101 protein-coding genes, 3 tRNA genes and 5 pseudogenes (2 of these 109 only partly in view) are annotated in these 113938 nt (G+C 62.3%); 71 read left to right on the top strand and 38 right to left on the bottom strand.

The window, feature by feature from the left end; translation table 11 throughout:
- Together istB (AC0X69_RS08655) and AC0X69_RS08650 are read left to right on the top strand one after the other, a co-directional pair.
- A protein-coding gene (gene istB / locus AC0X69_RS08655; protein WP_482613043.1) for an IS21-like element helper ATPase IstB crosses the window boundary here: on the top strand, positions 1-142 show its final stretch. 698 nt of this gene lie to the left of the window's left edge; only the last 142 of its 840 coding nucleotides appear in the window; its start codon lies beyond the left edge, outside the window; the stop codon is at positions 140-142.
- 120 nt (positions 143-262) lie between these two features.
- Positions 263-2524, top strand: coding sequence for a tetratricopeptide repeat protein (locus AC0X69_RS08650; protein WP_482613042.1), 2262 nt, complete (start codon positions 263-265; stop codon positions 2522-2524).
- Positions 2525-2550: 26 nt separating this feature from the next.
- Here AC0X69_RS08650 and AC0X69_RS08645 read toward each other — a convergent pair whose 3' ends face one another.
- From AC0X69_RS08645 to AC0X69_RS08630, 4 genes are all read right to left on the bottom strand, one after another.
- Positions 2551-3561 carry a hypothetical protein gene (locus AC0X69_RS08645; protein ID WP_482613041.1) on the bottom strand — a complete coding sequence of 337 codons (1011 nt, stop codon included), beginning with the start codon at positions 3559-3561 and terminating at the stop codon, positions 2551-2553.
- A gap of 100 nt (positions 3562-3661) precedes the next feature.
- Positions 3662-4693 carry an adenylate/guanylate cyclase domain-containing protein gene (locus AC0X69_RS08640; protein ID WP_482613040.1) on the bottom strand — a complete coding sequence of 344 codons (1032 nt, stop codon included), beginning with the start codon at positions 4691-4693 and terminating at the stop codon, positions 3662-3664.
- 518 nt (positions 4694-5211) lie between these two features.
- Positions 5212-5460, bottom strand: a complete 249-nt coding sequence (locus AC0X69_RS08635; RefSeq protein ID WP_482613039.1) for a YMGG-like glycine zipper-containing protein — start codon at positions 5458-5460, stop codon at positions 5212-5214.
- 173 nt (positions 5461-5633) lie between these two features.
- Complete coding sequence (locus AC0X69_RS08630; RefSeq protein WP_482613038.1) at positions 5634-5933, bottom strand: hypothetical protein; 300 nt, start codon at positions 5931-5933, stop codon at positions 5634-5636.
- 223 nt (positions 5934-6156) lie between these two features.
- Here AC0X69_RS08630 and AC0X69_RS08625 point away from each other — a divergent pair, with 223 nt between their 5' ends.
- Together AC0X69_RS08625 and AC0X69_RS08620 are read left to right on the top strand one after the other, a co-directional pair.
- On the top strand, positions 6157-6432 hold the full coding sequence (locus tag AC0X69_RS08625) for a hypothetical protein (RefSeq protein WP_482613037.1): 276 nt from the start codon (positions 6157-6159) through the stop codon (positions 6430-6432).
- A 44-nt stretch (positions 6433-6476) separates the two neighbouring features.
- Positions 6477-6695, top strand: a complete 219-nt coding sequence (locus AC0X69_RS08620; protein ID WP_482613036.1) for an alkylphosphonate utilization protein — start codon at positions 6477-6479, stop codon at positions 6693-6695.
- A gap of 381 nt (positions 6696-7076) precedes the next feature.
- On the opposite strand, the gene AC0X69_RS08615 is transcribed toward AC0X69_RS08620, so the two are convergent.
- The 4 genes and pseudogenes from AC0X69_RS08615 to AC0X69_RS08600 form a co-directional block, all read right to left on the bottom strand.
- A complete protein-coding gene (locus tag AC0X69_RS08615) occupies positions 7077-7310 on the bottom strand; it encodes a hypothetical protein (protein WP_482613035.1) in 234 nt (77 codons plus the stop codon).
- Positions 7311-7365: 55 nt separating this feature from the next.
- Positions 7366-7581, bottom strand: a complete 216-nt coding sequence (locus AC0X69_RS08610) for a PepSY domain-containing protein (protein ID WP_482613335.1) — start codon at positions 7579-7581, stop codon at positions 7366-7368.
- Positions 7582-7743: 162 nt separating this feature from the next.
- Positions 7744-8166 carry a YciI family protein gene (locus tag AC0X69_RS08605; RefSeq protein WP_482613034.1) on the bottom strand — a complete coding sequence of 141 codons (423 nt, stop codon included), beginning with the start codon at positions 8164-8166 and terminating at the stop codon, positions 7744-7746.
- Positions 8167-8516: 350 nt separating this feature from the next.
- Positions 8517-8669: pseudogene (locus AC0X69_RS08600) on the bottom strand (IS256 family transposase); the annotation flags it as partial.
- A gap of 447 nt (positions 8670-9116) precedes the next feature.
- On the opposite strand from AC0X69_RS08600, the gene AC0X69_RS08595 reads away from it, so the two are divergent.
- Positions 9117-10334: an alpha/beta hydrolase gene (locus AC0X69_RS08595; RefSeq protein ID WP_482613033.1), complete on the top strand. Its 1218-nt coding sequence runs from the start codon at positions 9117-9119 to the stop codon at positions 10332-10334.
- 240 nt (positions 10335-10574) lie between these two features.
- Entirely contained in the window at positions 10575-12335 is a 1761-nt protein-coding gene (locus AC0X69_RS08590) for a sulfatase family protein (RefSeq protein WP_482613032.1), read from the top strand.
- 187 nt (positions 12336-12522) lie between these two features.
- On the opposite strand, the gene AC0X69_RS08585 is transcribed toward AC0X69_RS08590, so the two are convergent.
- Together AC0X69_RS08585 and AC0X69_RS08580 are read right to left on the bottom strand one after the other, a co-directional pair.
- The gene (locus AC0X69_RS08585; RefSeq protein WP_482613031.1) at positions 12523-12852 is read right to left on the bottom strand and encodes an HdeA/HdeB family chaperone; all 330 of its coding nucleotides are present in this window, start codon (positions 12850-12852) and stop codon (positions 12523-12525) included.
- 341 nt (positions 12853-13193) lie between these two features.
- Complete coding sequence (locus AC0X69_RS08580; protein ID WP_482613030.1) at positions 13194-14381, bottom strand: hypothetical protein; 1188 nt, start codon at positions 14379-14381, stop codon at positions 13194-13196.
- 390 nt (positions 14382-14771) lie between these two features.
- On the opposite strand from AC0X69_RS08580, the gene AC0X69_RS08575 reads away from it, so the two are divergent.
- Both AC0X69_RS08575 and AC0X69_RS08570 read left to right on the top strand, forming a co-directional pair.
- Positions 14772-15299 (top strand): recombinase family protein, encoded by a 528-nt coding sequence (locus AC0X69_RS08575; RefSeq protein ID WP_482613029.1) that lies wholly within the window; start codon positions 14772-14774, stop codon positions 15297-15299.
- Positions 15206-15433: a hypothetical protein gene (locus AC0X69_RS08570; RefSeq protein WP_482613468.1), complete on the top strand. Its 228-nt coding sequence runs from the start codon at positions 15206-15208 to the stop codon at positions 15431-15433. Before AC0X69_RS08575 ends, AC0X69_RS08570 begins: the two co-directional genes overlap by 94 nt.
- A gap of 156 nt (positions 15434-15589) precedes the next feature.
- Here AC0X69_RS08570 and AC0X69_RS08565 read toward each other — a convergent pair whose 3' ends face one another.
- Both AC0X69_RS08565 and AC0X69_RS08560 read right to left on the bottom strand, forming a co-directional pair.
- The gene (locus AC0X69_RS08565; protein ID WP_482613028.1) at positions 15590-16168 is read right to left on the bottom strand and encodes a carboxymuconolactone decarboxylase family protein; all 579 of its coding nucleotides are present in this window, start codon (positions 16166-16168) and stop codon (positions 15590-15592) included.
- 16 nt (positions 16169-16184) lie between these two features.
- Positions 16185-16400 carry a tautomerase family protein gene (locus tag AC0X69_RS08560; RefSeq protein WP_482613027.1) on the bottom strand — a complete coding sequence of 72 codons (216 nt, stop codon included), beginning with the start codon at positions 16398-16400 and terminating at the stop codon, positions 16185-16187.
- Between the two features lie 114 nt (positions 16401-16514).
- Between AC0X69_RS08560 and AC0X69_RS08555 the strand changes: the two genes are divergently transcribed.
- The 6 genes from AC0X69_RS08555 to AC0X69_RS08530 all read left to right on the top strand — a co-directional run bounded on the left by AC0X69_RS08555 (position 16515) and on the right by AC0X69_RS08530 (position 21334).
- Positions 16515-16910 (top strand): winged helix-turn-helix transcriptional regulator, encoded by a 396-nt coding sequence (locus AC0X69_RS08555; RefSeq protein ID WP_482613026.1) that lies wholly within the window; start codon positions 16515-16517, stop codon positions 16908-16910.
- A 745-nt stretch (positions 16911-17655) separates the two neighbouring features.
- On the top strand, positions 17656-17850 hold the full coding sequence (locus tag AC0X69_RS08550) for a hypothetical protein (RefSeq protein WP_482613025.1): 195 nt from the start codon (positions 17656-17658) through the stop codon (positions 17848-17850).
- Positions 17847-18290 (top strand): hypothetical protein, encoded by a 444-nt coding sequence (locus AC0X69_RS08545; protein ID WP_482613024.1) that lies wholly within the window; start codon positions 17847-17849, stop codon positions 18288-18290. Before AC0X69_RS08550 ends, AC0X69_RS08545 begins: the two co-directional genes overlap by 4 nt.
- A gap of 33 nt (positions 18291-18323) precedes the next feature.
- The gene (locus tag AC0X69_RS08540) at positions 18324-18635 is read left to right on the top strand and encodes a hypothetical protein (protein ID WP_482613023.1); all 312 of its coding nucleotides are present in this window, start codon (positions 18324-18326) and stop codon (positions 18633-18635) included.
- Positions 18636-18797: 162 nt separating this feature from the next.
- A complete protein-coding gene (locus AC0X69_RS08535) occupies positions 18798-19664 on the top strand; it encodes a bifunctional DNA primase/polymerase (RefSeq protein WP_482613022.1) in 867 nt (288 codons plus the stop codon).
- A complete protein-coding gene (locus tag AC0X69_RS08530; protein ID WP_482613021.1) occupies positions 19628-21334 on the top strand; it encodes a DUF3987 domain-containing protein in 1707 nt (568 codons plus the stop codon). Before AC0X69_RS08535 ends, AC0X69_RS08530 begins: the two co-directional genes overlap by 37 nt.
- A 1049-nt stretch (positions 21335-22383) precedes the next feature.
- Here the strand turns inward: AC0X69_RS08530 and AC0X69_RS08525 are convergent.
- Entirely contained in the window at positions 22384-23187 is an 804-nt protein-coding gene (locus tag AC0X69_RS08525; protein WP_482613020.1) for a DUF429 domain-containing protein, read from the bottom strand.
- A 119-nt stretch (positions 23188-23306) separates the two neighbouring features.
- Here AC0X69_RS08525 and AC0X69_RS08520 point away from each other — a divergent pair, with 119 nt between their 5' ends.
- The gene (locus AC0X69_RS08520; RefSeq protein WP_482613019.1) at positions 23307-23540 is read left to right on the top strand and encodes a hypothetical protein; all 234 of its coding nucleotides are present in this window, start codon (positions 23307-23309) and stop codon (positions 23538-23540) included.
- A 31-nt stretch (positions 23541-23571) separates the two neighbouring features.
- Here AC0X69_RS08520 and AC0X69_RS08515 read toward each other — a convergent pair whose 3' ends face one another.
- The 3 genes and pseudogenes from AC0X69_RS08515 to AC0X69_RS08505 all read right to left on the bottom strand — a co-directional run.
- The gene (locus AC0X69_RS08515) at positions 23572-24300 is read right to left on the bottom strand and encodes an HsdM family class I SAM-dependent methyltransferase (protein ID WP_482613334.1); all 729 of its coding nucleotides are present in this window, start codon (positions 24298-24300) and stop codon (positions 23572-23574) included.
- Between the two features lie 13 nt (positions 24301-24313).
- On the bottom strand, positions 24314-24763 hold the full coding sequence (locus AC0X69_RS08510) for an HsdM family class I SAM-dependent methyltransferase (RefSeq protein ID WP_482613333.1): 450 nt from the start codon (positions 24761-24763) through the stop codon (positions 24314-24316).
- A gap of 33 nt (positions 24764-24796) precedes the next feature.
- Positions 24797-24985, bottom strand: a pseudogene (locus AC0X69_RS08505) (efflux RND transporter permease subunit); the annotation flags it as partial.
- 231 nt (positions 24986-25216) lie between these two features.
- Between AC0X69_RS08505 and acsA the strand changes: the two are divergent.
- Genes acsA through AC0X69_RS08480 form a run of 5 tightly spaced genes read left to right on the top strand, consistent with a single transcriptional unit; the run spans position 25217 to position 30411 of the window.
- Positions 25217-26995: an acetate--CoA ligase gene (acsA, locus tag AC0X69_RS08500; RefSeq protein ID WP_482613018.1), complete on the top strand. Its 1779-nt coding sequence runs from the start codon at positions 25217-25219 to the stop codon at positions 26993-26995.
- On the top strand, positions 26992-27978 hold the full coding sequence (pdhA, locus tag AC0X69_RS08495) for a pyruvate dehydrogenase (acetyl-transferring) E1 component subunit alpha (protein WP_482613017.1): 987 nt from the start codon (positions 26992-26994) through the stop codon (positions 27976-27978). The genes acsA and pdhA overlap by 4 nt, the downstream gene beginning before the upstream one ends.
- Complete coding sequence (locus AC0X69_RS08490; protein ID WP_482613016.1) at positions 27975-28982, top strand: alpha-ketoacid dehydrogenase subunit beta; 1008 nt, start codon at positions 27975-27977, stop codon at positions 28980-28982. Before pdhA ends, AC0X69_RS08490 begins: the two co-directional genes overlap by 4 nt.
- An 11-nt stretch (positions 28983-28993) precedes the next feature.
- Positions 28994-30148: a dihydrolipoamide acetyltransferase family protein gene (locus AC0X69_RS08485; RefSeq protein WP_482613015.1), complete on the top strand. Its 1155-nt coding sequence runs from the start codon at positions 28994-28996 to the stop codon at positions 30146-30148.
- Positions 30145-30411 (top strand): acyl carrier protein, encoded by a 267-nt coding sequence (locus tag AC0X69_RS08480; protein ID WP_482613014.1) that lies wholly within the window; start codon positions 30145-30147, stop codon positions 30409-30411. Before AC0X69_RS08485 ends, AC0X69_RS08480 begins: the two co-directional genes overlap by 4 nt.
- A 679-nt stretch (positions 30412-31090) precedes the next feature.
- Here the strand turns inward: AC0X69_RS08480 and AC0X69_RS08475 are convergent.
- Positions 31091-31639, bottom strand: coding sequence for a hypothetical protein (locus AC0X69_RS08475; protein ID WP_482613013.1), 549 nt, complete (start codon positions 31637-31639; stop codon positions 31091-31093).
- Between the two features lie 1111 nt (positions 31640-32750).
- Between AC0X69_RS08475 and AC0X69_RS08470 the strand changes: the two genes are divergently transcribed.
- From AC0X69_RS08470 to AC0X69_RS08450, 5 genes are all read left to right on the top strand, one after another.
- On the top strand, positions 32751-33452 hold the full coding sequence (locus AC0X69_RS08470; protein WP_482613012.1) for an RNA polymerase sigma factor: 702 nt from the start codon (positions 32751-32753) through the stop codon (positions 33450-33452).
- Positions 33453-33473: 21 nt separating this feature from the next.
- On the top strand, positions 33474-33719 hold the full coding sequence (locus tag AC0X69_RS08465) for an anti-sigma factor (protein ID WP_109026897.1): 246 nt from the start codon (positions 33474-33476) through the stop codon (positions 33717-33719).
- 244 nt (positions 33720-33963) lie between these two features.
- Positions 33964-34809 carry a multicopper oxidase domain-containing protein gene (locus AC0X69_RS08460; RefSeq protein WP_482613011.1) on the top strand — a complete coding sequence of 282 codons (846 nt, stop codon included), beginning with the start codon at positions 33964-33966 and terminating at the stop codon, positions 34807-34809.
- A gap of 27 nt (positions 34810-34836) precedes the next feature.
- Positions 34837-36678: a hypothetical protein gene (locus AC0X69_RS08455; RefSeq protein WP_482613010.1), complete on the top strand. Its 1842-nt coding sequence runs from the start codon at positions 34837-34839 to the stop codon at positions 36676-36678.
- A gap of 111 nt (positions 36679-36789) precedes the next feature.
- Positions 36790-37197 carry a hypothetical protein gene (locus AC0X69_RS08450; protein ID WP_482613009.1) on the top strand — a complete coding sequence of 136 codons (408 nt, stop codon included), beginning with the start codon at positions 36790-36792 and terminating at the stop codon, positions 37195-37197.
- A 145-nt stretch (positions 37198-37342) separates the two neighbouring features.
- Here AC0X69_RS08450 and AC0X69_RS08445 read toward each other — a convergent pair whose 3' ends face one another.
- A complete protein-coding gene (locus tag AC0X69_RS08445) occupies positions 37343-38929 on the bottom strand; it encodes an ATP-binding protein (protein WP_482613008.1) in 1587 nt (528 codons plus the stop codon).
- Between the two features lie 1107 nt (positions 38930-40036).
- Between AC0X69_RS08445 and kdpF the strand changes: the two genes are divergently transcribed.
- From kdpF to AC0X69_RS08415, 6 genes and pseudogenes are all read left to right on the top strand, one after another.
- The gene (kdpF, locus tag AC0X69_RS08440) at positions 40037-40159 is read left to right on the top strand and encodes a K(+)-transporting ATPase subunit F (protein WP_482613007.1); all 123 of its coding nucleotides are present in this window, start codon (positions 40037-40039) and stop codon (positions 40157-40159) included.
- Between the two features lie 31 nt (positions 40160-40190).
- Complete coding sequence (gene kdpA / locus AC0X69_RS08435; RefSeq protein ID WP_482613006.1) at positions 40191-41900, top strand: potassium-transporting ATPase subunit KdpA; 1710 nt, start codon at positions 40191-40193, stop codon at positions 41898-41900.
- 12 nt (positions 41901-41912) lie between these two features.
- The gene (gene kdpB / locus AC0X69_RS08430) at positions 41913-43961 is read left to right on the top strand and encodes a potassium-transporting ATPase subunit KdpB (RefSeq protein WP_482613005.1); all 2049 of its coding nucleotides are present in this window, start codon (positions 41913-41915) and stop codon (positions 43959-43961) included.
- Between the two features lie 12 nt (positions 43962-43973).
- Positions 43974-44573, top strand: coding sequence for a potassium-transporting ATPase subunit KdpC (kdpC, locus tag AC0X69_RS08425; protein WP_482613004.1), 600 nt, complete (start codon positions 43974-43976; stop codon positions 44571-44573).
- Between the two features lie 26 nt (positions 44574-44599).
- Positions 44600-47296 (top strand): DUF4118 domain-containing protein, encoded by a 2697-nt coding sequence (locus AC0X69_RS08420; RefSeq protein WP_482613003.1) that lies wholly within the window; start codon positions 44600-44602, stop codon positions 47294-47296.
- A pseudogene (locus tag AC0X69_RS08415) lies at positions 47293-47990 on the top strand (response regulator). Before AC0X69_RS08420 ends, AC0X69_RS08415 begins: the two are co-directional and overlap by 4 nt.
- Before the next feature lie 134 nt (positions 47991-48124).
- Here AC0X69_RS08415 and AC0X69_RS08410 read toward each other — a convergent pair.
- Both AC0X69_RS08410 and AC0X69_RS08405 read right to left on the bottom strand, forming a co-directional pair.
- Positions 48125-49504: a transposase gene (locus tag AC0X69_RS08410; RefSeq protein WP_482613002.1), complete on the bottom strand. Its 1380-nt coding sequence runs from the start codon at positions 49502-49504 to the stop codon at positions 48125-48127.
- A 358-nt stretch (positions 49505-49862) separates the two neighbouring features.
- Complete coding sequence (locus AC0X69_RS08405) at positions 49863-50423, bottom strand: hypothetical protein (RefSeq protein ID WP_482613001.1); 561 nt, start codon at positions 50421-50423, stop codon at positions 49863-49865.
- A gap of 1016 nt (positions 50424-51439) precedes the next feature.
- Between AC0X69_RS08405 and AC0X69_RS08400 the strand changes: the two are divergent.
- From AC0X69_RS08400 to AC0X69_RS08370, 7 genes and pseudogenes are all read left to right on the top strand, one after another.
- Positions 51440-51712 (top strand): annotated as a pseudogene (locus tag AC0X69_RS08400) (TSUP family transporter); the annotation flags it as partial.
- 56 nt (positions 51713-51768) lie between these two features.
- A complete protein-coding gene (locus AC0X69_RS08395) occupies positions 51769-52137 on the top strand; it encodes an ArsR/SmtB family transcription factor (protein ID WP_482613000.1) in 369 nt (122 codons plus the stop codon).
- Positions 52106-52603: an ArsI/CadI family heavy metal resistance metalloenzyme gene (locus AC0X69_RS08390; RefSeq protein WP_482612999.1), complete on the top strand. Its 498-nt coding sequence runs from the start codon at positions 52106-52108 to the stop codon at positions 52601-52603. The genes AC0X69_RS08395 and AC0X69_RS08390 overlap by 32 nt, the downstream gene beginning before the upstream one ends.
- On the top strand, positions 52600-53127 hold the full coding sequence (locus AC0X69_RS08385) for an arsenate reductase ArsC (RefSeq protein ID WP_482612998.1): 528 nt from the start codon (positions 52600-52602) through the stop codon (positions 53125-53127). Before AC0X69_RS08390 ends, AC0X69_RS08385 begins: the two co-directional genes overlap by 4 nt.
- 3 nt (positions 53128-53130) lie before the next feature.
- A complete protein-coding gene (arsC, locus tag AC0X69_RS08380) occupies positions 53131-53553 on the top strand; it encodes an arsenate reductase (glutaredoxin) (protein ID WP_482612997.1) in 423 nt (140 codons plus the stop codon).
- A gap of 10 nt (positions 53554-53563) precedes the next feature.
- Positions 53564-53920: an arsenite efflux transporter metallochaperone ArsD gene (gene arsD, locus AC0X69_RS08375; RefSeq protein ID WP_482612996.1), complete on the top strand. Its 357-nt coding sequence runs from the start codon at positions 53564-53566 to the stop codon at positions 53918-53920.
- A 9-nt stretch (positions 53921-53929) separates the two neighbouring features.
- Positions 53930-54604: a TRC40/GET3/ArsA family transport-energizing ATPase gene (locus tag AC0X69_RS08370; protein ID WP_482612995.1), complete on the top strand. Its 675-nt coding sequence runs from the start codon at positions 53930-53932 to the stop codon at positions 54602-54604.
- Positions 54605-54615: 11 nt separating this feature from the next.
- On the opposite strand, the gene AC0X69_RS08365 is transcribed toward AC0X69_RS08370, so the two are convergent.
- The gene (locus AC0X69_RS08365) at positions 54616-55743 is read right to left on the bottom strand and encodes an IS630 family transposase (protein WP_482607591.1); all 1128 of its coding nucleotides are present in this window, start codon (positions 55741-55743) and stop codon (positions 54616-54618) included.
- 50 nt (positions 55744-55793) lie between these two features.
- Between AC0X69_RS08365 and AC0X69_RS08360 the strand changes: the two genes are divergently transcribed.
- From AC0X69_RS08360 to AC0X69_RS08350, 3 genes are all read left to right on the top strand, one after another.
- The gene (locus tag AC0X69_RS08360) at positions 55794-56924 is read left to right on the top strand and encodes an ArsA-related P-loop ATPase (RefSeq protein WP_482612994.1); all 1131 of its coding nucleotides are present in this window, start codon (positions 55794-55796) and stop codon (positions 56922-56924) included.
- Between the two features lie 80 nt (positions 56925-57004).
- A complete protein-coding gene (arsB, locus tag AC0X69_RS08355) occupies positions 57005-58033 on the top strand; it encodes an ACR3 family arsenite efflux transporter (RefSeq protein WP_482613332.1) in 1029 nt (342 codons plus the stop codon).
- Positions 58034-58850: 817 nt separating this feature from the next.
- Positions 58851-59201: a hypothetical protein gene (locus AC0X69_RS08350; RefSeq protein WP_482612993.1), complete on the top strand. Its 351-nt coding sequence runs from the start codon at positions 58851-58853 to the stop codon at positions 59199-59201.
- Positions 59202-59564: 363 nt separating this feature from the next.
- Here AC0X69_RS08350 and AC0X69_RS08345 read toward each other — a convergent pair whose 3' ends face one another.
- Positions 59565-59981 carry an SOS response-associated peptidase gene (locus tag AC0X69_RS08345; protein ID WP_482612992.1) on the bottom strand — a complete coding sequence of 139 codons (417 nt, stop codon included), beginning with the start codon at positions 59979-59981 and terminating at the stop codon, positions 59565-59567.
- A gap of 551 nt (positions 59982-60532) precedes the next feature.
- On the opposite strand from AC0X69_RS08345, the gene AC0X69_RS08340 reads away from it, so the two are divergent.
- The gene (locus tag AC0X69_RS08340) at positions 60533-60772 is read left to right on the top strand and encodes a ribbon-helix-helix domain-containing protein (RefSeq protein WP_482612991.1); all 240 of its coding nucleotides are present in this window, start codon (positions 60533-60535) and stop codon (positions 60770-60772) included.
- On the top strand, positions 60769-62445 hold the full coding sequence (locus AC0X69_RS08335) for a recombinase family protein (RefSeq protein WP_482613331.1): 1677 nt from the start codon (positions 60769-60771) through the stop codon (positions 62443-62445). The genes AC0X69_RS08340 and AC0X69_RS08335 overlap by 4 nt, the downstream gene beginning before the upstream one ends.
- Here the strand turns inward: AC0X69_RS08335 and AC0X69_RS08330 are convergent.
- Positions 62402-62478: transfer RNA gene (locus tag AC0X69_RS08330), tRNA-Met, on the bottom strand. The genes AC0X69_RS08335 and AC0X69_RS08330 overlap by 44 nt on opposite strands.
- 266 nt (positions 62479-62744) lie before the next feature.
- On the opposite strand from AC0X69_RS08330, the gene AC0X69_RS08325 reads away from it, so the two are divergent.
- The 5 genes from AC0X69_RS08325 (at position 62745) to AC0X69_RS08305 (ending at position 67558) form a co-directional block, all read left to right on the top strand.
- A complete protein-coding gene (locus AC0X69_RS08325; RefSeq protein ID WP_482612990.1) occupies positions 62745-63620 on the top strand; it encodes a phosphoribulokinase in 876 nt (291 codons plus the stop codon).
- Entirely contained in the window at positions 63617-65635 is a 2019-nt protein-coding gene (gene tkt / locus AC0X69_RS08320; RefSeq protein ID WP_482612989.1) for a transketolase, read from the top strand. Before AC0X69_RS08325 ends, tkt begins: the two co-directional genes overlap by 4 nt.
- A gap of 19 nt (positions 65636-65654) precedes the next feature.
- Positions 65655-66737: a class II fructose-bisphosphate aldolase gene (fba, locus tag AC0X69_RS08315; protein ID WP_482612988.1), complete on the top strand. Its 1083-nt coding sequence runs from the start codon at positions 65655-65657 to the stop codon at positions 66735-66737.
- A gap of 6 nt (positions 66738-66743) precedes the next feature.
- Positions 66744-67424, top strand: coding sequence for a ribulose-phosphate 3-epimerase (rpe, locus tag AC0X69_RS08310; RefSeq protein WP_482612987.1), 681 nt, complete (start codon positions 66744-66746; stop codon positions 67422-67424).
- 59 nt (positions 67425-67483) lie between these two features.
- A tRNA-Gln gene (locus AC0X69_RS08305) sits at positions 67484-67558 on the top strand.
- Positions 67559-67900: 342 nt separating this feature from the next.
- Here AC0X69_RS08305 and AC0X69_RS08300 read toward each other — a convergent pair.
- A complete protein-coding gene (locus AC0X69_RS08300) occupies positions 67901-69487 on the bottom strand; it encodes a recombinase family protein (protein WP_482612986.1) in 1587 nt (528 codons plus the stop codon).
- Between the two features lie 217 nt (positions 69488-69704).
- On the opposite strand from AC0X69_RS08300, the gene istA reads away from it, so the two are divergent.
- The 3 genes from istA (at position 69705) to AC0X69_RS08285 (ending at position 72559) form a co-directional block, all read left to right on the top strand.
- A complete protein-coding gene (istA, locus tag AC0X69_RS08295) occupies positions 69705-70970 on the top strand; it encodes an IS21 family transposase (RefSeq protein WP_482609828.1) in 1266 nt (421 codons plus the stop codon).
- A complete protein-coding gene (istB, locus tag AC0X69_RS08290) occupies positions 70967-71833 on the top strand; it encodes an IS21-like element helper ATPase IstB (protein WP_482608716.1) in 867 nt (288 codons plus the stop codon). Before istA ends, istB (AC0X69_RS08290) begins: the two co-directional genes overlap by 4 nt.
- A gap of 549 nt (positions 71834-72382) precedes the next feature.
- Positions 72383-72559, top strand: coding sequence for a hypothetical protein (locus AC0X69_RS08285; protein WP_482612985.1), 177 nt, complete (start codon positions 72383-72385; stop codon positions 72557-72559).
- A gap of 282 nt (positions 72560-72841) precedes the next feature.
- Here AC0X69_RS08285 and AC0X69_RS08280 read toward each other — a convergent pair whose 3' ends face one another.
- Positions 72842-73660, bottom strand: a complete 819-nt coding sequence (locus AC0X69_RS08280) for an SGNH/GDSL hydrolase family protein (RefSeq protein WP_482612984.1) — start codon at positions 73658-73660, stop codon at positions 72842-72844.
- A 259-nt stretch (positions 73661-73919) separates the two neighbouring features.
- On the opposite strand from AC0X69_RS08280, the gene AC0X69_RS08275 reads away from it, so the two are divergent.
- Positions 73920-75029, top strand: coding sequence for a glycerol dehydrogenase (locus AC0X69_RS08275; RefSeq protein ID WP_482612983.1), 1110 nt, complete (start codon positions 73920-73922; stop codon positions 75027-75029).
- Positions 75030-75038: 9 nt separating this feature from the next.
- Here AC0X69_RS08275 and AC0X69_RS08270 read toward each other — a convergent pair whose 3' ends face one another.
- Genes AC0X69_RS08270 through AC0X69_RS08255 form a run of 4 tightly spaced genes read right to left on the bottom strand, consistent with a single transcriptional unit; the run spans position 75039 to position 78580 of the window.
- Positions 75039-76652, bottom strand: a complete 1614-nt coding sequence (locus tag AC0X69_RS08270; RefSeq protein ID WP_482612982.1) for a GMC family oxidoreductase — start codon at positions 76650-76652, stop codon at positions 75039-75041.
- 9 nt (positions 76653-76661) lie between these two features.
- Positions 76662-77096: a hypothetical protein gene (locus AC0X69_RS08265; protein ID WP_482612981.1), complete on the bottom strand. Its 435-nt coding sequence runs from the start codon at positions 77094-77096 to the stop codon at positions 76662-76664.
- A gap of 29 nt (positions 77097-77125) precedes the next feature.
- On the bottom strand, positions 77126-77803 hold the full coding sequence (locus AC0X69_RS08260; RefSeq protein ID WP_482612980.1) for a transaldolase family protein: 678 nt from the start codon (positions 77801-77803) through the stop codon (positions 77126-77128).
- A gap of 36 nt (positions 77804-77839) precedes the next feature.
- Positions 77840-78580 carry a class I SAM-dependent methyltransferase gene (locus tag AC0X69_RS08255; protein WP_482612979.1) on the bottom strand — a complete coding sequence of 247 codons (741 nt, stop codon included), beginning with the start codon at positions 78578-78580 and terminating at the stop codon, positions 77840-77842.
- A 338-nt stretch (positions 78581-78918) separates the two neighbouring features.
- On the opposite strand from AC0X69_RS08255, the gene AC0X69_RS08250 reads away from it, so the two are divergent.
- On the top strand, positions 78919-80040 hold the full coding sequence (locus AC0X69_RS08250) for a c-type cytochrome (protein WP_482612978.1): 1122 nt from the start codon (positions 78919-78921) through the stop codon (positions 80038-80040).
- A gap of 10 nt (positions 80041-80050) precedes the next feature.
- On the top strand, positions 80051-81031 hold the full coding sequence (locus AC0X69_RS08245) for a cytochrome c oxidase subunit II (protein ID WP_482613330.1): 981 nt from the start codon (positions 80051-80053) through the stop codon (positions 81029-81031).
- A gap of 24 nt (positions 81032-81055) precedes the next feature.
- Here the strand turns inward: AC0X69_RS08245 and AC0X69_RS08240 are convergent, their stop codons facing one another.
- The 3 genes from AC0X69_RS08240 to AC0X69_RS08230 all read right to left on the bottom strand — a co-directional run bounded on the left by AC0X69_RS08240 (position 81056) and on the right by AC0X69_RS08230 (position 84663).
- Positions 81056-81394, bottom strand: coding sequence for a rhodanese-like domain-containing protein (locus tag AC0X69_RS08240; RefSeq protein ID WP_482612977.1), 339 nt, complete (start codon positions 81392-81394; stop codon positions 81056-81058).
- Positions 81395-81453: 59 nt separating this feature from the next.
- Complete coding sequence (gene ppc, locus AC0X69_RS08235) at positions 81454-84255, bottom strand: phosphoenolpyruvate carboxylase (RefSeq protein ID WP_482612976.1); 2802 nt, start codon at positions 84253-84255, stop codon at positions 81454-81456.
- A gap of 120 nt (positions 84256-84375) precedes the next feature.
- On the bottom strand, positions 84376-84663 hold the full coding sequence (locus AC0X69_RS08230; RefSeq protein WP_482612975.1) for a hypothetical protein: 288 nt from the start codon (positions 84661-84663) through the stop codon (positions 84376-84378).
- 202 nt (positions 84664-84865) lie between these two features.
- On the opposite strand from AC0X69_RS08230, the gene AC0X69_RS08225 reads away from it, so the two are divergent.
- Complete coding sequence (locus tag AC0X69_RS08225) at positions 84866-85381, top strand: PTS sugar transporter subunit IIA (protein WP_482612974.1); 516 nt, start codon at positions 84866-84868, stop codon at positions 85379-85381.
- Positions 85378-86361 carry a biotin synthase BioB gene (gene bioB, locus AC0X69_RS08220; RefSeq protein WP_482612973.1) on the top strand — a complete coding sequence of 328 codons (984 nt, stop codon included), beginning with the start codon at positions 85378-85380 and terminating at the stop codon, positions 86359-86361. The genes AC0X69_RS08225 and bioB overlap by 4 nt, the downstream gene beginning before the upstream one ends.
- An 80-nt stretch (positions 86362-86441) precedes the next feature.
- Here bioB and lipB read toward each other — a convergent pair whose 3' ends face one another.
- Entirely contained in the window at positions 86442-87137 is a 696-nt protein-coding gene (gene lipB, locus AC0X69_RS08215; RefSeq protein ID WP_482613329.1) for a lipoyl(octanoyl) transferase LipB, read from the bottom strand.
- A 159-nt stretch (positions 87138-87296) separates the two neighbouring features.
- On the opposite strand from lipB, the gene AC0X69_RS08210 reads away from it, so the two are divergent.
- Positions 87297-87381 (top strand) — tRNA-Leu (locus AC0X69_RS08210).
- A gap of 155 nt (positions 87382-87536) precedes the next feature.
- On the opposite strand, the gene AC0X69_RS08205 is transcribed toward AC0X69_RS08210, so the two are convergent.
- Positions 87537-87992 (bottom strand): hypothetical protein, encoded by a 456-nt coding sequence (locus AC0X69_RS08205; RefSeq protein ID WP_482612972.1) that lies wholly within the window; start codon positions 87990-87992, stop codon positions 87537-87539.
- A 293-nt stretch (positions 87993-88285) separates the two neighbouring features.
- Here AC0X69_RS08205 and AC0X69_RS08200 point away from each other — a divergent pair, with 293 nt between their 5' ends.
- Positions 88286-89149, top strand: coding sequence for a hypothetical protein (locus AC0X69_RS08200; RefSeq protein WP_482612971.1), 864 nt, complete (start codon positions 88286-88288; stop codon positions 89147-89149).
- Between the two features lie 17 nt (positions 89150-89166).
- Here AC0X69_RS08200 and AC0X69_RS08195 read toward each other — a convergent pair whose 3' ends face one another.
- On the bottom strand, positions 89167-90129 hold the full coding sequence (locus AC0X69_RS08195) for a polysaccharide deacetylase family protein (RefSeq protein ID WP_482612970.1): 963 nt from the start codon (positions 90127-90129) through the stop codon (positions 89167-89169).
- 71 nt (positions 90130-90200) lie between these two features.
- Between AC0X69_RS08195 and mgtE the strand changes: the two genes are divergently transcribed.
- The 3 genes from mgtE to rpmF all read left to right on the top strand — a co-directional run bounded on the left by mgtE (position 90201) and on the right by rpmF (position 92971).
- Positions 90201-91613 carry a magnesium transporter gene (gene mgtE / locus AC0X69_RS08190; RefSeq protein ID WP_482612969.1) on the top strand — a complete coding sequence of 471 codons (1413 nt, stop codon included), beginning with the start codon at positions 90201-90203 and terminating at the stop codon, positions 91611-91613.
- Between the two features lie 53 nt (positions 91614-91666).
- The gene (locus tag AC0X69_RS08185) at positions 91667-92683 is read left to right on the top strand and encodes a glycoside hydrolase family 25 protein (protein WP_482612968.1); all 1017 of its coding nucleotides are present in this window, start codon (positions 91667-91669) and stop codon (positions 92681-92683) included.
- 99 nt (positions 92684-92782) lie between these two features.
- On the top strand, positions 92783-92971 hold the full coding sequence (rpmF, locus tag AC0X69_RS08180) for a 50S ribosomal protein L32 (protein ID WP_014891260.1): 189 nt from the start codon (positions 92783-92785) through the stop codon (positions 92969-92971).
- Positions 92972-93024: 53 nt separating this feature from the next.
- On the opposite strand, the gene AC0X69_RS08175 is transcribed toward rpmF, so the two are convergent.
- Both AC0X69_RS08175 and AC0X69_RS08170 read right to left on the bottom strand, forming a co-directional pair.
- Positions 93025-93810 (bottom strand): SDR family NAD(P)-dependent oxidoreductase, encoded by a 786-nt coding sequence (locus tag AC0X69_RS08175; RefSeq protein WP_482612967.1) that lies wholly within the window; start codon positions 93808-93810, stop codon positions 93025-93027.
- Positions 93807-94319 carry a tellurite resistance TerB family protein gene (locus AC0X69_RS08170; RefSeq protein WP_482612966.1) on the bottom strand — a complete coding sequence of 171 codons (513 nt, stop codon included), beginning with the start codon at positions 94317-94319 and terminating at the stop codon, positions 93807-93809. Before AC0X69_RS08170 ends, AC0X69_RS08175 begins: the two co-directional genes overlap by 4 nt.
- 309 nt (positions 94320-94628) lie before the next feature.
- On the opposite strand from AC0X69_RS08170, the pseudogene AC0X69_RS08165 reads away from it, so the two are divergent.
- The 3 genes and pseudogenes from AC0X69_RS08165 to AC0X69_RS08155 all read left to right on the top strand — a co-directional run.
- Positions 94629-96911 (top strand): annotated as a pseudogene (locus tag AC0X69_RS08165) (heavy metal translocating P-type ATPase); the annotation flags it as partial.
- 117 nt (positions 96912-97028) lie between these two features.
- A complete protein-coding gene (locus AC0X69_RS08160) occupies positions 97029-97898 on the top strand; it encodes an efflux RND transporter periplasmic adaptor subunit (RefSeq protein WP_482613328.1) in 870 nt (289 codons plus the stop codon).
- A gap of 169 nt (positions 97899-98067) precedes the next feature.
- On the top strand, positions 98068-98628 hold the full coding sequence (locus AC0X69_RS08155) for a cytochrome b (protein WP_482612965.1): 561 nt from the start codon (positions 98068-98070) through the stop codon (positions 98626-98628).
- 77 nt (positions 98629-98705) lie between these two features.
- Here the strand turns inward: AC0X69_RS08155 and AC0X69_RS08150 are convergent, their stop codons facing one another.
- Positions 98706-99515, bottom strand: a complete 810-nt coding sequence (locus AC0X69_RS08150) for an N-formylglutamate amidohydrolase (RefSeq protein ID WP_482612964.1) — start codon at positions 99513-99515, stop codon at positions 98706-98708.
- 323 nt (positions 99516-99838) lie between these two features.
- Between AC0X69_RS08150 and AC0X69_RS08145 the strand changes: the two genes are divergently transcribed.
- From AC0X69_RS08145 to addA, 7 genes are all read left to right on the top strand, one after another.
- On the top strand, positions 99839-100672 hold the full coding sequence (locus AC0X69_RS08145) for a transglutaminase-like domain-containing protein (protein WP_482612963.1): 834 nt from the start codon (positions 99839-99841) through the stop codon (positions 100670-100672).
- A 373-nt stretch (positions 100673-101045) separates the two neighbouring features.
- Positions 101046-102455, top strand: a complete 1410-nt coding sequence (gene ahcY, locus AC0X69_RS08140; protein WP_482612962.1) for an adenosylhomocysteinase — start codon at positions 101046-101048, stop codon at positions 102453-102455.
- A gap of 335 nt (positions 102456-102790) precedes the next feature.
- A complete protein-coding gene (locus AC0X69_RS08135) occupies positions 102791-105292 on the top strand; it encodes a sensor histidine kinase (RefSeq protein WP_482612961.1) in 2502 nt (833 codons plus the stop codon).
- The gene (tsaE, locus tag AC0X69_RS08130) at positions 105289-106827 is read left to right on the top strand and encodes a tRNA (adenosine(37)-N6)-threonylcarbamoyltransferase complex ATPase subunit type 1 TsaE (RefSeq protein ID WP_482612960.1); all 1539 of its coding nucleotides are present in this window, start codon (positions 105289-105291) and stop codon (positions 106825-106827) included. Before AC0X69_RS08135 ends, tsaE begins: the two co-directional genes overlap by 4 nt.
- A 34-nt stretch (positions 106828-106861) precedes the next feature.
- Positions 106862-107554, top strand: coding sequence for a nucleotidyltransferase family protein (locus AC0X69_RS08125; protein WP_482612959.1), 693 nt, complete (start codon positions 106862-106864; stop codon positions 107552-107554).
- Between the two features lie 5 nt (positions 107555-107559).
- A complete protein-coding gene (gene addB, locus AC0X69_RS08120; RefSeq protein ID WP_482612958.1) occupies positions 107560-110667 on the top strand; it encodes a double-strand break repair protein AddB in 3108 nt (1035 codons plus the stop codon).
- Positions 110664-113938: the 5' portion of a double-strand break repair helicase AddA gene (addA, locus tag AC0X69_RS08115; protein ID WP_482612957.1), read on the top strand. It continues 211 nt past the right edge of the window; 3275 of the gene's 3486 nt are visible here — the first part of the coding sequence; its start codon is at positions 110664-110666; its stop codon lies beyond the right edge, outside the window. Before addB ends, addA begins: the two co-directional genes overlap by 4 nt.

Genomic DNA, 113938 nt, shown 5'->3' with positions numbered 1-113938 from the left:
CCTCACCCATCACGTCCACATTCTCGAGATGAACGGCGAGAGCTATCGGCTCAAGCAATCGAGGGCCCGGCGTCACAAGCAGCCGCAGCCCACCGCAGAGCAGACCATCGATCCCGATACCGGCGAAATCTCGCCGACGTAGCCAAAGAATTATTTCGCCGCCGACATGCAAAGGGGCCCGATCGGGCCCCTTTGCATGTCGGCCATCGCGACCAACTGGCCTGGTTTTACTCCGCCCCAATGGCAGGAAATCTCTCCGCCGTTGACAGGCGAAACGCAACGGCTGCGCGACGCGCTCGCGGAAGCGAACAAGGCCGAGCAGGACAGCATTGTGCAGGCCGAACTCGCCGAGGTCTACAAGGCGATCAAGAAGCGCGATTACGCGCGTGCGGCGAAGGCGGCGCGCGAGCTTCGCGTCAAATATCCAAACGATGAAGCGCCGCTGCTTGCGCTGATGGCCGCGTTGAGCGGCTCCCGTCGCGCGCAAGAAGCGGTTCGCGAAGCCGATTCGTTCATCAAGGACCATTCGCCGAGTTCGACATTGCTCGCGCAGCGCGGCTACAGCCGGCGCGCAAGCGGCGACCTGCGCGGCGCCATTGCGGACTTCGAGGCGGCGCTCGCCAAGCCGGGCGTCGAGCCCGCGCAAGAGAAGAGGTTGAAACTCGCGATCGCCGAGGCGCAGCGGGCAAATCAGCCGGGCGCCTCGCAGGCCGGCGGGGGCGCGCAGCAGACGCCCATGCAGCAGGCGCTCAATGACGGATACGACGCGCTCAAACTCGGGCGGCCGGACGCGGCTGTCCGCGCGGCGCAAGAGGCGCGTAGTCTCGATCCCGAGGCGGAAGAGCCCGTTCTCCTCCTGCTGACCGCGCTGCTTCGCCAGGGACGCAAGCCTGAGGCGCTTGCGGAAGCCAACCGCTATCTTGCGTCTGTCCCGCAAAGCGCTGCGGTTCTCGCCCAGCGCGGCTTCATGCGCCGTCAGTCCGGCGATGTCAGCGGCGCCGCCGCAGACTTCGAGCACGCGTTGAAATATGGCCTGCCGGCCGATCAGAAGCTCAATGTCGCGCGAGCGCTCAACGAAGCGCGCTACACGCTCGTCGCCGAAAAGGCGTTCAAGGCGGCGGCGGCGCAGGATTGGGCGAACGCCTTGCGCTACGCACAGGCGGCCGAAGCGTTCCCGGGCGCCAATGAAGCCGTTTTTCGTGTGACGATCGCCGCGCTTGCGGGGCTAGGCCGCACAGACGAGGCGCTGAGGAAGTCGAACGCGCTGATCGCGCGCGGCAAGGCCTCGGGCCAGGCCTATGCTCAGAGAGCCTATCTTCGTAAGACGCTCGGCGACGCCGACGGCGCCTATGCGGACTTCGTGACGGCGCTCGAACGCGGCGGTCTGCCGCCGGCGCAAAAGATCGCGGTGGAGCACGAAATCGCGACCGCAAAATCCCTTGCTTATGAAAAGCAGGGAGACCTGACGCAGGCGCGCGCCGAACTCGTCAACTTCACACAGAGCCACCCCGGCTATGCGCCCGGATGGGCGACGCTCGGCTATTTTTACGCGCGTCAAAAGGAATATGCGTCCGCGGTCGACGCCTACGAGCATAGCCTTGCGCTCGATCCGAAAGGCGAAGTGCTGCTGAGCGCGGGCTACGCGAGCGTCTATGTCGATCGTTCGAAAGAGTCGCAGTTCTTTCGGGAGGCGATCGACCGCTGGTCGGACGATCCTTCGCTCAGCGCGCGACCGGCGCGTGATCGGGAGGTGGTCAAGACGCAGATCGTCGAGGCGGATGCGAGCGTTCGCACCAATGTGGTGATGAGCGGCATCGCCGATCGTCGCAAACGCTGGGGCGGGCATCAGATGCAGCCGAGCTTCGAAACGGTCATGCGGTTCGATGGTCGGCACCTGCCTTACGTATTCGGTCTCGAAACTCTGATCGGCGGTTTCTGGTCCCAGGATCAGACACGCTTCACCGAGAGCTATTCGCGCCTCGGCCTGCGCCTTCGTCCGCTGGACGGCGTCAATTTTTCGGTCAGCGCGGAATGGCAGCACTATTTCACGCGCAACGCGCCTTTCAATCAGCTGGCCCTGTCATGGGGCTATGGCTATGGCGGCTTCGCCTATTCGAGCACCTCCAGCGCGGGAGCCGCTGGGGCGATCGAACCAACGGACCTGAGCTACCCCTATGAGACGACGTGGCAGCCGCTGACGAGCTTCGCGACCTACGGCACCTACAGGGCCGGCGAGCGCCGCTATCTGCAAAACGCGGTCGGTCTGCTCGGCTATTCCTATTGGAACGCCGACGCCCGCGTGGTGCTCGGCGCCGCGGCGATGGGAATGGCGACATATGACAGCGCGGACACCCGCCGGTTCGCCTTCGGGGCGGGTCCGGCGGTTGTCGCCCGCACATGGCTGGGCGGAGATTTCTATCGAGCCTTCGACGGAATCCTTACGCTCCAGATCGGCTATCTGTTCCCCTTCGGCGAGAGTCGCCGCCAAGGCGGCCTCAACGGAACGATCGCCATCACTTTCTGACGCGACGCGCGTCCGGGTCTGCAGATCTACTTTGCGATGCTTCCGCTGCGCGGCATCGTGACCACGACCGAATGGAAATAGACGGCGGCGTCTTCGGAATAGAATCCGACGAGCCCGCTGGCGTAGGGCCTCTCCCGGTCAGTGAAGGTGGTTAGCAGAACGCCGTCGACATACGCGGTAAGGGTCGTGGCGCTCGGGGAGGCGGACTGAACAATCTTGACGACGTAGCGATGTCCGATCGGGAAGGTTGGTTGATGTCCCGACGCCAGGAAGCGCTGAGCGCCGGGGTAAGCGGGGTCCGCTTTGCCGAGTTCCCAGCCATTCGGCTTGGGGATGAGATAATAGAAATGCGTGTTGTCGGCGTAGTCCCACAAGAGCCAGGCCACCTCCCATGGATTTGGCGCAGGTTGCCGCCGAAGCTGCTGCTCGGTGTGAAGCGCCGCTTCGATCGTAAAATTGCCGCGAAGGTCAACGGGCCATGACGGATGCGGGCCGTTGATCAGACCGGCGTGGGTCTCGTTCGCGGAAATCGACTCCTTGGGCCGTATGGAGAGCGAGCGGCCGTCGAACTGGCTGGCGACCGAATTCAGACCAAAGCCGTGATAGACGGACTTCCAATTGGGGGCGAGAATCGCGCCGTCTTCAATCCGGGTTTCGGGGGCGTGAGGAACCGCGCCGTCGAATGTCTCGGAAAGGACGATGTGGTCCGGAGTCACCGTCACCATGGCGCGATGCGACGTGGACGCCGGGCCGCTCTTGCATCTGATCGTGTAGGTCGTCGTTCGCGTCGGGCGCACAGGGATAGCGCCCGAGACGCCGCGGACCACGAAGCGGGGATCGTGCGGGCGGCTCGAACCCTTGCAGAAGTCGGCGTGCGCCGCGGAAAATGCGAGAGTCGCCGATTGACCTGGATTGATCATCGTCGGCCTCGCCGACAGCGTAGCGACCGGAGCTTTCCCCGTCACCTGCATGCGCGTCGACGCTTCCTCAGCGGCGGCGGCCGTCATTGAGATCGACGCCAGAGCGATGGATCTCACCAAAAACGCCCATGTCATTGAAGCCCAGCCACGGATGGCCCCACTCGCAAAAACACGCATCTACCCGTAGACGAACCGCCTCTCTTGCCGACCGCGAGCCTCACGAAGCTGTGCGGCCCTCCTGCAGACACTCCGCCGGGGTCCACTGGTATACCTCATAGCCGTCGACCACCTTGCCTGCGTCGCAGAAGCCGCCGCGCTGCTGCACCGGCTCGATGATCTGCTTGGCGCAAGCGATCGTGCCGGGCAGCGCATATTTCTGCATATGGCCGGCGATATCGATGACGCGATCGCTCATTTCCTCCATCGGCGTCTGCTCGTCGTAATAGACGTGGCCGGCGTTGACGCCGCAGCGCACCGTGAAATCCGACTTGATCATTTTCACATTCGCATTGAACGCCTCGAGGCCGCTGATCACTTCCTTGGCGGCCTTCAGCGCTGCGTCGATCGTGGGAAAACAGGCCATGACGCCGTCCGGCGTCCACGCCGCTTTCAGCGACCCGTTGGCGCGGAGTTTGCTGTCGACCAGATTTTTGTATTCATAGAAATCATGCTCAATGAATGTTTTATCCTCGCCGAGTTTCATCTTGGTCGAGTCAACCACGTCGATGGCGAGGAAAGCGAGGTCGCGCCCCATCGATTCCAACTGGCGCTTGGCTTCCGCCATGACCTTGAGCAACTCGGCGCGGCTCTTGGCGTTGCGCGCGTCCATCGTCTTCATCTTTTCCTTGACCGGCGCGAGCACCCGTTCGTCGGCCCCCGCGGGGGCTGCGGATTTCAGAGCCTCGAAATCACGCTGCAGCGCGGTGCGGTAGATGGCGGCCGAGACCTTGCGGCGCAGATTGTCGACCCACATGCGCGCAGCCAGAATCCCGGCGACGATGAACCAACGCGCCAGCTCATGGCCCTTGAAGTTGGTCGGGATTATCGATTTGACCCAGCGGATCATCCGCGCGTCAAAGATCTCGACCTGCTCAATCCACCAGTATGAATTCGCATGTTTGAAGTAATGCGTGACGAGCGGCAGCAGGACGAGCGCCAGCGCGACGAGCAGGAGGGCGTTCAGCAGCCCCAGGAAGAATCTGGCCAGCCTCAGTGGGAGCGGAGATTCCGCATTGCGGGAATTTGCCATGAGCTTCTTTCAATCGAGCGTCGCCTGACGCGCGCCAGCGTTATCGCACGCACAAATCGATTCGCGCAATTCTGACCGACCGTCGACGGAAGCAAAGGAATACAATAAAACAAGTCCTTTGGCGTCCCGGTCCCGGCCCTCGCATGTCGCCGGCCAGCAACGCCGGCGTTCAACTCAAGCGCATGCACGATGAAAAGGTCTTCGTCGCAAACGCCTCGCGCGAGTTCATCGCCGAAACACATCTCAGGCTTTTCGGACGCGCCGGGGAGGAAATTTTTACGCACAGCGCTTTGGCTGCGCGACGCGGCCTTGCCGCCTCGGCCTCTTGGAAATCAAAGTCGGAAGGTTCGCGGGCGATCCGCCAGCACAACGGATTGATGCTCAGTCTCGCCGGCTGTCTGATGGAGGCGGGGCCTGGATCGATACACAGCGGCATGCCGCTAACGCCCGAAAGACCCGCCTCCCTTAATGATGCGCAGCTGCAGGTCTCGGGCGCGCGCTTTTGTCGGAACGCGAACTCAATAGTAATACGGCGGCGGAGGCGGCGGAGGCGCAGTCAGCGCGCCTGCCGCGGCGCCGCCCGCAGCGCCGATCGCGGCGCCGGCGAGAGTTCCACCGGCTCTTCCGCCAGAGGCGAGTGCGCCGATACCGGCGCCGCCAAGCCCGCCAATAGCGGCGCCGCCGAGCGCGCGCTCCTGGGGCGTGTAACAGCCGGCAAGGGAAAGTGTGGCCGCTGCGACAAGCGCAACGCATGCAAACGATTTCATCAGAGTTCCTCCCGGGGGCGGATCAACCGAGCAGAGTTGATCAATAGGGCTAAAAGTTGATCGCGCTTCAGCATGGCGGACGCCGCGCGAGGACTGTTCAGCCAAACCTGTTCAGATAAGGCGCCGGCCTTCGCCGTTTGAGACGAAGGCCGGAGCGACGTTCGCCGAGATCCTCAGCAGACCCACATCCACTGCCCATACCACCGCCAGCAGGCCCCGTAGCCGCCGCCATAGCCGCCATAGCCGCCCCATCCTCGGCGGCCCCAACCGCCGCCCCATCCTCCGCCGCGGCCCCAGCCGCCTCCCCAGCCGCCGCCGTGACCCCATCCGCCGCCGCGGCCCCAACCGCCGCCCCAGCCGCCATGATGACCGCCGCCGCCCCAGCCGCCGCCATGACCATCCCAGGCCACAGCGGCAGTCGAAAGCGTCAAGGAGGCGGCCAAAGTCGTAACGAGAGACAGTTTGCGCAACATGCTGATCTCCTTCTGCCCCTTGCGATTCATTCCCATCGAGCCACTGAATGCTGGCTGAATGAAGAGGCGCTTTCGCCTCGACGCCATTGCGCGCAGCGACTCTGCGTAGACTTGTTGTGTGTGCTCGCGCATTTCCACGCCCAAGCGGTTTGCGCGATTCTCGGCCATGGCGTCATGCGCTCGGAGGGCGCTTTTGACGGGATTCCAGCAGGCGGAAATCTTTATGAAAAAGCAGACAGACCAGCTCGACGGCGGGACTTTCGAAGCAATTCGAACGTTTGCAGGCGAGGCGAAGGCAGGAGAGGTTGCATCGATGCGCGAGGCGTTCAAGCGCCAGGCCGATCTCTTTCGGCGTAATGGCGATGACGGTCGCGCCGCATTTTGGGACGCGCTGGCGAATAGGATCGCCAAGGCGGCTGATCCATCAGATCGGCAAGCGGGTGAAGCTAAGGCTTCATCTCCTGCAAGCGCCTGGATATACAAACCGGCCACGCGGTGAATATAACGATGCGCATTATCCGCTAGGGAACGCGCGAGGGTTTGATGACGGTAGTGGTGAAAGACAGCAATGGCGCAGCGCTCAAGGACGGCGATTCCGTGACCTTGATAAAGGATCTGAAGGTCAAGGGCTCATCCGTCGTCTTGAAGCGCGGGACCCTGATCAAAAACATCCGTCTCACCGATGATCCCGCCGAGATCGATTGCCGCGCCGAGAAGGTGAAAGGGCTCGTGCTGCGTACGGAATTCGTCAGGAAAGCCTAGGGTCAGGACCTGTCAAATTCGACTGAGGCGCGTTCACAAGGGCGCGCTCGGCCGCCTGTCGCAGACGATCAGCTTCGCCCCAGCATCCCGCGTTAGGGGCGCGCTCGCAGCGCGCATGCGGGGGCGCTCGTTCAGTTGGGCTATTCCGACAGAGTGACCGTTGCGGTCACTCAGAGGCAGTTTGTCGCCGGGCGCTAAGCCTTGGTCCAATAGGTCCGCGGCGACGGCGATCAGAATGTTGGCGAGCTCCTGACTTCGCGAGACTGAATCTCCGCCAAGCGCCGCCGTGCTACATTCGATTGTGATCTGGAAATGCATGAGGAAAGACTCTCAATAATTCAGACGACGCAATGGGCCCGGCGTTAGGCGCGAGCGCCACAATTAGCTCTCTTCGAGAAGAATTACAATCGATCGTCCCATCGCGTCATGTCGCAAAGCGCTTTGAAATGCCTGCTCGTGCAGGATTTCTTCACGATACGAGCGGTTTAACCAAGTCGTCGCGCCCTCTCGCTCGAATGCAGTCGCTTCGACCTGTTCGATATGCGCAGAATACGAACTGAAGCGACAGTCAACCACGGCGACTTGTGAGTTCGACGGCGCCGCGCTGTAGGACATAGGCGGCGCCGATTTCGTTTTTGCGAGCTGCGCGAGCGGGGCGCTCCGGCCGGAATCAGCACTCCAGCACTTTTTTTATCAAATTGAAACCTGCGTCGAATTTCAGATCGTACATCTTGTCGTCGCTGCACCGAGCGTCGTCGACTTCGTAGCCTCCGTCATCGAACTCCATCTCGCCGCCTGTGCAGCCTTGAGCCGTCATAACCGACTGCAGTTTCATTCTCTCCTCTTCGGTAAGCGGACGATCGGCCAGCGCTGGCGCGAGGGTCAACAAAGAAGGCGCTCGACGCAAAAAGCAGATTTCGCATTGCTCAATCCCTTGATGAGAATCGTGGCTGCCGAGAATAGCCCCTCGACAAGCCAATGGTTCCGAGTGAGGAATTCAGCGCCGCGCGTCGATCGCGCGAAGGGGCGTCGACTGTAGGGCCGGTCGCTAAACGTCCGACAGTCTTTTGCGGATCCGGTCTTCCGCCTCAGAAATCTCGGGAGTCAATGCATCGCCAAAGTCGGCCGCTTCATAGAGCGGGCGTATTTCGATCTCGCTCGGGCCGGGCATGGGATTGGGGCATCGCTTCACCCATTCGACCGCTTCGGCCATATCCCTCACCTCCCAGACCCAATAGCCGGCGACCAGCTCGGTCGTCTCTTCGAACGGGCCGTCATAGACGGTTCGCTCGGCGCCATTGAACGCCACCCGCTTACCGCTTGAGGAGGGCTGCAGGCCCTCGCCGGCGAGCATGACGCCGGCGTTGACCAGCTCCTCGTTGAACTTTGTCATCGCCTCCAGGAGCTCGGTCGACGGCAGGAGGCCGGACTCGCTTTCCAGCGTGGCTTTCACGAGAACCATGACGCGCATGGACTGTCTCCTCGGTTCGCTGTCGGTTCTGCCCGCGTCGACGCGCCGCGATGTAGAAGTTGAGAAGAGGCCTCGAACCTCGAAGTCCCGGCTTTTGAGAGCGGCGCGGAAAGCGCGCTCTCGCGAGAGAGGCGAGGGGGCAGGATATCGCATACAGCCGGCAAGGAAGGAGGTCGCGCCCGACGCCAGTTAATACTTTTCGTTCACGCGGGCAATGAGTTCCTTAATCTCTGGCGCGTCATAGCGACCAATCGTGCGCCGAGCCTTCCCGCATCGGCCCTGCGCTGAACATAGGCTCGGTCCTCATCAAGTAGAATGTATAACATAATACGACGCTTATACGCTCGGCCGGCGCCAGTCTCCCGGTCCCGCACGCGCGGCTTCCGCACGGCGAGGAGGCCAATGCCGGTCATGATCTCTCGCTCGGGCAGGCGACCGTGGCGCACCACGCGCCGATGCCCATCCCTGGTCTTGAGATCGGCATGTTTGGTCAAAAACTCGGCCAACCCGTGGCCTTCCTCCCGCGACAAGGATTTGGCTCCGCTTACTCGCTCCTGGCGGGCGTGACCCCTTGCCACTGAGCCGGGTTAGCCGCCTGCTGTCCTGGCGGCGCGGGCAAGACCGACAGGGTGACAAAGAACCTCAAAGAGGCAAGCCGGCGGAGCTGGAGGACGAGCAGGCCAGGGGCGCAGGCGCGAAGAAGCCGTGGCGGATTGACCTGGCTCCGATTTCAGAGAGAGACCTGGGAGAACGCTGGTATTTTCCCTATTTTTGACGTGGAGAACGGTTTAGGCATGATTAGAAGCCAGTCGCCCACGCTTTTCTCGGAGACAGATTTGGCTCGACATGGCTCGCGACGCGACTTTTTGCGGCCGACCCCGGGATCGCCCCTTCGCGCTTCGCCTGCGATGTGCAACCGTCGGGATCCCTCCTGACCATCGGAAAAATTCATGAGTTTAAATCGTTTCGGCGCTCCGCTGGCCGCCGCGTTCGCCCTTGCGGGCTGCATGTCCACGGGCGGCGACGCCGGTGGGCAGGGGCATAGCCGCCCGCTCGACGTATTCTACGTGACCGACCGTGCGCGCGCCGCCCGTGAGGACGGCAGCCTCTCCTATGGCGCGGAGCGCTCGTACAATCTCGCCTATGGCGCAGTGGAGGTGAGCAGTTCCGAGGCCGCGAGCGCTGTCGTCGCGCCGCCCGGCGAGATCGGCCGCTTTCCCGCGACGCCCTATCCGCTGGAGAAGGTCGCCGGCGGCGTCAGGCGCAAATCCGACACCGTCGCCGCGCATGAGCGTTCGGTCGCCGAGTTGCAGTCGGCGCTGCGGACGCGCGTCGCGCAGACCCTTCGCAAGGAGGTCGTCGTCTTCGTTCACGGCTATAACAACAGTTTCGAGGACGCCGTGAAATCCGCCGCGCAGATCTGCGGGGATCTCGGCCCGCAGGACTTCACTTGCGTCGCGTTGACCTGGCCGGCGGGCGGCTCGGGCGGCATCCTTATGGGCTATAATGTGGACCGCGAGTCCGGCGAATTTTCCATCACCGACATCCGCAAGGCCATCCGCATCATCGCCGACACGCCGGGCGTGCGGCGGCTGCATTTCGTCGCGCATAGCCGCGGCACGGATGTGCTCACGACCGCGCTCCAGCATCTCGCCATCGAGGCCTATGTCACGCAGCAATCCCTATCGACGCGATTCAAGGTCGCCAATATCATTCTCGCGGCGCCCGACATGGACATCGATGTGGCTTTTGCGCGATTGATGGCCGTGCCGTCCGACCCGGACATGCAGTTCGGGCGCGCGCCGCAGCGCAGCGTCGTCTTCAAAACCGGCGACATGCATTACACGGTCTACTCCTCGGCCGGCGATCGTGCGCTGGGTCTGTCAAAAATGCTGTTCGGTAGCCAACTGCGGCTGGGCCTCCTCGATGCGCGCTCCGACCCGAGCGAGATCAAAATCGCGCCGCATGTCGCCGGCGTCGCCGACTTCATCTCGGTGCAGGGCGGCGGCTGGATCGGCCACAGCTATTTCCTGTCGGACGCGACTGTACGCGCCGACCTCACCGCGCTGATTCGGGATGGCAAGATGCCGGGCGAAGACGGCCGGCCGGCCGTAGAGGTGAATCGGCCATTCTGGTATTTGCCGGATCGGGTCCAGACGGCAAAATGAGGCGATGCGGGACGCATCGAGGAGGAAAGTCTAATGCAGAAGCTGATATTTGCGCTGGCGCTGTGAGGCGCGCTAGCGCCTTCGCTGTCGGAAGCGCACGTAAAGATCGACACGATCAAGATCACCTGCGGGGAAATTCTCGCTATGTCGCCCGAAGGTAAGAACGACTTTCCAGCCTTTACGAGTGGATGGCTCTCACAGAAAAGTGGGCCCACACTTGCGGATATGACGGAGCCTACAATGCCCACCAGGCGCGATGTGCTTTCTTCCGCTACGACCATGCTTACTGCGACATTGATGCCGGCCTTCGCGGGCTCGGCAGATGCGGCTCAAAAGCAAAAAGTGTCGGGGCCGGCGGTTCAACGTCTGCGTTCCAAGCGGCCGAACATTCTTTTCATCTTCACGGATCAAGAGCGCTATTGCCCGAAATGGCCCAGCGGTCTCTCTCTGCCTGCACATGAGGCGCTACAAAGACGAGGCGTCACCTTTAAAAAGCATTATTGTCCGGCGACCATGTGCACATCTTCGCGAAGCGTCATGATGACCGGGCTTACGACGCCAGACAACGGCATGTTCGAAAATACCGATGCGCCCTATGTCGGCAGCCTTTCTCCGAAAATTCCCACCTTCGGACACATGTTGCGAAAGGCAGGCTATTATACGGCCTATAAAGGCAAATGGCACCTCAGCCGAAAGATCGACGCCGAGGAAGCCGATCGCCTCTTTACGCGCGAGATGGATGAATACGGGTTCTCGGATTTCTTTGGTCCAGGTGACATTATCGGACACACGCTCGGCGGCTACCACTTCGATCATCTCATCGCGGGCAGCGCGGTTACTTGGCTACGACGGCATGGACAACCGCTCTCCGATGATGGAAAGCCCTGGGCTTTAACGGTTGGTCTCGTTAATCCCCACGACGTGATGTATTTCAACACGGACGCGCCCGGACAATCCGTTCAGGATGGCGGATTCCTGATGATGCACGCGGCACGCGCGCCCAATCATCCTCTTTATCAGGCGAGTTGGCACGTTCCGCTGCCGGAAAGCTTGTCGGAGCCGCTCGATGCGCCAGGCCGCCCTAAGGCGCATGGCGAATTCCAAAAAGTGTGGAATTACGTGCTCGGTCACGTTCCTCCGGAACAAGACCGCTGGCGCCGCTTTACCGATTATTACGTCAACTGCATTCGCAGCGTCGACATGCAAGTCGAGGTCGTTTTGAAGGAGCTCGACTCGCTCGGCCTGTCGGACAATACGATCATTGTCTTTACCTCGGATCACGGCGAAGCTGCCGGCGCGCACGGCCTGCGAGGCAAGGGGCCTTTCGCATATGAAGAGGCCATCCATCTGCCGCTCTACATCGTGCATCCGGATGTAAAAGGTGGGCAGGATTGCAGGGCTCTGACCAGCCACATCGACTTCGCGCCTACGCTTCTGTCGATGGCCGGCGTCGAAGCTGGAAAGCGTGGAGACTATGCGGGTCGCCAGTTGCCTGGAAAAGATATGACTCCAGCGCTATCGAACCCGCGCGCCGCCGAGACACATTCCATCCGTGACAGCGTGCTCTTCACATACAGCGGCCTTGGAACGAACGACCATGAGGTGTATCGCATCAATGCAGAAGCAAAAATGGCCGGCAAAAGGCCCGTCGTCGAGCTCCTGAAAGCTGGATACAGGCCGGACATGAAGAAGCGCGGTAGCCTGCGCACCGTCTTCGACGGGCGCTATAAATTTTCGCGCTATTTCGCGCCCGTGGACCACAATAAGCCCAAGACAATCGACGAGCTTTTTGACTGGAATGACGTTGAACTCTTCGACCTTGAATCCGATCCGCGCGAGGTCAAGAACCTAGCCGCAGACCGGAAGGCCAATGCTGATTTGATAACGACGATGAGCGGCAAGCTGGAAGCGATCATCAAGGATGAAATCGGCGTCGACGACGGGCGAGAACTGCCGCATATCCCCACCGTCGACTGGAGGATAAAGAGGGTGGACTTGTAGCAGTCTCGCTTACCTCTCTCTCGCAATCCAGAGTCTCGATTGTTTCATCACATGAACGCGCATGTGTTCTTGCCGCGCTGCTGGATACCAGCAGGGGAGCGATGGTGAGATCATTCGGCGAAGCGCAGATCTGCAATGAAATGAATTTCAGTTTCAGATGCTACGCCGACGATCCTTCTGAAGGGGTTTATTTGTTTTTGTCGGCCTTCAGGACGAAATCAATCGCCTGGATGATTTTCTTATCCGGGTTCGCCTTACAGTGAACGATGACCTCGTGAATGCCTTCCTTAACGCGCGGCACGTTAATAGCGTGCTTCTTGGCCAAACCGTTGTACCAGCCGCTATACCAAACACCAAGGAAGTCGGCGTCTTCCTGGAAGGTTCCCGCAAGCTGCGCACAGGTCAGTTTCTGCACGTCGATATAGCCCTTCTCGTCCGCGTACGCGGAGAGCCGCGTCTGAGCTTGCGCGGCGCTGGCTACAAAAATGGCGAAGCCTGCGGCGAGTATCGGCTTCATTGTTTCTCCTCCCTAGCTTCCCGGCGAACGAAAGGCCGTTTTTGAACTGCAATTCGTCAGATCAGATCCGATTTCTGGTGCAAGCATCCTTGAATTTGGGGTCGTTGACAATAGGGAGTCCGCGTGGAGAACGCCACGCGGAGGCGCAAAATCTCGGGCAGCGTCAGAAGCGCTGTTCCCACAATGGAATAGCCAAACTGCCGTTCATCTCGAACATGCTTCTCTCGTGCTTCGGTTCGAACACGCCTCGCGCCCGCGCCTTAACTTGGACGCCAAAAAGGAGCCGTCGGAGTTCGGTGATCACAGAATTACGCGGACGAATTATGGTTGCTTGAAATGGTTCACAGGCCCGCCAATTTGTTGAAGAGCCTTTGGGCTAGTTCAGCAATCGGATACTTAAAAAGAAATAGAGGCATCATCGGCAACAGTCCCGCTGCCGCGACTGCTATCGACAGACGCGTGCTTACTGGAGCCCAGCGCATATTTCGTATGATCCCGACGCTACTCGCTAAATCAGCCAGGGTTTGCAGATCAGGCATGCCGAGCAAGGGTTCTGCCGGAGCAGGACCGCCGCTCAGCCATTTCTTCTCAAAGTCGTTCACGTAACGGGCGGCGAACACCGTATAGTCTCTTAAGCCCTTCTCCTGGCAGGCTCTGAGCTTGAAGATGAAGATGAAGGGAGGCAGAAATATCAGCATCAATTCCAGGATCAATGTTAGGGCAAGCGCCGGATAGATCACCTCGAAGACCGTTTCGCCTGATGAGATCTCCTCGGCGAACGAAGCGGAAACCACCGTTGAAATCGCGAGAACGAGCACGGTAAAGTGGGTCTGCACAACTTCAAGATAGCCGAGCCCTGCAACGCTATCAGGATGAATGGGCGTGAGATGGAGATCCAGTTTCGCCAAACGCCAGAGGAAGTAACACCAGAGGGCGACTCGCCACAGCCAACGAAACACCAGGAAGCGAAAAAGCGGCAGGCAAATGGTCCAGTACCATAGTCCCGCTAAAGGGAGTTCGCTCAAGGTTCGTGTTGAGTCGAGTGCGGCCGTTTTTCCCGGCAAGTGCATCTGAACCGCAAATAACGATAGGGCTGCCGCGGCAATTAGGCATATCGCTTCCGGCAACCAAGCTTCTTTCCAACGGTCGATGCGTGCAATATCGGCTACCAGAGTCGGCATTGCATCGTGGGGCACTGCCCCCGAACGCACGGTTGTGACGACAAAGGCGCGGAAGTGGGGCTCCAGCGACGATTCGCCTAAGAAGAGCAGTGGAATGACCACTAGCAAGCGAACATTTTCAGCAATCGTGGAGAGGGAAAACAAGCTGCCGCCGACACCCTCCAACAACGCCAACGCCAATAAGACTGACCATGCAGTCAACCCGATCGTCAACCCCAACATAAAGCTGTTCGATTCTCCGCGGACGAGGCCTAAGCGCCGCCCCAGCCGGTAAAGTGGGCCGCCCTGCAGGGAGAATTTTGCAACTCCGTCAAACGCTTCGGGATCTAGCGCCGAGTTCGCTTCCATATTTTATAACCGAATCCGCTACGATTGATAACTCTGCTTCAGCGCAACGCATCATGTCACTACGCGGCTGGCCGATCAAATCGGCGAGGCGTTGGAGCGCTTTCCAGGAGAGGTGCTGTGCGAAGCGTCCGCACATGGCGCGCGTGCAGCAGGCCGCGCAATGATGTGGAGAAGGTCGTTTGCGAAAAGCAACATCAGGGTGGACTGAGCGGTCCGGCCTAGATCTTACGCGACACGCCGGAACGTGCTGAATTGAAACCTGTGCACTATGCGCCACGGCGGCTCATGCTGATGACGGCGACTGTCGATAAGCGCGAAGTCGTCGCCGAATACGCCGACAAAGCTCGCTCTGCGCATCAAGGATAGGCCGCGACGGGCTGGCGGCGCTGCTTGAAGCGGCGAACGCTGGGGCGTTTTAACGTAGTCATCGTCGAGGCGCTCGATCGTCTCGCGCGCGATATGGCAGACCTCGCCAGCATTCACAAACAACTATCGTTCATCGACGTCAAAATTATCAGCGTGCATGAGGGAGTCGCCGACACTGTCGACATCGGCCGCGTGGTCTCGTTTGCCAGTTCTTCCGCGAAGATGGGGTCAAGAAAATCAGGCCTGGCATGGCGGGCGTCGTGCGCGGGGGGCCGCAGCGCTGGTGGGTGCGGCTATTGCTATCGGCCAACGCCCGGTAAATTGGCGAGCTTGAAATTGTCGCCGAGGCGGCGGAGATCGTTTGGCGCATCTTTTCCGAATGTGGCGAAAAAATCGCCGCGCGCCATTGCGGTCGGCTTGAACCGCGACGGGAGTGCGCCGAGTTCGAGGATTTTGCGTTGGACGACGCTCGGTTTTCTGCGGAAGGCCGCGCACTGTTCGCGGCGCTTCTGTCGAAAGTGGTCCTCGAACCTACGACCAAAAGTCCCGTGACGCGCGAAGAGCAGCTGCCCCTGAAGATCGGAATCCGTCTCACGCCGCTCATGGCGCTGAACAAGCAGGAGTATTTCACAGATGAGGAAAAACAGTCGATGATCGAACAATATTTTTGGGGGGAAAGATGGTAGCGGAGGTTCGCTACTGCCGTTCCCCCCGACTGAACTCGTTGGCCTTTACCCTTTCGATGGCGTTGTCCCTCAGAGGACTGAAGGTGCAGCAGGCAAGTGAACGACCTTCCGGCCTTCTGAATGGCCCTGCCGAAAAGGCAAGGCCATTCAGTGCGGTCACGCCGCCGACGGCCAGACGCGGCTCTGAAAGATCTCGTCGACCGGCGTGTAAAAGACGTGGTTCGCATAATTGCTGATCGTCTTGACGCTGATGGCGAGGATGATTCCGAGAATATTTCTCTCGCTGTATCCCGCAGAGAAAAATGTTTGTGCCTCGGCCTCGTTTGGACGCCCTCGCTTTTCGAGCATGATCCGCGTGAACTCAGCGAGCGCCCCCAACTTGACGTTTGGAATTGGCCGGCCGTCGCGGATGGCGTCTGTCACTGCGGGCGGAACCTTCGACATCTTGTCGGCGACAAAGCTGTGCGCCGCCATGCAGTAGTGGCATTCGTTCCAGCGGCTGATGACGAGAAAGATCACCTCTTGCTCGACGGGAGTGAATCCGCATTCCTGACGAAAGGCCGCATAGCCGGAGGAATAGGCTTCGTATAGCGCCGGCTCATTGGCCATGGCGCCGTACATTTTTGGCGTGAACCCCATTTGTCTTTTGGCGGATTCGAGCAGGTTCCGGGCTTTTCCCGTCGCCGTCTCGATCGTGAGGAAGGGGAGGTCCTTGATTCGATATGTGTTCCTCATTGAGTTCTCTCCCCGATTAACGATTCGCCAGACGACGAAGATCGGCGTCCGTCATGGGCCGGCCGCCGACCCCCCAGGCGCCGGGGGCCACGTCCTCGACGATGACCCAGGTCACATCCCTCAGGCCCTCGCCTTCCACGGCCAGAACAGCCTCCGTCACCTTCGAGATGAGTTCCTTCTTCTGATCGGACGTCAGATAGCCGCCGATTCCCTTGATGTTGACGAGTGGCATGTCGCTGCTCCTTCGGTTTAGCGTCGATGGAGCAATATCCACAGGTAATTGCAATTTGTGCAAGTAGGCACTAATAATAGCGATAGTGTCTGTTTTGATACCATTGGAGCCGGCATGAGGAAACAGCGACATCAAACCTACACATGCTGCCCTCTCGAAGCGGCGCTGGACGTCATGGGAAGCAAATGGAAGGCGACGATTCTCTTTCGCCTTCTCGATGGCACAAGGCGTTTCAATGAACTTCGCAGGCTTATGCCGAATGTTACGCAGAGGATGCTGACCCTTCAGCTACGCGAACTCGAAGCCGACGGCATGATCCTGCGTAAGGTTTTCGCCGAGGTGCCTCCCAAGGTGGAATACTCTCTGTCCGATCTCGGCAGGACATTAGAGCCGTTGCTGCGGGAGCTGTATCAATGGGGCCAAACGCACATACAGCGAAAACTGCCTGAGGCCAGTCCGGAGCCCGCCTCAATCTCGATTGAAAAGAAAGTCCGCCGCCAAAAAAGGTGATGGCGGCTCGCAGCATTTTGTCTGCTTGAATGCCTGCGCTGCCCGCCGGCCTCACGACAATGACTTCCTCGTCATCGCGGAGCTGACCAGTAGCGTTTCTCGCCTTTCGAGAAGAGATCGATTGGTGCTCAATCTGACCCGCTCGTGGCGCGAATGATGACGCGCCGTTGCTGGATCCGTTTGTGTCCGTGGCAGGTCATATAATGAACGCGCCGTCTTGCGCCTAACTTTCGATATCGCGCGAATGTGGTAGCGGTTTCGCAGCGTAATGTCGCGCCGCATCGTAGGAGAATACTTGAATAAAGTATTGAAATAGCAGCCTAAACGTAGTTCATGGTAGCGGAGGTCCGTTGTTGCGTTTCACCCCAAATCAGAAAGCGTAGCCGGCAGCGCCCTCGCGCTTCTCCAAAGCAAGCGAGAGTTGCGACGGTGAAGCGGGCGCGTTTGGTTGCCGCGCGCTGATGATGAAACCGTCGGGACTGCCACGCGGACGGCCGCGCCGCCCAACCGCCCTCAGCGCTGCGCGCAGCCCCGCCACGCGCCATCCTGTTTCAGCCGTTCGCCCGAAAATATTTTCACGCCGCCGCGCTCAAGCACGCCGCCTTTGAGATCGCGGCGCTTTTGACGTTCTCAAGCTGAGCGCTCGTCAACCAAAGATGCAACAACATCAACGGGTTGCGCTTGAAGTCGCCGCCCGAAGGAATAGCTTCACCCTGAACTGAAACGGACAGGAGGATCGGAACCGATGACGACGAAAGTGAAGCAAGCAACTGCGACGTCCAAGCACCCGCATCAGCGCGCCTATCAGGACCGGCTGCACGCCTTCCGCGATGAAGCGCTGGCGCAGCGCGAGCGCGTCGCGCGCGTCGAATCGAAGCTCGACGCCGTCCTGACGCTGTTGCGCGGCCACATCGAACTGCCGAAGGAGCACGCGAAATGACGAAAAGAAAAAGCCCGCCGGGGGCGGCGGGCTCTCATGAAGATGTCGACGAACCGCGCCTAGCGGAAGTCGACATGCTCTGGAAAAGCGACGATCGATATTGGTTCGAACGTCATCCCGGCCGGACGCATCGCATTCGTCGGGCTTTTGCCGGCGAGATGGAAGCGCTCGGCTTCGATCCAGCGCAGCACGAGCTGCCGGCCGGATCGGCGAACTTCGCCGTCGTTCGTCAACTCCGGCCGGGAGTCCGAACACGGCGCTTCGCGCTGCTTGAAGTCGCGAAATTTCCGCTCGACGACGAAAACGCAGCCCATGCGGATTTTGATTTGATCGCCAAGGGCGACAACGGCCGGCGCGGGAGCCTGACGTTTCTCGACTCGGGCGAGCTGATCGCGCGCGCCCGCCTATATGCCGACGCCGCTATGCGGAAAGCCTCATAGACCGCGAAAACCGAAGGAAAGGAAAAAATCAAAATGAGCGATCACAAAGCCGAACCGCTTTTCGGAAGGAGCGTCTTCGAACTTCCGGCAAAGGCGCCGACGCTGTTTGCCGGCCCGCCCGAGCGTCCCTTCACCTACACCGAAGTCGACGGAAAGATCGTGCTGCTCGTTTCTTGGCATGGCGCTGATCCATGCGACGTCGAGGAAGAGAAGCGCCAATTCGACTCAATTGAAGAGGCGGAGGCTTTCGTCGCCGGCGTCGACGAGGCGACGCTCGCCGCGAAAGGAGCCGTCAGCTTCCACATCATCGAGCCGCACGCCCAATCGAAATATTTCGCGCCATGACGACTCGCGCATCACGCAGGGAAGGAAAAACGCCGATGAGATAGCTGCGCCGGGCGCGGCGAAACGCAACGAGCCCTACTGCTTGAATGTCTCGAATCCCTCGAATTTGAAAAGGCTCTCCCGCTATGAAGACCTTCACCGCAATTTGGAAAGTCATCCTCGATGACGACACCGCAAAAAAGTGTCGGCGCGCTGAGCCGGGCGCACCGCCAGAATCATCATTCGAATGCGACGTCCACTGCGAACGTCAACGGTAAAGAACATAAGGCGCCGCCGCGCATAACGCCAGAGCAGATCGCCGCGCACAATCGCGCGACTGCGCTCGCATGGGCGCATGCGGGCGTAGCGGTCTTGCCTTGCCATGGCTCCGGGCCGCTCGTGAAGGTTCCTCGCATCAAGGAATGGCAGAAACGCTCGACGACCGACGCGGCCGTTATCGACAAATGGTGGGATAAATGGCCCGACGCGTTGCCGGCGATCGATTTGCGCAAGGCCGGGCTCGTCGTCATCGATCCCGATCGGCATCCTGGCGCGGCGGACGGCGTCGCGGCGTGGGATTTTCTTTGCTTCGAACACGATTGGAATGACGGCGCGCAGCCTGTCGTGGCGACAAGCGGCGACGGCGAGCACATCTATTTCAAAAAGCCGGAAGGCGACGCGCTCAGCAACTCGGAAGGCAGCCTGCCCGACGCCATCAATGTGCGCGTGAACGGCTACACGATCGCGCCGGGGGCGATGCTGCCAAACCGCAAAAAGTGGAAAACGCGTGAAGGCTCGGCGCATCTTCTCGAAGCGTTCAAGGCCGGCGCGATTCCGCCGGTTCCCGATTGGCTCGTCGAGATACTGACGACGCGCAAAACGCCCAAGCAGCCGAAGAGCGAAACGCCGCAGCCCAAGGGCTTTGTCGGGGCGCGCGAGAAAGCCTACGCGGCGAAGGCGCTGACAGAAAACGCCGCTGAATTGGCGGCGACACGGGAAGGCAAGAGAACAGCGTGCTCAACAGCGTCGCCTATCGCATGGGGCGAATGATCGACAGCGGTTGGATCGACCGCGCCGAAGTCGAAGGCGAATTGGAGCACGCGTGCATCACCAACGGACTCCTGCCCGTCAGCGACGATTGGGACGGCGATCCGAACGAATTCGCAGCGACGCTGCGCAGCGGCATTGAAGCCGGAATGCGAGCGCCAATCGAAACGCTGGCGAACGGATTCAGCGCGTCGCGGTATTTCGAAGCCCGCGAGGTATTCGAACAAGACGGCAATCTCGTCGATAAGGAGACCGGCGAAACTCTTGGCTCGGCGAGCGGAGAACAATCGCCCGACGAGTCGGAGAACGACAGCGCATCGAAGAATGATGGCCCAACGACGAGCGAAGGCGACGACGGCGAAAAGATCGAATCGTCGGACTACGCGGAGAGGATTCTAAAGTTGCCGGGCCTAGTATCCGACATCGCCAATTGGGTACTCAATGTCGCGCAAGTTCCGCAACCACGATTCGCCGTGGCGGCGGCGCTCACCGTCGTCAGCGCTGCGGCGGCGCGGCACTTGCTGACGCCGACGATGTCGGCGCTCAATCTCTATTTGCTGATGATCGCCAAGACGGCAAACGGCAAGGACGCGCCGCAGGCCGCCGTGAAGAACCTGCTCGTCAAGGCCGGCCTGCGCGAAACGCTCGGACCGAGCGGCGGCAATTCGGACGTCGGCATCTTGCTGCATTGTTATAAGCATCCAGTGACGGTGATGGTGATCGACGAGTTTGGCGACGTCCTCGCCGCCAACAACGCGCCGAACGCTTCGTCGCACGCGCAGAAAATCGGCGCCGTCTACAAGATCATGTGGAGCGGCGGCCAAATCTCCCTGCCGGCGGCGGCGTCGCGCGAGCATCTCACGCTCGACGATCCGTTTCTGGCGCTGCTTTGCGCCGCGACGCCAGCGCAGTTCTTCGACGCCATCAGCGGCAAGCAAGTCGCCGACGGCATGCTGAATCGCTTTCTCGGAATCTTCGCGCCGGAAGGGCTTGCGCCGTTCAATGAGAATGAAGGCGACGTCAACGATCCGCCGCAAGAACTGGCGAGACGTCTGCGCCAGCTCGCCGACCGGCCGGGCGCACCGGACCCGAAGCGGTTCCGCAGGCGCAAGCCGAAGTCGGACGATAACGATGAAGAGACGCAGGCCGCCGCGTCGACGCAAGACGCCTATGCCGTGCCGTGGGGCGCGGGAGCGCAGGCCCTCTACAAATCATATCGCAACGAGCAGCGATTGAAGATCGACGCCGACAATCGAAGGGAAACGCTCGGCCCGCGCCTCGCGCACAACGCCATCAAACTCGCGACGATTCTCGCCATATCGGAAGACCCGGAGCGGCCTGTCGTGCATCCGCGCCATATGCGGCTCGGCATTTCGCTGGCGGAAGCTTCGTTCCACGACATGACGGGCGGTTTCGATACGCACCTCCCGGACAGCAAGATCGCCGACATGCAGGACAAGCTTCTACAGCGCATTCGCAACAGCCCCGACGGCAAGATCGGACGCGTTGAGCTTTATCGATCGGTTCGCAGAGGGCTCGACGGTTTGAACGCCTATGAAACGACGCTTCAAATATTGCTCGCCTCGGGGCTGATAATGACGTTCGACGAAACGCCAAAGAACGGCGGCCCGACGAAAACATGGCTCAAGGCGACGCGCGCGCCGGAAGCGTGAGGCGGCCGCCCAAGGGGGTTTTCACGGGTGGGCGAGACGCGCCCGTGAAAGCCCTTCACGTTCTGCACCGGCGTAATGCGCCAACCGTTCGACGAAAGGTTCAGCTTGACGTTACGTCGTGCTCCGTTCGTCGCCAGAAAAATGCGGTTGGCGCAGATCGTGGTGCAGCTCGCGGGGCAGAACGATCTCTATAAGAATCAATATATTTATATATATATAATTATTACTATTTTTCTCTTTACACCAAGAGTCGCTCTCAGAGAGATTTTCGAGGAAAGAAGGAGAATGAGAGAATGAGAGAGCCGGTGCATAGTGCATGGCGCAGAACGCTCCGTCTCGATTAAACTTCGACAGTCGCGCTGAGCCAATCCGTTCCCTTCAAGATAAAGCCCATGGTCCGCAACACCGCCTAAAGCCGTTCCGCTCCTCCCTCTCTGTTGGTCTGCGCTCGACGTCGCATCGGCGTAGGAGCCGTCGGCAATTGGCGGCGGCGGCTTTTCGCAATGAAACTGAGCGAAAATGCCTAAGCCCGCTGTGCGGCGCGTCTGCTTTTTTGTGCGGAGGAGGGGCAGGAGAAAACGTCCCCAACCTTTGATTGAGGCATGCGCGTCCTGGCATTCTCGTTCCGCCCCGTGCATATTGAGGCATGGCACATCGCGAACGATGGACATCTGGTATTCAATGCCTCGGATGTGAGGAACGGCTGCGTTCTCAGAGGAAGACCATCCCTATGAGACAGGCGATACCGGGCGAATAGTCTTTTTTTGCACCCCTGGATTTGAAGTGGTTCCTGGTGAAAAGCATTCCAAAGAAACGCGCATCATCTGCTCAAAATGCAAGACTGTGGTCCATGGCCCAGATTAGCGAAAAAACCGCCTGAACCGCGCGACCTCAACCGCTTGTGTGATCACCCGCGAGATGGTCTTGGCATCACGCCCGACAGGCTATTGGCGGCCCCGTCGGCTCAGATCTTTCTCGAAATAGACATAGGCGAGCGCGACGCCGTTCACCGTGAAGGACGACCCGCCGCAGGCTAAAGGCTCGGCAACTTAATCAGAACATGAGCTGCCAGGAATCCAGATCGCGGAACATTCATCTCCAAACGGCTTGGCGCGCCCTTCCAACGCACAGATAGCGACCCAGGCACAAACGACTGCATCCAGCATGTCTTCATAGGCCTTGATCTCAATGCCGCGCGCGTCGGGAGGCAGCTGCGGCAGAGCACTGCTGACGCCCTTGATCTGGCCGTCAAGAAGCGTTGCGATCCGCTCCCATTGTTGAAAGAGGTAAACCTTTCGCGTGGCGGCGTCGGCTGCTGGCCAATAGGTGCGAAGCTTACAGGCTTTATAAGGGAGTCGCTCTTGCGCTTTGGCGAGTTCCACAAGAGCTGGATGAGGATAGACCTCAATGAGTCCTGGAGGTGAAATCGAGGTTGTTTGCAGCGGGTATCCGGCGAGCGCAAACTCCCCTTTGAGTCGGTCGCTCATCAATCCGGGTCGCAAGGCGCTTGGTGAGTGAGTCCCGCATTTGCGAGCCCCATAAGCTCTGGACACGGCATTATCGGCGGCCCGCCGCGCTGTGATCGGTTCATGGGCCAAGGGCATGTCGATTGCGACGAGATCGACCGGCCAGCCTGCCAACGTCAACGACGATGCAATCAACTCGGATGCGTCTAGCCGTGAACCGCACGGGCGACGTTCGCACCAAGGCTCTCCGGCTGCGAGCGCGTGGAAGGCTTGATACGACGGCGACAACGCCTTTAGCTGCCAATCCGCTCCCTGATTAATTGCCAGAGCGATGCCACTCGGCTGCGACAGCGTCCAAGCGGCATCAATCCCAAGCACGACTTGCATACGTCAACCTCGACAGGTTTCGCGCTCGTTAATAGACGGCGTTCCGCGCCGCTAAATTCAGTTCGCGATCCGCGGCACCATGCAACTTTACTGTGAAGGCGACGCCGCCCAAACAGTCCATGAAGAAGGAACAGACGCGCGCCCTGAGCTGTCTTTTTTCTTCTCTCACCTCAACCAAACTGCGCGAAAAAGATCGTTTGCGCGCATGCCCGACGCACACTGCGCAGAATCGGCGTTCCACGATCTGCGGGCCGATAATCATCAATCAAAAAATCAAAAAAGAGAAAGCGCTCTTGACGGTGTCGAGTTTGTTCGCGCTCCTGCTTGCTTGGTTCGAGATTTTGGGCGTCTAACGCCGCCGCTGGCGCCAACCAAGGATGCTCCTCACCGATCCCCTAATTCGGTGGCCACGCCCCGAAACCTCTCTAGCGCGGCGGCAAGGCTTTCGACGATTTCCGCGGCGACTTCGTCGGGTGGCGGCAGGAGATCGGGATCGTCGAGCGCGTTATCTTTTAGCCAAAATTGATCAAGATTGACTTTGTCGCGGCTGAGCAACGCATCAAGCGTGAAGCGGCGGAACTTCTCGCTTTCAGCGCGCTCAAAGCGCCGGCCCGAGCGATAGCAGGCGACGAAGTCATCGAGATCGGCCCTCACCATCGGGCGCTCCTTCAACGTGAAGCGCTGGTTGGTTCTCAGATCGTAAATCCACAGCTCCTTCGTGGCGGCTTCTTCGGAGGGCGGCTTCTTGTCGAAGAAGAGCACATTCGCCTTGACGCCCTGCTTGTAGAAGATGCCGGTCGGCAGGCGCAGCAGCGTGTGAAACTCGAAGTTCCGCAGAAGCCTCCGCCTGATCGTTTCACCGGCGCCGCCCTCGAACAGCACATTGTCCGGCAAAGCGACGGCCGCTTCGCCTTCCGGCGCCAGCGCCGACATGATGTGCTGGAGGAAGTTCAGTTGCTTGTTCGAGGTTGTGACGAAGAAGTCCTGCCGGTCATAGTCTTCGCGCTCTGTGTCGATCTCGCCATCGGGACGGACGATCCGGTAGCTCTGCTTCTTCCCGAATGGCGGGTTGGTGAGGATCACGTCATAGCTTATGCTGCCTGCGCCGAGCAGCGCATCTTTGGCTTCAACAATGGAATCGACGCCGGTGATGCCATGTAAGTAGAGATTTCATCGCCGCGAGGCGAACGACCTCCGGTACGATGTCGATTCCAGAGAATTTGTTCTTCAGCGCCGAATAGACGGCGCGATCGCGCGCTTTAGGGTGCTTCTTCATGTGTTCCCAGGCGGCGAGCAGAAAGCCCGCCGTGCCGCAGGCTGGGTCATGAATGGTTTGACGCGGTTCCGGATCGACGACCTTCACCATGGCCTCGATCAGAGGTCTCGGCGTAAAGTACTGACCGGAGCCTGATTTTACGTCCTCGGCGTTGCGGGCAAGGAGCCCTTCGTAAATGTCGCCCTTGACGTCGACCGGAAGACCGAGCCAGGTCTCGCTATCGATTAGGCCGACGAGCCGTTTGAGCTTGGCGGGATCCTGTATCTCGTTCTGCGCCTTCAGAAAGATGGCGCCGATCACGCCGCCCTGCTTCGACAGCGTGTCGAGCAGCTTCGCATAGGCCGCCGCCTTGATGCGGTCCATGCCCTCTTCCATTTTCACCACCATCACTTCGATGGCGATGATGGCGTCGTCAACGAGAAGGCCGAGCGCCAGGATGAGGGCGCCGAGCGTAATGCGGTCGAAGAAGCGGCCGGTCTCCAGCATGATGAGGAACACGACGGCAAGCGTCAGAGGCACGGCGGCCGGACCATGCTTCGGATGTGCCGGCGGAACTGAACGCATCACGCATCGGAATCCCAGTCACGCTTCCGCTTTGCCTGCTTCGAGGGAAGCCCTCACATGTGAGATCCGTTCGAACGAACTTGCCCGTAAAGCGGTCGTCAAATAAGCTGAGTTCGCGATCTCCTATGTGAAAAAGGGGGCCCACAAGACGCCGTGAATTTTGCGGCAGAGGCCTGCAGAAATCATCGAATGCGCGCCCCTGACAACTCCCTCCGTTACGCGACGATCCACAAGGATCCGGGTTCTCTTGTAGTTCCGCCTAACCTTGCCGACTATGAGACGGCGCGGGCGACGTTCACCTGGGAGGCGGCGCGCAAGGGCTTGAGTGGCCTGCCGCGGGGAAGGGGCCTTAATATCGCCCATGAGGCGGTGGACCGACACGCCTGCTGCTCACGAGCGGACCGAGTCGCCCTTCGGTGGATAGGCAAGAGTGGAGAACATCGCGACTACAGCTATCGCGAACTGGCGCTTGCCACCAATCGCTTCGCGAATGCATTGCGGTCCCTCGGTCTCAATTCGGGCGACAACGTTTTCGTTCTGCTGGGCCGCATCCCGGAGCTCTACGTGTCCATCCTCGGCGCGTTGAAGGTGAAATGCGTCGTTTCGCCGTTGTTCTCGGCTTTTGGACCAGAGCCGATCGTGACCCGCATGGAAATCGGCGACGCGCGCGTCCTTGTTACGACCGACGCGCTGTATAGACGCAAAGTTGAGGGAGTGCGCGACAGGTTGCCGGGGCTTGAACATGTCATCCTCATTGACGGCGAGGAGGTCGAAGGCGCCCATTCCTGGCTGGGACTCACGCAAGCGGCGTCGGACGTCTTCGAGATAGCGCCCACTGATCCGCAAGAGCCCGCGCTGCTACACTTCACCAGCGGAACGACCGGCCGCCCCAAGGGCGTCATACATGTGCACGAAGCGGTCGTCACGCATTACGCGACGGGACTCTATGCTCTGGATCTTCACGACGACGATCGCTTTTGGTGCACGGCGGACCCTGGCTGGGTAACTGGAACGAGCTATGGCGTGATCGCGCCGCTGACGCATGGCGTGACCAATATCGTCGTGGAGGCGGAATTTGACGCCCCGACTTGGTATGGCGTGCTTGAGAAGGAAAGGGTTAGTGTCTGGTATACGGCGCCCACGGCCATCCGCATGATGATGAAGCTCGGCGCCGACGCCGTGAAGAACTACGATCTTACCGCGTTACGTTTCGCGGCCAGCGTTGGAGAGCCGTTGAACGCGGAGGCGGTCGTGTGGGGCGCAGAGTCCTTCGGCCTGCCGTTCCATGATAACTGGTGGCAGACCGAAACGGGCGGCATTATGATCGCTAATTTCCCCTCCATGGACATCAAGCCCGGCTCGATGGGGCGGCCATTGCCGGGGGTGGAAGCGACGATCGTCAGGCGGAAAGCGGATGGCGGCGTCGAAGTCGTCGCAGCATCTGGCGAAGAAGGCGAACTCGCCCTGAGAAGCGGCTGGCCGTCAATGATGCGCGGCTATCTTCATGAGGAAGCGCGCTATCAAAAGTGTTTCGTTGATGGATGGTATCTCACGGGCGATCTGGCGCGCTGCGACGCCGACGGCTATTATTGGTTCGTGGGACGCGCCGATGACGTGATCAAATCGTCCGGCCATCTTATAGGTCCCTTTGAAGTCGAAAGCGCGCTTATGGAGCACCCGGCCGTCTCCGAAGCTGCCGTCATCGGCAAACCGGATCCAATCGCAGGCGAAATCGTCAAAGCTTTCGTCGCCTTGAAGCTCGGCTTCGTCGCGGACGAAGCCATGCGAAAGGCGCTGCTTGGGCATGCTCGCAAGAGACTCGGCGCCGCCGTCGCGCCAAAAGATATCGAATTCCGCGCCAATCTCCCGAAGACCCGTAGCGGCAAGATCATGCGACGTCTGCTCAAGGCCCGCGAACTCGGCCTGCCCGAAGGCGATCTTTCGACTCTCGAGAGCGATGAGCGATGACCAGCAAGGTTCATCTCGATCACGCGCATTTATTGCATCTCCTGAGAGCCATGATCCGTATCAGGCGTTTCGAGGCGAAGTGCGTCGAACTCTATCAAGCGCAAAAAATTCTTGGTTTTCTTCACCTCTACGACGGCGAGGAGGCGGTCTCAGTCGGCGTGATGGAGGCGCTGACAACGGATGACGCCGTTATCGCGACCTACCGGGAACATGGACAGGCGCTCGCCCGCGGAGTTGATCCCAAGTGCCTGATGGCCGAGATGATGGGCAGGGTCAACGGGTGCTGCCGCGGCCGTGGCGGTTCAATGCATTTCTTTGATCGTGCGCGTCGATTCTATGGCGGCAACGCCATTGTCGGCGGCGGCTTGCCGCTGGCGCTCGGCGTGGCGCTCGCCGACAAGATGCAAGGACGATCCGCCGTCACGGCCTGTTTTTTCGGCGAAGGAGCGGTGGACGAAGGCGACTTCCATGAAACGCTCAATCTCGCCAAACTCTGGCGCCTGCCCATTCTCTTCGTCTGTGAGAACAATCTCTATTCGATGGGCATGGCGGTGGCCCGCGCGGAGGCCGACGTAGATTTCGTGCATAAAGCCTCGGGCTATCGACTCGCGGGAGAGAAAGTGGACGGCACGGACGTCGTCGCGGTCGAAAGCGCAGCGCGAAACGCCGTTGACAGGGTTCGCAGCGAGAGTGATCCCTATTTCCTCGAATGTCAGACCTATCGCTTTCGCGCGCATTCCATGTTTGACGCGCAGCTCTACAGATCGAAGGACGAGGTGGAGGAATGGCGGAAGAAGGGGCCGATCGTCCGCTTTCAGACCTGGTTGGAAGCCAATCGATTAATCAAGCCTGAAGAGCTTGCGACGATTGAAGCAGAGGTCGAAAAGGAAATCGCGGCGGCGGTTGCTTTCGCGGAAGCTGGCGGTCTTGAACCCGTCTCCGAACTGGAGCGCTTCGTCACGATGGAGGCGATACCCTCGTGAATGCGTCGAACCCGAACCCCGCCGCCACGCGCATGACCTATCGTGAGGCTTGCAAGCAGGCGCTTCGCGAGGCGCTGCTCTCCGATCCGCGCATCTTCTTAATGGGAGAAGATATTGGCCGCTATGGCGGCTGCTACGCCGTGACGAAGGGGCTTATAGAAGAATTTGGAGAGGAACGCGTTCGCGACACGCCGCTCTCTGAAAGCGCCTTCGTAGGCGCGGGCGTCGGCGCGGCCATGGCGGGCATGCGGCCGATCGTCGAAATCATGACAGTCAATTTCAGCCTGCTGGCGCTCGATCAGATTCTCAACAACGCCGTCACCATACCACATATGTCGGGCGGCCAGTTCGCGATCCCGCTCGTCATTCGCATGGCGACGGGCGGAGGGCGACGCGTCGCAGCTCAGCATTCGCGCAGCCTCGAGGGCTGGTACGCGCATATCCCCGGTTTACGCGTTCTGACGCCGGCGACCGTCGAGGATGCGCGCTTCATGCTGAAGGGCGCTCTCGCTGACCCCAATCCGGTGATTATTTTCGAACACGTGATGCTCTACAACATGGAGGGCGATCTTCCTCTCGACGTGATGGAAGTCGACATTTCTCAGGCGAGAACGCGCCGCGACGGCCGGGACGTTAGCCTGATCACTTATGGCGGCAGCTTGTTCAAGACGTTGCAAGCGGCGCAAGAGCTGGCTGCCGAGGGCATCGAGGCCGAGGTGATCGATCTGCGCGTGCTCAGACCTCTCGACACCAAGATGATTATCGACTCGGTCTCGAGGACCCGGCGCTGCGTCATCATCGACGAAGGCTGGCGTAGCGGTTCGATCTCCGCGGAAATCGGCGTGCGCATTGCGGAACAAGCGTTCTTCGAACTCGACGCGCCGATACGGCGTGTATGCTCACGAGAGATCCCCATTCCCTACGCGGCTCACCTCGAAGACGCTTGCCTACCGCAGACGGCAACGATCGTCGCCACGGCGCGCGAACTTGTTCGTCCAACATGAGCGAATTTAGGATGCCCGCCCTCGGCGCCGATATGGAGACCGGCACGCTCGTCGAATGGCTCGTAAAGCCCGGCGATCGAGTTAAGTCCGGCGACGTGATCGCGGTCGTGGAGACCCAAAAAGGCGCGATCGAGGTAGAAGTCTTCCAGACGGGCGTCCTCTCAAATATTCTGGTTCCGGTGGGCGAATGCGTTCCGGTCGGGACGGTGCTCGCGCAGATCGACGGCGCAGAACGAGTCGCGCCCTCGCCCGCCGCCGAACCCGCTGTAACCGCGCCGCCGCCCCTTGCGCCGCGCGAAGCCCCGTCACCGAGCGCCGGCATCGTGGAATCGCCCATCGGAAGACGGAAGATTACGCCGGCAGCACGACGACGCGCGGCGGCGTTAAACATCAATATCGCAACCATTGCGAAGGGAAGCGGCGTAGAAGGCTCGATCCGGCTTGTCGATGTTGAGACGGCCGGGACTACGCCAATTCGGACGGCGGCGAAACGAGGCCTTGATCTTTCCCAGATGCGCAAAGCGATCGCAGCTGCGATGAGCCGTTCCAAGCGGGAAATTCCACACTATTACCTTACGGAAACGGTCGAAGTGAACGCGGCTTTGACCTGGATCGAACGCTTCAATGCGGACAAGCCGCCAATTGAACGCATTTTGCCGGCCGTGCTCTTCCTCAAAGCAGCGGCGCTCGCCTTGCGTGAGCAGCCGCGGCTGAACGGCGCCTATGAGAACGGAGTTTTCTCGCCTTCTTCCAACATTCACGTTGGATGGGCGGTTTCGTTGCGCGGCGGCGGGCTGATCGCGCCGGCCATTCGCGACGCGGACAAGAAATCGCTTGCCGAATTGATGGAGTCGATGCGCGACCTTGTCGAACGCGCGCGCCGCGGGCATTTACGCAGCTCCGAGCTTACTTCGCCCACCATCACCGTCACCAACGTCGGAGATCGCGGGGCTGAGTCTGTGACAGGGATTATCTATCCTCCCCAAGTCGCAATTGTTGGATTTGGCCGCGTCGTCAAGCGACCCTGGGTCGTCGGCGGACGCATCGAGGGTCGTCCGCTCGTCACTGTGAGTCTCGCGGCCGATCACAGGGTGACGGATGGCCACATCGGCGGCCTGTATCTCGCCGGGGTCGCGCGTCTCTTGCAGGAGCCGGATAAACTATGAGCGACGCCGAAATCAGAGCGCTCATTTTGGAGCTGATCGGCGAAATCGCGCCAGAAGCTGATCTCGCGTCGGCGCGCGATCAAGATGATCTTCGCGAGGTCTTCGACCTCGATTCGATGGATTTCGCCAATCTTGTCGTCGCCCTTCACGATCGACTGGGGGTCAACATCCCCGAGGTCCACTACAATCGGCTCTTCACGCTCGAATGTGCAATCGCGTACCTGCGCGATGTCGTCGCACAATGGCGACCGCAGCGTTCGTGATCGGCTTTGTTATGCTTGTTAATTCCGCGCACAAGGCGACGGCGACGGCGGCTAACGGCGTTTTTGCTGGTCGCCTGATAGCGGTGTCAGAATGACCGGCACCACTAGCGAGCGGCGGAACCTGCCTTTCAAGCGGCGACCGCCGGCTCGATCAGCGTGGGATCGTCATCGCCGACGCCGGAGCGGTTCACGCCGTAAGTCGGCAGCTATCTGAGGTACAGCGACCGTGGCGCTAGCGCATTTGGGAAGGTAGCCCTTGACCCTTCTCGGAGGGACGTCATCTGGTGTCCACCTCTTCGATGGTGGACACCTAACCAACTCCACATGCAGCACCGTAGGCGGTCGTCCGATCACGCTTACTCCTCAGCTGCGGACATACGGACGAGGCTCTGGCCTGGACGACCGCGGTGATGACGAAACTCGGGTTGCCGATCAACGACGTGAAAACTTCTCTGAAAGACGCCCGACGCGAAAGCTTCGATTTCCTTGGCTATATCCCCGGCATACGCCACTTCCAAAATGGTGGTCGTTGGTATCCGCCCAACGGCCCGTCGCCGACGCGATCTTCTGTGCGATCAACATCCCACGTAATTTAACGGTCCCAGAGCAGAAAGCCGCGTGGGTCGTTGGATGCAAAAAATCTCAATTACCGACTATTATCGGCATAACGCTGAATGCCTCACATGGTGCCTTGCGGAACGTCTCGGTGGTCCAGACGAGTCATCGAATACCGTATGATATTGGTTGTCACAGGCAACAGTAGCGCTCCTCCAAGTATGGCTACGATCATGATCGCTCTCCACGTAGTCCTGTAGTTTGAGAGCGCTTCTTGGGGCATCAACCCTTGGAAGGGCGGCATCGCTGCAATGTCAATGATGAGGCCTAGAAAGGCGAAAAGCAAAGATAGCACGATCATTTGCGCAAAGGGATTCTTCGCCCAGACATATAAATCGGCTCCAGAAGTGCGGTTGCTTTCATCTTGTGTTTCTGCGGCGCTATTTTGTGCATCATCCCCGACAAGCTCTCCGCACCGAAACACGCCGACTTGCATTCCGCCATTTTCAACACTTTTCGCGCCAGTTCCGTTCACTTGATTTGCGGAAGGCGGAACCCCCGGGCGGCTGATGAACACGTCGTCGGATCGCCAAGGTAGTTCAATGGCGTTTGCCGCCAGCGGAGGCGTGAGTAGGAAAGTGGCGAGCGCAAGTAGGTAAAAAACGTGGTTCATGCCATTGGTTCCTAGTGTTTGGATTTCTATTCAACGCTCGGAGATCGCCCATCGTGCTGAATGCGCGACGCCTCTTAGAGGTGATGAGAAGACGAAATCTTACTTAGAGTCGGACTCAAAATTCGGCGAGCCGTCAGCAGCGATTGAGCCAAGTGAGCGTTCGTTCGACCAACGCCGTGCGATGAGGATGAATACTTCGGTATCGATTTCGGAGCACCGCAAGCCTCGCTCACGCTATTGCGGAAGCGAGCATTTGTGGCTCCACTTAGGATCGCCAATTACGCGGAAAAGGCAATCCGTTCTCAGCCTCGACCTTCACTCACACGCGCAATCGCGTCACCCTTGCATCGCTGCTGCTACCGCATCGAGCGATTTGCATGTCGCAGCAACGAATGAATTGGTGGATAATCGCGCGTGCGGGGATGGCGGCCCCTTTAGGCGGCATGCCCAAGCATCCGGCACGAGGAGTGCCGATCCTTGCGAGCATATCTCTCGACGAATCTGACCGCCCGGTTCGCCCTGTGGCGCCACGCGCGAGCGTCTGTTGTCGCGCCAGCTAAGCTGCGCGCACAGCGCACGGCGGCTTTCTCAATGCATCCCCGCCTTGAACGCAGACCGGCGGGCGCTTCGAACCTATCCAGATTCAACAGAAGAAAAGCCCTGTCTTCCGGATCATTCGCATCGTCCAAGGAGCGCCCTCGCACTGCCGAACGTTGCTCGGGCACCTCGAGTTAAGCGGTCGATGGAGCGCGAGGCGCCGTCGACAAAGGGGCGTTCCATATGGGATCAAGCGTGGGGTCGCAGATTTTCCTCCCGCCTCACGCTATCAATAGGCTGCATTACGAACAAAACGAGGTGTCGGCAAAGCGCGCGACGTCGCTGGCGGCACGCTGCCGCCGCATTACGCGCCGCTTCGATCGTAATTCCAGGGACGTTATCGTCGGCGCCGGGCATCGTTTAGCGGCTTTACCTGCCCCCCAGCCGATCAGAGACTTAGTTGCGATGCAAAAAATGCTAGCCGTTCATGAGGATGGCATTTCCCTCAAGTGTTGCTACATTTGCCTGCGGTACGCGTTTGTTCCGCACCCGCGTTAATTTCGCCTGAGCCGTGATGGAAATTATGCAACGATCCAATGCGGAGTGGCTGACGGCGCTTCAGGAGGGCGGTCGAGATCAACAGTTGACGCTTGCGGACCTTCGAGCGCGACTGCTTGCGGCAATTCGGGCCTATCTGGCGAAAGGCTACGCCACGCAAGAATCAATGCGTTCAGATGAAGCGCAGCACCTTGCTGAAGACTGCGCACAAGAGGCCATTCTTATTATACAATCAAAACTTGGAGACTTTCGCGGCGAAAGCCGCTTTATGACTTGGGCTTATTCAATCGCAATCAGAGTCGTGCTCGGAGAGCTGCGCCGCCGTCGCTGGCGAGAAGCTACGATCGAGCGCGCTCAGCTTGGACAGACTTTGCCGGCTTGGCCGATTCAAGAACCGGGGCCGGAACGCAGTCTACAGCAGCGCGAAGCGTGGACTCTACTGGCGCGACTTATCGGCGCCAAGCTTACTCCCTTGCAGCGGACTGCACTTGTCGCTCACGCTTTTCAGGGGATGCCCTTGGACGAGGTCGCCGAATGGTTGGGTTCTAATCGGAATAATCTTTACAAACTCATCCACGATGCGCGTAAACGGCTCAAGCAGGCTTTGCTCGAAGAAGGCGTGACGCACAAAGATCTTATTGCCGTGTTTGACGAGCCAAAATCGGGAACCCATCTCCATTCGGAGGGTAAGACTTCCTCCGTTCAACGCATCTTATAATCAGTCGTGCCGGAACCCGACATGAAACACAAAGACTTTACCCGCCTCATTGACACCGTCTTCGCCGCTAAGAGCGGAGAGGAGATGCTGTGCACGGAATATTTTGATGAACTTCCACGTTACGTCGACATTGAGGCATCCGGTCAGGACGCCGGAGCCTTATTGCCCGAGGTTAAACACCATATGCATCAGTGCCCCGAGTGCGAAGAGGTTTATCTCGCCCTTCTGAGACTCGTGAACGCAGAAAAAACTTTTCCTTCGAGGTAAGACCTCAGCGTTCCGTCGCATCTAAGTCGTATCGGATCGAACTGGTTGGCGCGCGCGATCGAATCGATCGCCGGCATTGTCCCCGGTTCTCCGCTCGAAGGAGTGTGATGCGATGCTAAGAACCTGGGCGCAGTTGGGGATTTCACGTTCGTTCGCGTTTTTGCTCATGTGGCCAGGCGCTCTTCTCGCCGCTAGCGAAGCCTCTGCCGCCGACCAACATTTGATCACGCTCAAAGCGAGCGCAATGCCGTCGGGTCAGCTGGCCTATGAGATGGTCAGTCACAAGGTCAAATCTTCCACGGGAAAAGAAAGCGACCTTACGGAGCGGTATGCGAGTGGTCCCACTATCCCTGGACCCACGCTCGTCATGAAAGAGGGGGACGTCGCCGAGGTGACTCTTCAACATGGCATCGCCGACTCGGCGTTGCCGGTCAGCATCCATGTCCACGGCGTGCACTACAAGATCGATAGCGACGGCACGATGAAGCTCTTAAATGGCGTCGCCGACGAAGCTGCGTTCCCAGACAAACCTTACACATACAAATGGACGGCCGCGCCTGGAACGGCGGGTACTTGGGCCTATCACGATCACACATTTGGCAATCCGATGCTCGGAGCCGAGGACAAGGGGCTGTTCGGTACGCTCATCATCAATCCAGCGAGCGGGAAGGTTCCTGCGCTCATCGACGGCAAAGTCGTTGACGTCGATCTCTCGGACATCAAGCGAGAGTTCATCCTGTGGATGCACGAAACAACTTTCTGGGGCCAGGAGCTCAATCATATCATCGAGGGCGGCAAGGAAATTCCGTTGTGGACTAATCCGACCGTCGGGGCGCGCATGGGTGAAAAAGTCCGCTTCCACGTCATCGGCATTGGCACCGCGTTCCATACTTTCCACCTCCATGCGCATCGCTGGATCGAGCCCGGAACAACCGCCGGCGTCGACACCGTCAACATTGGCCCAATCGGCCGCACCTCGTTCATCGTGAAAGCCGGCGAGGGCGTCGGCCCCGGCGATTGGCACTACCATTGTCACGTCATCCAACACATGCAGTCCGGAATGATGGGGGATTTCCGCGTCATCGAATGATCAATAACAAAAACGGGAGTTAAGGGCATGAACCGTGCAACGAACATGAACCGCGTATCGTTTCTGACGTTGGCCGTGGCGACGACCTCGCTGGCCGCGCCGCTGGCTTCGCAAGCGAAAGACGCCGCGAAATCTGACGACGTCATCATCAGCCGCCCCGGGGTCCTACCGTCGGCCGTGCTGGAGATGACCGACGAGCCCGGCAAATGGTTCAAGGATCCCAAGAGCGGCGGCTCGCTCGTTGTGGTGAAGCCTGGCGAGGCGGTGCTCATCAAGATGACGGACACCAATACGGATCACACCATCACCAGTCTTGCCTGGCAGCCTGGCGCGGACAAATTCCCGGTCGATCAGGAGAAGCCGTCGAACGCCAGCGTTACGCAGACCTTCGACAAACCGGGGCTCTATGTCTTCACTTGCAAGGTCCATCCCTACATGTTCGGCGCCGTTGTCGTCGACGATCCGAAGACGGAAGGGCTGGACATCGGCGGCGAATTGCAGCTCGTGACCGGCGCCAAAGTTCCGACGACAAGCGACATCGCCAAGAAGCTGCTCCGCACCTTCTTCGTCGCCACGACGCCGGCGCTATGGCGCGACTATCGGCAGCCGAAGTGGGAGGTGAAGCTTCCCGATCTCGGACTCAATCTCGGCGGCGCGCAGATCAATCTGAGCGCGCTCAGCCTTTCGGCGCCGAACACGCTGCTGACGCCCAAGACGCCCGGCGTCGGCGAGGTCTGGGTCAACACGCAGTTTGAAGGGGTGAGCGGCAAGACGAAGTTCGGAACGGCGACGCAAATCGACGCGGCGGATTGGACGCTCAAGAAAAAAGTCAAGGGCGTCGAGCAGAATATGAACAACCCTCACAATATGTGGCCCGATCCGACATATAAATACATTTATCAGACGGAATGGTTCGACAAACGGCTGACCACCTTCGACCGCGAGAGCGGAAGGGTTCTTAACACGCAGGTCGTTGGACAAAATCCGTCTCATGTGATGACGAGCCCGGTAAACGGCATGCTCTATGTCGCCATCAATGGCGAGGACCGCGTGGCGAAACTGTCGCCTGGCGAATTCCCTTCGGCGATGGGCAACATTAATGTCGGCCCGCATTCCGGCCCGCACGGCCATCACCTCACCGACGACGGCAAATATATGATGACGCCGAACGCGCTGGCGGGAAGCGTTACCGTCGTTGATCTCGCGACCGAGACAGCGACGGAAATTCCAACCGGCGGCGTTATCCCGATCGCGATCTGGAGCGACATGAACCATAAGGGCTATGCCGCCAATCTGCTCGGCACGCCCCCCGCCATGCTCTCCTCATTGACGGTTATCGACATTGACAACAAGAAGAAGGTCAAGGACATCGACCTCGCTGCCGATTACGATCCGATCAGCGGCGCGCACAAGGGCGAGGCCTATGGCCTGCTTCCGATCCAGACCCCGGTCAGCCCGGACGGCAAATACGTCGTCACGGCGAACACATTGAGCGCCACAGTCACGATTGTCGACGTGAAGACCGACAAGGTAGTGAAAAGCCTGCCCTGCGAAGCAGGCTGCCACGGCGTCAACTTCGGACATAAGAAGGGGGGCGGCTATTACGCCTATGTGGCGAGCAAATTCGCCAATGACTTGATCGTTATCGACATGGATAAGCTCGAAGTCGTAGGCCGCATTCTGCTCGCGGATTCGAAGGACGGTCAGATCACCGCGCATAACGGCATGGGCGGACAGGGCGTGCTGCCCTTGCCGATCGTCGAGCGTGGCATGCTGGCGCCCACGCTAAAATTCGCGGGAACGGGCAAGTTGAGCGCCGAAGTCGAGGGATGGCTCAAGCTTCTGACCAAGGAGCAACGCGGCAACTGAACCATTGCAATTCAGCTCCGATGGATAGCCCCAACCAGGGCTTCCATCGGGGTGGTCAGTTGTTGCCGCAACAGACGCGGCACTCGCCGAACAATGTTAGGAGATGCGCGAATGATCGAGCGTCCAGCCAACAAGACAGAACATCTAGTTTCGACCTCTGCAGATCGATTTCGTGACGGCCCTGTTCGTTTAATGGGTTTGGACAACAGCTATGCTCGCCTTTGTTTTCGTGAGAAGTGGCGTCCAACCGCACTCTTCCCCAAAGACTGTTTAGCTGCCTTGCCGTTGACGACCAGCCGCCGGCTGCAGGTTGCTGCGCGCCAATCATCCAGCCAAGGAGCTGAGCAGCGTTTTCGTCGAAAGGGCTTTGGCCGCAGCGTCCATGAGCCGAATGAACGTATGGCCCGCCCTGTCTGCAAGGGTGATTTTCATCTGGCTCCGCTCAGTCCGCTTCAACGTATGGAGATTCGCGCGGCTTCCCGGCTGATGGTGTGTCAGTTCGGAAGCAAGCGCTCGTGAAGCGCGCTTTTCATAGGGCCGTAGCGAACAGTCGGGTTTGCGACGGCCGCCAGCGATTCTCCGGTTAGGGTCGGTTTGCGAATTTCAATGTAATCAAGGAACTCACCGATGACTCAGCGCCGAGTGGACGGCGCCGCAAGTCGGATCACTCAGCATGGGAGGTCCCTTTGAACATCGCCCGAACCCTCTCGGCCAATTCATCGAGCGTGAACGGCTTGCGCAAAAGCTCCATATTTGGGGCCAGCTGTAATGTCTCCGCCGATTTGCCCGCATATCCGGTGATAAGCAGGATCGGCAGATCAGGGTACGCGGCTCGGGCGGCGTCAGCCAATTGAAGTCCGCCCAACCCGGGGAGGCCAACGTCGCTGATCAGTAGGTCCAAGGGCTCGCCTGACTGTATTATTTTCAATCCTGCCGTCCCATCGCCGGCTTCGATTGTTTTGCAGCCCATCTCAGCGAGGGTGCCGACAATTTGAGAGCGCACCTCCTCTTGATCTTCGACGACCAGAGTTTTTCCTCGATGCGCAGCGCAAGGAGAGTCGAATTCCGTCCCGGTCGGCGGCTGGTCTTGGGCGGCTGAGGATGGAAGCGGCGCGTGTCCCGGCAGATAAATTCGCGCTCTGGTCCCCTCGCCCGAGGCGCTATCGATTCGCACGTGCCCGCCAGATTGTTTGACGAAGCCGTAAACCTGCGACAAGCCCAAACCCGTCCCTTGTCCCGTGGGCTTTGTTGTAAAAAACGGTTCGAAAACGCGGCTGAGCAGATCATGACTCATCCCCACGCCGTTGTCCGCGACCTCGATCTCAACATAGTCTCCTGGCTCCATATCGGGATCGGATGACTCGGTCGCAAACGTCCGATCGGCGGTCGCTATCCTGAGCGCGCCGCCTTGCGGCATGGCGTCCCGAGCGTTGATTGCGAGATTCAACAAGACGCTCTCGAGTTGGCAGGGATCGCAGCTCACGCTCCAGCGGCAGCCCAAGCGTAGATCCAGATGGATTTCGGGCCCCAATGTTCGGCGCAGCATCTCCTCCATGCCTGCCACGAGCTTGTTGGGGTCGATCTCCCGCGGCAATAACGTCTGTCGACGCGAGAAGGCCAGCATGCGGTTGGTGAGGCTGGAGGCGGTCGTCGATGCTTTCCGTATCGCCGCCAGGGGGCGGTCTATGGCGTTCGCGCGCCCAAGTGCAATCTGGCGCTCGATCACACTAAGGGAACCGACGATGACTTGAAGCACATTATTGAAGTCGTGCGCGATGCCGCCGGTCAGCTGGCCGAGCGCTTCCATTTTTTGCGCATGGGCCAGCCGCTCCTCGCTCGCAAGCAGCGCAGCATTGGCGTGACGTAGCTGCTCGATCGAAGGAAGGGCGAGAAAATTCGGCATAGCCCACCATAACGCGACCGCCGTCGCGATGGAGGCGATCGCAGTTGCCGCTTTGACGAGCCCCTGCAAGCCGTAGAGCGGGGCCCAGAGGGTCATAAGATCGAACAAATGCGTCATGCCGCACAGGAGGATGAACGCGGCAAATAGCCATAACAGCGGCCGAAATATGAGATCGCTCCTCCGCTTTCCCACAATCACGAGCGTCAGGGGGATAGAGAAATACGCCAGCGCGATAGTCGCGTCGGAAACCGCATAGAGCCAGATCAGTCCCGGTTCCCACAGCAAGCAGTATCCATGCGGCGACAGGCCAGAGGTGTTAAAGAGCCACTCGCTCAGTGCAGACAGCATGTAACCCGCTCCAGAGAAGGAATTGCAGAAGCAACGAGAGCTGGGCGCGTGACTGACGGAGCCTCCAGCGTTACTCTGCGACCGCTTTAGGGTCGCCTGTGCCTTTGCCTTCCGTGAGAGACCCGCTTAGTCTTTTCTAGCATGAATGGTTGTCGCTGCGGCACCCACCTCCTCAAGCTTGAAACGAGCCTTTCCGGGATGAGCGGCCGTGCGGGGGCAGGCTAGGCGTTCCGCTGCAACGCTTCTGGCCGCTGAAGCCGCGAACGGCAATCGTAACCTTACGCATCGGCGCCAACTACTTGCCAGGGTTTGGGAAAGGATGACCTCAATTCTGGTCGTCGGCGCGACGTCATAGCGGGGCGCAAGATTGGCGGCGTCGCGAGAGATGCGGGCTACGCCGAGGCGCTAGCTAGCCACCAAGATGGTCGACGACAACTGGGTCCCGTATCGAACGGGTCGCGCGGCCGCTGCTTGAACGCGGAGCCCTGACCGAGGAAGAATTTCGCGCAGCCGTCGCCAAGCCCCCACGGCAGGTGACATTGTGAAGCCCGACATGCGCATCACGCCCTCCGGCTCCTACGATAAGTCCGCGATCATGCGCGACGCGCATAGACAGCGCCGTCAGATGGCGCGGCATGGCTGACGTGGAGCCGCTGCCTGCAAGCGCGCGCCAAGGCGCAATAGCTCTTGCCCGATCAAGCGGAGCAGTAACCTTGCGTAGTTCCCGGGCGTTCGGACGCGGCAGTTATTAGCTGCCCGATGGGTTGGCGCGTTCGGACTCACCGATTTGAGTAGAGTCGAAGAACCGACCAAAAATCCTAATAGCGCCCTTACATCATTCGCGTGCAAATTCCGGCTCGTGAGTTCACCTTTGGCGGATAGCCAAGCGCGAACGCGACATTAAAGTGAGACACGATCATGCCTGAATCTCTGATAGGCTTGGGCGTCGCGGCCTTGGTCTTTCTCATCGTAAACAACCTGTTTCACGAATTGCGGGCCTGGCGCGCTCGAAGAGGCGCACGGCGATGACCAGCGCGGGAGAGGCGCACATGCTCGATATTCTGTATCTTGGCTTCGGCATCTTCCTTTTCGCGATCATCGGCGCCTATGCCCGCGCCTGCGGGCGACTTTAGGGAGAGGCGCATGTCGGAACCTGTCATCGGACTGATCGTCGCCGTTCTGCTCGGCGCCTACCTCGCCTACACGCTGCTCCATCCCGAAAAATTCTGAAGGGAGGCCCGGCAAAGACCGGGCGTTCGCCATGACTTCCACTGGGCTGGCGCAAATCGCCATCGTGCTGATTGCCGTTATCGTCGCTGCTGTTCCGCTCGGCGATTACATAGCCAGAGTTTTAGCGGGTGAGCGCAGCCTGCTGACTCCTGTGCTCTCGCCCATCGAACGCGCCTTCTACAGGCTCTCCCGCGTTGATCCCGGGCGCGAGCAAAACTGGCTGGCGTATGCGATGGCGATACTGGCCTTCAGCATTGTCGGATTTGTAACACTCTATGCGCTGCAGCGGCTTCAGGCTTATCTGCCGCTCAATCCTCAAGGCTTTAGCGGGGTGCCAACAGACCTCGCCTTCAACACGTCGGTGAGCTTCGTCACCAACACGAATTGGCAGAACTACGGCGGCGAGTCGACGATGAGTCACTTGACGCAAATGCTCGGCCTCACCGTGCACAATTTCGTGTCCGCTGCGACGGGGCTCGCGATGGCGTTTGCATTGGTGCGCGGTTTGTCGCGCGCCGATTCGCCGACAATCGGCAACTTTTGGGTCGATCTGACTCGCTCAACGCTTTACGTGCTGCTGCCGCTATCGATCGTCGTCGCGCTCGTCCTGGTCGCTCTCGGCGTGCCGCAGACGCTTCAGGGTTCGATCGAAGCGACGACGCTTGAGGGCGCGAAGCAGACGCTCGCCATAGGTCCTGTCGCCAGTCAGGAGGCGATCAAGGAGCTCGGCACCAATGGCGGCGGCTTCTTCAACGCCAATTCCGCGCATCCCTTCGAGAGCCCGAACGCTCTTACCAATATGCTCGAGATCTGGTCTCTCCTCGTCATCCCCTTTGCGACCGCTTTTGCTTTTGGACGCGCAGTCTTGGACCATCGGCAAGGTCGTGCGATCGCCATCACGATGATGATCGTGCTTGTGGCGGGCGTGTTCGTCGCCTACTGGGCGGAGGCGCATGGAAATCCGCTGCTGACCGAGATCGGCGTCGATCCCTCGCCCGGCAATATGGAAGGCAAGGAAGTGCGCTTTGGTCCGGCGATGAGCGCGTTATTCGCCGCGGCGACGACAGGCACCAGCTGCGGCGCCGTCAACGCGATGCATGACTCCTTCATGCCGCTCGGCGGTCTCGTGCCCCTGTTCAACATGCTGATGGGCAGCATCGCGCCAGGCGGCGTCGGCGCGGGCCTTTATGGCTTCTTAGTGCTGGCGACTATCGCCGTCTTCGTCGCCGGACTCATGGTCGGCCGCACGCCAGAATATCTCGGCAAGAAGATCGAGGCGCGCGAGATGAAGCTCGCGATGCTGGCGGTGCTGGTCTATCCGCTTACCGTTCTCGTCTTTACGGCGGCTTCGGTCATGCTCGAGACCGGCCTCGCCAGTCTGAACAATGCCGGTCCCCACGGCCTCTCCGAGATCCTCTACGCATTCGCCTCCGCCACTGACAATAACGGGTCCGCTTTTGCGGGGCTCAGCGGCAATACGCTCTGGTACAATACGACGCTTGGGGTCGCGATGCTGCTCGGACGCTTCGCCTTCGTGATTCCGGTATTGGCGATCGCCGGTTCGTTCGCGGCGAAAAAGAGGGTCTCCGCATCAGTCGGCACATTCCCAACGCATGGTCCGCTCTTCATCGGCCTGCTGATCGGGGTGATCGTCGTTCTCTATCTGCTGCAATATTTTCCGGCGCTCGCGCTCGGTCCCATCGTCGAGCATTTCGCGCTGCTCGCAGGAAAAATCTTCTAAGGAGCATGTCCAATGTCGCATAAGGTCGCCGCTCCCGGCTTGTTCGACGCCGCGATCACCAAGCGGGCGGCCGTCGACGCCGTCAAGAAACTTGATCCGCGTCGCCTCGCGCGCAATCCGGTGATCTTCGTCACGGAAATTGTGTCGGCGGTCGTCACGGCGTTTTTTATGCGCGATCTCTTTGCGCAAAATGGCGCCGCCTTTTTCTCCGGCCAAATCGCCGCCTGGCTTTGGTTCACCGTGCTCTTCGCCAATTTCGCCGAAGCGGTCGCCGAGGGGCGCGGAAAGGCGCAGGCGGACGCTCTGCGCAGGACGCGCAGCGATTCGCACGCCAAACGATTGATTGATCCGCAAAACAATAGCGGGATGAAGGACGTCTACGAAGGCGTCTCGGCGCTTGATCTCAAGCTCGGCGACGTGGTGTTAGTGGAAGCGGGCGACCTCATCCCCGGTGACGGCGAAGTTATCGAAGGCGTCGCCTCGGTCAACGAGTCGGCGATAACAGGCGAGTCCGCGCCCGTGATTCGCGAAGCGGGTGGCGACCGGTCGGCGGTCACCGGCGGCACGACGGTTCTTTCCGATTGGATCAAGGTCAAGGTTACCGCGGCGCCTGGTTCGACCTTCATTGACCGTATGATCGCGCTCGTCGAGGGCGCGCAGCGGCAGAAAACGCCAAATGAGCTTGCGCTATCGATCCTCCTCTCAGGGCTGACGATCATTTTCTTGATCGTGTGCGTGACGCTTTGGCCGCTCGCGGCGTACTCGGGCGCAGCAATTTCGGTCACCGTGCTGATCGCGCTGCTTGTCTGCCTGATCCCAACGACCATCGGTGGACTCCTGTCCGCCATCGGCATCGCCGGTATGGACCGGCTGATCCGCTTCAATGTCATCGCCACCTCCGGTCGCGCGGTGGAAGCGGCGGGCGACGTAGACACGCTCCTTCTGGACAAGACGGGCACGATCACCTTTGGCAATCGCATGGCGGACGAATTCGTTCCGGTCGAAGGCGTTTCCGAGCATGCTTTCGTTGAAGCGGCGCTGCTTGCCTCACTCGCGGATGAAACGCCGGAAGGCCGATCGATCGTCGCGCTGGCCAAGAGCGTTCTTCACTCGTCGACGCCAAACCTCGGCCCCGAGGCCCAGATCGTTCCATTCTCCGCGCACACGCGCATTTCCGGCGTCGATCTTCCCGGCCAGACGCTACGCAAGGGCGCGGTCGACGCCGTCGCCGCGCAAGTTAAGTCCGTTCCTGTCGATTTCGAGCGCGCGGTGGAGCGCATCTCGCGCGCGGGCGGGACGCCGCTCGCGGTGTCTGAGAATGGGAAGCTGTTGGGCGTCATTCATCTGAAGGACATCATCAAGCCTGATATTAAATCGCGCTTCGCCGCCTTGCGCGCCATGGGCATCAAGACCGTCATGGTCACGGGCGATAATCCGATCACCGCCGCGGCGATCGCCGGAGAAGCGGGCGTCGACGATTTCATCGCGCAGGCCAAACCCGAGGACAAACTCTCCTACATTCGCAAGGAACAGCAAGGCGGCCGGCTCATCGCCATGTGCGGCGACGGCACCAATGATGCGCCCGCACTCGCTCAAGCCGACGTCGGCGTCGCCATGCAGACCGGCACGCAGGCGGCGCGCGAGGCTGGCAACATGGTCGACCTCGACAGCGATCCGACGAAACTCATCGAGATCGTCGCGATCGGCAAACAGCTGCTGATGACGCGCGGGTCGCTGACGACCTTTTCAATCGCCAACGACGTCGCCAAATATTTCGCGATCATTCCGGCGCTGTTTGTCGTCGCCTATCCGGAACTGGAGGCGATCAACATCATGAAGCTCGCCTCGTCGCATTCGGCGATCCTCTCCGCGGTGATCTTCAACGCGCTCATCATTGTCGCGCTCATACCTCTCGCGCTCACGGGCGTCCCGTACCGGCCCATCGGGGCCGCGGCGCTGCTGCGGCGAAATCTGCTGATCTACGGGCTGGGCGGGCTGATCGCGCCTTTCATCGGCATCAAGCTTATCGACCTCGCGGTCTCGGCCATACATCTCGCGTAAGGAAACCTCAAGATGCTCTCCCATTTTCGTCCGGCGATCGTCATGATCTTGCTGTTCACAGCGCTGACTGGAGTGCTCTATCCGCTCTCGATCACCGGCGTCGCCCAGCTCGTTCTGCCTGGGCAGGCGAACGGCAGTCTCATCGAACGTGAAGGAATCGTTGTCGGCTCGGCGCTGATCGGACAGAATTTTGCGTCCGATCGCTATTTTCGTGGCCGGCCGTCGGCGACGACCGGCCCCGATCCGGCCGATCCATCCCGTATGGTGGACGCCCCGTACAACGCCGCGAACTCGATGGGCTCCAATCTTGGACCGACGTCGAAAATGCTCGTCGATCGCGTTAATGCGGCGATCGAGGCGGAGTTTGACGCTGGTCGCATCGACATCGTGGCGGCCGACGCCGTGACCACCTCCGCCTCCGGCCTCGACCCGCACATTTCGCCGCAGTTCGCGCTGGCGCAAGCGCCCGCCATCGCCAAGGCGCGCCATCTCAGCGAGGCGCAGGTGCGCGGGCTTGTTGAGGCGAATACCGAAAGACGCGTTCTTGGCGTGATTGGCGAGCCGCGCGTGAATGTGCTCTTGCTGAACATGGCGATAGATCGCTTAAAATGAGGATGACGCCCAGAAGGTAGACGTCTTTGGCCCGTAACGACGAAGACTTCGACCGCCGACCTGATCCCGACGCGCTCCTTGCCTTGAGCGACAAGGAGGGTCGAGGGAAGCTACGCGTATTCCTTGGCGCCGCGCCCGGTGTCGGCAAGACCTATGCGATGCTGGCGCGCGCGCAAACCGCGAAGGCTGAGGGCGTTGATATTGTCATAGGCGTGGCTGAGACCCATGGACGTCTCGAGACGCAGACGCTCCTCAGGGGTCTCGAAACGCTTTCGCGCCGCAAATGCGACTATCGCGGCCGGACCATCGAGGAATTCGACATAGATGCGGCGCTGACGCGAAAGCCTCAGCTCATCGTCGTCGACGAGCTCGCGCATACCAATGCGCCTGATAGCCGTCATCCCAAACGCTGGCAGGACGTTGAGGAGCTGCTCGATGCCGGTATTGACGTATGGACGACGCTGAACGTCCAGCACCTTGAAAGCCTCGCCGACGTCGTATCGCGCGTCACCGGCGTCGCCGTGCGAGAGACCGTGCCGGATCGTGTGCTGCAGAACGCCGCGGACGTCATCCTTGTCGACATCACGCCCGACGAGCTGCTCCAGAGACTGAAGGAAGGCAAGGTCTATGTTCCCGAGACCGCGAGACGCGCGACGCAGAATTTCTTCACGCCGCGCAATCTCACGGCGCTGCGCGAGCTTGCCTTGCGTCGAACGGCCGAGCGGGTGGACGATCAAATGGTCGACTTCCTTCGGCAAGGGGCGATCGAGGGTCCCTGGGCGACGGCGGAGCGTTTACTTGTTTGCGTCGGCCGCGACGCAAAATCCGAAGCCGTGGTCCGCGCCTCCGCCCGGCTCGCGACAGGCCTCAACGCGACATGGATCGCGCTCTACGTCGAGCGCGCTGGCCAGGAAGAACGGTCTGCGGATGTCGTACGAAATGTCGACCATTCGTTGCGTCTGGCGGAGCGGCTCGGCGCCGAAGTAGCACGCATCTCCGGAGACGATCTCGTAGACGAAGTGCTGCGCTTTGCCCGACGTGAGAATATTACCCAGATTGTGCTCGGTCGTTCGCCGTCCCGGACATTTCCCAGGTTTTTGCGTCGGTCGCTGACCGACGAAATTCTTCGACAATCGACTGATATCGCGGTTCACGTCGTCGTCCAGGAAGATAGCGGGCTCGCTGCGCGCAGCCCGAAACTTCCGAGCTTATCGGAGACGTCGATTGGCGTCGCCGGCGCCGTCGTGGCGGTCGCCGCGACGTTGCCTGTTGCATATGCGCTCGATCGCTGGCTCGGCCTCACCAATCCGTCGGCGATCTTTCTCCTCCCCGTGGTGCTCTGCGCGACGCGCTTTGGAATGTGGTCTGCGATCATCGCGTCGATTCTGTCCTTTCTGGCCTGCGACTTCTTCTTTTTCGATCCGCGTTATGAAATGACGATCTCTCAACCGCAGGAGTTTCTATCGCTCCTCGTTGCGCTGATCGTCGCCGTGATCACGGGAATGCTCGCGAGCAAAATGCGGGATTATGCGCGAAACATGCGCCAGCGGTCTCAGGCGGTGCAGTCGCTCTTTGAATTCTCGCGTAAGCTCTCGACGATAACGACGGTCGATGACATCATTTGGGTGTCCGCTCTTCAAATTCTGAAAGTCGGGGAAGCGTCTTGCGTCGTCGTTCTAATTCCCGAGGACGGCGGATTAAGAGCGGCGGGCTCCTGGCCGCCGGTAGACCAATTGGATCCTGGCGAACTCGCCGCCGCCCGCTGGGCTCTGGAAAAAAGCGAACCGGCCGGATGGCGGACGGACACGTTGCCCAATGTGCGGTTTCAATTCCGACCTCTTGCGACGGCGCGGGGGGTCGTCGCAGTTTGTGGGATCGAGCCCAAGGCGCCCGAGGAACCGCTCTCCGCTGCGGCTGAGAGCACGATATCTTCGCTCATCGAGCAGACGGCGATCGCGATCGACCGAGCCATGCTTGTCGGCGAGTCGGTCAAGGCTGCGGCGCTCGAAGAGAATGAAAAGTTGCGGACGATTTTGCTGTCCGCCCTCTCGCACGATCTGCGCACGCCGCTAACCTCGATTACCGGCGCGGTCACCAGCCTTCGTGAGCTTGGAGAGAAGCTTCCGCTCGAGGCCCGCGATGACCTTCTGCTGTCGATTGAAGAGGAGGCCGGGCGTCTATCGCGCTTCATCGCTAATCTGCTTGACATGTCGCGCATTGAGTCAGGCGCGCTCGCGCCAAGCAGTGAGCTCATCGACGTGGCGGAGGTGATCCGCAGCGTCCTCGCAAGGTCGAAGAAAGCCTTCCCTGCAATGGAGACGTCAAGCAGCATCGCGCCCAACCTGCCGCCTATCCGCGGCGACGCCAATCTTCTCGGTCAAGTGCTCTTCAACCTGATCGACAACGCCCACAAATACGGCGGGCCGACCGGCCCGATCATTCATGCCCGCCCGGAGGCGCGCGATGTCGTCATCACCGTGACCGACGAAGGCCCCGGCGTGAAGACGGCGGACCTCGAGCGCATCTTCGAGAAATTCTATCGCAGCGGACGCGTTGACGGCCGCAAGGCGGGAACGGGGCTCGGCCTGTCGATCTGTCGGGGGCTGGTGCATGCTATGGGCGGAACCATTGTCGCGCAAAGCCCCGCCGTCCGGCGCCGAGGGACGAGAATGATTATGCGCTTCCCCGCCGCAAGCGAATCGAAGCGAGGCGTGGCGGCATGAGCGGCGCGAGCGTTCTCGTCGTCGACGATGAACCTCAAATACGCCGCGTCTTGGGCCATCGCTGGCGGCAAGCGGCTATGAAGTGTTCGAGGCTGCGACAGGCCGCCAAGCGCTCGCAGCCATATCGGCGAAAACACCCGATCTCGTCATTCTCGACCTCGGCCTTCCAGACATGGATGGCAAGGAGGTGCTGCGAAAGCTGCGAATCTTTACGCGAACGCCGGTGATCGTTCTCTCCGCGCGCGACCGGGAGGTAGAGAAAATCGCAGCGCTCGATCTCGGCGCCGACGATTATGTCGAGAAGCCATTCGCCATGGGAGAGCTGCTGGCGCGCATGCGCACGGCGCTGCGGCATTCGCAAGAATCGGCTTTGGAATCGGATCTTGTCGTCGCCGATGAACTCGTCGTTAATATTCAAAAGCGTATCGTCACAAAAAAGGGGGCGCCAGTGAAACTGACGCCGAAGGAATTCGATCTTCTGGCTTTTTTCACGCGACATTCGGGCCGACCGTTGACGCACAGAGAAATCCTCAAGACCGTTTGGGGGCTGGCGCATCAGGACGACAATCAATCTTTGCGCGTGTTTGTTGGCCAGCTGAGAGCAAAAATAGAGGACAACGCCGCGACGCCCCAAATCATCGTGACTGAACCTGGCGTCGGCTACCGATTTATCGATACCTGTAAGGGGAATTGATCTTCTGTCCGCTTTTGGCGGATTTCGTTGAAAAAGTCTGGGAGATAGGGTCGTCGGCCTCCGCGGAGGCGTTTTTCAGCATTGGACTGCGCGTTCATCGGCGTGGTGGCGGCGACGCCGCCATAGTGTGCGGCTTATGCCGCCATTTCGAACTCTGGGGGCCTCAACCGCGCGAGACGTCGCAAGTTTTGCGCGGTCGCGGCGAGCAGGAACTCGTCCTTTGCGCCACATGGACCCCGTAGCCGCAAGCGCCCGAGTCGCAATATGCGTTTGAGATGGGCGAACAGCATCTCCACCTTTTTGCGTCGCTGACAGGCCGTTTCAAATTCGGGCGTTCCAGCAAGCGCCCGAGCGACATCGCGGGAATCTTCCTCAACGTCACGTGGAATCTTCCGCGCCACAGCATTCGGGCAACATCTCGCTTTGAGTTCGCAGACGTCACAATCCTTCTTGCTCGCGCGGTAACGACGCGTGCCGTCAGCCCCGACGCCGGTGCGCGGAGTGGCGTAGGCGCGCCGGAACTGAACCAGCTTTTTTCCAGCCGGGCAGATATAGCAGTCGGCCTCGGGATCGAACGTGAAGTCCGAACGCGAGAACGTGCCGTCGGTTCGCGTCGACTTATCGAAAACGGGAATGTACGGCGTGATCCGCTTCTGCTTGACGAGCCAGGCGAGATTATCCGCCGAGCCATATGCGGTGTCGGCGACAAGATAACCCGGCTTCAGGCCGAAGCGCTCTTCGGTGCGCTCTACCATCGTTCTTGAAGCGCCGACCTCGGCCTGTCGGATGGCGCGCGTCGCTTCGACATCGACGATCACGCCGTGATCCGTATCGATCAAATAATTGGTCGCGTAGGCGAAGAACGCGTGGCCTTTATGCGCGCCGGTCCATTGCGCCGCGGGATCCGATCGCGCGATGAACTTCGGCGTCACGGGCGAAGCCGCGCCGAACGCGGCGTCATCAAGCATTGCAAGATATTCCCGCGCCGCGCGGCACGCGTCATCTTTGATTTCGTCGGGGTTCCAGTCGCTGCTCGGAACTGAGCGCTGCTTGTTGGCGTCGGCAGCGATCAGGCTTGCATCGACGGCGAAGCCGTTAGCGCTGACAAGGCCCTCTGCCACGCAACGCGCGACGATGGATTCAAAGAGCTGGCGCAAGATGTTGCTCTCGCGAAAGCGGCCATGCCGGTTCTTGGAAAACGTCGAATGGTCTGGGACTTTGCCGTCAAGGCCGACGCGGCAGAACCAGCGATAGGCGAGATTGAGATGCACTTCCTCGCACAGGCGGCGTTCGGACCGAATGCCCAGGCAATAGCCGACAAGAAGCATGCGGATCATCAGCTCCGGATCGACTGAAGGGCGGCCAGTGCTGCTGTAGAAGGGCTTTAACGCGGCGCGAATGCCTTCGAGATCGAGATGCCGATCGATCCCGCGCAATTGATGGTCCTTTGGCACATGGTCGTCGAGGCAAAAATCATAGAAAAACCGAGCGGCTGCTGTCTGAGTCCCCATCATCGCCGCTTCTCCTGCAAATCAGCAGGGAAAGTGAATCACGAGCCATGGCGTGCGGCAACGTCGAGTTTTTCAACACAATCGGCGCGAAGCAGCCGTGCGTGAAAGGCTGCTTGTCCCGTAGCGGACCCTGACTGCCGCAAGAGCGTTGTTCGAGTGCGCGTTCGGCCGACCCTTTGCCGCAGGCGTCGCGATGGGGATTTTGCGAACATCAATCGCGGCGAGCGGTAAATCCGAGCCATGCAAGCGCGCCGCTCGCTACAGGAAGAGCCGGTCGCCCGCCGACATCGGAAGGAATCATTTCCGGCAATCACCGGGGGCAATATATCAGCGGACGGACTGATTGGGGCTACCGGTAACGTTACCCGGAAGCAATGCTCGTGTGATCAATTTCCCAACCAGTCACCCAGAACTCCACCTCATCGCCGTTCATATCAAATGTTCGGAAGCAATGCCGCGCTTCAGGGTCTTTGATAGCGGGATACTTTAACTCATCAGCCAGCCACCCGATATGTGTCTCGGTCGTATCGCTGCTGTTCGCTGAGAAAACAAGCATGAAAGCGTGCTCGGCGTTAGCAGATCGAAGCCTGCCGACATCATAGTGGATATGCGTAAGTTCCCGCTCGTTGGTGGGGCTCATCCACCGTTTCATTTCGACCACCGCGAACCGGTTGCGGCTGTTCGGGTCTTTGAGCACCAAATCATTGGAGGTGACTTCGATAGAGGCAGCCAACCGGAGGGAGGATACAGTCGCGCGCGCAACAACGAACTGGTAGTAGTGTTCGTTATTGAACCTCAAAATGCCAGCTTTTTCATTATGATATGCGGCTGGATTGCTGGCGGCCGCCTTACGGAGAAATTGATCTTCCGCCTCTAATGCAGCTCCGGCGATTTTGAGGAGTTGTTTCAGTTCATCGTGCATTTTGCGGCATCCATCGTGCTATTCGATATGATATCGGCCTCTTACACGCCTCTTACACAGTCCCAACTTTCGAGGAGACATCCGGTCACTACCAATAGACATCGAGCGCTCAAACGCGCCGGAGCATTACGTCACACATGAGCGGCTCGATCAGCGCCGCATCACCATCGCCGACGCCGGAGCGATTGACGCGGGCCGTTATGAACGACAAGCCTCCTACGGTAATCTTCACGAGTCCAGATATCGCGCCGCTCGTGAGCGGTTCAAGAAGAAGCTTGCAGCCAAGCAGGTGGTTGGGGTTGTGGTGCGGAATTCAAAAGGGATTTTGGCGCAACGCCAAGCTGCTTTACGTTCCTAAACTTTGCGGCGTTAAGAAAGGAGCGCCTGACGTTGCAGGATCATGCGACGCTCAATTTCTTAAGAAAATGCTATCGCCGCCGTGCATCCCGGAGCAAGTACGCTCAATCTTATTGAGACGCAGAAGCTCGGGTCAGTGAGGGCGTAATTACAGACATTTTTGTGATCAGTTCATCGAATTTCTTAGTGTGCGCCGAATTACTGTGCGCCAAAATTTCACCGTGCAATTGCTTTAATAGCTTTGCGGAGTCGAATAGGTCTGCTTCTTCGAGGCTTTTGATTTTTCGATTTCTTGCGACAAGACGAGCCTCCAATGTTGGGGCAGGCAAGTAGCCATACGCAAGCCATTAAAATACAGATCAAATGGCAAATTAATGGCATTCTTTTACATGGAGTCTCGCCATGCTCTCCAATAAAGTAGCGCGCGTCTTGGTCGTCATTATGCTACTAGGAATAGCGCTGATGCTAACCGTTGGCTCATGGCGACTACTGATGCATCTAGAGCTACTCCACTAGAGCCTGGTGCCGTAGGCTTGATTACCGTCTAGCGCTTGCCGTCACTTGCGCGAATCTCTCGTATCTCCATGTGCCGCTCCAGCTACACACCAGCGGCACGCGCCGCGCCGGGATATGCGCGACGATTGGTTTGGGACTCGCGCATGTTGTTCGGCGTGAATATCAAACTCGCAGGAAGCCTGTCACTCGCGGTCAGTTTGCCGACCATGATTGTGGGCTTTACCCGCTACAGCCGCGACCGGAGTTTTGCAGTGTTGGAGCAAAGCCGCTCCTTCGTCTTCGTCATGGCGATTGGCTCCGTTGTGGGAACCTTCCTGGGCGGGCGGCTGCTCGGCAGAGTACCGAGCGCAATTTTGCTACCGCTTCTGGCGGCTACCCTCATCGCTTCCGCCGTCAAGGTCTGGCGGCACAAGTGAAGCGCAGCCTAATTCCGGGGCCTTGACCTGCCAGATATTTCCATCATATTAGAAGTATGGAAAAGCAGCAAGCTATCGCCGCCCTTGTCGCGCTCGGTCATGAGACGCGTTTGGATATATTCCGGCTGCTTATGCAGGCAGGACCCGACGGGCTTCCTGCGGGCCAAATCGGCGAACGGCTGGGGCTTCCGCCCGCAACTCTGTCTTTTCACTTGAATCAACTCAAACACGCGGACCTCGTGACCTTCCGGCGGGAAAGTCGGTCGCTGATCTACTCTGCGGCCTATCCGGTCATGAACGCGCTGCTCGCTTACATGACCGAGAATTGCTGCCAGGGCGCAAGCGCCTCTTGCGAAACCGTTTCACCTTCAACTTGCCAGCCAAAGGAACGCTATGAAACGCCTGCACGTGCACGTGTCCGTTGATGACCTTTCGGGGTCAATCGGGTTTTACACCGCGCTTTTCGGGTCTGAGCCGGCAGTCGCCAAACCCGATTATGCGAAATGGATGCTCGACGATCCACGTGTGAACTTCGCGATTTCCGTGCGAGGCGGACAGGCCGGCGTCGATCATCTCGGCATTCAGGTCGAGACGCCCGAAGAGCTGAAAGAAGTATATCAGCGCCTGCAACAGGCTGAGCGGCCCGTGCTGGAAGAAGGCGCCACCAACTGCTGCTACGCGAAGTCTGAGAAGGCGTGGACCTCCGACCCGCAGGGGCTTTTGTGGGAGGCCTTCCTGACTACTGGCGAAAGCACGATCTACGGCGACGACGCAGTGCTTGCCGGATTTCGCAGGAGCGCCGTGAAGGGGGAGCCCTCCGCCTGCTGCGGCGCGAAGCCTGCGCCTGTGATTGAAGCCGCCTGTTGTTCTGGAGCGGGAGACAGCCAATGACTGACCACGTCTACAACGTCCTCTTTCTCTGCACCGGCAACACGGCGCGCTCGATCATGGCGGAAAGCATCCTGCGCAGGGATGGCGCGGGCCGTTTCAATGCGTTTTCGGCGGGCAGCCACCCCAAAGGGGCCGTCAATCCTTATGCGATTAAAACGCTCGAGGAATATGGCTTTCCGACAGAAGGATTCCGCTCGAAGAACTGGGAGGAGTTCTCCGGAACTGACGCGCCGAAAATGGATTTCGTATTCACCGTCTGTGACAACGCCGCCGGCGAGGTCTGTCCGATCTGGCCGGGACAGCCGATGACAGCGCATTGGGGCGTCGAGGACCCGGCGGCGATTGAAGGAACGGAGATCGAAAAAATAAAAGCGTTCAATGATGCATTCCGTTACCTCAGGCTCCGGATTTCTTACCTTCTCGCAACGCCCATCAAGCGACTCGACAAATTGGCGCTCAGGGATCGTTTGCGTGAAATCGGAGAACTCGAAGGCGCAAGCCACGGCCACAAAGCGGACGCCTGAACGATGACCATCACCATCTATCACAACCCCGCCTGTGGCACCTCGCGCAACACGCTGGCGATGATCCGCCAAAGCGGGGAAGAGCCGGTCGTCATCGAATATCTGAAAGACCCGCCAGCGCGCGAGCGACTGGTCGAGTTGCTCAAAGTCATGGGCATTTCAGCGCGCGATTTGTTGCGCCAGAAAGGCACGCCCTATGACGCGCTCGGCCTTGGCGATCCAAAGTGGACGGAAGAGGAGCTGATCGGCTTCATGCTGGAGCACCCGAACCTCATCAACCGTCCAATCGTCATAACGCCGAAGGGCGCGCGGCTGTGCCGTCCCTCGGAAACCGTGCTCGATATTCTCCCCAATCCCGACATTGGCGAATTCACCAAGGAAGATGGCGAAGTCGTCGTCAGCAGGGCCGCTCAACCTCAATCCTGAAAGGATGAATATGACGACCATTCAAGTTTTTGATCCCGCCCTTTGCTGCAGCACCGGCGTCTGCGGCGTCGAAACCGATGAGGCGCTTGTCGCCTTCGCCGCTGACGTTGATTGGGCGAAGCAGAACGGCGCGCGCATCGAACGTTTCAATCTTGCCCAGCAACCCATGGCTTTTGCTGACAACGCCATGGTGAAGGGCTTTCTGGAACGGTCTGGACAGGAAGCCCTGCCGCTGATCCTCGTTGATGGCGAAATCGCCCTTGCCGGTCGTTACCCGAGCCGCGCCGAATTGGCGCGCTGGGCGGCGGTAAAGGAGATCAATGAAGCGAAACAGGGATGTTGTAGCGGCGCGTCGTCCTGTTGCTGAGGGTGCGCAATGAACTTTCTTGAGCAGCCTCCGCGCTTCCTCTTTTTCACCGGCAAGGGCGGCGTGGGCAAAACCTCGATTGCCTGCGCGACGGCGATAGAGCTCGCTGAAGCCGGACGCCGCGTGCTGCTCGTCAGCACCGATCCGGCCTCGAATGTCGGGCAGGTGTTCGGGGTCGGCATCGGCGACAAAATCACGGCGATTGACGCCGTGCCAAACCTTTCCGCGCTGGAAATCGACCCGCAGGCCGCCGCGCAGGCCTATCGCGACCGCATCGTCGGCCCCGTGCGCGGCAAGCTGCCCGAAGCCGTGGTGAAGGGCATCGAAGAACAGCTCTCGGGAGCCTGCACGACGGAAATCGCCGCTTTCGACGAATTCACATCGCTGCTCACCGATACGGAAATCACTTCGGGATATGACCACATCATTTTCGATACGGCTCCGACAGGCCACACCATCCGGCTGTTGCAGCTCCCCGTCGCATGGAGCGGCTTCCTCGAAGCGGGCAAAGGCGACGCCTCCTGCCTCGGCCCGCTCGCTGGTCTGGAAAAGCAGAGAACGCAATACAGCGCCGCCGTTGGCGCTTTGGCCGACGGTCAGCGCACGCGTCTGATCCTGGTCGCACGTGCGCAAAACTCTGCGCTGCGCGAAGCCGCGCGCACGCATGAGGAGCTAGTGTCCTGATTCAGAAGTTTCTATCCAGCTTTGGCTTGGAGGTCGAGGGTGCGACGGCAGAAGCGTTCGATGGAGGCCAGAATGTCGTCGGCTGACTTGGTCCAGCGCAGCGGCTTCGGATCAGCGTTCTGTTGGGCGAGGAAAGCCTTGATGGCGGCGATGAGGTCTTTGACGGACTTGTGCGCGCCTCGCTTGATCTGCTTTTCGGCCAGCAGCGCGAAGAAGCGTTCGACCTGATTGATCCACGACGACGATGTCGGCGTGAAATGCATGTGCCAGTGGGGCCGCTTGGCGAACCAGTTGCGGATCACTTGCGTCTTATGGCTCGAAGCGTTGTCCATCACGACGTGAATGTCGAGGCCGGCGGGAACGTTGCTCTCCACTTCGTCGAGAAACTTGCGGAACTCCTGCGCGCGATGGCGCGGCATGCATGTGCCGATCACACTGCCAGCCTTCACGGTCGTCTCAGCCGTGACAGCAGCGATGAAGCCGGCAAAGAGCGTCGTAGTGCCGTGGCGGTCGTAGTCGTGCGTGCGCCGCTCGACTTGTCCAGGGCGCATCGGCAGCAGCGGCTGCGTTCGATCAAGCGCTTGTATTTGGCTCTTTTCATCCACGCATATCACCAGCGCCTTGTCGGGCGGATCGAGATAGAGGCCAACGATGTCGCGCACTTTCTCGACGAACTGCGGGTCGGTCGAGAGCTTGAAAGTCTCGGTGCGATGCGGCTGTAGGGAGAATGCACGCCAAATGCGATGAACCGACGAAGTCGACACGCCCGATGCTTTCGCCATGCCGCGCGTGCTCCAGTGCGTCGCGTTCTTGGGCTGCGTTTCGAGTGTCCTGGTCACGATCTCCTCAACGCGGTCGTCGCCGATCTTGCGTGGCGCGCCACAGCGCGGCTCATCGTCGAGACCATCGAGACGGTGCTTGGCGAAACGCTCGCGCCATGTGCGCACGGTCTGCCGCGTTACACCGACCGCAGCCGCGATCTCGCAGTTGTTGAGCCCGTCAGCGGCCCGCAACACGATCTCCGCGCGTTGCGCATGCCCACGCGCCACCTTGCGTCGCCGGACGAGCCTTTTGAGGTATTCCCGTTCGTTCTCGCTGAGCTCAATCTTGCTCGCTTTGGTCGCTCCGTCCCTCGCCATGCCGCCCTCCCGAATCCCGCCTGGGCCGAAGGAATCACAATCGCGAAAACGTGGCTAGTAATTTCTGGGACAGGACACTAGCGGCGATTGGCCTCCGTCAGCAATTACTCGTCGTGAATGGTCTGATGCCGATCGAAGAGGCGGCGCTCGATGCGCTCGCCGCCGCTCTCTACGCGCGCGAGCAGGCCGCTCTGGCGGCAATGCCCGGCGCCGTGCGCAGCCTGCCATGCGACTATGTGCCTTTGAAGCCGTTTAATCTCGTTGGAATCGATGCGTTGCGTCAGCTCCTCGTTGAGACGCCGCCGCACCTCGCCGCTGTCGGCGAACCCGTCGAGATGCACGCGCCCAGCCTCTCGGAACTGGTGGACGGCATCGCCGCGGATGGCCATGGCCTCGTCATGCTGATGGGTAAGGGCGGCGTCGGCAAAACAACGCTGGCGGCAGCGGTCGCCGTCGAACTGGCGCACCGCGGTCTGCCGGTTCACCTCACAACCTCCGATCCTGCCGCACACCTTGCCGAAACACTGCATGGGTCACTGGATAATCTGACGGTGAGCCGCATCGACCCGCACGCCGAGACTGAACGCTACCGACAAGAGGTGCTGAAGACGAAGGGCGCGAAGCTTGACGCGCAGGGGCGGGCCTTGCTCGAAGAGGATTTGCGCTCGCCCTGCACGGAAGAAATCGCCGTCTTTCAGGCCTTCTCGCGCATCATCCGTGAGGCGGGCGAGAAATTCGTGGTCATGGACACCGCGCCAACCGGCCACACGCTGCTGCTCCTGGACGCGACGGGGGCCTACCATCGCGAGGTCGCGCGGATGCTGGACGCAAAGCGGGCGCATTACACGACGCCGATGATGCAGCTTCAGGACGAGCGCAGAACCAAGGTTCTGCTCGTGACGCTCGCGGAACCGACGCCGGTCCTCGAAGCGGCAAATCTTCAGGCGGACTTGCGTCGTGCGGGCATTGAGCCTTGGGCATGGGTCATCAATAACAGTGTCGCGGCGGCGCGCCCGCATTCTCCCTTGTTGCGACAGCGCGCCAGGAACGAACTGCATGAGGTGGAGAAAGTCGCAACGGTCCGTGCGCGCCGCTACGCTGTCGTGCCGCTGTTGAGCGAAGAGCCAGTCGGCGTGCCGCGTCTTCTCGAACTGGCGGGCTATGCGACCGAACCCGCCTGAAATGTCATTGGAAAGAGTCGAGCATCATGAGCGAAGCCACAACCCTCGCCAGCAATCCCGCGATAGGCAAAGCGCCCGCCATGGGCCTCTTCGAGCGTTACCTGACGCTCTGGGTTGCGCTCTGCATCGTCGCGGGCGTCGTCCTTGGCCAGGCCGTGCCTGCCGTGTTCCACGCCATTGGCGGCACGACGATCGCCGAGGTCAATCTGCCCGTCGCCGTGCTGATCTGGCTGATGATCATCCCCATGCTGCTCAAGATCGACCTTGGCGCCCTGGGGCAGGTCAAGGAGCACTGGCGCGGAATTGCGGTGACGGTCGGTATTAACTGGCTGGTGAAGCCCTTCTCCATGGCGCTGCTCGCCTGGCTTTTTATCTCGCACCTGTTCAGGCCGTTCCTGCCTGCCGACCAAATCGACAGCTATATTGCGGGCCTGATCCTGCTGGCCGCCGCGCCGTGCACGGCCATGGTCTTCGTCTGGTCGAACCTCGTGGATGGCGAACCGCATTTCACGCTTTCACAGGTTGCGTTGAACGACACCATCATGGTCATCGCCTTCGCGCCGATCGTCGCCTTGCTGCTCGGCCTCTCTTCTATCACCGTGCCATGGAACACGCTGCTGCTGTCGGTCGTGCTCTACATCGTTGTGCCGGTCATCGTCGCGCAGCTGTGGCGCCGCGCGCTGCTGGCGCAGGGTGGCCAGGACGCCTTGAAGAAAACGCTCGGCAGGCTCGGCCCGCTCTCGCTTTCGGCGCTGCTACTGACGCTCGTCATCCTGTTCGGCCTGCAAGGCGAACAGATCATTCGTCAGCCACTCGTCATCGGCCTGCTCGCCGTGCCGATCCTGATTCAGGTCTATTTCAACGCGAGTCTCGCCTACCTTCTCAACCGCGTCCTCGGCGTCGAGTGGTGCGTTGCCGGTCCTTCGGCGCTCATCGGCGCGAGCAACTTCTTCGAGCTGGCCGTCGCGACGGCAATCGCGCTGTTCGGCTTCCAATCAGGCGCGGCGCTGGCGACCGTCGTCGGCGTGCTCGTCGAGGTGCCGGTCATGCTCTCTGTAGTCCATATCGTCCGCCGCTCGCGCGGATGGTATGAACACAGCGCGGCTTAATTCGCAGCTCGAACGGGGCAATTGCATGTCAAAAAATCCGCTTCGCCATCATACGCCTGACGACGACCCGGAAGCGGGAACTCCCGGCACCGGAGAAGATATCTGCCCTGAATGCAACGGGACTGGCAAACAGGTCGATAAGAAGACGGGCCAGCCCACGGAAGAGCCCTGCGAACGCTGCGATGGAACCGGGCGGATCATTGAGGGAATTGGCTAGGCCCCATGGATGAACTGGAAGAGGCGAAAGCCAAGGCGCGCCGCTTACAACGCGGCGGCAGATGATTTGGCGGAAGGCGTGGCGGCGCTTTATACGGCGATCACCGGCAAGAGCGTCAGCGCCGAGGACATGGCGTGCCTCGCCGACCGGCTCAAGCCTCTAGAGCACTAAGCTTTCGGTGCACGCGGCGCGCGTTCCAAAACGGCCAGCAACGTCGCCATCCGCTCGGGCAGTGGCTCCGTCAGCAGCTTAGCGAGCTGGACTCGAACATGCTCGGCCATCATTTGCGATCGGTCGGGCTGCGTTCCGTGTTCTCTGGCGGTCACGTTCCGCCAGCCGTCCGGCGCTATGTCCGGCATGACGCAAACTCCCTTGAAGTAGGGGAAACTGCCCGGCGATGGGATAGTTCCGAAAGAAGTCGACGAAAAAATAAATACTTACCACATCCTAGAGGGCTTCCGTCCGCGACGCCAGAGCTATCGCCAGAGCTTCTGGCGCTCGGATCGCATTGCGTTTTCTGCCGCTTGCCGTTGCGCGCTCCACGGCCTGCGCTATTCTTTTGAAGCACTTAACGAGGCCTTGCGGCGTTGGGGTCCGGCGTTGGTGCGTTTGGTTCTGATCGACAAGACGGATCGTTTATGCGGGGATACCGCAGCTTTGGCGTCGTGTTCGCCGGGATGGGCTGACCTCACGGCCCGTGATCGCGACGACATCCAAAGATTAGCGGTTCGAGCCGCGCGCCTAATGGATGCAGAGCGGGGTAAAACAGCCCGAGTTTATGAATTTGCCTCCTTCGCAGATGGTGAGTCGGACGGCTATTTTATCTTCGACTGCGACCGATGCGCCGACCGAGCGCCGCCGGCCTTAACCGCGAACGACGCCGATGCTAACGCCACAACGATGGTCATGATGGGATGTTTTTACGTGGGCTACGTTCGCCGCGATTATTGAGTTGGACGCGCATGGTGAAGATGTGTCGCAGCCGATCGTATCATCTCACCGTCGCGTATTGGGAGCCACAAAGTTGCGCACTAAGCGTTCTTCTGACGCCGGGCAATCATACGATGAGCATACCGCTCCCTCGGAAGCACAGCGTCGTCTTTTGTTGAGCTACAAGTTTAGCATGAATAGAGGTCCGGCCGTAGTGCATGAAATGATCCTCGTGGATATAGCCCGATGAATTGGGCGCACAAAAACGTGTAGAGGACCTGAAAGCCGTGTCCGCCCATCTTGTCGCTGAGTTTTACCGAGCGGATCGGACTCTATAGACGAAACCTTCACTCTGCGCGCTTCGATTAGCAATTAACGAAGCGTTCATGCTGTGACCGTCGGCTCGATCAGCGCCTGATCATCATCGCCAGCGCCGGAGCGGTTCACGCGCGGCGAGACGATCCACTCTTGCAAGGCGTCCTTAGGAGGCGCGCGCAGCAATGCGCCAGGCTCGTCGCCGGCTATCCAGACGCAGACATCGCGCCAATCGAGAATGACCGGCATTCGATCGTGAAAGGGCGACATCCATTCGTTGGCAGCGCCGCCGATGATCGTCGCCGAGTCGACCCGCGCGTCGCTTTCAGGATCGCGCCACGTCTCCCACAACCCGGCAAACGCCAGCGGCTCGCCGGTCGGGGAGCAAAAATAGTGCGGCGTCTTTGCGCCCTTCGCGCCGGTCCATTCATAGAACCCCGACGGCGGAATGATGCAGCGGCGCGATTTGAACGCCGAGCGGAACATCGGCTTGTCGGCGACCGTTTCCGCGCGGGCGCTAAAGGTCGCAGGAAGCTCGCCGAGCGGCTTTTTTTCAGCGCCAGCAAATCCTCTGACTTCGGAAAAATCGAAAGAAGAGAAAGTGCGCTCATCGCGGTAGGTGAGCCTCCAAACTGAGAACCGCGAAAAACGCACGCGCAAATAGGGGCAAGCGTCGCGTTCACCGCACTCAACTCTGCGTCCGATATGGCGGCCGGCCCGGCATCACATGCGCGTCGTGCGAGCCGCATTCCGAACAGACGAATCGGCGCGACCCCGCCAATGCGATGAACCGCGTCTCAGGCGGCGCGCATGGCGTCGATGGCGATCCTGCCAAGTTCGCGCACCCCAGCCCAACGCACCAGACCCATGCGCCAGCGACCCCCTCAGGGCGAAGATCGGCGATGGTCGGTGGGGCAGGGTGCTGCATTTGCGTGAAGGATATCGCCGGCCGCCCCCCGTGTCGCCCAGGCGCTTGGCAGTCGACGAAATTGCCATTATAAAATTGGACCATGAGACAACGAGCTGGAGCTGAAACCGTGGGGAATAAGCACGAAAGCGCGCCCTCTTCGGGCGAGACGCAGCCGCCTGTTCGCCGCCCAAGAACCACGGTCCAGCAGACAGTCTACCTGCATCCTGCCGTCTATGAGCAGTTGCGCGAACTGGCGTTTTATCGCCGCGTGAAGATGCACGACTTGCTGATGCGGGGCCTCGATATGGTCTTCCGCGAGGAAGGCGCCAAGTCCATGGCCGAGCTGCGGGGGAACGCTGAGAAATGACGCGTCGAGCGGCCATTTACACCCGCTTTTCAACCGACCTTCAAAACGAACGTTCCTGCGAGGATCAGGCGGCGCTGTGCCGCACGTTTGCAGCGCGCAACGATTTGCGCGTCGTCGCCGAATACGCCGACAAAGCTCGCTCTGGCGCATCAAGGATAGGCCGCGAGGGGCTGGCGGCGCTGCTTGAAGCCGCGAACGCTGGGCGTTTTGACGTCGTCATCGTCGAGGCGCTCGATCGTCTCGCCCGCGATATGGAAGACCTCGCCGGCATTCACAAGCGCCTCTCTTTTATCGGCGTCGAAATCATCAACGTGCATGAGGGCGTCGCCGACACCGTCGCGATTGGCCTGCGCGGGCTGGTCGGGCAGCTTTTCCGCGAAGACGGCGTTAAGAAAATCAGGCGCGGCATGGCTGGCGTCGTGCGCGAGGGCCGCAGCGCCGGAGGGCGCGCCTATGGCTACCGGCCAATGCCCGGTAAGATTGGCGCGCTTGAAATCGTGGAAGAGGAAGCGGAGATCGTTCGGCGCATCTTCTCCGAATATGTGGCGAGAAAATCGCCGCGCGACATTGCGGCCGGCTTGAACCGCGACGGGATTGCGCCGCCGCGCGGGCGGCGCTGGAACGCTTCAACCATCAACGGCAATCTCTCGCGCGGACACGGCATTCTGCTCAATCCGATCTATGATGCGCGGATCGTCTGGAACCGCGTTCGCATGGTTCGCGATCCGGCGACTGGCAAGCGCGTTTCTCGCATCAATCCCGAAAGCGAATGGCAACATGCCGACGCGGCGCATTTGCGCATCGTGGATCGGGAGATTTTCGAAGCGGTGCAGACCCGCAAGAACGCCGAAACCCGGCCGGGCGGCGTCCGAACCCATGGCAACCGGCGTCGCATCCTCTCCGGGTTGCTGCGCTGCGGCTCCTGCGGCGGCGGTATGACGGCGCACGACGTCTACGCCGGGAGGCGTCGGATCGTCTGTTCGGCTGTGAAGGAAAGCGGCTCCTGCGACAACACGCGGCGCTATTATCTCGACGAAATCGAGCGCGAGGTCGTCGAATCGCTTCTCGACGAACTCGACCAGCCCACCGTCACCGAACGATTGGTGGCCGGGGCCAGAAGGGGTTACGACGAGGAAATGCGCGCGGCGCGCCGCGATATCTCGGACTGGCAACAAGGCCATGACCGGGCGCTCGCCGCCCAGCGCCGCTTGCTCGGACTCGTGGAGCGCGGCCTTGCCGGCGATCTCGATTCGGTCAGCCGGCGTCTACGTGAACTGGACAGCGAAGCCAAGGCGTTAGCCAAAAAGATCGAGATGGCGCGAGAGGACAGACCGCCGCCGATCGAGCTGGATGTTGCCGAATTTCGCCGCTACGCCAGCGACCTGCGCCGAGTGTTCCAGGATTTCGCGTTGGGCGATGCTCCGGTCTGTGCGGAAGTGCGCGCTTTGTTTGTGGCGCTTCTGTCGAAAGTGATCGTCGGACCTGCGACCAAGAACCTTGTGACGAAGGAAGAAGAGCTGCCCCTGAAGATCGTGATCCGTCTCACGCCGCTCATGGCGCTGAACAAGCAGGAGCTTTTCACGGATGAGGAAAAGCAGTCGATGATCGAACAGTATTTTGGGGGGAAAATGGTAGCGGAGGAGGGACTCGAACCCCCGACACAAGGATTATGATTCCTCTGCTCTAGCCGACTGAGCTACTCCGCCCCAAGCCGCGTGAGCGGTCTCGAAGAATTTGCGATATAGGTCGCCGTCCCCGCGCAAGTCAAGGCTGCGAAACCGCGCCGAACCCCTGTTCGCATCAGAGCGGTCGACGCTTGGCGCGCAGTCGGCGGCTCGGGGCGTTAAGCGGCCGGAGCGGAAGCCTTTCCTTTGTGCGCGCGGCGTGCGACAAGCCGGCGAAGCCCCCACGGTCGGCCGGTCTGTCGCGGGCCGACAGTTCGCCTTGCTCGAAGGTTCCGGGTAGCGCGCCCATGTCGGTCAGACATCCCATTATCTCCATCACCGGCTCGTCGGGCGCCGGCACCAGCTCGGTCAAGGCGACGTTCGAGCAGATCTTCCGCCGCGAGCGCATCGAAGTCGCCTATGTCGAGGGCGACAGCTTCCATCGCTACGATCGCCACGAAATGAAGGCGAAGCTCGCGGAGGCGCAGGGGGCCGGCAATTACAATTTCAGCCACTTCGGTCCCCACGCCAATCTGCTGCAAGAGCTCGAGACGCTGTTTCGCCAATATGGCGAGACAGGCTCGGGCCGCTACCGCCATTACGCCCATGACGAGAACGAGGCGGCGCGGCTCGGCGTGCCGCCGGGGACGTTTACCGCGTGGGAGGAGCTCCCGGCCAATACCGACGTGCTGTTCTATGAGGGGCTGCACGGCGCCGTCGTCACCGACGACGTCAATGTCGCGCGCTACGCCGACCTCAAGATCGGCGTCGTCCCGGTGATCAATCTGGAATGGACCCAGAAGCTGCACCGCGACCGGCACTCGCGCGGCTATACGACGGAGGCCGTCACCGAGACGATTCTGCGGCGCATGCACGATTATGTGCATTATATTTGCCCCCAGTTTTCGGAAACTGACATAAACTTTCAGCGCGCGCCGACGGTCGACACCTCGAATCCTTTCGTCGCCCGTTCGATTCCGACGCCCGATGAATCGATCGTCGTCATTCGCTTTCGCGATCCGAGAGGGGTGGACTTCCCCTATCTTGTGTCGATGATCGCTGGAAGCTGGATGTCGCGCGCAAATTCCATCGTAATTCCGGGCAATAAGCTCGATCTCGCGATGCAGCTGATCCTCACGCCGAGGATCCTCGAACTGGTCAGACGCAAGAAAGGCGTGACGTGAACGACACTATACTGACGGCGGCCAAGGAAACTTCAGCGGCGGGCGCGGTGGCCGATCCGCGCCGCGACGCCAACGCCATCCGCGCCCTGGCGATGGACGCGGTCGAAAAGGCGAAATCCGGCCATCCCGGCATGCCGATGGGCATGGCCGACGTCGCGACCGTGCTTTTCCAGCGCTTCATGAAGTTTGACGCCGCCCGGCCGGACTGGCCGGACCGCGACCGTTTCGTGCTTTCGGCCGGCCACGGGTCCATGCTGCTTTACGCGCTGCTCTACCTCCTCGGCTATCCGGGCATGGGCCGCAAAGAGCTCGAGAACTTCCGTCAGCTCGGTTCGCCGACGGCGGGCCATCCGGAATATGGCCACGCCGCCGGCATCGAGACGACCACCGGCCCGCTGGGCCAGGGGCTCGCCGCCGCGGTCGGCATGGCGATCGCCGAAAGGCTGGCGGAGGCCCGTTTCGGCGACGATCTCGTCGACCATTTCACCTATGTGATCGCCGGCGACGGCTGTCTCATGGAGGGCGTCAGCCATGAGGCGATCGATCTCGCTGGTCATCTGAAGCTTTCGAAGCTGATCGTCTTCTGGGACGACAATTCCATCTCGATCGACGGGCCGACGAGTCTGGCGACCTCGACGGACCAGATCGCGCGCTTCGCCGCCGCCGGCTGGCACGTCGCCCATGTCGACGGCCATGATCCCGAGGCGGTCGCGCAGGCGATCGCCGCCGCCCAGGCCGATCCCCGGCCGTCGCTGATCGGCTGCCGCACGGTGATCGGCTATGGCGCGCCGACCAAGCAGGGCAAGGAGAGCTGCCATGGCGCGCCGCTCGGGGCGGCGGAGATCGACGCCGCGCGTGAAGCGCTCGTTTGGCCGCACGCGCCGTTCGAACTGCCCGAAGAGGTGCTGCAGGGCTGGCGCGCGGCGGGACGGCGCGGCGCCAAGGCGCGGGAAGACTGGGAGGCGCGACGCGCCGCTTCGCCGAAGGGCGCCGCCTTCGACGCCTTCATGAAAGGCGACGTCGGGGCGGAGGTCGCCAAGCCGCTCGCCGAGTTCCGCGCGACGCTCGCCACGGAGAAGCCGAAAGTCGCCACGCGCAAATCTTCGGAAATGACGCTCGGGATCATCAACGGCGCGACGCAGGCGACGATCGGCGGCTCAGCGGATCTGACGCATTCGAACTTCACCATCACCAAGGGGATGGGGGAGGTCGCGCCGGGCGATTTTTCCGGCCGCTACATCCATTATGGCGTTCGCGAATTCGGGATGGCGGCGGCCATGAACGGGATCGCGCTGCATGGCGGCTTCGCCCCCTATGGCGGCACCTTCCTGGTTTTCTCCGATTACGCGCGCGGCGCGATCCGCCTCTCGGCGCTCATGGGCCTGCGCGTCATCTATGTGCTCACCCATGATTCGATCGGCCTTGGCGAGGACGGGCCGACGCATCAGCCCATCGAGCATCTCGCGGCGTTGCGCGCCATGCCGAATCTCAACGTCTTCCGCCCCGCCGACGCCATCGAGACCGCCGAATGCTGGGAGCTGGCGCTCGCCAGCGCCCACACGCCGTCGGTCCTGAGCCTGTCGCGGCAGAACCTGCCGACTCTCGAGCGGCCGGTCGGCGAAAACCTCTCCGCCAGGGGCGGCTATGTGCTGCGCGAAGCCGCCGGCAAGCGCGATGCGACGCTGCTCGCAACGGGATCCGAGGTTGAAATCGCCCTCGCCGCGGCCGACATTCTGGGCACGCAAGGAATCAAGGCCGCCGTGGTCTCCATGCCCTGCTGGGAGCTGTTCGAGGCGCAGTCCGAGGCCTACCGCGCCGAAGTGCTGGGCGCCGCGCCCCGCGTCGCGGTCGAGGCAGCGGCCCGGCTCGGCTGGGACCGCTGGATCGGCGAGCGCGGCGCCTTCATCGGCATGAGCGGCTTTGGCGCCAGCGGGCCGGCGGCCGAACTCTACAAGCATTTCGGAGTCACGGCCGAGGCTGTGGCTGACGCGGCCCGTACGCTAGTTAAGACGTAAGAGATAGCGGAGGCGACAAATGGCTCTCATCACCCTGCGGCAACTGCTCGATCATGCCGCCGAGCACGACTACGGCGTTCCGGCGTTCAACATCAACAATATGGAGCAGGGCCTGGCGGTGATGGAGGCGGCCGCGTCGGTCGACGCGCCGGTCATCATCCAGGCCTCGCGCGGCGCGCGCAGCTACGCCAACGACATCATGCTCGCCAAGATGATCGAGGCGCTCGCCGCAATCTGGCCGGACATTCCGCTCGTCATGCATCTCGACCACGGCAACGCGGAATCGACCTGCGCCAGCGCGATCCGCTTCGGCTTCACCTCGGTGATGATGGACGGTTCGCTGAAGGCCGATGGCAAGACGCCCGCCGATTACGACTACAATGTGCGCGTCACCCGCAATGTTGTCGATATGGCGCATTGGGTCGGCGCTTCCGTCGAGGGCGAACTCGGCGTGCTCGGCTCGCTGGAGAGCGGCATGGGCGAGAAGGAAGACGGCCATGGCGCCGAGGGCAAGCTTTCGCACGATCAGCTCTTGACCGATCCGGCGCAGGCCGAGGATTTCGTCGCCCGCACCAAGGTCGACGCGCTGGCGATCGCCATGGGCACGTCGCATGGCGCCTATAAATTCTCGCGCAAGCCCGACGGCGCCATCCTGGCGATGAAGGTGGTCGAGGAAATCCATCGCCGCCTGCCCGGCACGCATCTCGTAATGCACGGCTCCTCGTCAGTGCCGCAGGAGTTGCAGGACGCCTTCAACGCCGCCGGCGGCCAGATGCCGCAAACCTGGGGCGTGCCGGTCGCCGAAATCCAGCGCGGCATCAAATATGGCGTGCGCAAGATCAACATCGACACCGACAATCGCATCGCCATGACGGCGGCGATCCGCGACGTCCTCGGCAAGAACAAGGGCGAGTTCGATCCGCGCAAATATCTGAAGCCGGCGATGGAGGCGATGCGCGCCGTCTGCAAGCAGCGCTATGAGGAGTTCGGCACGGCGGGACAGGCGTCGAAGATCAAGCCGATCCCGCTTTCGGAAATGGCCAAGCGCTACGCCAGCGGCGCGCTCGATCCGCAGTTCGCCGGCAAGAAGGCGGCCGAGTAGGGCACCATGTCGAAGGTGATCATCGCGCCCTCCATTCTCTCAGCCGATTTCGCGCGGCTGGGCGAGGAGACGCGCGCGATGACCGAGGCGGGCGCCGACTGGATTCATCTCGATGTGATGGACGGGCATTTCGTGCCCAACATCACCTTTGGGCCCGGCGTCATCGCCGCGCTGCGGCCGGTGACGACGCTGCCGCTCGACGTGCATCTGATGATTTCGCCGGTCGATCCCTATATCGCGGCCTTCGCGGAAGCGGGCGCCGACGTCATCACCATTCACGCCGAGAACGGGCCGCATCTGCATCGCTCGCTGCAGTCGATCCGCGCGCTAGGCAAGAAGGCGGGCGTGTCGCTTAACCCGGCGACGCATGAAAGCGCGCTGCAATATGTGCTCGACGACGTCGATCTCATTCTGGTGATGACGGTCAACCCCGGGTTCGGCGGGCAGAGCTTCATCCCCTCGCAGCTCGACAAGATCCGCGCCATACGCGAGATGATCGGACGTCGCGCCATCCGCATCGAGGTCGACGGCGGCGTGACGCCGCTGACGGCGCCGCAGATCGTCGAAGCCGGCGCCGACGCGCTCGTCGCCGGCTCGGCCGCCTTCCGGGGCGGGCAGGTCTGCTACGCCGATAACATCGCGGAATTGCGGCGCGCCGCGGCGAGCGCCGGCGCGATCGCGGTGTGAGCCAGGCGGTCGGCCAGTTGATTGTCGCGGCGTGGCGCGCTATCGCCTCACCTGCGCATTGGGGCGTCGCCAAGCGGTAAGGCAGCGGATTTTGATTCCGCCATACGGAGGTTCGAATCCTCCCGCCCCAGCCAGACATTCCCTGAAGTTCACACCGGACGCAGACTTTGGGGAAAGGACCGGGAATTCGGGGCGTTTGCGCGAGGAGCGGCGGCTCAGAGACTTTCCTGAGTCGGAAATCCCGGTTTCAATGGCGCGATTCCAGGCGCAGTCTCAGTAGGCGATTTTCCAATGTCCGGGATTTTTCGACGGACGCCTCCTGAGACGGGTTCGCTTTGCGCGCAGACCGGTTCGCTTTGACGCGATTCGGACGACGAAACCGTAAGTGTCTTCACTATGTCGTCGCTTCCGGATCGAGACGCAACAGAGGTACGAGACTGTGCGCGCCGCTCGCAATCGGACAAAAGCGCTTTCTTTTAGCCGAGGCCAAGCAGTCGCTCTTGATCTGCCCAAGCATGAGGCAGAGCCTGTGTCAGGCTGGAGACTGTCACACCTGAGGGAGCGGCACCGTCGGCGATCGCCTGAATGACTTTCGGCGACAGGAAAGCAAGGACGGCCAAACGCCGGACATAACGTTCCGCGAGACCTTCGCTCGAGGCGACGTCGTTGAATGATGCGGCCTTACCCGACAGGATCGTCTCCATCCATCCACGTGAACGCGCAATCGCCTTCAGCAACATCTCTCGCGTTTCGGAGTCGATCGTCCCCTGGTTTATTGGCGCATGCATAACTCCCTTCCGAGGCGCGAGTTTTGGGGCAAAGGGGATCGTCAGCTCGGTCAATCTGTTCGACGCGATTTCAGCGTCTGATAGATCCGCTTCCAGTTCCGGCTCGCGAAGCGTGATCGCGATACGATCGGATGCAATGATGATCCGCTCGATCCGCGCGCGAATCAGATCGCGATCGCAGGCGCCATCATTTGCGTTCAGCGCTTTCCTCACAGTGTCGCAAACGAGTTGCTCAACGTCGGGCGCCGACACGCGGGAGACGGTTCCCGCTTCGCTTTTTCGGTTCTGCAGCAAGGCGTGAGACACGTAATAACGATAGCGGACGCCTTTCTTGTTGGCGTGGCTCGGGCTCATCGGATTGCCGCGATCGTCGAAGAGAAGACCGACGAGCATGGAGGAGGTACGTGATCTCGTGAGCTTTCGCTTGACGGCGCCTTCGGCCAGTCTCGCCTGAACCGCGTCGAAGAGATCGCGATCGAGGATCGGCTCGTGCTCGCCCTTGTGGATCTCTCCGCGATAAGCGATCTCGCCGACATAAAAGCGATTTTTCAGCATATGCGCGAGCGGACCGACCATAAAGCTCGCGGCGGCGATCGTTTTGCCGCTCGCGAGCTTGCGGGGTCTTGGTCTGACGCCTTCCCGGTCGAGCGCCGCCGCCAGTTCGCCGATCGACCCAAGGCGCAGGTAGTCGGCGAAGATTTTTTTCACCAGCTCCGCCTCCTCAGGAACGATCTCAAGCTTCTTGCCGCTGCTTCGATAGCCCAGAGGAACCGGCCCGCCGACCCAGATTCCCTTGCGCTTGGAGGCGTCGATCTTGTCACGGACGCGCTCGCCGATGACTTCGCGTTCAAATTGAGCGAAGGACAGCAGCACGTTCAGGGTCAGCCTTCCCATGCTTGAAGTGGTGTTGAAGGACTGGGTGACCGAGACAAAAGAGACGTCAAACGCGTCGAAGAGCTCGACGAGCTTGGCGAAGTCGGCGAGCGAGCGCGTCAGGCGATCGACCTTGTAGACCACGATGATGTCGATCTTACGGGATCGGACCTGCTCCAAAAGGCTTTGCAACGCCGGACGCTCGAGCGACGCGCCGGACAATCCGCCGTCGTCGAAGCGATCGGCGACGAGGCGCCAGCCTTCATGGGCTTGGCTCTTGATATAGGCCTCACAAGCTTCTCGCTGCGCGTCGAGCGAGTTGAAGGCGAGGTCGAGATTGTGTTCGGTCGACTTACGCGTGTAGATGGCGCAGCGCTGAGGCTTGGCGACGGCTGTTTTCATGCGCCGCGTCCCCGACTAAAAGTGGGGGAGGCGGCGGCTCTCGAGCCGCCGTCTGAGCGCTGTGCAGGAAGGGTGTGAGTGCCGGTCGTAAACTCCCCAAATGTGCCGATTGAAAAATCCCCAGTTTTCGTGACGCCCGGCCTTCCAGGGCATGCCCTGGAAGGCCGGGCGGCGCCGACTCGCCGATGCTGCTCCCCTTGGCGGAAGGGAGGGCTCGGTGATCAAACTCGGGGAAATTGTCATGATCCTGGAATTACATCGTCAGGGCGTCTCTGTGTCCGCGATCGCGCGCCAGCTCGGAATCGACCGGAAGACCGTCCGCAAGCACATCGCCGCGGGGCTGACGGCGCCCAGCTACAAGGCGCGGCCGCCGCGCGAACGCGCGATCGCAACTTTCGAGGCCTATCTGCGGGAGCGCCTCGTCGCCTATCCGGCGCTGAGCGGCCGCCGGCTATGGCGAGAGATCAAGGATCGCGGATATGCCGGCGGCTACACTGCGGTCACCGACTTCCTGCGCGAACTTCGGCCGCCGCGCTCGAAAGGCTTCGAGGTGCGCTTCGAGACGCCGCCTGGCGAACAGGCTCAGGTCGACTTCGCCCGCTTCGATGTCGAGTTCCTCGACGAGCTCGGCGTCAAGCGGATCGTCTGGCTCTTTTCCATGGTCCTGGGGCATTCCCGCTTCATCTGGGCGCGCTTCGTCCTGCACCAGGATATGCAAAGCGTCCTACGCTGCCATATGGCCGCCTTCGAGGCGCTCGGCGGCGTCCCGCGCGAGATCCTCTACGATCGCATGAAGACGGCCGTTATCGGGGAAGACCCGGATGGCCTCGTTGTCTACAATCGCGCGCTACTGGATCTGGCGCGCCATTACGGCTTTCAGCCGCGCGCCTGCAAACCCTACCGCGCCAAAACGAAGGGCAAGGTTGAGCGGCCCTTCCGCTACATCCGGGAAGACTTTTTCCTCGGCGGCGCCTTCCGCAATCTTGATGACCTGAACGCCCAGCTCCGAATCTGGCTCGATACGATCGCCAATCCGAGGGTCCACGCCACGACCAGGCGCGTCGTCGATGAGGCTTTCGCCGAAGAGAAGGCGTCGCTCAAGCCGGTGCCGTCGACGCCCTATCAGGCGGTGCTTCGGCTCGAGCGGCGCGCGTCGCATGAAGGCATGGTCAGCGTCGGCGGCAATCTCTACAGCGTCCCGGACACGACCCGGCGACGCGTCCTTGATGTCCATGTCTTCGCCGACGCCATCCGCATCTTCGAGGACGGCGAATTGATCGCCGCCCATGCGCCGCTCGAAGGCCGCGGCGAAAAACGTCTCGATCCGGCGCATCGCAGAATGCCGTTGCAAGCGTATCGTCGCCGGCCGCCCGACGCATTGCCGTCCCTCATGCTGCGCGCCGGCGATCACGCCGCGAGACGCCCGCTGGCCTTCTATGACGCGGTGGGGCGCCGGCTGGCGATGCAGGGAGGCTCACGATGAATGCAACGCCCTCCGCCGTCATCGACCGCGTCAAACGCAATCTCGTCGGCCTGAGAATGCCGCGCGCCCTCGAAATCCTCGACATCACCCTGCGCGGCATCGAGCGTGGCGAGACTACGGCGCTCGACGCGCTCGACATTCTGCTCACCGAAGAACTGACGCTACGCGAGAACCGCCGCGTCCGGATGGCGCTCCAGATGGCGCGCCTGTCCGCCGTCAAGACGCTCGCCGGCTTCGACTTCGCCTTCCAGCCGTCGCTCGACAAGAGCCGCGTCATGGCGCTCGCCGAATTGCAGTTCATCGATCGCGCCGAAGCGGTTCATCTCATCGGACCGCCCGGCACAGGCAAAACCCATCTCAGCCTGGCGCTCGGCGTCGAGGCGGTTAAAGCCGGCCGCAGCGTCTACTTCGCCTGCCTCGCCGACATCATCGCAACATTGGCCAAGGCCGAACGCGAAGGGGCGCTGCGGGAGAAGATCCGTTACTTCTGCCGCTTCTCGCTGCTGATCGTCGACGAGATCGGCTATCTGCCGGTTACGCCCGGCGGCGGCAATCTGTTCTTCCAGCTCGTCAACGCCCGCTATGAAAGGGGCGCCATGATCCTCACCTCGAACCGCGGCTTCGCGGAATGGGGCGAGATCTTTGGCGATCCAGTCGTCGCCACGGCGCTCCTCGACCGTCTCCTGCATCACGCCGTCGTCTTCCAGATCGAAGGCTCGAGCTATCGCCTGCGCGAGCACGCCGACCTCTTGCCCGAACATGTTCGGACGAAAGCCAGCATCCAACCCGCGCCAATCCCGCCGACCCTGCGTCGTCGCGGACGCCCGCCAAAAAACGGAGGCGCCGATCAAGACCTCGGCTGATCGCCACGCCCGCCAACTGGGGAATTTTACTCCGGCGCTTCTGGGGAAATTAACATCGGCATTTACATGGCGTTCATGGTCTGCCTCGACAGCAATTTTGGCGCGACCGGCTTGCGCGCTTCACGCAACGAGCGCCGATCGAATTGCGCAAAGGCTTTCACAGAGAGATTCCGCTCGTCAATATTCGGAGTGGGGATAAGCTTGGGGAAAGCGCCCTTAAACAGCCATTCAAAGGTATTTAACGTATAGATTTACACACCAAAGGCTATTTCTGTAGCAACAAAATTCGCGGCGGGGAGGGGCCTCTTCAAAGGCCCTTCAAAGCCCCTGTAAGGGCCGTTTAAGAACCGGCGCCTTTCGGAAGGCACTTTTTACCCGTTCGAATGCTTGCAAAATACTGGCGTTGCTTTGCGCGCAATGCGCCCGTCGATCCGGTTAGGGCGCCCTTGCACAGCAGGTGACTCGCTCAAGAGGTCGGTAGAGGGCCATTTCAGACCCGGGGACGTCCGAGAACCCCGAATCACCCGGTTCGATCGCAAACGCACGGCGTTGTCGCAGGCCGACAAGATCCACCCGCTTTACGGCGCCGCCATTCCAGATAGCGACTCGCATATCCCGCCTAACGGCGCGCTCATCCCGCTCAACGGCAACCGAAATCCAGATAATGGCAATCGAATCCCGGCTAACGACAATCCGATCCCGGTTAACGACAAGAAATTCTCCTGATAACAGGCCCGCGTCCCGGGTTTCTGGTCACATGCGTCCCTGTTTTTGCAGCAGCGAATCGACGCCATGGCACTGGAATCAGTGGGTTTCGTCGCAGACGATTGGGGTGAAGCCTGAATTTTTGAAAACCTCCCTGATTTTCCCATAGTCAGGGAGGGGAGCGAGGCGAGACGGGTTCGCAGGAGACTGCGTCGTCAGCCAGTTCGGGCCTACGCCCGGTATATCTCAAGCGCCAAATTGACCGTCAGATGGCTGAGTTGGCGTTCAGGGGCTGAATATATCTCAAAGATCGGGCTGGCTCACGAGATCCTGGATCTCGCCGGCAAGCCGGTCGGCGATGCAGGCGTAGCCGGCGTCGTTCATGTGGAGACCGTCGGGCGCGAGCAGAGGCTCGACGCCGCCGTCGGAAGAGGCGGCGAGCGTCTTCATCAGGTGGTAGCGGGAAAAGAGGCAGATATGCTCCTTCTCCGCGACCCGCTCCAATGTCTGCACGAAACGTTCGTAGCGGGCGGGATCCCTGACCGTTTTCGTAAATTGCGGATCGACGAGCAGCACGTCGCTCTTGTGCCGCTCGATCGACAGGATGCAGCGTTCGACCACGGCCTCGAATTTCGGCTCCGAAACCGATGCGCTCAACGCGTCATTCGTCCCGACCTGCCAAACCACGAGATCGGGTTTGATGCGGTCGAGCTCAGCATTCAGGCGCGCAAGCGCGCCATCCGCGGTCTCGCCGGCTTTCCCGGCGTTGATGACCTCGACATTCGCGCCAGGAAATCTCTGCTCAAGCGCGATTTCGAGTCGCGCGGGATAGGCGGCGGCGGGGGAAGAAGCGCCGACCCCTTGCGTCGAGGAAGAACCGATCGCCAGCACCTGAACGGGCATCCGCGCCCGCAGCCGCGCGGCGGTGCGGCGCAAGAATCCCCTCGCCGGCACGCGGACGGGAACGACCGCGCAGCGGCTGCGCGGGATCTGTTCGACCGCGAGCGCCGAGCAAGGCGCAAGGCAGGCGATGCTCGTCAGCGCGTGAAGGACAGCTCTTCGGCTTGGACGAAATCGGCTGGCGCAGCGGTCGCCGTCAGAGGCGTGAAGCGATGTCTGCATTCGAGGAAGCTCGCGAGTTCGTTACAGAGTCCAAAGTGGGCATGGACAGGCACGATATCGCTCAAGGGAGCTGATTTCAAAAAAGTCGACGAGCAGTCTGGGGAATAAAGCCCGTGAACGCGCTCGCGACAAGCGCGGCCTGAGAGGAACGTCAGGCAAGGCGAGCGTCGGACAGGCGAAGACGACCGAGCCATGCGTTGCGTTCAGGCTTCATTTGCTCTCAAATCGCAACGCCCACGCACGACACTCGGACAGCGGCATGCTGAAGGTCTTCTGCTCTCCCTCGCGATATGTTCAAGGCCGCGACGCGACGCGCGCGCTCGCCTCGGAACTCTCGCGGCTTGGGATTGCCGGAAGAGCGCTGATCATCGCGAGCCCTGCCGCCAGCAAGGCGCTGCAGCCGATATGGCGCGAGACGTTCGCCGCCGCCGGACTCGATTTCGCCCTTATGGATTTTGGCGGCGAATGTTCTCTGGCTGAGATTTCCCGCGGCGTCGAGGAAGCGCGCCGCATGTCGGCCTCGACGATCGTCGGCGCCGGCGGCGGCAAGACGTTGGACGCCGCTCGCGCGGTCGCCGCCGAACTCGAGCTTCCGGTCGCCTGCTGCCCGACGACCGCGTCGAGCGACGCGCCCTGCAGCGCCCTTTCCGTCGTCTACAGCGAGGACGGCGTATTCGAAAAATGCCTGTATTACCGGCGCAACCCCGATCTCGTTCTCGTCGACAGCACGATCATTGCGCGCGCCCCGGTGCGCCTGTTGGTCTCCGGCATGGGCGACGCGCTCGCCACCTATTTCGAAGCGGACGCCGTGATCCGCGCGCATCGCAGGAACGTCGCCGGCGGGCTGAGCACGATCGCAGCCGCCGCGATTTCCGAACTCTGCTACAGGACTCTGCTCAACGACGGAACGTCCGCCGTCGCCGCCGCGCGGGCCGGCGCGATCACGCCGGCGCTCGAACGCATCATCGAAGCCAACACGCTTCTCTCGGGGCTTGGGTTCGAGTCGGGCGGACTCGCGGTGGCGCATTCCGTCCACAACGGGCTGACCGCTGCGCCGGAGACGCATGACCGGCTGCACGGCGAAAAGGTCGCCTTCGGCACGCTCGTGCAGCTCGTGCTCGAAGGGCGGCCGAGTTCGACGATTGATGAAGCGATGGGATTTTGCCTCTCCATCGGCTTGCCGTTGACGCTCGCTGAACTCGGGCTTCAGCAGCTGACGCGAGAGATGGCCTGGGCGATCGCCGAACGCGCCGTCGCCGCCGGCGAAAGCGCGCATAACGAACCTTTCGAGGTGACCGCGGCGGATCTCGTCGACGCGATTTACGCCGCGGACGCGCTCGGCGCGGCGTTAAAGCCGCGCGCTTCTTAGAAGCCCCACCTATTCCGCCAAAGCCGAAAGAATGGCGTTGGAGGCGCGAAGCGCGAGCGCGGCGATGGTGAGCGTCGGGTTTGCGGTGCCGCCCGTCGGGAATGCGGCCGCGCCGACCACAAAAAGATTTGGATGCGCGTGGGCGCGAAGATTCCTGTCGACGACGGATGTCGCCGGGTCATCGCCCATGCGTGCGGTTCCCATGATATGGCCGGCGGCCTGTGCGTCGTCCTTGTGCCAAAAGGCGTCGACGCCAATTCTGGCGAACATGTCTTCATGCCTGTGTCTGGCGTTCGCGAGCGCGCGGTCGGTATAGCGGTCGAGTTCATAGTAGATCGCGGGGCGCGGCAGGCCGGTCTTTTCGATCTGCGTCGCGTCGAGCGTCACCCTGTTGCTCGCCAGAGGCAGTTGCTCGGTCAATGCGGCGACCCGGATGTGCCGCGACGTCTGTTCCTTAAGAGCGGCGTCGAGCGCCGTTCCGCGCAAGCCGCTGAGCGCCAGTTCGCGGGCGGTCGACTCCGGCGCGCCCGTTGGCCAGCTCCAGCCTTCATTGCCGATCTCGAATCGCAAAGCCGAATTGACGCCGCGATCCTTCGAGTCCCGAAAATTTTCGATCCCCGACGTCGCGCCGGGGCCGCGGTAAGGCCAGACGGGCTGGCGCGTCAGCGCCCAGCTGAGTTGGATCGGATGATCCATCAGGTTGCGCCCGAGCTGATCGGAGCGGTTCGCGACGCCGCCAGGAAACGACTCCGAGCCCGACGCGAGAAGGAGCCGCGGAGTTTCGACGCCATTGGCCGCGACGACGACGACGCGCGCGAATACGCGCCCGGTCGATCCATCCGAGCGCATGAATCTCACCGCCTCGACGCGCCCGTCCGGACGACATTCGATGAAATTGGCGCAGGTTTCGGTGAGCAGCGTCGCGCCTTGCGACTGAGCGCGCGCGATATGAATCGTCGCGTCATATTTCGCCTGAATCGGACAGACGGGAATGCAACTCGCGCTGCCGCGACAGGACGGCCGGTCGCCCGATGGCTTCGAGAGGCGCGCCTGCGGCGTCGGTCGAACCTTGTAATCCGACGTTTGCAAAGCGTCGCGCCACGCCAGATCGAGAAAGCTTTGTGCAAGTGGCGGAAAGGGGTAGGGCGCGGAGCGCGGCGAGCCGAGATCGTCGTGATCGTCTCCCGCGACCTCCAGCTCCTGTTCGGCCTGGCAATACCAGGGCTCGAGATCGGCGTAGGAGATCGGCCAGTCGACGCCGAGCCCGAACAGCGATCGCATCCGGAAATCGTCGGGAACCAGGCGAATGGCGGAGCCCAGCCAATGCCATGTCGTGCCGCCCACCTGTCGCAGATAGGTCGAATTGAAGGGATGAGCGCCTTTCTGAGCGTAGAAGCCGTAAGGCTTGTCGGTTTCGGGGTGCGGCGTGAAATCAGATTGTTCGTACGCCGACTCGGGCGTCTTGGGAGACGCGCTCTGAAACCGTTTCACCGAGGCTGCGCGATCTACGCGAGCGCCTGCCTCCATGAGGATGACGTTCAAGCCTTTGTGCGCCACGCGCGAGGCGATCAAAGCGCCCGCGACGCCGGAGCCTATGATCAAGACGTCTGCGTGAAAATCCATAGGAAGGCGTCACTTCTCGATTGGCGCGTCGGCCCAGCGCACAGCGTCGTCGCCGGCTATGCCCCTCGGCCGCGCAAAGGCCATCGCGCGCCACATGAGCGCGCCCGTGTAGTCGACGCAAATCATGCGCCCGGAATTGACGGTCTGGCCGGAATACCAATCGGCGACGATTCTGCGCGCGAGACCGCCCGAGTCTGTTTGGTTCAGGCCGCCGATTTCAGGCGGAGAGCCGCCGCGATCCGATCCAAGAGCCTGCAGATAAATCCGGGCGGAATCGACGGAAAGATTCGGGCGTCCGGTGAGCTCGGCGCTGAGGCGTAGAAATTCATCGAGGTCCAGGGTCTGCGCAAGACCAGTCCGATCAGCGATGCAGGGCGTGAGCGCGCCGATCGCGCAGCCGATCAGAAGCTTCCGCCGCGAGACGCCGCGAGTAATTTCGTGCATTGAGCTCTCGCTCCGGCGGGGCCGGCTCTTCAGCGCTCCCATGCGACCTTCTCGTCGAACGCCTTGATCGCGTCCTGCGACAGTGAAGAGGTGAGCAAATCCTCGAGAACGGACGGCGGCGCCGTGATCTCGCGGCTATATCGAAGTCCAACTTCGACGGTCTGTCGATCGGGAAAGCTCGCAAGCAGCAGGGTTCGTTCGGCGCCCTTGACGATCGCGGCGATGTCTTCGAGTCGCCTTTGCCAATCGCCATCCAGCCGCATGAGCCTGCCGAGATAGACGGCGACGCCGGACGCGCCAGCCTCCATCGCGACATAGGCCTGCGCCGCCGTGAATACGGCCGTCGCCAGAGTGGCGCAGCCGATCTCTGTCAGCTTATCGCAGCATGCGAGGCTCGCCGGAGTGGGCGCAAGCTTGATCCAAAGCCTTGTTTCATTCGCCGCCTTCAGGTCGTCGAGATAGAGTCCCGCCTGCATCACGATCTCGTTCGGGCCGCCAACCGCCTGGATCATCAGCTCCCGAATGGCGCCGGTCTCCGTCGCCATTGTGCAGAGCTTTCGCGCCGCAGCGACATAGGCATCCAGCGACAGTGTCTCCACGCCGGCGGCGTGTGCCATGAGCGCCGGATTGGTGGTGAAGCCCAGCACGCCAGGAAATTCGAGCGCTTTGCGGATCGCGCCTTGATCCGCCGTATCGACGAGCAGCATCGCGCCCTCACATCGGAAATTCTGTCGAAGACCTTTTCATGCGGACCTTCTCCTCGCACTCAGCACAATGCTTTTCGGATTGTCGAGGATCGCTTTCCAAAAGTCCTCGCCGTAACGCGCGATCCCCTCTGGCGAAACCGCGAAGGGCGTCCATCGGGCGTCGCTAAACCCCGCCTGCTCCAGAGCCTCCTCGTAGGCGCGTCGACTCCATTGAGTGAACTCGATCGAGAATTTTCCGTCGCCGACAAAAGTCATCCGAACGCGCAAGCTCTTCGGGCCTTTGCCGATCTCCTCGAGAAAAAACCCGTAAGGAAGCATATCTTCGCGGCCGTTGATGAAGTCCGGATTGGGCACGACGGCGATCAGTCGGCCATCGGGATTCACATTCGTCGCGACCGACCTGAACATGCGCTCGAGCGTCGGCTCGTCCTCGGCGTAGTTGAACAGAAAGACGGCGGTAGCGATGTCGAAGAATCCGAAGATCCTCATCGCCGCGCCGTCGCCGACCTCATAGATGATTCCGAGGGGGTTTTCGTTTTCTTCGCGCCGCGCGGCGTCAATCATCGCAGGCGACAGATCGACGCCGAGCACGTCCTTTGCCCCGAGCCTTTTCAGCAGCCGGGAATAGTGGCCGGTCCCGCATGCGTAGTCGATGGCGCGCGCGCCGGCGATGTGGCCGAGCGCGGACTGGACGGACGGCGTTTCAAGGAAATTGGTGACGTCATCTTTGCGCGCTCGCGAATATTGGCTGCTGATCTCTCGATATTGGTCTCTCATGATCATTCCCAACAGTTGACATGGCAATGAACGGTCAGAGAGCTTATTCCTTCAGCTCGACAGTGGCCATGGGCCGGCGACGGGGAAAGTTTCTGCCGCGATCGATGGGCGGCGCGTTGGCTTGGCCTCGCGCGCGCTGACCGCTTCGTCTTTCGGCCCTATCTCTCTCAGCACAGAGACTTTGCATTGGCGCGGCTCTGACGCCAGCGCCAGCTTGGGAGATCGGTATGGAGAGCGTGGAACGGTCATACAATCTGTGCGCTCCATGTCCCGCGGCAGAGCAGCGGTGACGCCTGGTGGCGTTCGCGGCAAGAAAAATTCTGCTTCTCGGCGGGGGTATGGCCCTCGTTCTGGCTTTCACCGTCCTGTTTTTTGCGTGGTCGGGCCTCTACAACGTCGCGGCCAGCCATCCTCATTGGGCGCTCACGCGCTGGTTTCTCGAGTTGGGTCTGCAGCGTTCCGTCGCCACGCACAGCGCTCTCATCGCTGCGCCGCCGCTCGATGATCAAAATCGCGTGATCCTCGGAGCGGGTCATTTCGACGGCGGCTGCGCGCCTTGTCATGGCGCGCCGGGGGGACACAGCGACCCGATCGTCGATCGCATGCTTCCAGCGCCGCCCGAGCTCAACCGCGCCGCGTCCGATTGGTCGACTGAGCAGCTGTTCTGGATCGTCAAGCACGGTCTGAAGTTCACCGGAATGCCGGCCTGGGTGGCGCAGGAGCGAGATGACGAAGTTTGGTCCGTCGTCGCCTTCCTGCGCGTTCTGCCGAAGATGAGCATGAGCCAATATCGGCTTTTCGCCATCGGCGACGTCGAGCCGCCCCGGAAGAACGGCCCCGAGATCGCCCGGAACGGTATGACGTCGGAGGCGCTGACGCGATGCGTGCGCTGTCATCGCGGCGATGCGCAGCCCAGAAGCGCTCTCGTGCCCCGCCTCGCCGGACAGTCGCAGACCTATGTCGAACGCGCGCTGCGCGATTTCGCCAGCGGCGTGAGGCAAAGCGGAATCATGACGCCGATCGCCGTGGCGCTGGACGACGCCGCGATCATGGCCCTGAGCGAATATTACGCGCGCGCGCCGACGTCCGCTCCGAGCGCGCTGCCGGCGGGACCAAACGCCGATCAGATTGCGCGCGGCAGACAGATTGCGACGGAGGGCGTCGCGGATTCAGGCGTGCCGCCCTGTCTCGTTTGCCACGGCGACAACAGGGCGCCGTCCTTTCCAAATCTCGACGGACAGTATGCGCCCTATATCGTCGGTCAGATCGAACTTTGGAAACGCGGACTGCGCAAAAAGTCAGGATATGGAGCGATCATGTGGACGATCGCTTCGCGACTGACCGATGAGCAGGCGAGAGACGTCGCCGCTTATTTCGCAAGCGCTGCAGCGACAAGAGCCGAAGAGCCTGAACGGCCGACGCCGCCGCCGCCGCGTCGTGGGGGGCGTCGTGCGCGATAGAACGCGATTCCTGCGCATGGCGCGCGCCGCCCCGGCCGCGTGCCTGCTGCTCGGGGGATGCGAAGGCGTTCAATCGACGCTCGCGCCGTCTGGACCGCAGGCGCACCACGTTGCGCAACTCTTCTGGGTCATGGTCGCGGGAAGCGCGGCGATCATGCTCGCCGTCAGTCTTCTGACGGCCATCGCGCTATTTGCGTCCGCGCGTCGGCGGGCCTTCCTCGCCGGCGATGCTGTCATCCTCGCCGGCGGTCTGGTCTTTCCGGTCGTCACTCTCTCCGCGCTCCTCGTCTACGGACTGATTATGCTCGGCGCGGGGCCGGACAAAACGACCGCCGCGCCGGTCAGAATAGAGGTGGCGGGCGAGCGCTGGTGGTGGCGCGTCGTCTACCGAGACGAGGCCGGCTCGACGGTCGAGAGCGCCAATGAATTGCGGATTCCGGTCGGCCGCGCGATCGAGATTGAGCTCACGAGCGACAATGTCATTCATAGTTTCTGGGCGCCGAGGCTGGCCGGCAAGCTCGACATGATTCCCGGCCGCAAGACAAAGCTCACGCTCAGCGCCGGGAAAGCCGGCGTGAGCAGGGGCCAGTGCGCCGAATATTGCGGCGGCGCGCACGCCCTGATGGCGTTCAATGTCGTGGCGTTGCCGCAGCGGGAATATGACGACTGGCGCTTACGGCAGTTTCAGCCCGCGCAGAAGCCCGCAACGCCAGAGACGATTGATGGCGAGGCGCTGTTTCTTTCGAGAGGATGCGGCGCCTGCCACACGATCCGGGGAACGCCTGCCGCCGGCCGCCTCGGGCCGGATCTGACTCATGTCGGCGGCAGGATATCGATCGGCGCCGCGACGCTCGCCGCGGACGAGGCTTCCATCGCGCGCTGGATCAGGCACAATCAGGAGATCAAGCCCGGCAATCTCATGCCGGCCTACGACATCTTCAGCGACAGCGAACTGCTCGCCCTGTCGCGCTATCTTGCAAGCCTGCGGTGAAGCCGCGTCGCCGTCTCCGCGCGCTTACATCCCCTGGATGACAGGTTCGCCGGCGTCGAGCCAGGCGAGAATGCCGCCGCCGAAATGCGTGTTGGCGTCGCGCCTGCCTAACAGCCGCGCCTGTTCCATCGCCGTCACCGAGCGCCGACCCGACCGGCAATAGATGACGACCTGCTGGTCCTGGCCCGCGACCGGCAGCTTGCTCGGATCGAACTTCGACAAAGGATTGAACAGCGCGCCGGCGATATGGCCCGCCGCATATTCTTCAGCCTCCCGCACGTCGACGAGCAGGATTCGCCCTGACGCGATGCCGGATTTCAACTCGTCCAGGCTGATGTCATTGAACTGACTGCCTGCGCTCATGACGCTTACCCTCCGATACGATTCTTCGCCTGATGTCTGAAGCGCGCCCACGGCGCCCGCTATCCCGTATTGCGCAAGCCTGCCGCGACGCCGTTGATCGACATCAATATGCCTTCGCGGATGTCTTCGCTGTGCTCGCCGGCGCGATGGCGGCGGATCAGCTCGACCTGCAGATAGTTGAGCGGGGCGATATAGGGGAAGCGGTGCCTGAGCGAACGCGCGAGCGTCGGATTGTCGGCGAGACGCTCCTTGGAGCCGAGAATTTTCTCGAGCGCCTCATTGGCGCGCGCATGTTCCGCCTCGATCATGCCGAAGATGCGCGCCGCAAGCGCCCGATCCTCGACAAGTCCGGCGTAATGATGCGCGATCGACATGTCGGTCTTCGACAGGATCATGTCGATGTTCGACAGCAGCGCGCGGAAGAACGGCCACTCCTGGCTCATGCGGCGCAGCAGCGCGAGCCGCGCTTTCTCATCCTTTTCGATGAAATGCGCGATCGCCGAGCCAAAGCCGTACCACCCAGGCAGAGCGACGCGCGCCTGCGCCCATGAAAAGCTCCACGGAATTGCGCGCAGGTCTTCGATGCGCCGCGAAGGTTTGCGCGAGGCGGGACGCGAACCGATGTTGAGCGAGGCGATTTCCGAAATCGGCGTCGACGAAAAGAAGAAATCGACGAAGCCTTCGGTGCCGTAGACGAGGCCGCGATAGGCGGCCATGCCGGCCTGGGACAATTCCTCGGCCGCCTCCAGAAACTCCGGCGCAGGCGTTTTTTGCTCCGAGAGGAGCGTCGCCTCGAGCGTCGCCGCGACGAGCAGTTCGAGGTTGACGTGGCCGATCTGCGGATTGGCGTATTTCGCGGCGATGACTTCGCCCTGCTCGGTCAGACGGATCTGCCCGTTCACGGTGCCGGGCGGCTGCGCGAGAATGGCGTCATAGCTTGGCCCGCCGCCGCGACCGACGGTTCCGCCGCGTCCATGGAAAAGCCGCAGGGTGACGTTGGGCAGCGAGGCGAAAAATTCCGCCAGCGCGGTCGAGGCGCGGTAGAGCTCCCAGATGCTCGTCAGGATGCCGCCGTCCTTGTTGGAGTCGGAATAGCCGAGCATGACGTCCTGCTGCCCGCCCGAATTGACGACGAGCTTGAGGATGCCGGGCAGCGCATAGAATTCCCGCATGATCGGCGCGGCGTTGCGCAGATCGTCGATCGTCTCGAAAAGCGGCACGATGATGAGATCGGCGATGACGCGCTGCGCGTCGCGCGGGTCGAGCGTGCCGCGCATCAGGCCGCATTCTTTCTGCAGCAGCAGCACCTCGAGGAGGTCGCTGACGGTTTCAGTATGGCTGATGATGTAATGGCGTATCGCCTCGTCGCCGTAGAGGCGGCGCATCTCGAGCGCGCGCTCCAGGATCGTCAATTCGCTCGTGGCGCGCTCGCTGTACGTCACGCCGGGCAGGCGAACCGGCCGCGGGTCGCTGAGCAGCCTCATCAGCAGCTGCTGTTTGTCGGCCTCGGGCAGCGCGGCGTAATCCTCGGCGACGCGCGCGACGTTGAGAAGCTCGGCGATGGTCTCCTCGTGCCGGTCCGAGCTTTGTCGCAGATCGAGCGTCGCCAGATGGAAACCAAAGACTTCGACGCCGCGGATCATCGGTTCGAGCCGCTGCGTGGCGATCACCTCGCTGTGATGCACCCGCAGCGATTCGTCGATCGTGACGAGATCGGCGAGCAGCGCCCATGAGTTGGCGTATGGTTCGCCGGGCGCGACGGCGTGGCGCGCGGCCTGGCCGCCGGTCAGCTTCTCCATCGTGCCGGCGAGGCGCGAATAGACGCCGATCAAAGCGCGGCGATAGGGTTCGTCGTCGCGATGCGGGTTATCGTCGCCCGAGCGCGCGGCAAGCTCTTCGAGCGCCTTGGTGCAGCCGGCGTAGCGGCGCGAAATCGAGAGTTCCGCGCCGAGTTCATGCACTTCGAGCAGATAAAAGCGCAGCGCCGTTTCGCATTGCATGCGCATGGCGGTCGAGAGCGAGTCCGCCGTGACGTTCGGATTGCCGTCGCGATCGCCGCCGACCCAGGCGCCCATGCGCAGGAAAGGCGGCACGCGCAGTCCTTCCAGACGCTGTTCGATGTCGGCGTAAAGACGCGGGATTTCGCGCAGGAAGGTGCTGCGATAGTAGCTCAGCGTATTCTCGATCTCGTCGCGCACGGTCAATCGCGAATGCCGCAGGAGCTCGGTCTGCCAGAGCTGCGAGACGCGGGCGCGCAGCTGCATCTCGTTCTGCGCGCGCTCGGCCTTGCCGCGCATATGTTCGCGCGCGGCGAGCAGCTTGAAGATCGCGTGTTCGGCGTCGAGAAGGCTCTTGCGACGCACTTCCGTTGGATGCGCGGTCAGTACCGGCGAGATCCAGCCGCGCGCCAGCGCCTGGGCGATCTTGCCGGCCCCGACGGCGGCTTTGCGAAGCCGCGCGAAAGTGGTCGCGAGGCTGGGCGCGTTGGCGACGGCGCCGCTCGCCTGAGCGCGCGCGCGCTGCTGCAGCGGATGCAGATCTTCGGCGATGTTTGCAAGATGCGAGAAATAGCTGAAGGCGCGAATGACGGTGCGCGCCTCCTCCGCCGTCAGCGAGCGCAGCAGGGCGTCGAGGCTCCTGTCGGCCTCAACGTCGCCATCGCGGCTGGCGGCGACCGAGAGTCGCCGGATCGTCTCGATGCGCTCGAAGGCGGCGGTCCCCTCATGTTCGCGGACGGCGTCGCCGAGCAGTCGCCCAAGCAGGCGAATATCCTCGATGAGGGTCTCGTCGCCTTTCGTCGCGTCAGGCTCCGACGGAGCGAGCGTGACGGGTTTTTCCTGCGCCTGCGCCTCAAGCTGCATACTGTCGCGACCTTTGAACTGTTCTGCGCCTCAAGGCGCGTCCAGGGCAGCTATAGCAGGCTTCGGACGCCATTTCGACGCGTCTGCGTTCGGCCCGCCGCCCGACTGCGCGCGCGCCTCCTAAAAACCGAAGAAATCCGGCTCCTCGCGGTAGTATTTCCGAAAATCGGTGGGAGATAGTTGCTTCCGGCAAGGTCGCGAGAGATACGGCATATGCCGCTTGAGGCAATTCTCCATCTCGAAAACAAAGACGGTGTTGCCGCCGCAGAACCGGTAGGCGTCGGCGGCGCAGGCATTCTGCTCCTCAGCGATGTCGTCGGCGGTGTTGCCCGCCCAGGTGTTGACGGCAAGCGCCGGCGTGGCGCCGCTCGCCGCGCAGAGAAGCGCAAGGAAGATGGCTCTTGGCACGAGAACCTCGCCGGAGATTGCGAAGAAGCTTAGCCGCCCGAAACTGCTGCAGACCACAGCGTTTGACAAGAGCCGGCCGCGCGTTCGCGACGCGGCGGCGGCGGGAGCGGGCACTTGTTCGACGCCGCTCCGCCCCTTATAGACTTCGGCGGCGCTAAATGACGCCTCATCTTCCGCACTTCGCGGCGTTAACGGTCAAGTCATGCTCGACATAACGGAAATAGCCATCTTCGCCGCGGTCGGCGTGGTCTTTGCCTTAGGGCTTCTCGCGTTCTGCCGCTGGTCAGGCGCCGCCGTCGCCCGCATCGCGGCCTACGCGCTGATTGCGCTTTCGTTCCTTTACGTCGGCTTCGCGTTTCGCGCTGACGAGCCCGGCCCCTGGGCCGGCGTCGAGATGACCGGCGTCGCCGTTTTCGGCTCGCTCGCCGGCATGTCGATCATCGGCTCGCCGTGGTGGGTCGCCGCAGGCTTTGCGCTGCACCCCTTCTACGCGATCTATTTCCACTATATTGGCGCGGCGTCCCAGTTCGCCCCAGCGCCCTTCGTCATCGCCAACGCGGGTTTTGACGTCGCGATCGCGCTTTCCGTCGCTTACGCGGCATTGCGCGGCGCGCGGAAGAAAGCGCCGGCCGCAGAGGCGCCGGCTGCGCCGCAGCGCAAACTCGCCGCGCGCTCGCAGCATCGCGCGCAGAGCGGCGACGCCGGAGGTCCGGCGTGAACGCGCCCGTCGACTTCTCGCTGCGTCATGACTGGCGCGTCGAAGAGATCGTCGCCATCCACGATCAGCCGCTGCTCGATCTCGTCGCGCAGGCGAACGCCGTGCATCGCCGGTTTCACGACGTCAACGACGTGCAGAAGGCGGCGCTGTTGTCGATCAAGACCGGCGGCTGCCCGGAAGACTGCTCCTACTGCCCGCAATCGGCGCATCATCGCGAGGTGAAGCTCGACCGCGTCGACCTCATGGAGACGTCGGACGTGCTCGCCGCCGCCAGGACCGCCCGGGAGGCCGGCGCCGATCGCTTCTGCATGGGCGCCGCCTGGCGTTCGGCCCCCGAGGGCAAGCGCTTCGACGCCGTGCTCGACATGGTCCGCGGCGTTCGCGCGCTTGGCATGGAGGCCTGCGTCACACTGGGCATGATCAACCAATCGCAGGCCGAGCGCCTCGTCGACGCGGGACTCACCGCCTACAACCACAATCTCGACACGGGCCCCGAGTTTTACGGCGAGATCATCACCACCCGCACTTATCAGGAGCGTCTCGACACGCTCAAGGCCGTTCGCGGCGCGGGCCTGGAGATGTGCTGCGGCGGGATCATCGGCATGGGCGAAGGCGTCCATGACCGCGCCGGCATGCTGCAGACGCTCGCGTCTTTCGATCCGCATCCCGAAAGCGTGCCGATCAACGCCCTGGTCGCGGTCGAGGGCACGCCGCTCGCCGGACGGGCCCAGATCGATCCCCTGGATCTCGTGCGCATGATCGCGACGACGCGGATCGTCATGCCGAAGTCGCGGGTGCGGCTCTCGGCCGGCCGCTCGTCGCTGTCGCGAGAGGCGCAAATTCTCTGCCTCGTCGCCGGCGCCAATTCGATCTTCTACGGCGAAAAGCTGCTGACGACCGATAACGCCGGCGTCAATGAAGACGATGCGCTTTTCGCCGCGCTTGCCGCGCGCGAGGGGCGGGCGCCCGCCGCGTCCTAAACGCTCCGCCTGATCGGTTCGCTTGCGCCTTGTCATTCCCGGCAGGCCGAAGGCCTGATCGGGAATGACGCCCGAGCGGTTCAAACGGAAGTCGTATCAGCCGGGCCGAAGATCGCCTCGAAATTTCTGCGCAGTGCGGCGTCGACCGCCTGCATGTCCGCCGTCGCGCCGAGGTCCGCGAGGCTCGTGACGCCGAGATGCGCCTCGCGCACGCCGCAGGGCGCGATGCCGGAAAAATGAGTCAGGTCCGGCGCGACATTGAGCGCGACGCCGTGGAAGCTCACCCATTGGCGCAGGCGCACGCCGATCGCGGCGACCTTGTCTTCCGCCGTCTCGCCGCCCAGTCCTTTGGGCTTCTCCGGCCGCTGGACCCAGACGCCTACGCGCGCGGCGCGCCGCTCGCCCGAGACGCCGAAATCGGCGAGCGTCGCGATGATCCAGGATTCGAGCGCGCAGACCAGGGCGCGCACGTCGCGGCGGCGGCGCGTCAGGTCGAGCATGACATATGCGACGCGCTGCCTGGGGCCGTGATAGGTGAACTGGCCGCCGCGTCCGGTGCGGAAGACCGGAAAGCGCGCGTCGAGCAGGTCCTGTTCTTTCGCCGAGGAGCCGCCGGTGTAGATCGGCGGGTGTTCGAGCAGCCACACGCATTCGCGCGCCTCGCCCGAGGCGATCGCCGCGGCGCGCGCCTCCATCCACGCGACCGCCTCTCCATATGCGACGAGATCTTCGCTGACGCGCCATTCGACCGGCGGCGCGCCTGCGGGGGCGCGCATGCCGGACGCGTCGGCGGCCCGGACGGGAGGGCAGGCGGCTTCGCTCATCACGTCATTCTACATCAATCGGGAGGTTCGTGCGTCGCGGCCGCTTGTCATCGGCAAGGCGATTTGTTAGACGCAGCGCGCCGGCGCTTCGCGTTTAAGCGGAGCGCCTTGGCGGCCGTGGCGGAATTGGTAGACGCGCTAGCTTGAGGTGCTAGTTGGGCAACCAGTGGAGGTTCGAGTCCTCTCGGCCGCACCATTCCGAAGAGCGGGTTCACGGAGACTCAGCACATTCGCCAAGCCTGTCCCGCTGAGGGGCAAGTGAGGGCAAGGGGGGCTGAGCCTACCAGAGCTAACCCCTTCGAGCGATGTCGCGCCTCTGAACAATGCAGGGCGAGCTTCGGAACAGGACGGTCAATTATCGCCGATCATCGGCCGGATAAGCACTTTCCACTCTCCTTCCGATGAACATTGCTTTTGCCCGACCTTGCATTGGTCGATGTTCATCGTCCCCTCGTTCTGCTTGCGAACGCCGGAGAACGCGCCGACGTCGCTGTTGCCGTCCACATCGTGCAGGGTTTCAACGAGCCGGAATTCCTTGTCGACGGCGCTGACGGTTTTCAAGCCTTCAAGATAGAAGCATTTTTTGGAGACCGGATCGTAGCGAGCATCGAAAAAAGCAATATGAAGCCCGTCCTTGTCGCTATATTCGCGTTGCGGGTGGTCTCGATTGAAGGCATCCGCGACGCGTTTCTCGCATCGGTCGCGTAACGCGTCTGGCGACTTATTCGGCTTGGAAAGCGCCGCATGCGGCGTAACGAGAAGCACCGAAAGGAGGCTGGAAAAAACAGCCGAGGTTCGCAGGCGCATCGGCGCTCCTGTTGCCGAGAATTTGGGACGACATGTGTCTTATATAGTTCCGATCAAGATACAAGGCGCGGTTGTGCGCTGCGCGGTTCACAGCGCCAAAAGGCGCCCGGCTGATTGCGGCGCCGCAGCGGGCAAACATCAGCCACATTCCCGATTGCAATATGCCTGCGCTGGCGCTTGTCAGTGCGAGCCGCCTGCTCGGTCTGTGCGGACCCGCGCCAGAGGCGCGGTGGGTTGCGCGACAGCGAGGCGCGTTCGGCTCTTTTCGTTCAACCGCGCCCGGAGAGGGAAGCATGGCTGTTTCGTTAAGAGACCGCGGGGCGCCGCCGAAGGACAATGTCGAAACGCGCGCCCGCTATGCCTGGCATGACATCGAAGCCGATTGGCGCGTGGCGTCGCCGCGGCCGAACGGCTCGCGTCGCCAGTCTTATGCGACCGACTCGGATCGCAACTTCGAGAGAGTCGAGCGCTTCTTTTATGTGGGCGCCGCGGCGCTTGTCATCGTCGGAACGGCGATCGTCGTTGGTTCGGCGTTCTGGGGCGAACTTCCCCAAACGATCGATCCGGACGACTCGACGACGCCTCAAAGGATAGCGTCGCCCGCGTCCTCGCGCGTCGCCGGCTCGGAGGCGCCGCCGTCCAATCCGGGACCCCAGGAGCAGCGGGCGTCAATCATCGCCGGCCCCGTGGAGCCGACATCGCCGCAAGATCGCGCGTCGGCCTCCACGCAGAACGGCGCAGAGTCCGCCCCCGCCCCGCAAGCGTCGGGCTCGATTGCGTCGTCGATCGCCAACCTCGATCTCGAACCGGAATTTCTCAATGACGACATCGCGGGAAGGCGCAGAAAAGCGCGCCGCGATATCGAGGACGGCGCGTCTGCGACGCGAGAAAACGCGGCGGAGGAAGCTGCGCCGGACGCCCGGACAGGCAAGTGCTACGTGCGCATCTCCGGACGCGTCCTGAACAGCGGCGCCTGTCAAATCTCGCGCAAAGGCGGCGGGGTGACCTTCCAATACGCCGGTCAAACGCTGACGCTTTCCCCCGTCAGGGGAAAAACCTGGTCTGCGACGCTCGGCGGCAGGAATATCGGCAGCGTTTACAAGAGCGGCTCCTGCTGGGGTTCAAGGAGCACCTATATCTGCGATCGCGGCGGCTAGCGCCGCTTCCGGCGGCTTTAGGGCTCGCCGGATTTTGGCGCCTCCTGCGCGCCATGTTGATGCGTTTGCGGGGCCGGCTTGGCCTTTGATCCAAGATTCTTGACGATGATCGGCTCTGTCGTCGAGGTCCAGTCGGGACCTGCGGCGACGATCGGCGTCGGCGCGTCGCCGGGAATTATGTGCACGAGCGAATAGCCGCGCTTTTTCAGCTCGCGCAGGAACTCGGGCAGCATCTGCGCGGTGATCCCTTGCGAGTCATGGAAGAGCAGGATGCCTTTGCGGTTCTTTTCGAGCCGCGACAGCACGAGATCGAGTTCGGCCTTGGGCGTCATATGCGCCCAGTCCGACGCCCACAGATCCGAGCCGAAGATGGTGTAGCCCCGGGACGTCAGGTCGGCGACGAGCGCCGGCGTATCGGCGAAGCCGGGAAAGCGGAAGAAAGGCGCGGCCGTCGCGCCAAGCGCCTTGTTCACGGCGGCGATTCCCTTGTCGATATCGGCCTTCGCGGCCTCCTCGCTCATGAGCCTGAGTGTCTTCTCCGGATGGCTGTAGGAATGATGGCCGATGGTGTGGCCTTCCGCAGCAGCGCGCTTGACGAGGGCAGGCAGACCTTCGGCGTTTCGGCCGATCAGAAAGAAGGTCGCGCGCGCGCATTCCTTGGCGAGCGCGTCCAGCACATGCGCCGTTGTCGCGGCCGGACCGTCATCGAAGGTGAGAACCACTTCATGGTCTCGGAGGTCGAGCGTGCGCGGGTAGCTTTGCAGGCCGATCGCCGCTCCCTTGGCGCGGTCGATTTCGACGACGCGTGACACGCCGAGCGCGTCGGGTCCGCAGGTCGGTTCAATGGCGGCCGCATCTCCCGGCGCATAAACAAAGCCGGCGATTGACAAGGACGCCAGCAGCCTGAGCGCGATCCGCCTGACAGGAGCGGCGTTGACGGGCGGTTCTGATCTATTCAACAGCGGAAAAATGGCGGTCATTGCGGCTTGCCGGTTTGATTTCTCGCGCCCGCGGGTTAAGAGCGCGACCACAATATAGCGCGGGAGCGCCTATGCCGCTCGATCATGAAGATACGGCGACCGCCGCCGAGGACTTCCGCGACGGCGGGACGAAGTCTCTTAACCCGGAATTCGTTCTGGACGTCGAAGGCGCGATCGCCCTCGGCGATTCGGCGCGCGTTCACGAGCTCGTCGGCGACCTGCACGAGGCGGACCTCGGCGCGCTGCTGGAGCTCTTGAGCCACGAAGCGCGACCCCGCCTCGTCGAACTGATGGGCGCCGACTTCGACTTCACGGCCTTGATGGAGGTCGGCGAAGCGACCCGCGAGGAAATCCTGGAGGAGCTGCCGGTCGAGACGCTCGTCGAGGGCGTGCGCGACCTCGAAAGCGACGACGCCGTCGCCATCCTCGAAACTCTGGAGCCGAAAGAGCAGGCGGAAGTCCTCGACGCGCTGCCGGCGCAGGAACGGATCGTCCTGCGCCGCTCGCTGGATTATCCCGGGGATTCCGCCGGGCGCCTGATGCAGACGACGCTGGTCGCCGCGCCTCCGTTCTGGACGGCGGGCCGGGTGCTCGATTTCTTCCGGGAGAGCGGCGAAGAGAATCTGCCGGAAAACTTCTTCGAAGTCTTCGTCGTCGATCCCGGCTACCATCTGCTTGGGACCGTGTTTCTCGACGCGCTCGTGCGCGCGCGGCCCAGCGCCCGGCTCGACGAGATCATGCAGGAGGATCGCCGGCGGGTGAAGGCGACGGAAGACGGCGCCGAGGCGGCGCGCCTCTTCGAGCGCTACAATCTCGTCTCCGTGCCGGTCGTCGATGAATCCGAACGGCTCGTCGGCGTGCTCACCATCGACGACATCGTCGATGTCATGCAGGAGCAGGCGTCCGAGGAGATCCTGGCGCTTGGCGGCGTGAATCCCGAAGAAGAGCTGACCGACGATTTCTGGTGGATCGCGAGGAGCCGCTTCACCTGGCTCTCGGTCAACATGCTGACCGCCTTCATCACCTCTTCCGTGCTCAAGACATTTCAGTCGCAGCTCGAGCAAATGGTGGCGCTCGCCGTGCTGGGGCCGATTGTCGCGGGGCAGGGCGGCAATTCGGCCACTCAGACCATGACCGTCGCCGTGCGCGCGCTCGCGACCCGCGAACTGACCCGCGCCAACGCGTTCCGGATTATTTTGCGGGAGCTCGCCATCGGCGCGGTCAATGGCGCGGCCTTTGGCATGGTCACCGGGATCGTCGCCGCCAACTGGTTCCATAACGTCGGGCTCGGGCCCGTCATGGCCTTGGCGATGTTCACGAATCTGGTGGCGGGCGCCCTGGGCGGCATCGTCGTGCCGCTCGCTTTCGACAAGCTCAAGTTCGACCCGGCGGTGGCCTCAGGGCCCTTCGTGACGACCATTACCGACGTGATCGGGTATGGGGCCTTCCTTACAATCGCCAGTTTGTGGTTCCATCTGGGCTGAGGCGCGGCGGCGCGTTTACGCTCCGTTACCGCCTGCGGAGATAATTTGACGAAATGCGCTCGTTGAAATGTTTTCCCCTCTTTGCCTCCGCCACTTTGTGCGCCGCGCTCGCGGCGGCGACGCTCGCTGGCTGTGGCAGCTCCTATGACCCAAGCTTCTCGCGCCGGCCGCGCTTCCAGACCAGCGCGCCGTTGATCAATCCCAAGCGCGATCCGAGCTTCCTCGCCTACGCCGTGCCGGAGACCGAACTGCATAAATTCCCGGCGACGCGCAGCGCCGAATTCGCCGTCCACGGCATCGACGTGTCGAAATATCAGGGCAACATCGACTGGGAGCAGGTCAAGGACTCTGGCGTCTCCTTCGCCTTCATCAAGGCGACCGAAGGCGGCGACCGGGTCGACTCGAAATTCGCCTATAATTGGGCGGCGGCGAAGGCGGCCGGGGTGCCGCGCGGCGCCTATCATTTCGTTTACTGGTGCCGCCGGCCGCATGAAGAGATCGGCAATTTCGCCAGCGTCGTGCCGAATGAGCCGGACGCGCTGCCGCCGGTGCTCGACGTCGAGGCGACGCCGACGTCGGGAACCTGCAAACGCACGCTCTATCGCGAGGAAGTGCTGCGCGACATGAAGGACATGCTCACGCAGATGGAGCGCCATTACGGCAAGAAGCCCATCATCTATTCCTCGGTCGACTTCTATCAGGCGATCCTGCATTCGGATGCGCTGTCCGAATATCCGATCTGGGTCCGTTCGACGAAATATCACCCGCAGGTGCGTTACGGCGACCGCAAATGGACCTTCTGGCAATATCGTTCGGACGGACGCGTGCCGGGGATCACCGGCGCGGTCGACCAGAACACGTTCAACGGCTCCGCCGATCACTGGCGAAACTGGCTGGCGCATCAGACCGGCCTGTCGGCGGCGCCGGTCGCCGCGCGGCCGGCCGACGATCGCGGATCGAAACAGCTCATCGAGGAAGATCCGGCCATGGTCCCTCAGGAGAAGGACAGCGGCTTCAAGCCGCCGGCTTCGATCGAGGGCGGCCCGGCCGCACGCGACAGGCAGGGCTAGCAGGGGTAGCCACAGCGGGCGATTTGGTGTATTCGCGCCCATCCTTGAATTTTCGTCCCGCGCGCTCAGACGCCGGCGGGACGCGTCGGAGAGAAGAAAATGGCCGTTCCAAAGAGAAAAACCTCGCCGATGAAGCGGGGCTTCCGTCGCTCCGCCGACGCCTTAAAGGCGCCGACCTACATTGAGGACAAGGACTCGGGCGAGCTGCGCCGGCCGCATCACGTCGACCTCAAGTCGGGCATGTATCGCGGTCGTCAGGTGCTGAAGCCGAAATCCGTCGAGGAATAAGCCTTCCGACGCGCGAAGAAACGAAAGCGAGCCGCGAGGCTCGCTTTTTTGCTTTAGCGACGCTTTTGCGCGGTGGCGAGCAGCGGCAGCAGCAGCGCGCGCGGCGTCACCGCCGAGCCCCAGACGAACATGCGGTTGGCGATGCCCGGCACGATGACGCGCTTGCCGGCCATCAGCCCCTCATAGCCTTGGCGCGCAACTTCGGACGCCGGCAGCATCGCCGGCTTGATCGCTCCCATGAAGCCGGAAAGATCGAAACCGGCGCGCGCCTGAAAGCCGGTCAGCACCGGACCCGGACAGAGGCAGGCGACCTTGACGCCCGAAGGCTTCAGCTCCTGCGACAGCGCTTCGCTGAACGAGCGCACATAGGCCTTTGAGGCGTAATAGACGGCGAAACCGGGCCCCGGCATGAAGGCCGCGACCGAAGCGACGTTGAGCACGCCGCCCTTCTCCGCGACGATCGTTGGCAGGAAGCGGAGGGTCAGCGCCGTGAGGGCGCGCATGTTGAGATCGACGATCGCGAGTTGCTCGTCGGCGTCGAGCTCGATGGCGCGGCCCATCAGGCCGAATCCCGCGTTGTTGACGAGGTAGCGCGGCGCGGCGCCAGCCTCCGCGAGGCGTTCCGACAAAGCGTCCGCGGCTCCTTGCTCGGTAAGATCGAGCTCGATCGGCAGCGGGCGGATCGCGCCGGCAGCGGCGATGTCGTCGGCGAGCGCTTCGAGGCGCTCGCCGCGGCGGGCGACGAGCGCCAGCTCATGGCCCCTTGCGGCGAACACGCGGGCAAGCTCCGCGCCGATTCCCTCCGATGCGCCGGTGATGACCGCGACAGGGCGCGTCACTGGCCGCTGTCCTTGTCCTGCGACCAGGGCCCGCTCGGGCCGCTTGGCGGAGCGGCGGCGGCGTCGCGGACCTCGCGGCGCAGCTCGACGCGGTCGCGGGTCGAGACGCCGAGCAATTCGGCGACGCGCCAGACGACATTCTCCTCGAATTCGTGGACCGCGCCGTCCGCATGCGCCATGTCCCAGAGCATGCCGACGATCTGGCGGCGTCCGTCATCGTCGAGCCGGCGCTTCAACACGCTGGTGAAGCGATAGAGGTCGACGGCGTCGCGTTCGCTCTCCTGCGCCGAGTCGATGAGTTCCGCCGCCTCGTCGCCGGCAAGGCCGAAGCGCGCCTCGACGAGCTGGCGAATGCGAGTCTTTTCAGCGTCGTCGAAGTCGCCGTCGACCGAGGCGATATGGACGAGAAGCGCGGCGGCGGCGAGCTGATAATCCGCGGCGTCAAAGGCCTTGGGCCGTTCGGCCTCGCCAGTGAGTTCGCTGATGAAGTTTTTCAGGGCTGACAGCATGGGGCGCGAAGCTAGCGGGGCGGGGGCCGCGTTGCAAATCCGAACAGATCAAGGGGCGCGAGAGAGCCAGACCAGGGGAGGCGTAGCCGGACCGCTTGTCGCCAATTTGCGTCCAACTGATGTCTCGCGCCGCCGGCGCGGGACCGCGCGGTGTCGCACCCTACTCAGGGAGCATTGCTGCGGCTGAGCAATTATACGCTTGACGGTCGCGGCCAACGAGCGCGGCAAAGTTCGACACGCCGTCGTCGATGTTGTTGTGTTCGCATGTTAAAGCCCGGATCAGCGAAGCGGATGGGGAAAGGGATTCAGATCAACGATCGAACCATCGCGCGCGCGCTGATCGTCTTCGCGCTCAGCGGGCTCGTGATTGGCCTTGTCGCCATGTTCGCCGGACGTGCGGAGCTTGCGCGCTGGGCATGGATTGCCGCAACTGCGCCCGTCATCGCGGCTCTCGCGTTCGCGATTATTCGCGACCTGCGCGCCGGCCGAGCGGGCGTCGACGTGCTGGCGCTCCTGTCGATGACGGGCGCTCTTGCGCTCGGCCAAACATTGGCGGGGGCGATCGTCGCCGTCATGTATGCCGGCGGCCAGGCGCTGGAAGATTTTGCTGTCGGTCGCGCAGAACGAGATTTGAAGGCGCTCATCGATCGCGCGCCCCGTGTCGCGCACCGCAAGCAAGGAGACGCGCTCGAAGACGTGCCGATCGATCAGATCGACGTGGGGAACATCGTCCTGGTGCGCGCCGGCGAGGTCGTTCCGATCGACGGTCACGTCGCCAGCCCCAGCGCTCTGATCGATGAATCAATGCTGACAGGCGAGCCGATTCCCGTCGCGCGTCAAGCGGGGCAGGCCGTCAGCAGCGGCACGATCAACGTCGGCGACACATTCGAAATGCGCGCCGTCGCCACGGCCGGCGATAGCGCCTATGCCGGCATTGTCCGCATGGTGACCGCGGCGCAGACCGCCAAGGCCACCTTTATACGCATGGCGGATCGTTACGCGTTGCTGCTTCTGCCTGTCACGCTTTGTATTGCCGGAACGGCCTGGTGGCTGTCAGGCGACGCCGTCCGCGCGCTTGCGGTGCTCGTTGCGGCGACGCCATGCCCTCTTATCCTTGCTGCGCCGGCGGCTTTCATCGGAGGCGCCTCGCAAGCCGCGCGCCGAGGCGTCCTTGTAAAGGGCAGCGGACCGCTCGAGGCGCTCGCGCGCATCCACACCGTGATGTTCGACAAGACCGGGACGCTGACCGTCGGCGGCGCGCGGCTCGTCGCCATCGAGACGGCTCCCGGCGTCGCGCCCGACGAGGCGCTGCGGCTCGCCGCTTCTATCGAACAAGCCTCGCATCATGTTCTAGGGGCGACGATCGTCTCCACGGCGCGCGGCAAGGGCCTTTCGCTGGAAGCCCCTCGGGACGTTCGCGAGGTCCTGGGATCCGGATTGGAGGGCGTTCTAGAGGGACGCAAGATCGGCGTCGGCTCTCTTGAGTTCGTCCATGGCGAAGGACGACTGCAGGAATGGGCGCGTCGGGCTGCGCGCCGCGCGTCCTGGCGTTCGGCGCTGACGGTGTTCGTGGCCGTCGACGGGCGCGTGATCGCCGTTTTGCTGTTCGCCGACGAGTTGCGCAGGGAGACGCCACGCGCGATCCAGGCGTTGCGCCGGGCCGGCGTATCGAGAATCGTCATGGTGACCGGCGATCGCGCGGAACCCGCCGAAACGATCGGCGCGGCCCTCGATCTCGACGCGGTGCTCGCCGAACGCGTTCCTTCCGACAAGGTTGACGCGGTCGCCACAGAACGGCGGCTCGCGTCAACCCTGATGGTCGGCGATGGCATCAACGACGCGCCGGCCCTCGCCGCGGCCGATGTCGGCTTGGCGATGGGCGCGCGCGGCGCGAGCGCTTCTTCGGAGGCGGCGGACGCCGTCATTCTCATTGATCGCCTCGATCGCGTCGCCGAGGTGGTGGCGATCGCCCGGCGCACCCGCGCTATCGCCATGCAGAGCATCGTCGTGGGGATGGCGCTCTCTGGCGTAACGATGATCGCAGCCGCTTTCGGCTATGTGACGCCGGTCGCCGGGGCGCTCTTACAGGAGGCGATCGACGTCGCCGTCATTCTAAACGCGCTGCGCGCGCTCGCGCCGCCGAACGCTCTCGGCCGTCCGCCGATGTCCGAGGCCGCTGCCGCCATACTTCGCGAGGAGCACGAAAAATTGGCGCCAAGCCTTGAACGGATGCGTCAGATCGCCGATGCGCTGGATGACGCACAAGGGGCCGAGGCGGCAGACTACATCCAGGAGGCTAATCGGATTATCGAAACAGTGGTCGCTCGGCACGAACGCCAGGACGAGGCGACGATCTATCCGCGCGTATTGAGGTACCTGAAAAACGGCCATGCGTTGAGCGCCATGAGTCGCGCGCACCGCGAGATCTTGCATCAGGCGAGGCTCCTCGGCCGTCTGTCGGAGGGGCTACGGCCGAGCGACGCCGAGCCTTATCTCGTTCGCGACGCGCAACGCATCATCGAGTCGATCGAGTCCCTCGTGCACATTCATAATGCGCAGGAAGAGGACATCTATGAGGACGCCGCCGCGCAACTCGATCTTGAGTCTCAGCCGTCGAATGACGAAAGACTGAATGCCCATGACAAACGTGGCGCAACGGCGTTCGAGCGAGCGCTCGATCGCGCCTCCGATGGCGCACGGCGCTGGCGAATGCTCGCAGGCGCCCTCATCGTAATCGCCTTCGCTGCGAGCGGCGCCTACTGGGGCTGGCGTCACTATGCTCGCCTGCAAGGTGGCGCGCTGGCGCCCGAGAACGCGTGGAGCGAGCCGGTGACAGCGCGCATCACAGTCGACTCGACGGCGATCGGCGCCGTTGTTTCCGGCCTCATAGACGCCGTGTCCTGCGATGTCGGATCTATCGTGAAGGGCGGGCAAATTTGCGCGCAAATCGACGCGCGCCCTTACCGGCTCGTCGTCGAACGCAGCGAAGCGAGTCTGAGTCTCGCAAATGAGAGGCTTGAGAAGGCCAGGCGCCAACGCGCGCGCGCGCAAGCGATTTACGAGCGACATCAGAGCCTCTTGAAGCGCAGGGCGATCGCACGCAGCACGCTTCAGCTTTCGCAGAAAGCATTTGAGCGAGCCCGGGCGGAAGTCGCCGCCGCGGAAGCTCACGTCGCTTCGGCCCAAGCGGCGCTCGCTCTCGCAAAGAGCAATCTCGAGCGCACATCCGTTGTTTCGCCGATCGCCGGGACGATCGTCGCCCGCAACGTGGCGGTTGGCGAAGCGGTCGGCGCAAGTCGGACGGAACCCTTGTTTCGCGTCGCCGCCGATCCCCGCAGGGTAAAAATTGCCGTCACTGTCGGTTCGCGGCTGGCTGACGCGCTGCACTCGGGCGACGCGGTGTCGGTAGGACTGGACGCGGATTTGGACCATCCGTTTGCGGGAAGCGTAACGCAGATTTCGGTTAGCCCGGAACCGAGCGGCGCTGCGACCTACGACGTTGTCATCACCTCGGTTCATCCCGAGATCCGGCCGAAGCCGGACACGACGACAAGGATCCGTATCCTGCCGGCGCATTGAGCCGAAACGGACGTGGTCTCTTCGTCGCGGTCACGATGACGGCAGCGACTGACACTCACGAGTGAGCGCATAGCCGAGCCGATCGATTATCGACGCTCGACTCAAATTTGCCGAGGTGAGGACCAAATCGCGTAATAGAGGTCTGCGGAACAATAGAGGAGGCCCCCAAATGCAATGGCGCAACTCTCAGCGAGGCTATGGCGCAACGGCGCAACTGGTTCATTGGCTTTCCGTGCTTCTCGTGGCCGTCGCTTGGATTCTGGGGACCGTGGGCGAAGACCTGCCTCGGGGAAACGCCCGTCATCTTGGAGAATTCATCCATGTTTCGGCGGGAGAGTTGATCGCCATTCTATTGATCGTTCGTGTCGGGTGGCGTTTCTTCGATCCGCCGCCGACTCCGGAACCGACGCCACTCGGAGGTGTGGGCGATATCGCCGCCAGGATCGTTCATTTTTCGCTATATGCGCTGCTCGCCGCGGTGATCGCCTTCGGCGTCGCGACGCAGTTCGCGCATGGCGACGCGCTCTCCTTGCTCGGGATCGTCGAAGTCGCGTCGCCGTGGACCAAGGACAAAAGCTTCGCGCACGACATGAAGGAAATTCACGAAGCTCTAGCGAACGGGCTTATCATCCTCGCCATGATCCATGCGGGGTCCGCATTGATCCATCATTTCGTTTTTCGCGACCGCACCCTGAGCCGGATGGCGCCGAGCGTCTTGCGACCTCGTTGAGGTCGAAGGGCTTTGCATGAAGGAATCCAGACGGCGCGACCGGCACTCGTTGGATCCAGGCGGCGCAGCGACCTGCCTCAAGGCGTCGCCATTCCTGTCTCCTGAGACGACGACGTCAGCTCTTGATACGCCTGCGGCAGCAAACGGGCGAGAAGCGCGCCCCAAGCGCGCTGTCCGCTCTCGCCGGCGATCAGGTCCTGGCGGATCTCGACTTCGACGTGAAGCAGCCCGCGTCGCTCGCCATGAACGGGAATGGTGTAATCCGACTCGTCGCTCACGCTATAGGGCTCATTGTCGCCGACGATGAGCCCTGCTTCGCGTCTGAGCGACGCGATCAGCAGATCGGCGAAACGGGCGTCGCGATTGTACAGCACGCCAGCATGCCAGGGCCGCGCTACGCCCATGAAGACAGGGGTAAAGCTATGCATCGCGACCAACGCCGCCGGCCGGCCTTCCTTCCTCCGCCGATCGAGCTCGGCGCTGATCCGATCATGATAGGGCTGGAAAATCTCGCGCAGCCGCGCATCCTTCCGAGCGTCGCTCAAGCCGACGTTTCCCGGTATCGGCGTAAACTCGCTGATCTCCGGGATTGACGTTTCCGACGCCGGCGCGCGGTTACAGTCGATGACCAGGCGCGAATAGTTTTGTTGCACCAAAGTGGCGTCGAGCGCGTCCGCCACGAAGCGCGAAACCGCCGCTATGCCGATGTCCCAGGCGATGTGGCGCGCCAATTCGACTTCCGGAACGCCGAGCCTGTCGAGCGCGCGCGGGATGGAATTGCCCGCGTGATCGACCACGATCAGAAACGGCGACAGGCCGTGTTCATTGTGCACCGTGATCGGCGCCGGCTCGTCGACCGCCAGCAGGCGGCGCGGCATTCCATTCATTGGCGTTCTCTTTCATTGGATCGGCGGCGGCGCACAGCGAGAACGACTCCTGTTCCTGGCGCGGAAATTGCCTTCGATCGGACTCGCACTATCCGCAACTTGGATCAGCGCGGGACCGCTTCTCACCGTCCGGCGCGTCACCACTTACCATTACAAGAAGCCTGTCGCAGTCGGCGAACGCCGCATGACGCCGCGTCCGCGCGAAAGGGAAGCAATTCCGCTTGAAGGAACGTGGATCGGTATGGCGTCCGACCACGTGGGGGTAACGCCCGCGCGCGACGATTGCGACGGCTCCGCTTGCACTGGCCGAGGAGGCTTTCCCGATGAAGATTCGCGCCGGCTACGAAATTTCCTATGACTGCCCGCAGCCGACGCCCATGATCCTGACGCTGAGCGTCCATCCGTCGCGACTCGCTGATGTGCTGACCGCGGATCGCATGCGACTTGATCCGTCCATCCCCGCTAACACGTACCGCGACAGTTTCGGCAATTTCTGCCATGTGATCCGCGCGCCTGCGGGCCGGCTCACAATGTCCTCGGACTTTCTTGTTCAGGACGACGGGAAACCGGATCCGATCGCCCTCGAGGCCGAACAGCATGCGCTCGAAGACCTGCCGGTGGAGGTTCTGATCTATCTGCTCGGCAGCCGTTACTGCGAGACCGATCGCCTATCGGATATAGCATGGTCGCTATTCGGTCAGGTTCCGAAGGGGTGGCCGCTGGCGCAGGCGATCTGCGACTATGTCCACGATCGCATCGCGTTCGACTATGAACATGCGAGCCCCACAAGAACAGCGTGGGACGCCAATATGGATCGGCGCGGCGTTTGCCGCGACTTCGCCCATCTCGCCGTCGCCTTGTGCCGCTGCATGAATATTCCGGCGCGTTACTGCACCGGCTATCTGGGGGACATCGGCGTGCCGCCCGATCCTTCGCCGATGGATTTCAGCGCCTGGTTCGAAGTCTATCTCGGCGGCCGCTGGCACACCTTCGACGCCCGCCACAACATGCCGCGAATTGGACGCATCCTGATTGCGCGCGGACGCGATGCGACGGACGTCGCGATGGTAACCTCATTTGGCCCGTGCACGCTCGCGAGCTTCAGGGTGATCACCGAGGAGATCTCCCCCGGCGGCCAGACTGCGACTTTGACATAAAGAAATCTTTATATCTTTATTGCCTTTCTCGGCGACCCCTGATATAGGCTCTCGCGAGCCGCTGGCCTGTGCCGGCGGCGCGAATTCGGCGAGCCGTCCTGGTGGGTCATTCCCGGCAGGCCGCAGGCCCGACCGGGAATCCAGAGCCGCTCCAGGAATACTGGTCTCGCTCGGGATTCGCGATCGCTTGGCGCGCGCACGCCTGGGGAACAAAACCGAGGGGTTTGACCGAGAGGCGGACTTCGAGGCGTCGCCGAAGGGCTTGCTCTGGATTCCCGATCGCGCTTGGCGCGCCGGGAATGACACCCGGGCTGCGATTGAGGCGCATTCGTAGAATCCACCGAGCCGCGCAGGAACACAAAGAGGATTTCGCATGACAGCACATCACTTTAACGATTTCGCCGTCACCGATCTTTCGCTCGCCGAATGGGGCCGCAAGGAGATCGCCATCGCCGAGACGGAAATGCCGGGCCTGATGGCGACCCGCGCCGAATTCGGCCCGGCGCAGCCGCTCAAGGGCGCGCGCGTCGCCGGCTCGCTGCATATGACCATCCAGACGGCGGTGCTGATCGAGACCTTAAAGGCGCTCGGCGCCGACGTGCGCTGGGCCTCCTGCAACATCTATTCGACGCAGGACCACGCCGCCGCCGCCATCGCCGCGACCGGCACGCCGGTCTTCGCCAAAAAGGGCGAGAGCCTCGAAGACTACTGGGACTACACTCACAAGATCTTCGAATGGGGCGACGGCGGCTGCCCGAACATGATCCTCGACGACGGCGGCGACGCGACGCTGCTCATTCATCTCGGACTGCGCGCCGAGCAGGGCGACACGGCCTTTCTCGAGACCGCCTCTAATGAAGAGGAAGAGGTTCTCTACGCCTCGATCAAAAAGCGCCTGAAGGCCAATCCGGGCTTTTACAAGCGCAACGCCGACGCGATCAAAGGCGTCACCGAGGAGACCACGACCGGCGTGCATCGCCTTTACGTGATGCACAAGGAGGGCAAGCTCCTCTGGCCGGCGATCAACGTCAACGACTCGGTCACGAAGTCGAAATTCGACAATCTCTATGGCTGCCGCGAGTCGCTCGTCGACGGCATCCGTCGCGCCACCGACGTGATGATGGCCGGCAAGGTCGCCTGCATCGCCGGCTATGGCGACGTCGGCAAGGGCTCGGCGGCCTCGCTGCGCAACGCCGGCTGCCGCGTCATCGTCACCGAAATCGACCCGATCTGCGCGCTGCAGGCGGCGATGGAAGGCTATGAGGTGACGACGATGGAAGACGCGGCGAAGCGCGCCGACATCTTCTGCACGGCGACCGGCAATGTCGACGTGATCACGATCGACCATATGCGCGCGATGAAGGACCGCGCCATCGTCTGCAACATCGGCCACTTCGACTCCGAGATTCAGGTCGCCGGCCTGCGCAATCTCAAATGGCACAATGTGAAGCCGCAGGTCGATGAGATCGAGTTCCAGGACGGCAAGCGCATCCTCCTGCTCGCGGAAGGGCGCCTCGTGAATCTCGGCTGCGCGACGGGCCATCCCTCTTTCGTGATGTCGGCGTCGTTCACGAACCAGACGCTGGCGCAGATCGAGTTGTGGACCAAGCAGGGCCAGTATGCGGTCGGCGTCTACACGCTGCCCAAGCACCTCGACGAGAAGGTCGCCTCGCTGCATCTCGACAAGATCGGCGTCAAGCTGACCCAGATGACCGACGAGCAGGCCAAATATCTGAACCTGCCGAAGAATGGCCCCTTCAAGCCGGAACATTACCGCTACTGAACCAGGTTCAGCGGTTTACCGACGCGCGGCCTCGCTCCCTACCGGGAGCGGGGCCGTCTTTCTTCAGGCCGTCCGATTCCTCGCCGAAACGCGATTCCGTTTTGGGCTTTTGCGCTTTAGATTGGGGTTGATTCGTCTGCGGCGCGACGGGCGGCCGACGCAGCCCTCGTCTTACTGCCGCCGGAGTCCGTCCGCCTGGACTTGCTTGCCCGCAGGCTATTGCATTCTGCATGAACCGCTTACGGCGTTGTTGTGATGAGCACCCGCAATTGACCGTGGAGACCGGTTCTCGTGACGCGCCAATCCGATCGCTCGCAAGCGGAGTCGTCCTCGCAATGATAGGACGGCGGCGCGCGATCCACCTATCTGGCGCTCCTTCATTCGCCGGCTTTTCCTTCGGCTCCCTGCTGTTGTGGCTCGAGGCGACGCCCGCGCGCGCGGCGGGCTTGCTAGAGGACCTGCCGATCGATCCGCAAATCGTCAGTTTTGCGTTCAGCGGCGGGCTGGCGATTTTCGCCGCATCGATCGCCATCACGCATGTGCGCGAACGCGCGGCGTGGCGGCGCCGCGAAGCCAGTCTGAGCGGCGACTTCGACGACGCTCGCGCCAGGCTCGATCAGGCGAAAATCTTCCTCGCCGCCGAGCCGCAGATCTTCGTCTCCTGGAAGGCTCCCGACGCCGAACCCGACATCCATTCCTCTTCTCTCGTCATGACGGGCGCGGCCGTCGCGCCGCGCCGCCTGCTGGATTTCGGCGCCTGGCTCGCGCCCAAGGACGCCGAGGGGCTTGAAAGCGCGGTCGATCGTCTGCGGCGCACGGGCGAAAGCTTCCGTCTGGCGCTCGCCGGCGTCGCCGGACGGCACTTCGACGCGGACGGCCGCGCGGTTGGCGGCAGCGTCGTGCTGCGCATTCGCGAAGTCTCCGGCGACCGGCTGGAGCTGATCGGCCTTCGCGAGCGCCACGCGGGAGCGCAATCCGAACTCGCCGGTCTGCGGGCGATGCTGCAGGCGCTGCCGGCGCCATTCTGGATTCGCAATGACGCCGGCGAACTCGTCTTCGTCAACGAGGCTTACGCGCAGGCGGTCGAAGCCAAGAACCCGGAGGACGCCGTCGCGCGCAAATTGGAGCTGCTCGATCAGTCGGCGCGCAGCGCCGCCGAGCAGGCGCGCGCCAGGAACTGCGTCTGGCGCGAGCGCGTCAACGCGGTCGTCGCCGGAGAGCGCCATCTGCTCGACGTCACCCAGGCTTCCGCATCGAGCGCCGCGGCGGCGATCGCGATCGATCGTCACGAAGTCGAGACGGTGCGGGCGGATCTCGAACTGCAGATGCAGTCGCATGTGCGCACGCTCGATCAGCTGCCGACCGCGGTCGCAAGCTTCGATCGCGCGCGCCGCCTCATCTATAGCAACGACGCTTACGCCAAGCTGTGGCAGCTCGATCCGAAGTTCCTCGAACAGCGGCCGACGGACGGGCAAATCCTCGATCGCCTGCGCGCCGAGCAGCGCGTGCCGGTCGAATCGGATTACAGGGCGTGGAAGGAGCGGCTGTTCGAAGCCTATCGTTCGCCAGAGCCCGTACGTCATACATGGCATCTGCCCGACGGGCGCATCATCGACGTCGTCGCGCATCCGAACCCCAAGGGCGGCGTCACCTATCTTTATGACGACGCCACCAAGGCCTATGACCTCGAAACCCGCTTCAACGCGCTCGCCCGCATGCAGAGCGAAACGCTGGAGACGCTCCACGAAGGCGTTGCGGTCTTCGGCTCCGACGGTCGCCTGAAGTTCAGCAATCCGGCCTTCGCCCGTCTGTGGCGGCTCGACGCCGAGGAACTCGCGCAGAGGCCGCGCTTCGACGCGCTCGCCGCCAGATGCCGCGCGCTGCACCCCAAGGAGGAGACGTGGGAGGCGCTGCAGGGCTTCGTCACCGGCCTCAACGAAATGCGCGAAGGCTTCACCCGGCGCATCGAGCGTAATGACGGCGTGGTTCTGGACTGCGCGGCGCAACCGCTCCTCGACGGCGCCGCGCTCCTCACTTTCGTCGACGTTTCAGCCGACGTGAATGTCGAGCGTGCGCTGACGGACCGCAACAAGGCGCTGCTCGCCGCCGAGAAGCTGCGCAACGACTTCATTCATCACGTCAGCTATGAATTGCGCTCGCCGCTCAACAACATCAACGGTTTTGTGCATCTCCTCGGCGAGGAGTCGACCGGCGCCCTCAATGCGCGCCAGCGCGAATATCTTGGTTATGTGAGCAAGTCCTCGGCGGCGCTGCTTGCGATCGTCGACGACATTCTCGATCTCGCCACCATCGACGAAGACGCGATGGAGCTGGAGATTTCCGACGTTGACGTTCAGGCGACGATGCGCGCAGCGATCGAAGGCGTGCAGGACCGGCTCGCCGAAAATTCGATCGACGTGCAGATCGTCGCGATGGACGACGTCGGATCGTTCCGCGGCGACGCCAAGCGGGTGCGTCAGATCCTGTTCAATCTCCTCTCCAACGCCATCGGCTTTTCGCGTCCTGGCCAAACGGTGACGCTCGCCGTTTTGCGACGCGACAGCGACATCGTGTTCAAGGTCACCGACCGCGGGCGCGGCATTTCGCCTGAGATTCTGGAGCGCGTCTTCGATCGCTTCGAGTCGCACACCGCCGGCTCTCGCCATCGCGGCGTGGGGCTCGGCCTCTCGATCGTGCGCGCCTTCATGGAGCTCCATGGCGGCAAGGTCTTGATCGATTCTGCGCCCGGCGAAGGCACGACCGTAACCTGCATCTTCCCCGCGCATGCCGCGCAGGAACAGGATCTTCTTGCGGCGAGCGCCGGAGGGGCCTTATGAGCGACGAGTCCGCGCCAAAGACGGTCTGGCGCCTCGACGTCGCGAGCGAAGCCGAGACGACCGAACTCGCGCAAGAATTTTCGACGCTCGTTCGCAGCGGCGACGCCGTCATGCTCTCGGGCGACCTCGGCGCCGGCAAGACCACTTTCGCGCGAGCGCTGATTCGCGCGCTGGTCGAAGACCCGCGGCTCGAGGCGCCGAGCCCGACCTTCACGCTGATGCAGGTTTACGAAGGCGCCGGCCGGCGCGTCGTGCACGCCGATTTCTATCGACTGGAAAACACTGAGGAACTTGAGGGATTGGGCTGGGACGAGGCGACCGAGGATTCGATCGTGCTCGTCGAATGGGCCGAACGCGCGCGCGATGCGCTTTCGCCCGATCGCCTTGAAGTGCGGCTGAGCTTTGTCGACGGCGACAATCGCGAGGCGCGTCGGCTCACCATTTCGGGCTATGGCGGCTTCGTGTCGCGGCTCGCCTCGTTCAAGGCGATGCGCGAACTCCTGCGCGCGTCGGGTTGGGCCGGCGCCAAACGCCAGTTCCTGCAGGGCGACGCCTCCTCGCGCGCCTATGAGCGGCTCGAAAAGCGAAATGGACAGCGCGCCATACTGATGATCTCGCCGGCGCGGCCGGACGGACCGCCGATCCGCTACGGCAAGTCCTACAGCGCCATCGCGCGACTCGCCGAAAACGTCGTCCCCTTCGTCGCATTGTCGCAAGGGCTGCGCGGCCTGGGGCTCTCGGCGCCTGACGTCTACGCCAAGGATGCCGCCGCCGGCCTGCTCATCATCGAGGATCTTGGCGGCGAGAGCGTCGTCGACAAAAGCGGCCCCATCGCCGAGCGCTACCTCGAGGCCGCGGGAGCGCTCGCTCGTCTTCACGCGCAGCGCCTCCCGGATGTGATCGCGATCGAAGGCGACGGCGATTACCAGATCCCGCCCTATGATCTCGACGCGCTGCTGATCGAAGCGGAACTGCTCGTCGACTGGTATCTTCCGCGTCTGAAGGCCGCCATCTCGTCCGGCGCGCGGGCCATCTTCCTCAATCTTTGGCGCCAGACGCTTACCGATGTCGTGAGCGCCGCGCCGACGTGGACGCTGAGGGATTTTCACTCGCCGAATCTTCTGTGGCTTGCCCAGCGCAAGGGCGCGGCGCGGATCGGCATCCTCGATTTCCAGGACTGTGTGCTCGGCCATCCCGCCTATGACGTCGCCTCCCTCGGGCAGGACGCCCGCGTCGACGTGCCGGACGATTTGGAGTTGAAGCTCCTCGCCTCTTACGCCAAACTGCGTCGCGAGGCCGATCCCGGGTTCGACATGGCCGGTTTCGCCAAGGCCTACGCGATCCTCGCGGCGCAGCGCGCGACGAAGATCCTCGGGATTTTCGCGCGGCTGGATCAGCGCGACGGCAAGCCGCAATATCTCGCGCATCTTCCGCGCGTTGAATCCTATCTCAAGAAGAGCCTCCGCCATCCGGCGCTGGCCGACATCAGGGCTTGGTATGAGGCCAATATCCCCGGCTTGTTTCGCGACGCCTGAGTCGCCGGCGCCCGCGCGCGCCCCAAGCGTCGCCATGGTGTTCGCCGCCGGGCTTGGAACGCGCATGCGGCCGATCACCGACAGGACGCCGAAGCCGCTCGTCTCCATCGCCGGCCGCACGCTGATCGATCGCGCGCTTGACGAATTTGAGGAGGCGGGCGTCGAAACGGCGATCGTCAACGTCCATCACCTCGCCGATCAGATCGAGTCGCATCTCGCCAGCCGCGCCCGTCCGCACATCGTGATCTCGAACGAGCGCGATCTGCTGCTTGACCAAGGCGGCGGAATCAAGAAGGCGCTTCCTCTGATCGGTGAAGATCCTTTTTTCATCTGCAACACCGACGCATTCTGGATCGACGCTGCGCGCTCCAACATTCTTGCGCTCGCCGAAGCCTTCGACGCCGACAGGATGGATGCGGCGCTGCTGCTCGCGCCAACGCAGGAAAGCGTCGGGATAGACTGGGGCGGGGACTTCGATCTCGACGCGCAAGGTCGCATCATCCGACGCGAAGGCCCCAAACCCTATGTCTACGCCGGCGTGGGACTGATGAAGCCGCAGGTCTTCGCGGGCGTCGCCGATGATGTCTTCAAACTCGCGCCCTTCTTCTTTGAGGCTGCCCGCAAAGGGCGACTCCACGGCGTCGTCTCCAGCGGTCTTTGGCTTCACGTCGGCACCGTCGCGGCCATTGAGGAAGCCGAACGGGCGATTGCGGCGCGTCGCGGCTGAAGCCGATGCTGTCCGGCCGGCGCAACCTCTTCACCATCGCGCCTGGCGCGCCGTTTCTGAAGACATTCGTTTCCGCGCTGCTCGATGGCGAGATCGTTCCCGCCCTGTCGCGCGATACGCCGCCGCTGGCGATGGCGCGCGCGACGATCTACGTGCCGACCCAGCGCGCGGCGCGGGCGCTCGCCGCAGAATTCGCGCAAGTGTTGGATAGGCGCGCGACGCTGCTGCCGCGCATTCTGCCGCTCGGCGCTCTGGAAGAACGGGAGAACGCCGCTCTTTTCGGCGCGGACTTCGACATGGAGGCCGATGCGCCCGTCGCCGCGCCGATCGAAGAGCTGGAGCGGCGCCTCCTTCTGTCGCAGCTCATACTGCAATGGGCGCGAGCCTTGGGGCGCGCGATCATCTCGATCGATCCAACTGGCGCGCCCAATCTGCACGAGAGCGAGCCGCTTCTCGTCGCGGCGACGCCTGCCGCCGCTTACGCGCTCGCCGCCGATCTTGGCGCTCTGATCGACGAATTGCACATCGAAGACGTCGCGGTGGACGCCTTCGAGTCGCTCAGCGACGAGGCCTACAGCGATTTCTGGGCGATCACGACGCGATTTCTGCAGATCGCCCTGCGCGAATGGCCGCAAATTCTTGCGGAGCGGGGCCGTATCGACGCCAGCGCCTATCAGAAGCGTCTGGTTGACGCGCAGATCGCGGAGCTCACTCGTGCGCCGCACGCGGGGCCCGTCATTGCGCTCGGCTCCACGGGCGCGCAGCCGGCGACGGCGCGACTGCTCGCCGCCATTGCTGCGCTGGAAAATGGCGCAGTGGTTCTGCCGGGCCTCGATCAGATCATGAGCGCCGACGCCTGGGTGAGAGTTGGTCAGGCGGGGAGCGTCGGCGAGCCGGCTTTCACCCATCCGCAGACGATGTTGAAGCGCCTGCTCGCCATGATGGGCGCCGCCCGCGACGAAGCGCGTGAACTCGCGCGCCTTGGTCCAGCGCTCGCGGCGCGCCGCGCCCTGGCGTCGCAGGCCATGGCGCCGGCTGAAGCGACGTCCGCGTGGCGCGACTATCAGGCGGCGGAGAGCGACGGCTTCGCGCAGGCGCTCGAGGGCGTCGTCGCGCTTGAAGCGCCCGACGAGCGGCTCGAAGCCCTGGCGCTTGCGCTTTTCATGCGCGAGGCGCTGGAGACGCCCGGCCGCACCGCGGCGCTCATTACGCCGGATCGGCTTGTGGCGCGGCGCGTCGGCGCCGAGCTGCGGCGCTTCGACGTCGAGATCGATGATTCCGGCGGCCTGCCGCTCGCGCGGACCCCCATCGGCGCACTGGCGCGGCTCATTGCCATGATCGGCTCGGAAGGCGCGGGCGCCGTGAATGTCGCCGCGCTGCTGGCCCATCCGCTGACGGCGCTCGGCGTTTCGCGCGCGCGCATCGCCGCGCTCGCGCCGCTCGTCGAGATCGGCGTTTTGCGGGCGTTCACGCAGCCTGACGGCGGCTGGGCGTCTCGCGTCTCGCCGGCGCGCGATTTGGCGCGCGCGCCGCATGCGCATCCTGCGGCGCGCCGTATCAGCGATGACGACTGGCGGAGTATCGAAGGCACGCTTTCGCGCATCGACGCCGCTTTCGCGCCTCTTGCCGGCTTGGCGCCGACGGCGTCGCTGTCGGAACGCGCGCGCGCGCATCGCGCCGCGATCGACGCCGTGATCGCCGGCGTCGACGAGATCGACGAGGAAGGCGCGTCGGCGCTGTTCGAACTCCTCGAACGGCTCGCGCACGCGGAGGCGCCGGAAGGCTTCGACGCGCGAAGCTACGCGGCCGTCTTCGATCGCATTGTCTCCGAGACGATGCTGCGCGGCCCCAGACGCGCGCATCCCCGGTTGAAAATTCTCGGTCCTCTCGAAGCGCGGCTCATCGACGCCGACGTCGTCCTGCTTGCAGGGCTGGATGAAGGCGTATGGCCGCCGCAGACCGACACGGGTGCCTTTCTCAACCGCTCGATGCGCGGGCAACTCGGCCTGATGGCGCCGGAGCGGCGCATCGGCCAGAGCGCGCATGATTTCATCATGGCGTTGGGCGCGAAGCGCGTGGTGCTGAGTCGCGCCGTTAAACGGGAGGGCGCGCCGACGACGCCTTCGCGCTTCATCGCGCGTCTCTCGGCGCTCGCGGGCGACGCTTTCGCGGACTGTAAAAAGCGGGGCGACGCGATGCTTGCGATCGCAGCGGCGCTGGACCGCCCTAAGCAGGCCATTTCGATCGAACGGCCGCAGCCGCGCCCGCCTCTCGCGCTGCGGCCGCAACGGTTGAGCGTCACCCGCATCGAACGATTGCGGCGCGACCCTTACGCGATTTTCGCCGAATATATTCTCAAACTCACGCCGCTGCCGCCGATCGGAAGGGAAGCCGGCGCGCGCGAAATCGGCATGGCGATACATGAAGCGCTGGCGGAATTCGTGCTGCAACATCCGCGCGGCGCGCTTACCTCTGGCGCGCGCGACATTCTGCGCGGTCTCGCCCGCGAAAAGCTCAACGGGTTCATGGACGACCCGGCGTTCGTAAGCTTTCAGCGGCCGCGCATCGAAGCCGGACTCGATCATGCGCTCCGGTTCGAACAGGAGCGGCGCGCGCTCGATTGCGAGATACATGTCGAAACGCGCGGCGAGATGGCGCTGACGCTCGGCGACGGAAGCACATTTCGCTTGACCGCGATCGCCGATCGCATCGAGATCGACCGGCAGGGGCAGGCGTATGTCTTCGACTACAAGACTGGCGCGCCGCCTTCCAACAAGCAGGTCAAAGTCGGCTGGTCGCCGCAACTCACTCTCGAGGCGGCGATGATCGAGGCCGGCGCATTCGCCGAAGTCGGCGGGCGTTCGGTCGCTGGCGCCGCCTATATCCGGCTTAGAAAGGGCGGCGAAACTCAGTGGCTTGAATGGAAAGACGCGCGCTTCGCCGACATCGTCGCGGCGCATCGCGCGCAGCTTCATGAACTTCTATCGCAGTTTCGCAGCGAATCGACGCCCTATGCCTCACGGCCGCATCCCGCCTTCCTCAGCGACATTGGCGATTACGATCATCTCGCGCGCGTGAAGGAATGGATGCGCGGCGGCGGAGAGACGGCATGAGCGAACGTCCTGTCGGCAGCCTGACGATCAAGCGTCAGCAGACGGCCTCCGATCCGTTCGCCTCCGCCTGGGTCTCGGCGCATGCGGGGTCGGGAAAGACCCATGTGCTCGCGCAACGGGTTTTGCGGCTGCTGCTCGCCGGCGCGCGGCCTTCGCAGATTTTGTGCCTCACCTATACGAAGGCCGCCGCAGCCAATATGGGCGCGCGGGTGTTCGACGCGCTCGCGCGATGGGCGACGCTCGACGACGTCGCTCTCTTCGATGAAATCGGCCGGATAGGCGTGACCGTCGGGGCGCGCTTCGACCTCGATCGCGCCAGGCGGCTTTTCGCGCGCGCGGTTGAGACGCCCGGCGGACTCAAGATCCAGACGATCCACGCCTTCTGCGAGAAGCTGCTTCACATCTTTCCGCTTGAGGCGAATGTTCCGGCCTCCTTCCGCGTCGTCGACGATCTCGAGCGCGCCGAGCTGATGGACGCCGCGCGCCGCCGCGCGCTCGACGCCGCGACGCGGGATCGCGGACCGCTGCGCAAGGCGCTGGAGCTTGTCGCCCGCGACACTTCCGCGGCCGGCTTCGACGCGCTCTGCGAGGAACTGCTGCAGCATCGTCAGACCATCGCGCGCATGCGCGAGCAGGATGATTATGAGGGCGGAATTTTCGCGGCGGTCGGATTGCGCCGCGAAGAAACCCTGGCGCGGATCGAAGAAGCGATTGTCGACGAAGGCGAGCCGCCGGCGGCGTGGCCCGCGCTCGCCGAAAGGCTGCGCGGCGGTTCGAGCAATGACGGCAAGCTCGCCGCCTCGCTCGAGGCGGCCTTCGCGCTTGCCCCACATCCGGACTGTATCGAGAGCTATCTCGCGACCTTCTTCAAAAAAGATGGCGAGCCGCGCGGCGCCGGAAAAACGGGAATCATCACAGCCACGCTCGCCAAGCGCGAACCGCTACTTCTTGCGCGCATGGAGGCGGAACGCGACAGGCTCATTCCGCTGATCGAAAAGCGCAAGGCGGCCGCCGCCGCCGAACGGTCGCTGGCGCTCGACGCGCTCGGCGACGCGATCCTCGAAGAATATGAACACGCCAAGCGGCGTCGAGGATTGCTGGACTACGACGATTTGATCGAAGGCGCGCGGCGCCTGCTCCATCGTTCGAGTCCGTCCTGGGTTCTCTACAAGCTCGACGCGCAGATCGAGCACATCCTGCTCGATGAGGCGCAGGATACGAGCTCGCACCAATGGGACATTCTGGCCGCGCTCGCCGACGAATTTTGCGCCGGCGCCGGCGCGCGGGAAGCGAGGAGCGGCCCGCCGCGCAGCTTCTTTGCGGTCGGCGACGAGAAGCAGTCGATCTTTTCGTTCCAAGGCGCCGCGCCGGAGAAATTCGACCACATGCGGCGCGAGTTTCACCGAAGATTCGAATCCGTCGGGCGGCGCTTCGAAGTCGTGAGGCTCACCCAGTCCTTCCGCTCGGCGCCCGGGATTCTTCAGGCGGTCGACGCCATTTTCGCCGTCGAGGAAAATCGCCTCGGCCTGTGCTGCGATCCGCAGGAACCCGCGCCAAGACATGAGGCGTGGAAGTCCGACCTCGCCGCGCTCGTCGAGATATGGGAGCCGATCGGCGCCGAAAAGACGCAGGACGCCAGCGATTGGCGCCTGCCGCTCGACTATGCCGACGCCAGCGACCCCAATGAGCGTCTCGCGCAGAGGATCGCCCGCAAAGTGCGCGCGCTGCTTGCGCCGGAGAACGGCGAGTGCGTCGATGAGGGCGGCGTCCTGCGTCCTGTCCGAGCCGGAGACATATTGATTCTCGTGCGCAAGCGCGGCCCGCTTTTCGAGGCGATCATTCGCGCCTTGAAGAGCGAACATGTCGCCGTAGCCGGCGCCGACCGGCTCAATCTCGCCGACCACATCGCCGTGCATGATCTCGTCGCGCTCGGCCGCGCGGCGCTGCTGCCGCAGGACGATCTGACCTTGGCGAGCGTGTTGAAATCGCCCTTCTTCGGTTTCGATGATGACGATCTCATCGCGCTCGCGCCCGGCCGCTCTGCGTCGCTCATCGAAGCGCTTGCGCAATCCGAAGACGCGCGGCATCGCCAGGCGGCGGAACGGCTGCAGCGGTTGCGACGCGACGCCGCCGAACTCGCGCCGTTCGATTTCTACAGCCGCATTCTCGGCCCGGATGGCGGCCGCACGCGGCTTGTCGCACGGCTTGGCGGCGAAGCCGAGGACGCCATTGACGAATTCCTGAAGCTCGCCGCGAGTTTCGAACGCGAACAGCCGCCCTCCCTCACGGCTTTCCTGGCGATGGCCGAGTCGCTCGATGTTTCGATCAAGCGCGACATGGAGTCGGCGGGCGACGCCGTGCGCGTGATGACCGCCCATGCGGCGAAAGGGCTGGAGGCGAAAATCGTCTTCCTGCCGGACACCTGCGGCGCGCCCGCCGGCAAACATGATCCGAAGCTCTACGCACTCGGCGCGACGGACGACGCGGTTCTCCTCAGGTCGCTCGGCAAGGACAGCGATCCAGCCCCGCTCAGGCAGGCGCGCGACGCGCATCGGCGTCGCGAACGCGAGGAAAGCCAGCGCCTGCTCTATGTGGCGCTGACGCGGGCGGAGGAGCGGCTTTACATCTGCGGCGCGCACGGCGTGAACGGGCGCGCCGACGGCTGCTGGTACGACGCCATTCGCGATGCGCTCGAGCCGGACTGCGAGACTTTCCCCGATCCGCTCGAATCTGAAGCCACGGTTCTCCGCCGCGGCGCGACGCCTACGCGTTTTGAGTGTCAAAGAAGCGAACCGGGGCCTGTCGCCGTCGAACTTCCTTCCTTCGCCACGACCAAGGCGAGGAGAGAAGACGCGCCCGCGCCGCCGTTGCGTCCGTCGAGCGCGCTCGCCGGCGCCGACGCCGTCGCTTACGGCGCTGAGCGCTCGGCCGCGAGCCGAGGCGAAGCGGAGCGTCTGCTGCACGGCCGCCTGGTTCATGCGCTGCTGCAGCATCTGCCGGCCTGTGCGCCAGATCAGCGTCCAAACGCGGCGTGGCGCTTCCTTGCGGCGCGCGGCGGCTTTCTGGACGAAGACAAACGCGAGGCGCTTGCCCGGGCGGCGCTCGCGGTCATCGCAGACCCGCGCCTCACCGCGCTGTTTGGGCCAGATTCGACGCCCGAAGTCGACGTCGTCGCGACGCTCGAGAATGGGGCGGTCGTCTCAGGGCGCATCGACCGGCTCGCCGAAACGGCAAGCGAGATTTTCATCGCCGAATTCAAGACCGGAAGGCC

This window comes from Methylocystis sp. Uni0008 (assembly GCF_056838045.1).
The sequence above is the reverse complement of the archived record's forward strand: the minus strand, read 5'-3'. Positions and strand labels throughout refer to the sequence as shown.

Bases quoted from the DNA above. Each gene is read 5' to 3' on its own strand.
- AC0X69_RS08640 (WP_482613040.1), bottom strand. From the start codon at position 4,693: ATGGCAAATTCCCGCAATGCGGAATCTCCGCTCCCACTGAGGCTGGCC.
- AC0X69_RS08635 (WP_482613039.1), bottom strand. From the start codon at position 5,460: ATGAAATCGTTTGCATGCGTTGCGCTTGTCGCAGCGGCCACACTTTCC.
- AC0X69_RS08630 (WP_482613038.1), bottom strand. From the start codon at position 5,933: ATGTTGCGCAAACTGTCTCTCGTTACGACTTTGGCCGCCTCCTTGACG.
- AC0X69_RS08625 (WP_482613037.1), top strand. From the start codon at position 6,157: ATGAAAAAGCAGACAGACCAGCTCGACGGCGGGACTTTCGAAGCAATT.
- AC0X69_RS08620 (WP_482613036.1), top strand. From the start codon at position 6,477: ATGACGGTAGTGGTGAAAGACAGCAATGGCGCAGCGCTCAAGGACGGC.
- AC0X69_RS08615 (WP_482613035.1), bottom strand. From the start codon at position 7,310: ATGTCCTACAGCGCGGCGCCGTCGAACTCACAAGTCGCCGTGGTTGAC.
- AC0X69_RS08605 (WP_482613034.1), bottom strand. From the start codon at position 8,166: ATGCGCGTCATGGTTCTCGTGAAAGCCACGCTGGAAAGCGAGTCCGGC.
- AC0X69_RS08595 (WP_482613033.1), top strand. From the start codon at position 9,117: ATGAGTTTAAATCGTTTCGGCGCTCCGCTGGCCGCCGCGTTCGCCCTT.
- AC0X69_RS08590 (WP_482613032.1), top strand. From the start codon at position 10,575: ATGCCCACCAGGCGCGATGTGCTTTCTTCCGCTACGACCATGCTTACT.
- AC0X69_RS08585 (WP_482613031.1), bottom strand. From the start codon at position 12,852: ATGAAGCCGATACTCGCCGCAGGCTTCGCCATTTTTGTAGCCAGCGCC.
- AC0X69_RS08580 (WP_482613030.1), bottom strand. From the start codon at position 14,381: ATGGAAGCGAACTCGGCGCTAGATCCCGAAGCGTTTGACGGAGTTGCA.
- AC0X69_RS08565 (WP_482613028.1), bottom strand. From the start codon at position 16,168: ATGAGGAACACATATCGAATCAAGGACCTCCCCTTCCTCACGATCGAG.
- AC0X69_RS08560 (WP_482613027.1), bottom strand. From the start codon at position 16,400: ATGCCACTCGTCAACATCAAGGGAATCGGCGGCTATCTGACGTCCGAT.
- AC0X69_RS08555 (WP_482613026.1), top strand. From the start codon at position 16,515: ATGAGGAAACAGCGACATCAAACCTACACATGCTGCCCTCTCGAAGCG.
- AC0X69_RS08550 (WP_482613025.1), top strand. From the start codon at position 17,656: ATGACGACGAAAGTGAAGCAAGCAACTGCGACGTCCAAGCACCCGCAT.
- AC0X69_RS08545 (WP_482613024.1), top strand. From the start codon at position 17,847: ATGACGAAAAGAAAAAGCCCGCCGGGGGCGGCGGGCTCTCATGAAGAT.
- AC0X69_RS08540 (WP_482613023.1), top strand. From the start codon at position 18,324: ATGAGCGATCACAAAGCCGAACCGCTTTTCGGAAGGAGCGTCTTCGAA.
- AC0X69_RS08535 (WP_482613022.1), top strand. From the start codon at position 18,798: ATGACGACACCGCAAAAAAGTGTCGGCGCGCTGAGCCGGGCGCACCGC.
- AC0X69_RS08525 (WP_482613020.1), bottom strand. From the start codon at position 23,187: ATGCAAGTCGTGCTTGGGATTGATGCCGCTTGGACGCTGTCGCAGCCG.
- AC0X69_RS08520 (WP_482613019.1), top strand. From the start codon at position 23,307: ATGAAGAAGGAACAGACGCGCGCCCTGAGCTGTCTTTTTTCTTCTCTC.
- acsA (WP_482613018.1), top strand. From the start codon at position 25,217: ATGCGCGCCCCTGACAACTCCCTCCGTTACGCGACGATCCACAAGGAT.
- pdhA (WP_482613017.1), top strand. From the start codon at position 26,992: ATGACCAGCAAGGTTCATCTCGATCACGCGCATTTATTGCATCTCCTG.
- AC0X69_RS08485 (WP_482613015.1), top strand. From the start codon at position 28,994: ATGCCCGCCCTCGGCGCCGATATGGAGACCGGCACGCTCGTCGAATGG.
- AC0X69_RS08480 (WP_482613014.1), top strand. From the start codon at position 30,145: ATGAGCGACGCCGAAATCAGAGCGCTCATTTTGGAGCTGATCGGCGAA.
- AC0X69_RS08475 (WP_482613013.1), bottom strand. From the start codon at position 31,639: ATGAACCACGTTTTTTACCTACTTGCGCTCGCCACTTTCCTACTCACG.
- AC0X69_RS08470 (WP_482613012.1), top strand. From the start codon at position 32,751: ATGGAAATTATGCAACGATCCAATGCGGAGTGGCTGACGGCGCTTCAG.
- AC0X69_RS08465 (WP_109026897.1), top strand. From the start codon at position 33,474: ATGAAACACAAAGACTTTACCCGCCTCATTGACACCGTCTTCGCCGCT.
- AC0X69_RS08460 (WP_482613011.1), top strand. From the start codon at position 33,964: ATGCCGTCGGGTCAGCTGGCCTATGAGATGGTCAGTCACAAGGTCAAA.
- AC0X69_RS08455 (WP_482613010.1), top strand. From the start codon at position 34,837: ATGAACCGTGCAACGAACATGAACCGCGTATCGTTTCTGACGTTGGCC.
- AC0X69_RS08450 (WP_482613009.1), top strand. From the start codon at position 36,790: ATGATCGAGCGTCCAGCCAACAAGACAGAACATCTAGTTTCGACCTCT.
- AC0X69_RS08445 (WP_482613008.1), bottom strand. From the start codon at position 38,929: ATGCTGTCTGCACTGAGCGAGTGGCTCTTTAACACCTCTGGCCTGTCG.
- kdpF (WP_482613007.1), top strand. From the start codon at position 40,037: ATGCCCGCGCCTGCGGGCGACTTTAGGGAGAGGCGCATGTCGGAACCT.
- kdpA (WP_482613006.1), top strand. From the start codon at position 40,191: ATGACTTCCACTGGGCTGGCGCAAATCGCCATCGTGCTGATTGCCGTT.
- kdpB (WP_482613005.1), top strand. From the start codon at position 41,913: ATGTCGCATAAGGTCGCCGCTCCCGGCTTGTTCGACGCCGCGATCACC.
- kdpC (WP_482613004.1), top strand. From the start codon at position 43,974: ATGCTCTCCCATTTTCGTCCGGCGATCGTCATGATCTTGCTGTTCACA.
- AC0X69_RS08410 (WP_482613002.1), bottom strand. From the start codon at position 49,504: ATGATGGGGACTCAGACAGCAGCCGCTCGGTTTTTCTATGATTTTTGC.
- AC0X69_RS08405 (WP_482613001.1), bottom strand. From the start codon at position 50,423: ATGCACGATGAACTGAAACAACTCCTCAAAATCGCCGGAGCTGCATTA.
- AC0X69_RS08395 (WP_482613000.1), top strand. From the start codon at position 51,769: ATGGAAAAGCAGCAAGCTATCGCCGCCCTTGTCGCGCTCGGTCATGAG.
- AC0X69_RS08390 (WP_482612999.1), top strand. From the start codon at position 52,106: ATGAAACGCCTGCACGTGCACGTGTCCGTTGATGACCTTTCGGGGTCA.
- AC0X69_RS08385 (WP_482612998.1), top strand. From the start codon at position 52,600: ATGACTGACCACGTCTACAACGTCCTCTTTCTCTGCACCGGCAACACG.
- arsC (WP_482612997.1), top strand. From the start codon at position 53,131: ATGACCATCACCATCTATCACAACCCCGCCTGTGGCACCTCGCGCAAC.
- arsD (WP_482612996.1), top strand. From the start codon at position 53,564: ATGACGACCATTCAAGTTTTTGATCCCGCCCTTTGCTGCAGCACCGGC.
- AC0X69_RS08370 (WP_482612995.1), top strand. From the start codon at position 53,930: ATGAACTTTCTTGAGCAGCCTCCGCGCTTCCTCTTTTTCACCGGCAAG.
- AC0X69_RS08365 (WP_482607591.1), bottom strand. From the start codon at position 55,743: ATGGCGAGGGACGGAGCGACCAAAGCGAGCAAGATTGAGCTCAGCGAG.
- arsB (WP_482613332.1), top strand. From the start codon at position 57,005: ATGGGCCTCTTCGAGCGTTACCTGACGCTCTGGGTTGCGCTCTGCATC.
- AC0X69_RS08345 (WP_482612992.1), bottom strand. From the start codon at position 59,981: ATGTTCCGCTCGGCGTTCAAATCGCGCCGCTGCATCATTCCGCCGTCG.
- AC0X69_RS08335 (WP_482613331.1), top strand. From the start codon at position 60,769: ATGACGCGTCGAGCGGCCATTTACACCCGCTTTTCAACCGACCTTCAA.
- AC0X69_RS08325 (WP_482612990.1), top strand. From the start codon at position 62,745: ATGTCGGTCAGACATCCCATTATCTCCATCACCGGCTCGTCGGGCGCC.
- fba (WP_482612988.1), top strand. From the start codon at position 65,655: ATGGCTCTCATCACCCTGCGGCAACTGCTCGATCATGCCGCCGAGCAC.
- rpe (WP_482612987.1), top strand. From the start codon at position 66,744: ATGTCGAAGGTGATCATCGCGCCCTCCATTCTCTCAGCCGATTTCGCG.
- AC0X69_RS08300 (WP_482612986.1), bottom strand. From the start codon at position 69,487: ATGAAAACAGCCGTCGCCAAGCCTCAGCGCTGCGCCATCTACACGCGT.
- istB (WP_482608716.1), top strand. From the start codon at position 70,967: ATGAATGCAACGCCCTCCGCCGTCATCGACCGCGTCAAACGCAATCTC.
- AC0X69_RS08280 (WP_482612984.1), bottom strand. From the start codon at position 73,660: ATGCAGACATCGCTTCACGCCTCTGACGGCGACCGCTGCGCCAGCCGA.
- AC0X69_RS08275 (WP_482612983.1), top strand. From the start codon at position 73,920: ATGCTGAAGGTCTTCTGCTCTCCCTCGCGATATGTTCAAGGCCGCGAC.
- AC0X69_RS08270 (WP_482612982.1), bottom strand. From the start codon at position 76,652: ATGGATTTTCACGCAGACGTCTTGATCATAGGCTCCGGCGTCGCGGGC.
- AC0X69_RS08265 (WP_482612981.1), bottom strand. From the start codon at position 77,096: ATGCACGAAATTACTCGCGGCGTCTCGCGGCGGAAGCTTCTGATCGGC.
- AC0X69_RS08260 (WP_482612980.1), bottom strand. From the start codon at position 77,803: ATGCTGCTCGTCGATACGGCGGATCAAGGCGCGATCCGCAAAGCGCTC.
- AC0X69_RS08255 (WP_482612979.1), bottom strand. From the start codon at position 78,580: ATGAGAGACCAATATCGAGAGATCAGCAGCCAATATTCGCGAGCGCGC.
- AC0X69_RS08250 (WP_482612978.1), top strand. From the start codon at position 78,919: ATGGCCCTCGTTCTGGCTTTCACCGTCCTGTTTTTTGCGTGGTCGGGC.
- AC0X69_RS08240 (WP_482612977.1), bottom strand. From the start codon at position 81,394: ATGAGCGCAGGCAGTCAGTTCAATGACATCAGCCTGGACGAGTTGAAA.
- ppc (WP_482612976.1), bottom strand. From the start codon at position 84,255: ATGCAGCTTGAGGCGCAGGCGCAGGAAAAACCCGTCACGCTCGCTCCG.
- AC0X69_RS08225 (WP_482612974.1), top strand. From the start codon at position 84,866: ATGCTCGACATAACGGAAATAGCCATCTTCGCCGCGGTCGGCGTGGTC.
- lipB (WP_482613329.1), bottom strand. From the start codon at position 87,137: ATGCGCGCCCCCGCAGGCGCGCCGCCGGTCGAATGGCGCGTCAGCGAA.
- AC0X69_RS08205 (WP_482612972.1), bottom strand. From the start codon at position 87,992: ATGCGCCTGCGAACCTCGGCTGTTTTTTCCAGCCTCCTTTCGGTGCTT.
- AC0X69_RS08200 (WP_482612971.1), top strand. From the start codon at position 88,286: ATGGCTGTTTCGTTAAGAGACCGCGGGGCGCCGCCGAAGGACAATGTC.
- AC0X69_RS08195 (WP_482612970.1), bottom strand. From the start codon at position 90,129: ATGACCGCCATTTTTCCGCTGTTGAATAGATCAGAACCGCCCGTCAAC.
- mgtE (WP_482612969.1), top strand. From the start codon at position 90,201: ATGCCGCTCGATCATGAAGATACGGCGACCGCCGCCGAGGACTTCCGC.
- AC0X69_RS08185 (WP_482612968.1), top strand. From the start codon at position 91,667: ATGCGCTCGTTGAAATGTTTTCCCCTCTTTGCCTCCGCCACTTTGTGC.
- rpmF (WP_014891260.1), top strand. From the start codon at position 92,783: ATGGCCGTTCCAAAGAGAAAAACCTCGCCGATGAAGCGGGGCTTCCGT.
- AC0X69_RS08170 (WP_482612966.1), bottom strand. From the start codon at position 94,319: ATGCTGTCAGCCCTGAAAAACTTCATCAGCGAACTCACTGGCGAGGCC.
- AC0X69_RS08160 (WP_482613328.1), top strand. From the start codon at position 97,029: ATGCTCGCAGGCGCCCTCATCGTAATCGCCTTCGCTGCGAGCGGCGCC.
- AC0X69_RS08155 (WP_482612965.1), top strand. From the start codon at position 98,068: ATGCAATGGCGCAACTCTCAGCGAGGCTATGGCGCAACGGCGCAACTG.
- AC0X69_RS08150 (WP_482612964.1), bottom strand. From the start codon at position 99,515: ATGAATGGAATGCCGCGCCGCCTGCTGGCGGTCGACGAGCCGGCGCCG.
- AC0X69_RS08145 (WP_482612963.1), top strand. From the start codon at position 99,839: ATGAAGATTCGCGCCGGCTACGAAATTTCCTATGACTGCCCGCAGCCG.
- ahcY (WP_482612962.1), top strand. From the start codon at position 101,046: ATGACAGCACATCACTTTAACGATTTCGCCGTCACCGATCTTTCGCTC.
- AC0X69_RS08135 (WP_482612961.1), top strand. From the start codon at position 102,791: ATGATAGGACGGCGGCGCGCGATCCACCTATCTGGCGCTCCTTCATTC.
- tsaE (WP_482612960.1), top strand. From the start codon at position 105,289: ATGAGCGACGAGTCCGCGCCAAAGACGGTCTGGCGCCTCGACGTCGCG.
- AC0X69_RS08125 (WP_482612959.1), top strand. From the start codon at position 106,862: ATGGTGTTCGCCGCCGGGCTTGGAACGCGCATGCGGCCGATCACCGAC.
- addB (WP_482612958.1), top strand. From the start codon at position 107,560: ATGCTGTCCGGCCGGCGCAACCTCTTCACCATCGCGCCTGGCGCGCCG.